Genomic DNA, 107,402 nt, shown 5'->3' with positions numbered 1-107,402 from the left:
TGCTCTGCAGCCCCGGCGGGGATTCGAATTCGGCCATCCAGTTGCCGCCATAGATAAAGAAAGTCTGGCGCTGGTTGGCGTCCCACCACGAAAACAGTTTCGACTTGTCATCCAGTGCCGGAATGTTTACCGCGCCGGTGCTTTTCAATACCGGCGTGGCGATGTACGTGGCTGGCACATGTTCGACCAGTGACGGCAGATCGTAGTGCGTCGGCTTGAGCATCGCCGTGCCCACCGACACTTCACTGCTCAGGCTTTCGTTTTCATGCATGCGATAACTCGGGCTGCCGGCGGTGTTCAGGCACAAGCCGTCATGCCACAGGGCCGGGTATTGCTGCCGGGTGAAATCGACGCAGCGCTGATAAATCACCATCACTTTGGCGAACAATTCCTCGGGCGAACCGAGAATCCCCGGCACGCCCATGCCCACGAACGGGTCGTAGCCCATGAACCCGGCGAATTCCAGGTGCTGCGGGTTGGCGGCGATCAGCGCGAGCATCTGCCCGAGCACGTTCACGTCACTGACCCCGCCCCGGTGCAGGCCGACGTCCAGTTCGATGTTGATCCGCATTCGGGTGCCCAGTCCTTGGGCCAGCGCGAGGTATTGCTGCAGGCGTTCGGGGTTGTCGATCAGCCATTGCAGTTGTTTCGCCGGGTCGAACGGGCCTTTGTGGGTCTGGTAGAACAGCTCGGCAGAACGGACCGGCAACGGCTTGCCGAGCAGGATGTCGGACTGCGGATAGACCTGTGCATCGTGATTGAGAAACGGCTGATGAAACGACATCAACCGTTGCGTCCCGGCCCGTTGGCCGATGTAGCTGAGCAGCCCCGGCGACGGCAGCGATTTCTCCACCAGGCGCAGGTGCTTGCCGCTGCGTTTCACCGACCCCATCACCACGTCGATGTTGTGGTCGAGGCGATCCAGATCGATCAACAACACCGGGCGCATCGGACCTTTGGTCTTGAGCTCGTTGTTCAGCGCCCGGAAATACTCACTGTAAGGCCCGCCGCGATCCCCCGGCCGCAGCCATGCGCCAACGCCCACCAGTAAAGCGCCGACACCCAAAGTCCCGAGCACGAAATTGCGTCGTTTGACCGCCATCAGCTCACCCCCAGAATCGACGACAGATGCCCGTTGAGAAACTTGCCGCTCGGGTCCAGCGCCTGGCGTACCTGAATGAATTCCTGCCAGCGCGGGTACAACGTCTGCAACGTACGCGCGTTGAGCGTGTGCAACTTGCCCCAGTGCGGACGGCCGTTGTACTTCCAGAAGATCGGCTCGACGGCGGCGAAGAAGTTGTGATGGTCCATCTGGTAATGCTGGTGGACCGAGATCGAACAGCTGTCGCGACCTTCGAACATGCTCAAAGGAATGTCGTCGGCCTTGACGTAGCGATACTCGATGGGAAACCAGGTGCGCAGGTCCTTGTCGCGGATCAGCTTGAGAATCTCGCGCAGGCACGCCGGGCCATGTTCGGCGGGCACCGAGTATTCCATTTCGTTGAAGCGCACGGTGCGCACGTTGGCGTAGATGTCGAACGAATCGCCGACCCGATCCTCGAAACTCGCCAGATGCCGCAGGCTGTTGAGCAGCGAACTGCGCAGGTCCGGGAAGTCGCTGCCGTACTTGTCGATCTTTTCGATCAGGGTCACGAACTCGTTGCCGCCCTCCTCTTCGGGCGGGATCGGCGGCGTGGCTGGATCGGTGGTTTCGTTGAGGGCAATCGACAGGGCGTAGTCGGAATGGGTGACGACGAGCATTTCCCAGTGCTGGTTTTCCGACGTGTTCTTGTCGATGTCTTCCAGCAACTCTTCGGTCTTGGCGATCCATTGGCGTTCACGCAGGCGATAGGCCGGGCGGTTTTGCAGACGGATTTTGGTGGCCACGCCCAATGCGCCGAGGGATACCCGAGCGGCGTTGAACACTTCGGGATGACGCTGGCTGTCACAATCCAGCACCTCGCCGCTGGCGGTCACCAGTTGCATGCCGCAGACGTGGGCGGAATAGGACTGGAAGGTTTTGCCGGTGCCGTGAGTCGAAGTGGAAATGGCCCCGGCGAGGGTCTGGTAGTCGATGTCGGCCATGTTTTGCAGGGCCTGGCCGACGTCCTTGAGCGGCGTGCCCATGCGCGACATCGGCGTGCCGGCAGCGAATTCGGCTTGCAGGGTTTTCGGGTCGTGATCGAGCATGCCGTTGAAGTAGCTGAGCGACAGCAATGTGCCGTCGGTGGGCACCAATGCGCTGAAGGAATGTGCCGAGCCGACCGGACGAATCTTGCCCGCTGCCTGCTGGATCACCGCCGTCAGTTCATCCAGATTCTTCGGCGCCACCCGCGCCGCCGGCAGGCAACTCTGGCCGCCCGACCAGTTGCGCCACGGGATCAACCGGGGCGCGCGCATCAATTGGCCCAAGGCCGGATTCGTCGCCAGCGCACTGAATGCGCCGACGATGCTTGCCCGTTGCAACAGCTGACGTCGAGTCAGATCCATCGTCATGCGCGCACCCTTATTGTGGCAGCGGCTGATCGGCCATGAAGCCGATCAGCTGGAGGAATTGTTCTTCCGAGCATTCGACGCACTGGCCCATCGGCGGCATGCCGTTGTAGCCGTTGATGGCGTGGTCGAGCAGCGTGTCCGCGCCCTGCCGGATGCGCGGCTCCCAGGCCTTGCGGTCACCGGTCAGCGGCGCATTGGCGGCGGGGTTGGCGTGGCAGAGCTGGCAGCTGTTGGCGTAGACCTGCGCCAGCGCCGGGTCTTTGGGAACGGCGTTGTTGGTGCTGGCCGGGGGTTTGGGGTCTTCGCCGCAACCGGCCAGTGCAGCGGCCAGCATCAGCAGCAACGTGATTCGGGATGCCCGCATAACGATCCTCGCGTGGGGTGCCACTTATTGTTGTGATCACACCTTAAGGCAGCGACGGCGGCGGGTTGAGGGCATTGCGGGCCAGCGAAGGGGGCATCCGGGGACAGCCAGGACGCAGCTCGACATCGTCTAAACGGCGAATATTTTGCTGAGCCCTCTGCCCTGCGCCTTTGCGTGACATTCGCGTGACATTTGCGGGTTTAAATTTCGGCGCATTCAGGCGTATAACCGTTACAGACTTTTTCAATGACACGCGGGGTAGCGACATGACCACAGCAAACATCCTTGGCAATCTGTTCCCTTCTGTCAGCGACATCCCGGAAAAATACCGCCTCGACGGTCAGGTCGAGCAACGCGAATATCTGGTCGATGGCGAGTTGCGCCGCTGGGACGGCCCGCTCGCCACCGTGCGCAGCCCGGTCTATCTCAAGGGTGACAACGGCGAAGAACAAGTGATCCTCGGCAGCACGCCGCTGCTGGACGCCGACACCGCCCTCACCGCCCTCGACGCCGCCGTGCGCGCCTATGACCGGGGCCAGGGTCTGTGGCCGACCATGCGCGTGGCCGAACGTATCCAGCACGTCGAAGCCTTCCTCGGACGCATGCGCCAGCAGCGCGACGCCGTGGTGAAACTGCTGATGTGGGAAATCGGCAAGAATCTCAAGGACTCGGAAAAAGAGTTCGACCGCACCTGCGACTACATCGTCGACACCATCAATGCGCTGAAAGAACTCGACCGCCGCTCCAGCCGTTTTGAACTGGAACAGGACACCCTCGGCCAGATCCGCCGCGTACCGCTCGGCGTGGCGCTGTGCATGGGCCCTTACAACTATCCGCTGAACGAAACCTTCACCACGCTGATTCCGGCGCTGATCATGGGCAATACCGTGGTGTTCAAACCGGCCAAGCTCGGCGTACTGCTGATCCGCCCCTTGCTTGAAGCCTTCCGCGACAGCTTCCCGACCGGCGTGATCAACGTCATCTATGGCAGCGGCCGCGAGACCGTCAGTGCGCTGATGGCCAGCGGCAAGATCGACATCTTCGCGTTCATCGGCACCAACAAGGCCGCCAGCGACCTGAAGAAACTGCATCCGAAACCACACCGTTTGCGCGCCGCACTGGGGCTGGATGCGAAGAACCCCGGCATCGTCCTGCCAGAGGTGGATCTGGACAATGCCGTCAGCGAAGCCGTCACCGGCTCCCTGTCGTTCAACGGCCAGCGCTGCACTGCGTTGAAAATCCTCTTCGTGCATGAAGACGTGATCGAAAGCTTCATCGAGAAATTCAACACCAAACTGGCCAGCCTCAAACCGGGCATGCCGTGGGACAGCGGCGTGTCGCTGACGCCGCTGCCGGAGTCGGGCAAGGTCGATTACTTGCACGGTCTGGTGGCCGATGCGCAAAGCAAAGGCGCCCAGGTGGTCAACCCCAATGGCGGCGAGTCGCGGGAATCGTTCTTCTATCCGGCGGTGCTGTACCCGGTGACGCCGCAGATGCGCGTGTATCAGGAAGAGCAGTTCGGCCCGGTAGTGCCGATCGTGCCGTACCGTCACCTCGATACCGTGATCGACTACGTGCTGGAGTCGGACTTCGGCCAGCAACTGAGCATCTTTGGCACCAACCCGGTGGCGGTCGGCCGTTTGGTCGACACCTTCGCCAACCAGGTCGGGCGGATCAACCTCAATGCCCAGTGCCAGCGCGGCCCGGACACTTATCCGTTCAACGGTCGCAAGAACTCCGCCGAAGGCACGCTGTCGGTACACGATGCGCTGCGGGTGTTTTCGATCCGTACGCTGGTGGCGACCAAGTTCCAGGAACCCAACAAGGACCTGATCAGCGAAATCATTCGCGGGCGCGATTCGAATTTCATCGCCACCGATTACATCTTCTGAGGAGGAATCACCGCTGAGCACTTTCAGCCCTCACCGCTGGCCGCCACTGTTGCGGCGGATTCTGCGGCCATTGCTGGACCCGTACCGTCGCTACCGGCATGCGCGGTTGATTCATGCGGTGCGGGTAGCGCTGGGGTTGCTGGCGACGATCCTGCTGACCACCGGCATCAACCTGCCCCACGGCGAATGGGCGTCGGTGACCATGCTGGTGGTCATCGGCGGCTTGCAGCATCACGGCAACATCGGCAAGAAAGCCGCCGAACGCGCCACCGGCACCTTGATCGGCGCCGGCGTCGGCCTGTTACTGGTGGCGCAACAGGCCTGGCTCGGTCTGCCGTGGCTGACCTATTTTGCAATGGCGGTGGTGTGCGGATTCTTCTCGTATCACGCCATCGGCAAGGGTGGCTACACCGCCCTGCTCTCGGCCATCACCGTTTTCATCGTCGCCGGGCATGGCGACAACCCGATCACCGACGGGCTGTGGCGCGGGGTCGATATCCTGATCGGTATCGCCCTGGCCCTGGCCTTTTCCTTCGCCCTGCCGCTGTATGCGGTGTATTCGTGGCGCTACAACCTGGCCGACGCGTTGCGCGATTGCGCCACCGTGTACGGGCGGATCATCAGCGGCGAGCCGGTTTCCGCCGATGAACATCTGAAACTGATGGGTCGGTTGAACACGGTGATGGTGCAACTGCGCTCGCTGATGCCGTCGGTGTCCAAGGAAGTGAAGGTCTCGATGACCGAACTGGACGCGATCCAGCGCAACCTGCGCATGTGTATCAGCACCCTGGAAATCCTCGGCAATACCCGGCCGGACACCAGCGACCCTGAAGCGATGGCGCATCTGCAATCAGCCTTGAAGGCCGAACACCGGCAGATCCGTGTGCAACTGATCGGCATGGCCCGGGCCCTGAAAACCGGTGCAACCCAGCGTCTCGGGCGCCCGGTGGAATTGCCGGACGCCAGCCTCGATGCGCCGGTCTACAGCCCACTCGACGGTTACCGTCTGCTGACCCGGCAACTGGCGTCCAACATCGGCGAGATGCGCCAGCGCCTGGCGAAGACGGCGCCACGCTGGAACATCTGAGGGTTACTGCGCCGCCAGACGCCGCGACTTGAAGCCCCAGCCCTGTTGCATCCCGGCGGCGGCCAACAGGATCGCCGCCACGCCAACCCATTGCAGGGTCTGCAGTTGGTGGCCGAAGGCGAACCAGTCGACGAAAATCGCCGCAATCGGGTAGATGAACGACAGTGCGCCGGTCAGCGCCGTCGGCAGTTTCTGGATCGCGCCGTAGAGCAAGACGTACATCAGACCGGTGTGGACGATGCCCAGCGTCACCAGGCTGGCCCAGGCACTCGGCGCCTGTGGCAGCGCGTTCAAGTGGGCGAACGGTGCCAGCAGCAACACACCCGTGCAGACCTGTATCAGCGCGATCAGGTGTGGCGGCGTGCCAGTCAGTCGCTTGATGATCAACGCGGCAATGGCGTACAGAAACGCCGCCCCCAGCGCCAGCGCGATGCCCATCAGGTAATCATTGCCGCCCTCGCCCTGCCCGCCGTGGGCACTGACGATGGCCAGCATTCCCATAAACGAAATCGCCAGCCAGAACAGCTTTTGCAGGGTGATCTTCTCGCCCAGAAACAGCGCCGCCAATCCCACCAGCATGAACGGCTGCACGTTGTACACCGCCGTACCGATGGCAATCGAGGCCCGCGAATACGAGGCGAACAACAGCACCCAGTTGCCGACAATCGCCATGCCGCTGAGTACCGCCAACAGGAACGTGGTGCGGGTCAGAATGCCTGGGCGCAAGAAGCCGAAAGCGGCGCAAATCAGCAGCAAAGTCCCGGCGCCGAATACGCAGCGCCAGAACACCACATCCAGTACAGGCTGCCCGGACACCAGCACAAACCAGCCGATCGTCCCGGATATCAACATGGCAGCGGTCATTTCGAATGAGCCGCGACGGATTGTTTTGTCCATCATCAATCTCCTTAATGTGTGGCAAAAGTATGCCAAGCGAGACCGGAGCTTCTCCAGCGCAAAAAGCAGGCTAAACTCGAATTCCGCCTTTTTTATCAAGGGTGGTTTGCGTCATTTGCCTAATGCGGGAGTTATTTGTATGACCGACGATATCGACCAAACTCATATCCGCACGGTTGTAAAGACTTACGCCCCTCCTTGAAGACGCTGCCGCAGAAAAGACGCATGTCGCGTGTTCCGTTCTGAGCGATTGAGACTTCCGAGAGAGCATGGCTCTGGAGTTCAAGCAATAATCAAGAAACACCGGCCAATCACCATCTACCGAATTTAGACCATTGCCCTCTCAGTCTTTTATCAATTCAGATAAGTCATCAACGTGCCCGCTCACAAGTACAAGCATCCTTTCAACGGCTTCATCGCTACTAAAGATTTTTAATCCCTTCAACGACTTAATAACCCACGCAACCATTTTTACAAAATCGTGCCCACGAATGTGAAGTCGCGGGTCCCCCTCTAGCTTACCCACCCATAACGCTGTTGCCTCTACAAACGCCACCTTCTTATCAAACACCGAATTCTTATTAATAAGCCTATCAACCAACCCTAAGGAATCGAGACTCAACTTACTACCTGCACAACCTAAATCCTTATCCAGATCCACCCACGATAAGTTCAAATCAAGCTCACGATCCGCCAATCGCATCGCATAAAGTTCAGCAAGCACATCTATAAAACTTGAAAAAAACACACTCCAATCAGAAATTTTCGATTTTGCTGTAGCAACCAATATAGAATGCAATATATCCTCTGTTAAAAAATACAATTCTATAGAGTTATATTTCGTCCACATCAACCCAGAAATCGATTCCAATGGATTAAACCAATGATCCAAATCGCGATCAACCAAACAGTGATAGGAGTTCTCCACCCCTCGACCTGAAAGTTCTTTGGCGAAAGCGATAACCCGTTGCTTATTCCCGGATGTCAAGCCGTATTTATCAAGCAGCTCTCCACTTACATCTACACTGTCTATTTCATAAACAACCTTTACCTTATCACCTCTCTTGCGCAAGCACTGTGTCAATATCTCCCTATCAAATACACCCTCAACATACACATCCCGGATTTCCGGTTCCAGCTCGTATCTAGTTACAATATCTTCAACAGATCTACGAGGCAAGTTCATGCTTTAACCCCCTCCAACTTCACAACACGTCGTCGATGTTGAGAAATCAACTCCATTGAGTGAGAGGCAAAAACAAATTGAATACTTGCGCCCTTTGTCACATCCAATAGAGTCTGAATAAGCGCCCTTTGCCACTTAATATTCAGCGATATTTCCGGCTCATCAATCATGAACACACTTGCACTATCACGCGCAGAAAGAACATAACAAAATAGCAGCAAAAGCTGTTGTTCACCTGATGAAAGCTGCGCAGGAGAAAGCTCGTCACCCAAACGGTTTCTTATAACAAAACCAGAACTAAGTGTATACTCAATGCTTTTATCACTTAAGTAATCGTTAACCACACTTACAAAAACATCAACAATTTCATATACAGTATTTAGCGCTTCCAGTCGCCCTTCCAAACTTTTAATATATGGCTTAATAACTCGCACAGCGATCGACGCAGTATCTCCACTAGCTCGATTTAACACTCGTTTAAAATCTTCAACCTCTAGAGACGACACCAGCTCGTAAGTTGCCAGTTGATACGTACGCTCTCTGATATGATCAAGCCGCTCGACCAATCCACCTATGGCATCCAGACCAATTAACTCCTCAACCGAATCGAGTTCCTTTTTCAAACTAACAGGACGTATTAAATGCTTTAGAACATCTAAATAAACAGAGTGCGCATCCATGGACCCTTGGTTCGCACCCAACAATGCTTCTTTATTTATCCACTTAGATGCAGCATTGAGCGCCTGTGACAATGCAATTTCTCTAGAGCGAACGACCAAATCATTAATCCGACGAGGTTCTGAAACCCTCATCATCTTTCGATACTCAACCTCATCTGAAGGATCTGCGACCGCGTCACTATCCAACCGCCTGTCGGCATTCAAAATAAAAACCGACGGCATCAATCTTTTTAGCGACTCCAGATACTTATCTTGATCAATAAGTGGGTTTTTACGATTTTTCGTTAAGGGATAGCTTTTACCCAAAACGCTTCTGAGCAGCTCTTCAGTAACTACATATCGCTCCGACCCTGCCTCTTCCCCTATAAACGATTTTACTCTAGGGGTAAAATCCCATCCAGCAACTAGCTTAGTCCCTTCCAATATTCTAAGCTCAAGTATATTTTTGTTTCTAAGCGCCGTGACCAGCACCCCCGTCCCAAGGGAAACCTCTAACTTTTCAAATACAGTATTATAAAGAGCATTTCTGTGCCCCCTTTCGTTATCTGCAGAAAGCAAATGAAATGCAAGCCGCAGCACTGTACTCTTACCAACTCCATTATCACCATAGAGTATAGAGGCTTCAGAACTCTCAAAAGGAATCTTTAAATCATAACTATAAAGACCAAAAAGCTTTTCAACCTTAATACTTGAAATAAAAAGATCCACTATCTATCTCCATGAATGATGGTTAATTAGATACACGCCCATGGCAAAAAAATGCGCACTCAATAATGGCACATAGCCGCCTAAAAAAGAAATAGCCTCAAGTACGATACGCCCCTCCATAGCAGCTCCCACCCAGCCTTGTCAAATGCCAAACCTCAATATTTCTACATTCCCGGAAATTTTGTTTATTCATGACATCTCGTCAACAGTGCAAAGGCCTGAACAAATCAAAATTTTCTCATCACAAAAATTTAAGCGCGGTCGAGGTTTAGGTATAGGACAAGTGAGATGCCTTACTGCACAAGTTCAAAAGAATGCCAATACCACTCTCAACCATCACTTCGTACCCACAGAAAACTCACTAAAAATTGGCAGTGCGATCGTTGTTGCGCCTAAGTCGTAGTGCTTATTTTTTGGCAATCAACTCTAGCAATACATACCGTTTGTAATAACAACCCTAGCGGGAACAACGCTATGCTGGAGCAGGCGCCAACCCAAACTATCTGATCTATTTTTCGTGCAGATTGCCGTGATTGCCTAATGTGGGAGATTTTTTTTGTATGACTGACGATATCGACCAGATCCTGATCGGGGCCTTGATGGAGGATTCGCGGCGCTCGCTCAAGGCGCTGGCGCAGATCAGCGGGTTGTCCTCGCCGAGTGTGGCCGAGCGTTTGCGCCGCCTGGAGGAACGCGGTGTGCTCAAGGGCTACACCGTGGAGATCGATCCGAAATGCTTCGGTTATCAGTTGCAGGCGATTGTCCGGGTGCGGCCATTGCCGGGGCAGCTCCAGGAAGTCGAGCGGCAGATTATGTCGATTCCGGAGTTCACCGAGTGCGACAAGGTCACCGGCGAAGACTGCTTCATTGCCCGTCTGCATGTGCGTTCGATGGAACAGCTGGACACCCTGCTTGATCGGCTGAATACGCTGGCGGAAACCAATACTGCGATCGTCAAGAAGACCCCGGTGAAACGGCGATTGCCGCCGATGGCCTGAGCAGCGTAGATTGAGTTTTTTCCGGCGAAGGATTGGCGGCATGAAAATTCAGGCAATGATGCTGGCGGTGTTGATGCTGGCTGGGTGCGGGACGGTGCAGACCGTAGCGTTCAGTGACAAGCATTCCACGGAGCAGTTGAAAGCGAACAAAAGCTACTGCGGCGCGGTACCGCGTATCTACAGTGGCGTGACGTACGACTTCTGTATGCTGCACGCCGAAAAGCCGGATGACGTCGATGCGTTCAACTACAAGAACGCGACGCCGGGCCTGCTGGTCGATGCGGCCGTGTCGGGAGTGCTCGATACATTGCTGTTGCCCTACACGATCTATAAGCAACAGGCCGATGGCAGCATCGTGATCAATTGATCGCAGCTCTCTTTTTCGCAGACAACAAAAAACCCGCTTTCGCGGGTTTCTTGTTTATAGCGGTGTAGCAATCAGTCGTCGCGGCTCATGATGCCGAAGATCTGCAACAGGCTGATGAACAGGTTGTAGATCGATACATACAGGCTGATGGTCGCCATGATGTAGTTGCGCTCGCCGCCGTGGATGATGGCGCTGGTCTGGAACAGGATGCAGACCGACGAGAACAGTACGAAACCTGCGCTGATCGCCAGTTGCAGGCCGCTGATCTGGAAGAACATGCTCGCCAGCGTCGCACCCAGCAACACGAAGAAACCGGCGGTGATGAAGCCACCGAGGAAGCTCATGTCCTTGCGGGTGATCAGCACGTAGGCCGACAGACCACCGAACACCAGTGCAGTCATCGCGAACGCGGAGCTGACCACTTCAGCACCGCCCTGCATGCCCAGGTAACGGTTGAGGATCGGGCCGAGCAGGAAACCCATGAAACCGGTCAGGGCAAACGCGGACACCAGGCCCCAGGCCGAATCACGGAGTTTGTTGGTGAGGAAGAACAAGCCGTAGAAACCGATCAGCACCACGAAAATGTTCGGGTAGCCGACGCGCATCTGCTGGGCCACGAAAGCCATCACACCGCTGAAAGCGAGGGTGAGCGCCAGCAAGCCGTATGTGTTGCGCAGGACGCGGCTAACCTCTAGCTGCTCAGCCTGCACGCTGTTGTGAACTGCGTAATCCTGTTCGCGCATGGCGACACTCCTGTTGGTTTGAAACGTTCAGTCGCAAAGATGATAACAGACGCTCTGTAACAAGCCATGCACAGAGTTTGACAGTGTGTTTCATTCAGGTATTATGGCGCCCGCAACGCAACGGAGGTGTGGCCGAGTGGTTTAAGGCAACGGTCTTGAAAACCGTCGACTGTAACAGGTCCATGAGTTCGAATCCCATCGCCTCCGCCATATTTGATACGACAAAGCCCTGATTATTCAGGGCTTTGTTGTTTCTGGAGGTTGGATTGCGCCAATGCAGAAAGATCGATTCGTTGCAGCGTTTTCGGACGCGTCCTAAAACTAAGCTGCCGAAATCGAATTACCATCGCAGCCGGCGGCCTTCACCATAACCTGCGATATGCACATTGCGCATACCTTGCACGTCCCTCCCCGGCGTTCTGCCGACCGAAAACTTCCCCTGCTACTCTGGTTTCGTCCACGGAGGAAACCGCAATGTCCAATTCAGATCTGCTCCCTTCCCTGCTCTTCAAAATCAACGAAAACCAACTCGCCCTTGAGGCTGCCATCATGGAGCTGACCCTCTGGGTGGAGCAGCGCGGATCCACCGACGTGGCGGAAAACGTTCGCCAGTCTCTGGCCGCAATCGATCGGAATGAGGAGTTCATCAAGATGACCCTCGCCGTGTTGATGACACCCGACTGACAGCTCGTCGCTTCACACTCGCCCAACAGCCTCGCCTCAATTACTGTACATGCATACAGCATTTGTACAGTGAATCCGTTCCCATGAATTTCGATCAGGCGAAAGCCCTCCGACTCCAGCGATGGCGCTCAACTCTCGATGATCAAGATTTCCGCATGCAAAACCCAGAGGGGCACCGCCAAACCCTTCATGAGATGTCAGCTGCGCTGCAAACAGAGGGACTTATCGACCGGCTTGAACAGTTCGAGATGAACGAGATGGCCGACGCTGCCTACTGGCACGCCGTTGAAGAGCTGCAGAACTCGCCTGGCCATTACCGCGGCGCGTCGACTTACAAAGTCGTGCAGATCGACAACGGAAAGCTGCTGGGCACCATCAGCCGGTCCATATTCAACTTCGCATATCCCACGCCGCGAGGCGCGTCATCCGCGTACGACGGGAAGATTTACTCTGGTCCAGAAGGCATATATCTCAATCTGGGTCTCTCCAGAAACATTGGCAAAATTTCAGGACTGATCCTGGCCATGTATGGGCAGCGATACCAGCTGGTCGAAACAGAGCGGGTCATCGGTGGCGTCGACTACCGGCCAATTGACGACCCTGATACGTATCGCGCGCTGGTTGACGCTCGCCAGGTCGCACAGGAAGAGCGCGATCTGCGCGCTTTTGAAAAGGTTCGACCACACATCGAATCTTCGGCGTTCTGCACCTGCCCTACCTGTCTCGACCGCTTTGGCACTCGCGAAGACTGCCCAACCTGCGCCGGAAAAGGTTTTGTGACGAAGCCCATCAGGTTGTTTGCATTCAAGGCGGTGAATTGATCGATCCGACATGAAGATCGCAAATTTGATCTGAAGGAAGCGATTTCAGGTACTGTTCCGTTCCGATCCAAAATTGGTGTAAACCCCTTCTTTATTGCCTCTCGGGCCGTTCGCTGCCCTTCTGAAAAATGATCATCGTGCCGTCACGGAGGATTTGTTCAATTGAACGAATCGAATCTGGTAAGAATCAATATGGGCGGCATCAAACGTGTCAGCTGACAAATCGACTATTTCATTGCCGGAGAAGAATGCATGCCTCTCAGTGACACCATCGCCAGAGCATCGCTAAGCGCAGAGGAGCGTTCCTCTATCGCTGAAATCGAGGCGACTACAAATATTTTGCAGCTCGTTACACGCCTGACAGGAGCACGTTTTGCGGCAATCGCAAAATTCACGGAATCGGAATGGATAGTCTGCTCCGCATACGATCCAATCGAACTTGGGATAAACACCGGAGATACATTGGAATTGGAGACCACACTCTGCAGTGAATTCCGACGAGATCCACAAGTGCTCTTTGTGCCCCAAATCAGTCAAGACGGTAGGTTCTCGACACGTCCGGTTGTGAAGCAATATTTGATTGAAAGTTATGCAGGAGCTCCAATTTTTCTTCCTGACGGGCAACTTTGGGGAGCGCTATGTGCTTTAGATTCAAGGGCTGTCATATATGAGGACCCCGATCTAGCCGACACCTTAGGCCTGTTTGCGCGACTGATCGGCTGCATCTTTTATTCAAATCTGGCGGAATCCGGGAGCGGATATAGCAGTACCGAATCATATGTTACGGAACAAGGACGCTCCTGATATAGGCTTGGCACGCCTGCAGCGCAATCAATCCCCGATCACCTTCACCGGTGATGGCGATAATTCGTTGAGCATGCGCCGGGTCAAGTTGGGCGCGTACGGTTGCATGATCCACGCCGCCGGCGCCGGTGGCGGCAGGCACTGAACAGCCACCGGTTGACCCCGCGTCGAGGAGGACTGACAACCGCAAATCAGAAGTGGCAAGGCGATCGCGCAGAAGAGCCTGGTCTTTTTGGGCATTGGTCATTTTCTCGGAGTGGGTTTTGTCGCTGGCAGCCAGCCGCTGCTCGAGCGCCAGCCGCTTGTCCTGCTCGGCCTGCTGCGCGGTGGCGGCCGCCATCGTCAGCTGGTAGAGGGTTTCGGTGTGCAGCCTTGCCTGCTGGGCCAGTTGCTTCCCGTAACGCCAGTCCTGGAGCTGCCAAGCGACAGCAGCGCCGACCAGCACTAGCACCGCTGCGCCGATAGCTTTCCAAGGGATCACCATTACGGCACATCCTTGAAGAAGACGTGCCCGCCCTGCCTCAGAGTTTGCTTCGCTTTCGCGGCCCAGCCCGGTGGCGTCTTCATGGACAGCGCGTAGTAGTGAGTGGCCCCACCGGTGGGATCCGGCACTTTCCCGTCGATCACCTGATCAGCCGCACCACGCGCTTGGGCCAGTTCACGAAATGGTATCTGCCGCGCACCGCTCAGAAACGGATAGTTCGGGTCGTTCTTGTTCCAGCAGCTGAACTGGTAAGGCTTCTGGCACACACCAGCGTAGCCCTCCCCCCACCATGAATTGCTCTTGCCGTCGAATACACGGTTCCGAATGGTCCACGCCACAGCCACTTGGCCGGCCAACGATTCGCCGCGAGCCTCGCCCCAAAGAGTTCGGGCAAGAATGTCGCGGTCTTTCTCGGTAATGGTCATCAGCTTTCTCCAGACAAAAAAATACCCGCTCAGCGGCGGGTTGCTTGGGTGTGATTTTGTTTACGGGCGGACTGGGCGATGGTTCGAATCCGGGAAGTATTCGGCACCATCTTTCCAATTGCTCAACTGTCCGCGATACTTGAGCCAGTCCTTGCGGGTTCCGGCCAGCAGATCCGCCGGCGGCACATCAGCTTCAGCTTCTTCCAGGGCTTCCAGCTGTCTCGCAGTCACGGCGAGCTCTTCACCACGCCAACTGGCCTCCCGCGCGATTCGACCGGCCACCGCGTCCATTTCTTCGAGCTTTCTCAAGAGCCACTCCGGCAGCTCGTCCACCAGCGTTTCGTCAGCTTCAAGCGCCATGTCCGCGCTCACCGAACGAAGCTGGCCGTCTTCCTTTATTGCATACGGCATGTTGTTACCTCTCAAACAGGTATCCGTTCGCGTACACGTTGAACAAGGCACTGGCCGCCCCGTCGTGACGCCATTGGAATGATTGGGTGCTGCTCAGGGGCAAGTCGCAGTAATAGGACCCGCCGGCCAGTACGAAGAAGCTGTGCGCGGATGAGGAAACCGGGGCCTGGAGATCTGGATTCCCCAACCTGGCGATCGAGTCTGTCGCGGCGTTTTGAAACAGACAGCTCAAATGCGAGGCCGCGACGGGCACAACGGTAAGGCAACTGACGGTCTGCGCGACGATTACCGCGCCGGATACCAGCAGGAACGGTGCCCCAAACAGGTTTTCCCCATAAGCAATGCGGTCCTCGGCATGCGTGAACTTCATCAGTGTGTTCGCAGTTTTCGAAAGCACAGAGCCAATGTACCGCCGGGAGGTGTCGCCGGATTTCGCCCGGGCGGTTCCGGAGTAAAGCACCGGTGCCGTGGTGGACACTTCAATGGCTGGCACTCCCGCATTGCTGTACAGGTAAACGTGATACATGGTGCTTGCACTGAGGGTCAGGCCGGAAACGGTAATCGCGGCCGGGACGATCAGCGGAGCACCGCCGGAAGGAATGCTGGCAATCCCTGTCGTGACCGATATCGAGTTCGCACTCACCCATTTCATGCGAAGGCCTTCGATGTACTCTTTTCCAACACCCAGCTTCGACGCATTTGCAGCCGCCGCTGCGTTTTGGGATGCCTGAGCCTGGAGCTTGCCGAACGCAGTCAGAATCGGATCAGTGCCCGAAATGGCTGCCGGATCGGGGACAACAAGCCCGGTCAGCGTTGTGTTTCGGACTCCACTCCCCGTCATATATTTGTTGACGGCCCCCTCGGGCAGGCCGTCGGAGCTGGATAGATTGAGTGCAGCTCGCACTCCCTCGGTGGTGCCTGTGTTGCCCAGCACCGCGAGTACGCTGCCGAATTGATTCATCAGAGCGCGCAGCGCGTCTGCCGAGTCCTTGACGTAGCCCTGCATCGGGGCCAGCGCATACACCCCGCCCGTCGCAGTTGATCCCTGATAACTCGGCGAGATGGCCAGCGCGGTATCACTGGCAATGTTGACGACTTCATACCAGTTGCCGTCCGGACCGCGAAAAGCATCGCCCACACGACCGTTTGCAAGAAACGCCGTGCCGGCGCCGATCACGGCACTGGAATTTTGGGTGACAGACACCGTTCCTGATTTGTACCAGGGCATTGAGTTTCTCCAGAAGGCTTGAGTTTCAGGCCAGCAATTTGGCGCAGAGGAAAGGCCGGTGGCCCTGATCGGTCCAAGCTGTAGTAGCAAGGCTGTACATCAAAATGCGACCGTTTGCGTAATCAACACCCAGCGCACACCCGCCGCCGTTTGCGTTGTTGTGGCAGTTCATCGCAAACGGATTCAGTGAAATGTATTCACCGGCGCCGAGCGCTTTGCTGATTGCCCAGATATAGCGGCGGCCGACGGTCAATTCCTCGCTTCCGCTGTAGACCCAGTTACCGGCAGCGGACGTCACCACCACCGCCGGTGCCCCACTGTCGTAGACAAGGGCGCCGTTTTGATCCCACAAACGCATTCCGTAAGTCGCGGTGCCCATGGACGCCCAGGCCGCTACGAAATAAAGACCGCTGAGTGTTGCGTCGACAACTGATGCCTTCATTGAGAACCCGGTCCAGTTGCCCGGGCCACCCGTAAACCAGACCGAAATCGGAACCTGCACTACTCCGGTCTGCGTCGGGCGAATGAACACAATCGGAGGATCGGCGCTTGTGACTGCTCTCGCGAACACGGCCGTGACGTTGGTGCTCCCAGAGTAAGAGCCTTTGGTCAGCATGCAGAGTCGTGGCGCGTCCGAATCGATTTGCACAAACGAATTGTCGTTGATGCTCTGAAAGCCATAGCTCATGTCGAGTACCTGATCGCGTAACCCTTGGCGACAATCCGTGATCCCCCCGTCGAGGCGCTTGCAGAAGGGTTCTTCGGCCTTACAACCACTTGCCCAGCCGCCGTCGTGACGTAGGGGTAAGACTTCGCATTTCCGAGGGGATCTGCCTCCGCCGTTTGCACGTCCTGCGCCCGGGTCGGGATGATCATGAACACGCAGTTGGCCGGGTTGAAACCGGAAATGTTCAGGGTGTAGCTGGGCACCGTTCCGCTGAAGTCGATTACGCCCTGCCACAGCACCTGGTACGTAAACGAGTTGGTGTCCATGGCGAGAAATCCATTCTCGTCAAAGACACGCAGGCCAAATAAAGCCATCAATCACCCCAAATAGCCGAGACGGACACGCAGCACGTTATTGGCGTCGTAGACCGAGACGTTCAACGAGTTGATCACCAGCCGCCCCTGACCTGGCACGATGCCGTTGATCTCCAGCGTTCCGTCCTTGTTGAGAATCCAGCCTTGCTGGCCGGCGATGTAGTTGGTCGAGCTGATGTAGCTGCCGATCTTGGCGTTGGTGATCGTGCCGTCAGCGATGAACGCCGAATTCATGAACACCTGGCCACCCTGCACCGCGAACGGTACCGAGATGGCCCCGCCGGCAATCGTGTTGACGATGGCGAACCGATCTGCGGCGACCAGAAACTGGCTTTGAAACACGCCGTTCACGTTTTCGATGCCCAGGCCAATACCGGCAGCAACGTATTGCCCGTTCGCCGTGACCTGCATCTTCACCGACCACATCGTTTTCAGATTGCCGTTTACATCAGCAAAAGCCGTGGCCGTTTCCTGAATGGCGGCAGTATTCTCGCCAACCTTCGCAGTCACTTGAGTGATGGCCTGCGCAGTCGCTTCCTTGTCGGTCGCGACCGTCTGGCGAAGATCGGTAACGTTCGCCTCGTTTTCGCCAACCGCTACCGACAAGGTCTCGGTTTTCTGCGCGAGTGCCAGATTCTCCGACGCCCTTACCTTCTCCTCGCTTGCGATTGCGGCCGTGCTTCCCCACTCTTTTAGAGCGCCATCGAGATCTCCCTGGCCGTCGTCATCACGCCAGGAGGCGCGAAGCGCCTGAAACGCCGTCGCCTGCGCCGTGACCACACCATCAAGTTCAGTGATTTCAGCGGTATTGGTCGTCACCTGCTGCGCAAGCCCGTTGGCGGTTTGCACGGTTTGCCCGACATCGAGCCAATAGGCTGGATTCGGCGGAGGTGTATCGCGCGGGACCGGACCGGTGGCCTGGTAGATGCGCTTGCCAACCACAACCAGGTCGTACTCCTCGTATGTGTCATCGGGGTTGTAAGTCTTCAGGCCGTCGAGCGCATCGATCTGCGCCTGCAGCCCCGGGATTTTGTCGATCTCGTCGAGGATGTCCTTGCCCAACTCCGTGCGGCCGATTTCGCCGGCGATCATTTCCAGAATCGCCGCCGCGTCTGAACTCGACTGCCCCTGCACACCCATACCGATCGGATACCACGGCCCGATGTTGCCGATCTTGTCGACGATCCGTCCCCAGAAATAGAACGTCACGCCGGCGCGCAGGCCGAGCATGGAAAAGTCACTTTGCGGGTAAGCCAGGTCGGTCAGCTTGGTGGCCATGTCGAGCTGCGTTGTCTGGCTGTACCAGATCTCAGTCCGCTGGCTGTCTTCGGCGCCCGCCGGGAAACCCCACTTCAAGTAGATCCCGAACAGCAGTGGCGTGGCCGTCAGATAGCTGAGTGCCGGTGGCAGCCCTTGCTTGCCGCTGAGGTTGGTCAGGATCGAGTTGCGCCAGATCGACGTGATGTCATAAGCACTCACCGCACGGACGCGGGCCACGTAGGCACCGGCGTAAATCCCGACCACGTCCACGTTGGTCATGCCGGTACGTTGCAGTTTGATCCAGTTGCCGCTGTCCTTGCGCCACTCCACGTCATAACCGACCGCGCCATCCACGGCTGGCCAGCTGATGGTCATGGTGGCCACGGCCAGCCCCTGAATGACCGACGACGTCGAAACGACAGTCACGCTCGCCGGCGCCGGAACCACGGTGATTGGGATCACGCTGATCGGCCGCTCTTCCAGGCGGGCACCGGTATCGATGTAGGCGAATTTGCTCGGCTCGTACTGTAGAGCGCTGATTTCAAAGTCGCCTTCGGTGGTGCGTTTGGTTCGCAGCACGCGATACAGCGGAATCGCCAGGTCATCCGCGTCGATCGCCCATTGCAGTTGCGCGATCGGCGGCTCGCTGTAGTTGGTTGTGACGGTCACCGCGCGGCCGTTGACGCTCTGCACGGTGCGGCCCTCAGCGCGCCCGCCCGGCAAGTTGATGATCAGTCGATCACCGGCCTTGGCCTGGCTGTCACGGTCGAGCGTCACCACGCGGCCAGACGCCGACGAGATCCGGCCGCCGACCTCCCGCCCCGCCAGCAGCGAGTCCGCCACCGGGATGATGTGCCCCGGCAGCGGGATAACGCCTTCCATGCCGGTCTTGAACGACACGGTGCGATCCTGGTTGTTGCTGAGGATCGCCCACTTGCCACGACGCTGGGCCTCGGAAGCGCGGGTGCAGCCAATGGCGCTCAGCTCAGTTGGCCGGTCGCCGTAGCGACGTTGCAGGTCCAGGTCGGCGAACGGAATGACGTCGGTGTCGTAGTTGTTGGCCGGGTTGTCGTAGCTGACCAGCGCCCGGGTGTACCGCGTCTTCGCCGAGGCGCTGCCGTACGAGAACTTCCCGTCGATGACGTTGGCCCGGGTAAAGACGTAGTCGAAGTCCTGCGCGCGTGGCATGTCGGCCTGCATCACCAGCTGGCCCTGAGCCCAGTAGGTCATGCCCCGGTAAATCGCCGAGATGTCGCGCAGCAGCGACCAGGCATCGGCCTTGCCCTGCAGGTTCATATCGCAGAGGAAGCGCGGCTCCTGACCGCCCAACCCGTTCGGCACCAGCTGGTCGCAATACTGGGCGATCCGGTACAGCTCCCACTTGTCGACCATGAACGGCTTGATGCGCTTGCCAAGGCCGAACATTTCGTTCGTGCAGATGCCGTAGGTGATCCACGCCGGGTTGTTGGTCCAAGCCGACTTCATCGAACCATCCCACGTCCCGGTATAGGTGCGCAGGATCGGGTCGTAGTTGCTCGGCACCATCCAGCGCCGGGCCTTGCACTTCACGGTCACCGCCGGGATGTTGGTGAATTGCTCGGCGTCGAACTCGATGTAAAGCAGCGCGGTGCTCGGGTAGCGCAACTTGGCGTCGATGATCTCAGTGATACCGGCGATCAGCATGGTGTCAGCGATCTTGTTGCTGTTCTGGTTCGGCGTCAGGCGGCGCACGCGGATCTGCCAGCCCGTAGTGGCGTTCGGCAGGTCGATACGGCGCGAGCGCTCATAACGGGTTGTGGTTTTGCCGTCGACCGCGTCTGGATATACTTGCTGATAGGCGCCACCGTCAGTGGCCAGGTCGATCGCGTAATCGATGCGGTAGCCACCGACATTGCCTTCATCGTCCACTCTTTGCAGCGCTGGCCACGCGAAGCGCATACGTACGGCGGACAGCTGGATATTGGTGATCGAGCGCACCCACGGTGCATCGCTGCGTAACTCAACGTTCAGCGACGTCTCGTTCTCCACGGCCGGAATGCCCGGGATGTAGGTCTGATCCACGGAACCCGGGCGCCAGTCCCATTTCACGTTCGGGAAGTTGTAATTGCCGCTGGCATCGCGGATCGGTGTGTTGTCCAGATAGATGTCGTAATCGGTTGGGACGCCATTAAACTCACCTTCGCCCACGGCGATTAGAATTTTCGCCAGGTTGGTCGAGCGCAGGCTGTCGCTGGCTTCGACCGGCGATTTCGGCTTGCTGCTGCCGCCCTTCTCGCCGTAGATCTCAATCTGTTGCGCTGCGCCCATGCTTTCCTCCAGGCATAAAAAAACCGCCTCACGGGCGGTTGGTGTGCTGCTGTCCTGCTTACGTTTTGTCTTCGGCGTAGATCGACGCCGAGATAATCATCCCACCCCACCGGCGCTCTCCGATGCAGATCGGAACCGGGTTGCCGCTGGCCGTGGTGTTCTTAGCGCTGCCGAAGGCGTAGGACGGTGCGTTTTCCGGGGAAGCGCTCTGTTTCAGGCCTGATGCTTGGGGGCTGAGCATTTGGATCACGCCGCCGGCGACAAGGCCGATACCCGCGCCAATCAGTGGCGCACCAAATGGCGTGGTCGAAAGAAACGTACCGGCAACGATCAGGACTGCACCGACAATGGTTTGAATCAACCCAGCCTTCTTGCTTCCGTGGATTACCGGCACGATACGAATGTCGGTTGCGCCACCCAAGCCAAATTCCGCTTCGCCAACGTTCTTTCGATTGCGAAACACCGCAAAGCGCATGCCCAGCCGATCAAGGCGCTGAATCTCCTCCTTGAATCCTTCAAGCGTCGCCTTCAATGCTCGGAACGCTTCCCAAGCCTGGCCAGAATCCAATACTCGAAGATGAACTCTGCCAAACTTGGCCGCAAGAGACCCGGACAGCTTGATCGTAGTCATAGGCTGATAGTGAGCAACGCTCGATTGCATGATTTTCTCCAGGCATAAAAAAACCGCCCTAAGGCGGCTGATTGCGAATTGATTTACTGATAATCGACATACGGTCCGAGAAAGAAGCCGCTCATGTCTCCACTGATTCGGTAAAGACTTTCTTTGCCACTTTGCACATTGGCAGAAATCGTTCGAATGGCTGCCCCGCCGCACAGCCCGGAGCCAGCGAGACCTGCTCCAATACTTGGATTCCCCGGCGGCAGGTAAAAGGAAGCGCGCTGACCAGTGCCGATTTTCGCGGCCTTCCGGCCATCGACATACACGACGATGTCACAACCAGATCCAACCATTCCCGAGTCCCGGACGACCGTTACCTTGCCGATTTCGCCGGCTGGTTTGGTTTGAAACGCGTACAGCTCATCACGCGGTACCGGATCGGCCTGGCTAACCGGAATAGCTGACGATGCACACCCCACCAATAGCGCTAACGCCAGCGCTCCTACAATCAGTTTCATTCGGGTCACTCCTGTGGGAAAAATTCAAGATACCACCGAGCCAAGCAGCAATGAAAAAAGCGCGCCCCGGCGAGGCAGGGCCGGTTTATCAATCAGAATTCAGAATCACAATCTCGATGTTTCAATGCATCTTTCAGCAAGTACACAACGCTTCCGGCCCCGCCATCGAAAATAAGGTCGTCGTACAGCATTGTCGATTGACGGTAGTGTCCATTCAAAACCTCTAACACCGCACAGATTGCATCCAATCCAGCTTTGATTTTTTGACGATTTGCCGTCGGTAACGGGTTAGCGACTCGGTTCTGAATATGAACTAGATCATTGTGTGCGATCCGCTTGTTACGATGCGCCCTTGTGAACTGAGCCTCGATCAAAGCATTGTGGATCGCGGCTTCCACCTTAACTTTGACACTAGGGTCAGCTACCAGGCTCGGAATCGCTTTGATGGTAAGTGTTTTCTTGCCAGCGCTAACTGGAGGGTCGGTAAGCCTTGAAATGCCCAGCATCACACCGTCCCAAAGTTGCGCCTGCACAACACTAAAAAATGTCGGCGCAGCCTTGTTCAGAACGCTCACAGTCCCCTGATCCACACCAAAAAGCGCCTCGTATTGCTTCCAAAGCAGCAAGATATCTAGAAGGTGATCGTTGAGGTCGCAATACATGGCGCCTAAGTCCACCCCCATGGCCGCCACGCACTGCGCTCGCACCTCTTTGTGACTCAACATTCCTAGATCCATTCGAAATTTCAATCCGGGATAATGTCACGGTGTATAGAGCGTCTCAACGCCTTACTCAGCTGGACTAGCATTTCTGTGCCTGAGTATCAGCCGGGTACGGTCGAGCCACGGGCCACCGAAAACGATGACCTCGGATGGCCTGCCATATAGGTGGTGCAGCAGGAACGGACCAGGCCCGAACGTCGCGGCATCCTCGCCGGGCAATGCCGGATCGGCGCCAAGGAAGATCCCGGCATGGTTTGGGTAAAACGTGCGCCCCACTTCCATCACGATCATGTCGCCGCGCTGCGGTTGGTCGACGCGGTAGAAGCCGGCGGCTTCGTAGTTCGCCTCGTAAAGGCTGGTGTTGTCCTTGCTCTCCCACCATCCGTCAGCACGCTTGAAGGCTTCGAACTCCAGTCCCCACTCGCGCTTGTACCAATCGGCACAGACTTGCCAGCAGTCCCAGGCGCCGTGGACGAATGGTCGCTTGAGTAGCGGCACCTCACCGGTAGGCATGACGGTACGCAGATCGCCCTCGGGCCAGCTCAGGATGTGCCACGGCAGCGCGGTCGCCTCGCACATGGCCAGGTCGCGCGGTGACGGCCTGCTGGTGGCGTCCGGATGCGAGTGCACCACCCCGATTACCTCGCCGACATCCTCCGCCGCCGCGTACTCCTCCGGGTCGATTCGAAATTCCTCGTTCGGCTCGGTCGATACGTTGCGGCACGGGTAATACTGCTGTTTGCGGCCCACCGCCAGCAGCAGGCCGCAGCACTCTTTCGGGTACTCGGCCGCCGCGTGAGCCTGGATCGCGTTGAGAATGTGTTTGCGCATGTCAGCTCCGTGCGATCAGCGAAACAGCCGGGAAGCCACCGAACGGCAGCGGGTTGCCCTCTCCGAAGCGAGGGATGCAACCTTTGCCCAGGGTGGCGTCGCATTCGTCCAGTTCAGGGTTGTCAGTAACGACGCCGTCCTTGGTCACGTACGGGCCGGTGTAACCGCAGTTCGGTCCTCGGTAGCCGCCGGTAAGGCACCAGTGGCATAGGGTCGTGGCCTGCCGGCCTATTGACTCGTTACCGACGTCGCCCGGGCTGGCCAACTCCCAACTGACCGTTTCTCCGTCCTCGTTCGTTTTCTGGTCGATGTACCAGACCTCGATCGTCTCCTGGGTTGGATCTGCCGTTGGGTTGCCGGCCGGAAAGTTCGCCGCGTCCAGGTACGTGCCCAGCGTGTGGCGCATGGTCAGCTTGAACTCGAGCAGATCCTCGAACGCCAGACAAAGCGCAGTGATGCGCCCGTTGACGTTGCCGACCGACAGTGTGGGCCGAACGGCTGTGCCGTCACCGTTCGCCTCGATGCCGTCGATCTGCATCGGCCATGCGCTGTACTCGTTGCCCTGCCAGTAGATCGCCTTCGCCGGCAGCTGGTCCGCGTCGTCGCCGGCGGCGATCAACTCGGCCGCCGTGTGCGGAATCGCGTGCCCATGGAAGCGCAAAACATCCGCGCCGTAGTCCGTGCCGTCCAATTCAAAGAGCAGCACTTCGCTGCCAGGCTCAAGCACCTGGATGTCACTGATCAGCGGCATGATTGCCCCTTATGGTTGGAATGCCCGCTCGAAGGTGGCGGTGAGTTTGAAGACGCCGCCGCCCATTGGCGTGGGAGCGGGATTTTTGCAAGTGAACAGGCCGAGCTCCCCGAGCGGTGTTTTCCAAAGAAACACTTTCGCACCGGCGTGCCGGTCGAGGAACGCCATGATCTCCAGCACCTTGGCCTTCTGGCCGGCGTAGGTGATCGGGTAAGAGTCCTCTTTGTTGTTCGGGCCGTCGCCGACGTTCTGTGCGTAGCCATTGCCGAACTTCGAAGTACGCACCCGATAGTTGATATCGGGTGTTTCCCCGCGCTCGGTTGGCCAGGTGAATTTCTCAATGGCCATCAGGCCCTCCCATTTGCATTTCGGAAGCTGGTACCGCCCGCGCGCCAAGAGTCGGCTACGGCCTTCTCGGCCACAGCCTGCATCTGCGATTGCAGGTTTCTCGACAGCGCCTGCTGGTCAATTTGCATGCCTTCGGAGCTGCGATCCTCGGTTACCACCGTCACCGGTGCGTTGATGCTGATTGCAGTACCGGATCCGCCGCCGGCAGCGATAACGCCCAACTTGCCGCTGAAGGTTCTGGTCAGAGGCATGATTGCCTCCGGCCCAGCTTCGCCCATGACGCCAGACTGGCCGCCGGCCATCCCGAAGGCGGTCGGCGTGCTGACGATGCTGTTGGTAAAGGCGCCACCGTTGGCAAACATCTGCACGCCAGACGACCAGGCGCCGCCGAGGGCCTGAGGAAAGTAGCTACCGGAATAGCCAGCCGAAGACGCGCCGAGGTTCGAGGACGTTGCGCCAGCGGATCCAGCCGCCAGCCCATTCCCGCTACCACTGCCAGTGAAGTAGCTGGTTGCGGCACCGACCAGGCTGCTCAGTAACGCCGAGCTGGCTTGCCGAGTCGCGATCCGCGCCATGTCCGCCAAAATCGACTTGGTGAAGTCAGCAAACGACAGCTTCCCGGTCATGGCGAAGTTGACGATCGCGTCTTCCATCGAGCTGAACGCGTTTCCGAACAAGGTTTTCGTTTGGCCGGCAATGTTGCTCGCCGAATCCAGATAATTGGCCCAGGCCGATGTCGCCCCTTTGGTCCAGTCACCTTGCGCTTTTTCCACATCCGCATAATTCTGCCGGATCTGGTCAGTAGCAGCTTTGTTCGCGTCGGCGAGCGCCTGCGACTTACGGGTGAACTCCTCCTCCGACATGTTCCGCGACGGATCTGACTTCTGATTGGCGAGCTCCAGCGACTGCTGAGCAAACCGGTCTTGCTGGCTGTTCAGCTCGTTGTTGAGCGCGTTCTGACGATCGCCCTGGCCGACGCCGAGAACGGCGCGCTGTCCTGCCAGCTCCAAAGCCCGCTGCTGCTGGGCCAGGGCCTGAACGTAGGTCGTGATCGACCGCTCTTGTCGAGCAAGGCGGCCGGTCTCGTTCGTGGCCAGAACTTCGAGCTGGCTGTCAGCCTCCTTCTGCGCCTTGACCATCCCGGCTCGCGCATCGGCGATTTTTTGGTCGAGCTGGATGCTCTGCGCAGCGGAGGTGGTTTTCTTCGCCTTGACGGATTCCAGCGCTGCGATTTCAGCCTCGTAGGCTGCGGTCACTTCATCGCGCTCGTTGCCGATCAGCGCTTCGCGTTTCAGGGCATAGTCAGCCTGGGAAACGAGCCCGGCCTTCTGCGCCGCGTCCAGTTCCTTCTGGGCGTTTTTGTATTCCTCGCTGATGGCCGCCAGATTGTTTTTGGCGTTGTTGAAACCGGTCAGATCGACCTGTGTGCCAGCGGTTTTCGGATCCTTGAACTGTTCGTTGATGTTCGCCAGGTTCTTGTCGATCGCCGCCTGATTCAAGCGCGGATCGTTGGGCGCCACCTTGCGAATGTCTTCGAGCTGCCGCTTGTAGTCCTTGATCGCCTCTGTTCGCTTCTGCTCGTTCGACCATGCCGATTTGGTCAGAGCGTCGATCTTCGCCATCGACGATACGGCGTCGCCTTGGGCTTTTGCCTGCTCCCCCTGCCACTTGGCGATGTCGGCTTCCGCTGCCTTCTGATCCTCCAGCATGTTGAGACGATTCTGGTAGAGATCGATCATCTCCTGCTTGTTCTGGAACAAGCCGACGTTACCCAATTGGGCAGACTCCAGGTTGCGCCGGGCCTGCTCGATATCGGCGTTGATATCTGGTCGGCCAATGTTCTTCAGCCCGTCAGCGGCACGCGCAACGGCGTTGTAGCCTTTCTCCCAAAAACTCAGGTTTTCCAGAATGCGTGGAGTGCGTTCGTTGATCGCATCAGCGTACTGCTCGGTCGCAAGCTTCACGGCGCCGGCATGGTCGCCCTGCTTCTCCAGTGCGGCGATTTGCGAGTAAACCGACGCGGTCAGGTAGTGATACTGCTCATTCAGCGCGGCAGACGCCTTGACCGGGTCGTCTGCAAGCTTGGCGAACTCAGCCACCGTCTCACTCACGGCCTTGCCAGTTGCTTCCTGCATCGACACGGCAGCCTGGGTGATGCCGGTGAAGCTCTCACCGGCGATCTTGCCGTTGTCGGCAAGCAGCGCAAGCACGGCTGCGGCCTGGCCGGTAGTGCCAACGGTAGCGCTGACCTGGCGAGCCATATCGCCCAACTGCCCGGCACTCACGCCGGCATAATTGCCGGTCAGGATCAGTGATTTGTTGTAGCTGTCTTGCTCCTCGCTGCCCTTGTAGAAGGCGTATGCCAGCCCACCAACCGCCGCAGTGGCGAGCGCGATTGGCGCAAGCATCGCGAGCAACCCAGCAGCGCCAGCGCCTGCACCGGCGCCCAACTGAGCAACTGCGCGGACGCCACTGCCCCAGTCGCCAGACGACAGCGCATTTCCGAGTTGCACGACGTTTTCCTGTGCCTGGCGGGTGCCGAGGCGCAGCTTGTCGAAGCCGGTGGTGGTTTTATTGAGCTTGTCGTAGTCCTTGTCGATCTTGCTCAGGGCGGTGTTGTATTCGTCCTGACTGATCCGCCCAGCGTCCAGATGCTTGCCCAATTGCTCAACCTGGGTGTCCAGTTTCGCCAGCGCGGCGCGGGCCGGGTCAATGGCGCCCAGAAGGCTGTTCAGCGCCTTTTGCTCGTCCATGGCCGACTTGGCCAGAGCAACCTGCTGCTTGTCGAGCTGTGCCGAGATCTTCGCGGCCTCAGCCTCGCCATAAGCACCGGTTTTCGTCAGCTTTGCCAGCGCATCGCGCTGTTTCGCGAGATCCTGCGTGGTCTTGGCGCTAGTCGAAAGCGACTTCTCCAGCGCCTGCATTTCGTTCATCAGCGAAAGGGCGGACTGCTCTGCTCGGCCGCCAGCCTTCGCCATATCATCCAGGCTGGTTTTTGCCTCGATTGCATCGGCCGAGTCGATCTTGATGCCGAGTTCGGAAATGTTCATCGACTCACCTTGAATAAGTGCCCGTGCTTACGGGCTGTTTTCCCTTTCCTCTGCCATGACGCGCAGGGCTTCGCCTTCCAGCACCTGCAGGTCAGGAAAGATTTCAGCGAGTTTCTTTTTCTTGATGCCGAGGAAGCCGGCAACGTCGCGGATGCAGTTGTAATCGAGACCGATCGGGCCACCAGAGCCGACCCGCCACTGCGTGGACATTCGGTTGAACAAGAGGAAGGCTGGCCAGTTGCATGGCCAGACCTCTACATCGTCACCCAACATATCGGCAGCCGTCAGCCCGAGGATGGCCAACTGCTCAGCAGAGGGCCCGCTTTCGTACAACGCCGCGGCTGCTTCTCTCAGTTTCCCAAGCGGGCCTGATTGAACGCGCTCTGATAGGCATTCACTACCGCTTCGGCGGTCCCCTGACACGACTTCACAAGGGCAAGGATGCTCTTGTCGTCGAACTTGTCATCGAAGCCCCATCCAGCGACCAAATCCTTGACCTGCTGAACTTGATACTCGGTTTCAGCAGCAACGACATCCGACAATGTGGTGCCATCCCCGAACCCCTCGCGCATTTCCTTCGCCTTCAAGTTCCACTCGTCAAACAGCGCGGCGAGTGCCGGGCGATCGCGATACTTGAAGGTGAACTCGATTGCCTCGGGCTCGCACCCGACGATGGGTATGTGGACGAGAGCCTTGAACGTAGGGTTCTGGGCGATCCTGATCTTTGCCATGGGAAGTCCTTATGCGCCGGCCAAATAGCGGAGCGAGCGAGCCGAAAGCCCGATGCTGATGGTGCGCGTCATTACGTTGTTGCGCTCCATCGTTGGATCGGGGGTGATGCTCACATAGCCTGGGTAGAGGATTTGATCGCCATTGCGCAACTTCATGCGCACGACGGCCAGCTCTTTGGTGTCATCGAAGCCTTCGACAGTCTCGACGTATTGAGCGGTCGGCTGATCCTCAACCACGATGGTGATCGTGGTCGGGTTGCGGTTGGTTGGAAACTGCTTGTCGTCGTCATCTTCCAGGTAGCCGACAGTTTGGTATTGCTGATCGCCGCCGGACGATGTGAAAGAGGTGACTTTCGAGATTTGCGTCCATCCAGATACCGGGATCACGGAGCCTGAACCTGCGCCGACAGTGAATTTGTCGGTATTGGTGGTGTTGAGACCAGCCAACGCAAAAGCATCGGCGGTTACGCCGGACGCCTTTACTGCGCGGTCATTGATCAGCGCCCAACCCGAGTTGATCAGCAAAACATCGCCGTTTTCGATGTCGTGCCCAACAGAAGCGGCGACCGGCGGTTTCGCATTGGTCAGGGCGGTGAAAGCGACGGCGGATCCCATAATGCTGGCGATCTCCAGCACAGCGCCGTTCGGCAGCGGAAAGCGTGCGGCCATGGTGTGTTTCCTCTTGAATGCCCGCCTGACGGCGGTAGGTTATGCCCCAGCGGGCGGTTGGTCTGCGACACCTGCGTAGGTGAAGCTGGTCGGGACCGTGTAGGTCGCCGACTCTGTGATAGTTGGCCCCTGATCTACCGGCTCAGTGATGAGGCCATCGAACCCGTTACGGGCCAACGGCGTGTCCACGCGAAAGAGCCGTGTCAGCTCTTCAACGAGAGTCTCGGCGGTGGCCATGGCCTGGGCAGATGGACAGACAATGCTGATCTGATAAACGCCGGTGTACTCATAGGCGTCGCCGCCGAGATAACGGCAGGTGGTGCTGGCTGGCAGCTGGAAGGCTCGCAGATATGTTTCAGATGGGCCTGGTGTAAATGGCTGATTCGAATAGGCCACTCGTATAGGACGCGCAGCCGACCACGCGACCAGCTTCGTTTCGATGGCCTGACGGGCGCGTGCGTGACTCATACCTGATTGTTCCTAATGGCCTCCTGCACGATCTGCTGGAAGCGGGCCACAGTTACCCGGACCATGCCGCTTGGGGCCTGGGTCGAGTGTCCGAACTCCAGCGGGATCGCATAGGGCAAATTGTTGATGAGGTAGACCATCTGGCCTGCGGTGAAGTCGCTGATGGCAGCGACCAAGACCGCAATGGTCTCGGCGCCACTCGGGTCCACCTCGTCGAATGTGACGTTCTCGACAACACCGATGGACAGATGCCAGTTCGCCCGGAATCGGCCGCCGACGTAGTCATTGCCGGCAACGAGACCGTTCACGTTGAAGTTCTGGTCGCGCTCAGTCTTGGTCAGGGGCTTGGCGTACTTCACGCCGCGCTTCAGCTTCCCCGCCTTCGTGAAATTACTTTCATCCAGGTTGATAAGCGTGTTTCGTACGGCCACCTTGAAGTCGTAGTCGTCGGCCGCCCGGGTGTTCGCCTGGCGGTGAGCGACATTCGCCGCCCAGATCTCGGGGTTGCCCACGGGGGACATGCGGATCAGGCTGCTACCCAGCTCGATGATGATCTCGCGCACACTGGCGTCGATGGCTTCACTGGTCTGGGCTGCGAATTCGGCCAGGCTCAATGCGAAGCTACCGGACTGGCCAGTGCCCGCTCTGCTCATGACCGCACCTGCAGCTCATACAGGATTGGGGTGCCGGCCGGATTCACCTCTTTCAGAGGCGGCACAATTGACCAGGTGCGGCCCTGAATGATCACCTTGTTCAGCAAGTCCGGAACCCACTCCAGCCCCTGCGCGGCGATCTTGAGCTTCTTGTCGCCCTGCTTGATGAGGCTGTTGTTCTGGAATTCCTGACCGGTGAAGTCGAGCAGGACTCCTTGGGCGGTCTGCTCTTTGGTGCTGTCAGGCGGTGCCGAGCCGGCTTCCGGGTCGTACTCGCCGACGGTTGTGGCGCGGATGGTCACCGACTGGCCGAACTGCGTAATCAACCGCAGAGCAGTCGCAGCCGTGCGGTCGTAGAACGCGCTCATTGTTAGGCCCTCACGGCAAACAGGCCTCGCTTGGCCAGATAATCGGCGAATTGGGTTCGGCTGGGCCGATTTGGAGCTGCAGGCAAAAGCCTGCCGCTGGTGTTGCTAAGGGGCGCGTATTCAACATCCACCGCACCTTCTACTCGCTCACGGATCACTGCGCCCTGACGCTGGTCGATTGGATCGACATCGTCGGTGTGGATCTCGGCTGCCAGCGCCATCTGACCGTACTGGATTCGCGCCGGAAGGTAGTTGTCGGGCTTGATCTCGCGATCCAGCTCAACGCCCCGGCGCGGCCAGGACAGGGCCTGCTCGCTGTTGGTTTTCCGCCCCTTCCACGTCATACCATCCATCGCCAATGCGGCACGGCGCAGCAGCGCTTCCTGTGCTGGCACCTCCGCCGGGATGACCACGCCGAACTTCACGGCGTACATGGTCAGGTCTTCGGCAGATGCGTAGCTTTCGGCGTCAGGCTTGCCAGTACCGTCCTCGATGATGAGAGTCATGAATCAGCTCGCTGTGTGAGTTGGGCCGGGCGCCGTTTGGTGGGCGCCCGAATTATTACGCCTTCGGAAGTTCCGAAACCGCCCTTTCCAGTGACTCAACCGAAGCATTCGCCCGGTACGGCACATTGGCCGCATCGAGTTGCGCTTTGAGGCCGGCGATCTTCTCGGCATTGTCGACCGGCTCAGCTGCCACTTTGAGGCGTTCGACTTCTTCGCGTAAGGATTCAACCTCGCCCGCCAAGCTGTCACGATCACCCTTCAGCCCTTCAAAGCCTTCATGAATGGCTTTCAGCGCACCGAACAAGCGGATCGGCAGTTCGCCGGCGCCCGGATGCTCCAGTTCAGACAAGCCTTCGGCAGCCTCGATCAGCGACACGATGCCGTCGCGCTCTGCGTTCAACTTGTCGATCAGCTCCTGCAGCGCAACGCTATCAACGCCACCGCTGCCGGCGACCAGCAGCACCGGCGCCGACTCGGTCTGTCGCAACGTCACTTCCGGCACATCGTGCGCCTCACCTTCACGGCTTTCGGTGACATTCGCGTCAATGATGCGGAGGCCGCGTTCCTTCGCCAGCGCCTTCACGTCCTCCAGATATTGATGGAACGGACCAGGCAGATACCAAATTTTGTTGCTCATGATTGCATCTCCGCCAAGCCGGGCACACGTCCCGGCTTGGACATCGCAGGGTTACTTGGAGGCGTCACCGATCAGAGCAACACCAGCCGTGTGCTTGATGCTGGCGGCGGTCTTGTCCCAGTTGGTACCGGTCGCCAATTCGGCGTCAGTTGGGGAAGCGCCACCGGCCGTGGTGTCCCAGGTGTAGCCCTTCAGGCCCAGGCCAAACGTGTAGTCGGTCTGGATGGTTGTTTCGATGCGGCCCTTGCCGTTAGTGGTCTCGACGTTCGAGATGATGTCTCGGTTGTCGTGAACCAAAGCGGCACCGGCGACCAGGGACAGGATGATTTCCTTGTTCGGGGTGCCCGCCTGCATCAGCGCAGGGGCATCGGTCACGATGGAGATCTTGCCCAGGATGTCGACAACGCGGACGTTGCCAGCCAGGAACAGATTCGCCGAGTTGACCAAGCCTTGGCCGACCAGTTTGTGCCAGGTCGAGCCCTGCATAACCTGAGTGACCAGATTCTGGCTGGAGTCTCCGAACTTGGCGTGCGAGTTGTTCAGCCCGGACTGGGTGATCCCGGCAGTGGCCGAGATATCGTTCGTCGCGGCAGCCTGAGCGGTGATCGCAGCAACCAGTGCAGCGATAGCGGTGTTCAGTTGATCCTTCAGCAGGACTTCTGCGAAAGCACGGCTGGCAACTTCGATACCCTGGGCAGTCGGGCGTTGCAACCACGACATTTGCGACGGCTCGTAGCGCAGCGGGCCGAAGCCACCAGCGATTTTCACCGAGGTGTTTTTCAGCTCAGTCAGATCAGTTGCACTGACAGTGGCGTTGGCTGCGTAGCGATCGACCCGACGTTGAGCCGATGCCAGGTTCTGGAAGAACGACTCCTGCAAGAAGTCTCCGGTGAAGCCATCAGGGGACAGCACAATGGCGCCATTGCTGGCTTGGTTGAACGCATCGGTCATCTGATCAAGCGTTTCCAGCGTGGCAGGCATCACGTACTGGTTGAATACCTGCATTTGAGTCAAAGACATGGATTATTTCCTTACTTGAGTGGGAGGTCTGGGAACTTCCCGGCGATTGCCGCCGTTCGCTCCACCTTGGTGCCGCCGATGTTTCCTTGTGCGGCCCCGCCGCCTGTTCCCGCACCGCCGGCCCCGCCGCCCGATGCCTTACTACCCGCGATCAGCGGCGCGAACGCCGCGTCATTCGCGATTTCTGCTTTCAACTCGTCCAGCGTTGCCGCCGAGAGCTTGCCCTGCGCGTCGAGTACGACCACAACAGGCTTCCCGTCGCGCTGCTCGACGCTCAGGCGGCGCTCGATGTGCGGCAACAGGGCTTTGGCGCTGCCTTGAACAGCCAGAGCAGACGCGATATCAGTAGCGGTACGGCCGACAGTCAGATCCCGGATCTGCCCGCTCAGCGTTGCCCGCTCCTGCTCCAACAGAGTGTTTTTCTCTGTTTCAAGGCGGTTGTATTTTTCAGACCAGGACCTGTCGATTTCTTCGACGTTGCCGGACTTGCGAGCGGCTTCTTCACGCTCCAGGCGAGCGGCCTCCTCCGCTTCACGCGCCTTCTTCTCGGCCAGCTTTTTCTCGCCGAGCAGTTCATCAACCTTGGCCTTCAGGCCGGATACATCTTCTTGCTGCGGCAGACCTTCAATGCCGAGTACGAACTTGCCGTCCTTCTCGGTGTAAAGAGCGCGCACGGCTTCATCTACCCCTTCCAGGGTATCCAGTTGGAATTTCAGCATTGGTTGTCTCCCAGAGACGTATGTGCAGGCCCTGCCTGCGTGAGAATCAGCCGCGTTTAGCGACATTTACGATAGGATTCGCGGTTTGCGAACAAGCACTTGGAGTAGCACCGACTCATGGCAACAAAAAAGTCGAATAGCTCAACATCTAGCGGGGGCTTGGTCGCCTGGGGTGCTGTTGCGGTGGCAATAGTCGGCTCATCGCTGACTTGGTTTTCTAGCTATCAATCTACAAAGCAAGCAATGACGCTCAGCTGTATTGATCGGATCGACAAGCAGGAGGCGATAGTCCGAGAAAAAGCGGCAAAATTCCTCAGCGCTAATGGTCGGCTCAACAGCGAGTCAGGAGATGAGCGTTTGAGCATTGATGACACTCGGCCGTTAGTCAGCGCGACAGTCTCAGCAGCTTATGAGCTCGTCGCATATGCACCTGGTGATCTTGGTGAGCCAACTCGTGGCTTCGCGGAGGCATTGGAGGCTGCTGTAAATAATGAGTTAAACGAGATTGATCACATGGATGAAATCGCATCCGAGGGAAGAAAAAACATTGAACAGTGGCCGCATCAGTTCTCACTGGTTTTGAAAAGCTTTGAGAAAAGCCGACTCGCCTGTTCAAAGTAGCTATTTACCCAAACCTGCCCGCTCGAATGCCAGAGGCTCAAGAGCCTTCATCTGCACGAGGGTCAGAGGTGAAAAGTTGCGATCCAGCTGCAGCTCCGCAAAGCGCTCGACACTGAGGCCGCCCTCCCGGAACAGCTTCGCCCGAACCGGGCCAATAGCTTTGTCCTGGAAGGCCGCCGGCTGCTGCTGTAGCCAGTCATAGTAGCTGAGGTCTGCCCTCACCTGCTGCGCGCCGTTATCACCAACGGATGCACGCGTGGCGCCCTCGGAAAACAGAGCGCTGAAGCGAGTCACCGCCACCACTGTCGAACGGCAGTTGATGTGGATCGGCGGCCTCGGCCCCTCAGTCAGCTTGAACCGGCGCTTATCCAGCGTCCGGCACTGGCTGGTGGTCTTCGAGTCCAGCGTGCTGACCCACTCAACCGACGGCACGACATCGGAGTTCGCTTTCAGCGTTTCCATGCGTGCCTGAGTGGCGACGTGCTGCACCGCAGTCCGTACGATCGAACCGGCGTTGCGGTTGGTCGTGGCCAGGATGCCGTCGTTGTACTTCAGTGCCTTGGTGCCGCGAATGTTCTTGATGATCTGGAAGTTGGTCTGCCCTTCGAAGAAGCCCTGCCGGATCGCGCCAGTGAGGCGTTGCCGCTCGGTAGCGGTGAAGCCATCAATGAACGACTTCAGCAGCTTGCCGCCGTCAGCGCCGCGCACGCTGAGCGGATTGGTGAGGATTGCCGCCCTGATTGCCGCCGCACCAGGCACCGCCGCGTCGAACGAAACGCCAACCGGCGCCGCCCGGGTCAGGCTGGTCGCCTCAAACTCGGCCTCGTAGTTGGCGATATCCACCAGATCGAGGTTCAGCTTCTCGCTGTACCGGTCGAAGATGCCCAGCAGCAGGCTGTCGACCTCGCTCAGCAGCCGCTCAAGCCGAGCGACGGTGTAATCCGTCAGGTCGGCCCGGGTCAGTCGCTCACGGATCGAGCGGTCGATCTCCTTGAGGAATGGCGCGAACTTCGCCACCTCCCCCGACTTCAATTGCTCGAGGAAGACGGCGTGCCGGATCGTGGCATCAAGGATTGTTTGGTTTGCCGCCATTCGGGATTACCTCTGTATCGTCCAGGTCTGGCCCGGTGCTTTGCGCCTCCAACTCATCCCGGATCTCGTCGTCCGTCTTCTCCGGATTGATCACACCGCGATCGCGCAGGTACTGCCAGAAGTCACCTTCCGGCAGCTTGCCGCCCTGCACCGCATTGAACAGCGCCACCAAGATCGTCGCGTCCAGAGTGATCTGGCTGAAGTCCTGATTGAGCTTGTAGACCACCTCGCCGGCGGCATTCACAAATTCAGCCATCCACGCCAGGCACTGGCTGTAGGCCTCGCTGACGTTGCTGACCACAAGCGACAGGACGCTGTGCTCTGCGGCGCTGTCGTTATCGGCCTGGGTTGCAGTCTTCACCGCACTACCACGCTCGATCAGTCGGGCGCCGAGCGAAACCATGTCCTGCTTCTTCGCGTCCATGGCTTCCTTGGCGACTGTGTTTGGCAAGGCCTGCCAGACACCACAGCTGCCATTGACCGGAAGAATCCACGGGGCCCTGGAACCAAGAAATATCCCGTTCGACTCCATGTGGTCGCGCCATTGTTCATCGAGACCTGCCATCCACGGCTGAGGCTGGCCCACCAGATAGGCCGCTTCCTCATAGTCCGCGCTGTTCCGGTAATGGCCGATGTTCACTTCGGCCATGTCGTACAGTGGGGCGTCGTCGATGGTGGTGTCGTTGTTTTCGCTGCCAACAAACTGGAACGGGATCACCGGCCATGGACGGCCAATCCCATTCAGCGGAGTGAATGGCGCAACGATCTGAGAGGTCTCGCTCGCCCCTTCCTTCCAGACCTCCTGCGTGTACATCCCGGTCGAATCCAGACGCAATACGCGGTACTGAACAACCTGCTCACTGCCGAAGCCATCATCCGTGTCGACATCCACCGTCTCGCGCAGCACGACAAGGCTCAGCAGGTGCTGGCCGCCGACCTGGCGAGTCTTCCAGTTGATGATGGATTCGGCTGTGTAGCTGGCAATGCTCGCCCGTGCCCGACCGGAAATCTCGTCAGCCTTGCTGACCGTGCCTGCCTCGACTGCGGCGTAATCCACCAGCAGCCCGTGGCGACCCACTTCGAGTAGGTGCCCGATCACCGACTGCGATTGCTGGTAGATACTCACGCCCTGGCCGTCGACGTCCTTGGCCGCGTAATCGAGCGCGCCGGGAACGGTCAGCGTTGGCCAGGTGCGAAATACCGCGCCGACGAGGCTATGTTTCGTTCGGCCGGTGGCGTTGTAGAACACCGCCCGCTTTTTGTACGCCTCGTAGCGTTCCTTGTTGTCCTCACTGGTGTCGGCAGCGTTCGGCCTCGGCAGATAGCGGTCGCCAGCAGTCTTGATGGTTTCCGATCCCTTGCAGACGTCGCGCACCAAGCGCCAGCGGTACTGCGCCGCCTTGTACTCGGGACGGGTAAAAGTGACGTCCGTCATCGGGCGACTCCCATTTTCATTGAGGTGACCGGTTTAACGATCGGGTACTCGCGGTGAATGAAGTAACCGCCGCCGTCGTTGGCGTGGTCGTTGCCTTGGCTCTTGTCCGGTTCGCCATTGGGCGCCCAGATCTGCTGTTCCAAGCCGTCGGCATATGTCGGGCAGGTGAACGGGTTGACCAGGTAACGCCGCTCGCCCTGCGCATTGCAGAACATGGCGTTCATGGCGTTGATCCGATCCTTCACCGGCGGGTTGGCCGCCGGCGCGATGACCGTAAAGCCAGCCTGCTTGAGCATGGCGATATCGGTGAGGCTGGCATTGACCGACTTGCGCGAATCGCCGGAGGCGTCCGGATAGATCCGGATCTCGCAGGTTTTCCTGAAGTCGTTTCCTGTGTGTTCCCAGTACCGCTCTTTGATGCGACGGATCATGTCCGGCGTGTCGTAGCCATCCATCAGCTCGTCCACGGCGCGCGGCAGGCCCTGATCGCGTTTGACGTGGGTGATTGCCGCCATCTTGCCGACGTTGAAGTCCATGCCGATGAACAGCGGCTCACCAGCCTGCACGGTGTCGAAGCATTGGTTCAGCTTGCGGTCGTAGGCGTGATAGATCGATCCAGACGTCAGGTTGACGAACTGGCCGTTCAGGTACGCGCGGATCAGTTGCTCGGGGTACGACTCCATCAGCGAAGGGATGTAGTCGTCTGGCAGGTTCAGTTCGTTGTCGAAGGTACTGGCCTGGACCAGCCCGTACATCTCGGCCAGCGCCGGCTTCTCGCGAATCTGTTTCACGAACTGCTGGAAAACGAACTTGAACCCTTCCGGGGTCGTGGTCACGTCCACGCCGTTCTTGAGTCCGGCGACGTTGTAGCGCATCCGGGCAATGATCTTGCGCCAGGCGTGCTGAGCCTTCAGCGAGGGCAGCACGTCGAGCTCATCCACCAGTGCATGGCCGATCTTGAAGCCGACGATGGTTTGCGGCTTCTCCATCGAGCGGCAAATCGTCGTGCTGCGGTACTGCCGGCCGCTGTAGAAGTCGACCTCTTTGTCGCTCTCTTTCGTCTTGACCTTCAGGCCCCAGTCGTAGGCCACTTCCTCAATGGTTGGGAAGAAGATGTCGCGGATCTGAGGGTAGGTCGGAGCGAAGTAGCCGGAGTTGATGCCAGGCCACTCCCACACATGTTTGCACAGCGCCGCGCAGCCAACCCAGGTCTTGCCCGAGCCAAAACCGGCAACGAAACCACGGAATTTGTGTGGAAGCTGGAGGAAGTCAGCCTGCGGAACATTCAGGCTCGGCATCCGGCTTCCTCGCATTGATCACATGAACCTGCACCGAGGTCGGCACTACCGGTTCGCTTTCGTCATCACTCTTTTTTTGCCGGTTGACGTAGACGTCGCCGACTTCCTTCGCAGCCTGCTCCAGGATCTGCATGGCCAAGCCGATGTTCTTCATCGACTCGGCCTTCTCGATGAACCGGCTCATAGCGCGCAGTCGATAAGCTCGGTTGGCGATCGGGATCTCGGCGGTTTCTTCGCGGAAGCGCTTACGGGCGTCTTCAAACATCGTCACCCAGCGCTTGGCCAGGCCTTTCCCCGATGTTTTTGTGGGGTCGTGCGTCTCAACCTGCTGGCGAGTCACCGATATCCCGTATTCCTTTTGGACGGCTTCAACAACCTGTGAAGGCGTGTCGAAGCACGCCAAGGCCTGAACGATAAAGGCCTTCACGTCGTTTTGAAGGGCTGCCATAGATTTTCATCCGTCCAGAGCCTGTCCAGAATCAGGCTGACTTGAGCAGACAGGTTCCGCAGGCCCTCGCAATGTTCATTTTTCCTACCTCAGCAGGCTTGTTTGCAGCGTCCACCAGCTCTTGCACTTGAGGGCTCGCCCCATACCGACGCACCACACCGACGAACTCTTCAACGTCGTGTCCGCGCATCTCAAGCTTGGGCAAGCCGTCCTGAGTGAAAGCTGGTAGACCGTACTTATCGGTCGCTTGGGCGATGTGATACAGCTCGTGTTCGACCAGCGCACAGAAGTCAGCGTCGGAGCACTGGGCGCAGTAGTCGGCTGCCAAGGTGATGATGTAAGCCGGCACGTCGCCGAACCAATCCATCATCTGCTGCTCCATCCGGGCCTTCTGCCAACCGCCGGCGCGGAACGCGACCTGTTCGGCCTGGCCCACCACAGTACGCCCCTTCTTCGTGAAGGCAGCAGACGCCCACATCACACGAATGTCCGCATCGATCAGATGGGCATGTTCTTCGTTGTGGATGCTTCCGGTGTCGGTGAGGATCTCGGCTTGGAGCCACTCCCACACGTCCGGAGCCGGGACTAGGCGGATTCCAAAGTCGGATAGATCAGACAGCTCAAGCAGGGACGCGGGAGGGTATGGTCTATCCATGGGTCACCTTGAGCTTGAAATAGTGGCGCGTTGCCGGTATTGATTGTGATCAGTAATCCGGCACAAGGACGACGCAATGGAAAACAGATACAAGGTAAAGCGCCAAATATCGATAGAAATCGGTGGCGTAAAAAGCGGCCTGAGAACCTCCACATCCTCACCACCAGGCTTTTGCATCTACGATATGGTGAAGAAAAAAGACCTCCCGGAGTTCTACGCATCACAGGCAGAAGCTGAGATGCAATGCAACCAATTAAACAAGGACGATTGAATGCTCGATCTCGAACAATCCACCAGAAAGCTTTTAACTATCCAAAGGGCGATTCACACAGACGCTACTGGTCAAGAGGTTTTCGTCGGTCTAACTGCTGAAGAATCAAAAAGATATGTTGAGCTTTGGCATGAAGCGAGCGACGAATTCATAGACCTGCACCGAAAGCATAAGATAGCGCACACCGGAATAGAGGATCTGTAGATAGAGGGACTTGGCGTGCCGGCACTCACCTGCGGCACACCTACCCTTCCCCGCCATCGAGAAGCACATCAATCAGCTTCTGCTCACCCAGGCGCATTGCGCCAAGGCATTGCAGGTCATCGCACTTTGGCCCGAGACCGAATACCGTCACTTCGCCTTTCGGCCCCATGAGGGTCAGCGCGCCTACCGTGCATTCCGGGTGCACACCGGCATCGAGATCATCAGCAATCTTGCGCAGCGTCTTGGCGGCATCGCGCCAGTCCTCACGCTTGAACTCAACGAGCTTCGCGGTCATGCCGTTACCCTCTGGAACCACTCTTCAATAATCCGGCGCAGAATCGGCTCGGTCAGGATGGCCGATAGCTCGTTGCCGGCGATCACTGAACGCACCAGGTCGCAGGGAATCACGTGGACACCATCATCAGCCGCTACCGTCAGGTGCGGGCGCTGAGCAGCGATGTCGTGGATGTCTGCGGTCATGTTTTGCTCCGGTGTCGCGACACAATTAGCTGATTCGCGAAACGTGTCGCGACATACCAGTTCGTGGATGAACCGATCAGCCGTTATGGCCTTCCAGCCGCTGGGCAAAGGTGAAGGTCACGCCGGACTCCGGATAGAACTGGTCGTAGCCGGAACTCATGAGGACAACGTCCTGCCCCTGAATCTGAGAAGCCGCATCGCCGTACTTGGCAACCAGCGCGGCCTTCAGTTCATCGGCGGACAGGTTTAGCTTGATGTCGTTATAGTGGATCTGGGTTTTGTTGATTTTCATGGGAATTCCCTTTCTGTGCGCCATGGTTTGGCGCGTTAGTTAAGTAGCGAGCCTTACTTAGCCCGCCGATCGATCCCACCCGGCGCCTTGTCGCAGCGCAGGCAGTGCTCGCAGTTCAGTGTCCGGCAGAGCCATGCCTTCACCCGCTGCCACCAGATGACCATGAATATGTGGCGCATGCCGGCCAGGGCCAGCGAAACGTGCAGCGTAATCCCGGCCGTGGTCGGGCCCATCATGAAGATGTTCTGCTCCCGACTCATCACAACGAACCCGCTGATGGCGATCGCCGAATAGATCAGCTTGCCGATGACACCATCCCGCACTCGACCGCTCAGAACACACCAGGTCGCCCACAAGGCAATCAAGCCGCAGGCGATGGAGTTGATCAGTTCAAGATTCATGGGTTGCCTCCCCCGAACCGCTGGCGTATGAGTGCCCAGAGGTCAGCGGCTTTGATGGCTCGGTTGATGGCCGCGAGCAGCGATCCACCGAAGGTGCCGAGCAGGAAACCGATACCGGCGACGATCTTCGGCTCGGTCACACCCAGGTAGGTGCTTACCATGCTCGTCAGGTACAGCGAGCAAGCGATGCCGGTAATCAGGAAGATCAACCAGGCGCGCCAGTCGGCCAGATCGTCCTTGTGCCACCAGCTTGCGACGACAGCGCCGACCAGTCCTGCGATCAGCAATTCAAACCTGTCGATCTTGTCGAGCAGGCGCTGCAATAACTCCATGCGCTCGACTCCGTGTGCATGATGAAAAACGGAAACCTCTACAAATGCTGAGGCTCTGTATAGATAAAACACCGTAAAAATGTGATGAAAATCAGCAAAATAGGAATTGTCAGACAATTCTTTGAATCTTCTCGGGCACCAGATATCACTAACTCATGAGCCAAGAAGGAGCAGTACTTGTGAGTCAGGTAGAAACTTTTGTGATTGAGTACAAGCTCCACGGAAAACCGATGTCGTTTGTTATCCGAACCAAACTGATGAACAACGCGGAAGCTTGGCAATGGGCGAGCTGTGATGCTGGCATCGCTCCAATACCCAAGCCCGGGCGCCCTCCTCTCAAGCGGTTTTCAAAACCCATGGCGGAACGATTTGGAATCACCGACGTGGAGTGGCGGGCCACTACCGCAGTCACCTGGGATGACGTCTGAGCCATGCAACTGGAGAAACAATCCACCGCACAAAGGCGCTCTTCGTGCCGACAGGGCGCATCTGATACGAATGGGAGGCATACATGAAAAGCAACCCCATAACCAGATCCGATTGGCACGCAGCGACCGACCGCAGTAACGAATTGTTTAAAGAAGCGGATCGGCTAAACGCCATAGCATTCGAGCTACTCACCCATGCGGCTGAATCCCCTGAAGCGATGAAACGCTACACAGACGCAAGAGATGCCGCGGATGCCAAAACATTGGAGGGCAAAAAGGCATGGGACGAAGCAAGGGCGAAACTCAACAAACGTCCATGAAAAAGCCCGCACATGGCGGGCAAAGGGAGTGCGCGGTGTATCAGGCCCCTGACTCAGGATCGCTGGCAGGTAATCCTCTGGGTTCCTTTACATCCACATCCTGAACGTATGGCGCTTCAGTCTTCTCAGACTCACGGGAATTACCACTGCTGCCAGGTTCAGGGTGATCGGTGGATACCGAGTTCACCGCATCCACGTCAGTCATGTCTTCATCTACAGGTGCTTCGTCATCAGGCGGAAGCGGTACTTCAGAATCCCTGTACCGAGGGTCATGCCCGGTTTCGTTGTCAGTCGTGCGCGTCACGGCCTGCTGGGATTGGTTGCCTGGTGCATTCTCGTCGATTTCCATGATGCCTCTCCGATCGGTGCGCGGGAATCCGTGCTTAAGCGTGTGAGGAGCCAGGTCACGACAAGTGCCGGTCATTGGACGAATGGCTGATGGGAGCAATTGCGTCCAGAGGCCCTGAATAGGTGCGCGCGTCTTTCCGCGCTGTCCGCCAAAGGCCCTCTCAACGTCGACGCCCCATTGCATCCATCTCGCTGATCCAGTCTCGCGCCACCCCGAAAGCAATGTGAGGTCAGGGTGCGCGGGCTGCCGGTGTTTTTCAGGTGCGCCGCACTACCGGCCAACAGCGTCCAGACCTTCCCGAGGGCTGCCCTGGCTACAGGTAAACTCGAGGCAATAAAAAACCCGGCGCGGTGGCCGGGTTTAAAAGTTGTTATGCGCTGGAGGTAAGTTGCGCAGTGTGGGAAAAGTACATCAAATTCCCCACCATGGCAACACCTTTATGCCGCGTCCTCTGAATTTTCTGCGTGAATAACCTGCCACACTGGCTCTTGAGCTTGGATATCCACTTCCTCAATAGCCTTTCGCAGGAAATTCCAGATGTCGAGCCAATCGCGATCCCAGTGCTTGGGCTGGATGGCGACTCCGTACAGCTTCATCATGGCGTCAGACACCCGAGCTGGGCCCCATGGATCACCCCCGTTTGCCTCGGCTTTGTAGGACTGCAGGGCGCAGGTGATCAGGCAGTGCACCTTCGCAGCCTTGGCATCCGTGAGCGCACTGAAGTCAGTGTCCGACCAGATCAGCTTCTCAGCGTTAAGCATGTGCACTACGGTCATGCTCGGGTGATAAAGGTAGTGCCCCAACTGCTGCACCTGGAACGGCAGCGACTCGATTGCCTTCTGCACCTTCCCCATGGTCACCAGGTGCGCAGCTCGATGTGTCGATCGGCCGATAGGCGTGCGGCGCGTCTCGGCAATGTGGATCTTCTGGCGCACAGCCATGATGCGCTCTTCTTTGTCCTCGCCCTGGGCGGCAAAGATGACCTCTCGAAGCGCGGCCTTTTCCTTCCGGACGACAGTTGCGGATTTTGCCCGCTCGGCCGCCGCTGCACTGATTGACGCGTTCGACTCATGCTGTGCGTCTGTCCACGCTTGACGTGCGTTGATCAATTTCATGCTGCCTGCCCCTTCTTCAGTTCGCGGGTCTTGGCCCGGTATTCGGCCTTGATGGCCTTCAGGTCATCGATGGTGTACTTGCGCACGTTCTGATCGGATTCGAGAGCGTCCACCACCTCCTGACCGATGCGTGCGATGAGGCCGATCCGGTAATCCACGGCGTTACCTGATAGAAACCGGTTGTCTTGTTTGCTCTGGGCGTGACAGTTGTGCTCATCGAAGCGCAGATGGGGAGCGGAGCCGACGCTGCGGTAATGGCCGGCGTCTACAGCATTTCCGCTCCAGTCCAGTGGCTTTCCGCTGGAAATACACGCGTGGCCGGCCGCGAAGTCGCGGGCACGGATGTATGCATTGAATGCCTGCTGAGCTTCGCGCAAGTGGTCACCGCGACGCTTCAGCTTCTCCTTGCGGACCTTGATCTCGCGGCGCTCAATGCTGGCCAGCGACTTGCGCTTCTTCTCCTGCTTGTGCCGCGCGATGACAACGGCGCAGTCCGGCGAGCACCAAGACTGAAAACTCACGCGCGGGACGAATGAGGCCCTGCAGGTTTTGACTGCGCACTTTTTCGGGCGCGGCTGCTTCCTTTCAATCGTCATGCAGCCTCCTGGCTCAGCAGATCATCGAAGTACACGCCCTGCAGTGCGAACCGAGCGACGATTCGGTCGGTGTACGCAACGCCCTGGGCGCGATTAAACAAGCTTGTCACCGGGAAACCGTCCGGCCCGAACAGATGGCAGCCGCCCATCATGGCCAGCTTCGTCTCGTACGGGAGGTGACGCATCACCCGGTACCACTCCGCCTGAAACCCGGCGTCCTCGTTCAGCAGGATCTGCACACCGACGTGCAGCTTGCAGTACCGGCGGGCGTCCGCCTCATCACCGATCTGGGTCATCTCGGAGATGCGCTTGTACATGGCGAACCAGAGACGGTTCTGGTCGAGCGTGCGGTCCTTGCCAGGGCGCAGTGAAACCACGACGAACTTCTTGTCGCGGTACATAGCGCTAAGCTTCGTGATGGCCTCGGAGAGTTTCGCGTGACAGTTCACGGAGATTTTGTCAGCCATGGGTGGCCACCTTGTTCGGCAATCCGTTCATCAGCTCGCCGAGTTGCCGTGTTAGTCGCTCGTTTTCGACCAGCAACTCCAGCGCCACCTCTTCCACTGTTTTCTCCCCTAGAAAGTCCTGCAGCGCCTCGGTGTTGCGCTTCCAGTCTGCACAATCGGTGCGGTATGACGCAGCTTCAGCCCAGAGCAATTTCTGAAGCTTTTGTTTATCGATGTTCATTGAGCAGCGCTCCTTGCTTTCAATTGTTCGGCCTGCTGAATCAGCAGCGCCCGGCGATCCGCCAGCTCGTTGGCTGCCAAAATCCGCAGTTCTGTTTTTTTCTCCGACGAGGCTTTGCGCATAGCCAGCATTGAGTCCTTCACCGCGGCGAGCTTTTCGCGCAGTTTTGGCGAAGGCCGAGCGACATCGCCGGTGAGCAGCGCAACGACAGCCCTACCGTCTTCAGTGACCGGTGCGACACTCAAGTCGGCCAGGTACTGCTGAGCGCGCTCCTGTGGGATTCGCTGCATTTGCACGGCTTTGGTGATCGCCTGTGTGCGGCGGTTGGCGTCAAAGCCGACAGAGACATGCCAGTTCACCTGTTTGTTGTCCTCCCGGGCCTGCTCCACCAGCCGCTCGTAAGCGCTGTTGAACGCCATGCGCGCACCGACCTTGTCGCCGCCATCGAGGACAGGTTTTGCAGCCGCCAGCGCGAGTTGGATTTCGTCGGTCAGCACCACGGTTTCGAACTCGTCGTTCGTGGTCATTGCGATCGCCCAAGCTTCGTCCTTGCCCGGACGACCGTCGGCGGCCTGTACCCGTTGGAGAATGTCGGCCATCGCCAGCTTGCCCTTCACCTCGAAGCGGCAGGCCTTCAGGGCAGCCTTAACGGTCGGCACCGAGTAGGCGCAGAGGTCTTCAGCCATCATCGCCGCAGTGCCTGGGTTCATTTCCTGCCCCATTGCCTCGGCGGTGGCGCAAATCGCTGCGGCGAGCCCGGCTACCTGCTGATCGTTCATTTCAGAGGTATTCATTGCGCTCTCCCCCTTGGCGTTTGGCCAGGACCATTTGCGCGGCCTGCTCAGCAGCGGAGACGTTTGCCTCGGTGCGCTCCATCTGGCGGGCGGTGGTCCCATTGATGCGCTGACCAGTAACCCACTGGGTGTGGTAGCTCTCGGCGTTGGCCAGCAGCTCGTTGAGGCTGTGGCACTTGCGCAGCACGCCGGCATCGCTGGTTTTCAAGTAGTGCGCGGCGACGTGGTGGGCAACATCGGCGCCGAGCCGGTCGACCAGTTGGCCGAGCTGGCCACCGACCTTGGCGTTCCACACCGGCCAAGTGCTGTAGCGTTTGCGGTAGGCCATGGCGTAGTTCGCCCAGACCTTGAAGGTTTTGCAGGACTGGTCTTTGGGACCAGGCATGTCAGCGGGAATCTCAACCCGTGGAGCATCAGTGCGATCAACCACCAGCACCAGGTTGCGGGCCGGCTTGCTGGAGCCGCTCTGCAAGTCCTGACTGGTTTCCTGATTGGTATCCTGATGATTGGTATCCTGATTTGTCGGAGAATTTTCCGACCCTTGTTCGGATTTTTCTCCGACCTTGCTCGGATTTTTTTCCGAGGTAGACCGGATTTTTTTCCGACCTTCGTTCTTCGGTGGGGTCGGATATTTTTCCGACCCGTCCAGCTTCTGATTCCACTCGATCGCCTTCTCGGTGAGGCGAAACAGGGTGATGTTCGATGTGCTGGAAAGCTCAATCAAACCGGCTTCTTCCAGGGCCTTCAGCATGCGGTAAGCGGTGTCTGGCTTATCGGTGAGTAACGGCAGCTCCTCGATGATCTTGGCCTTGCTCAACGCGAAGAAGATCCCGTCGTCAGTCTTGATTGGCTTGGTCCAGCTCGGGCAGCCGTAGACGAAGGCGAACAGCAGAGCCTGCTGGGAGTTCAGCCCCCACTCCAGCGCCTTCACCTGATTGATCGTGACGGTGAACTGCATGTCAGGTGTTCCTGACGAGAACGGAAAAGACAAAAGCTCGCCACACGTTTTGAGAATTCTGAAAACGTGTCGCGACACTGTTCGTGGTATTGCTGGAATTGGGTTGGCTCTGCATAATCGGGCTTCTCTAGTTTTGCGAATCAGCCGACCTTCTCCGTCGGCTTTTTTGTGCCCTGGATTCAGGCAGCCTTCACCGAGGCATCCATCACGTCCAGGCTCTGCCGAACGTGGTTGATCTCCTGACGGATCAAGTTTTTCTCGAAAGAACTGACGTGGTTGTCATCCAGCGCTTGGTGCACCGCGATAGTCAGATCGGCGACCTCTTTGCCGACGTTAATCAGTGATTTGGTCAGCGCTTGTGGCTCCGGCGCAGCTTTCGCTACGAGGTCGAAACCAAATTCATTCGCCAGTGTCGCCAGAGGGCGCATGTCTCCGGTATGTAGCAAGATCCCGAACAAGTGCTCCACCGTCAGGCGGTGTGCGTCGTTGTCCGGATTTGCGCGCTGAAGCAGGCCAACGTGCGGAACGCCCATCTTTGCAGCGAGGGTCTTGGCTTCGTTATCCAGCACAGCGCTCTGGCAGGCCCGCAGAAAATCTTCCATTCGTAAAACCTCAAATTTGTTTCCGTGGCGCCCTGCCATTGCCTGGGCGATTATTTGTTCAGGCAGCTAGCGGTGAATGCCTCAGGCTGCTGTGCGCTTGGGGCGCGCTGGGATCGGGCGAATCTCATTCGCCTCAATGCGCCCATCGTCATAAATGGTGATTTCGATGCTTCTGCCGGCTCGAACCATTTGCGAGATCGCGCTCTGGTTCACGCCGAGAGCAGCAGCGAGCGCGGCTTGAGTGCCGTGCTCTTCTAGGTATTTGCTCAAAGGGATCTTTTTCATGGAATTTCCACGGCTTGATATCTGCCATGGATAGTAGCAGTGCTGCTTTTTATCAGCAACAAAATACTAGCAGCGCTGTTTGCTTGGATATCAGCTCTGCTAATACTCTTGTTCGTATGAAAATACGCCGCCCCCTTACCCCCGAAGAAATCGCCGAGAGCACCAGGCTCAAGGCCATCTACGAACAGCGGAAATCAGCTGCAAAAGCTGCCGGGCGTAGCCTGACGCAGGCGGATGTGGCCGAGGCTTGTGGCTGGTCTGGCCAGAGTGCTTTCAGTCAATACGCAACCGGCAAGGTGCCGCTGAACGTAGAAGCACTGCTGAAACTCGCGAAGGCTTTGAATTTCGACGCGAGTGAGGTCAGCTCTCGACTGGTCTCCACCGTAGCCAATGTGCAGCAAGAGCGCATCCAACCTAGTGTCAAATTAGCGAATATCGAGACTTGGGACGATGAAACCCCGCTCGATGACGATGAGGTCTACGTCCCCTTCCTTCACGAAGTCGAGCTTGCAGCAGGATCAGGCAGGTTCGCGATCGAAGAAAACGCCAACTCACGTCTGCGCTTCAACAAAAAGGATTTGCGCCAAAATGGCGTTCAATTCAGCAACGCGAGGTGTGTGAAGGTCGGCGGGAACAGCATGGTTCCCGTGCTTCGCGACGGCGCCACGGTTGGCGTGAACGTCGGCAAGAACTCACTGAGCGACATCGTCGACGGCGAGATGTACGCCATCAACCACAACGGGCAGCTTCGCGTGAAGCAGGTTTATCGGATCCCTACCGGGCTACGCCTACGCAGTTTCAACCGTGATGAGCATCCTGACGAGGACTACACGTTCCAGCAGATCCAGGAGCAGCAGATCTCGATTTTGGGGCATGTGTTCTGGTGGGCGATGTATTCGCGTTGAGAAAAAAGGGCGGATTGACCTAGGCGTCGCCATAGATCGACCGGACTTGTTGAATTATATCTAGGAAGATATAGTGTACGAACTGATCGTTAGCGATGACGCTGCTGGTGACCTTGAGAGGCTACTCCTTGAAAAGAGGACTGTAGCCATCAGGATCATTGCACTATTGGAGCAGCTGTCCTGCGATCAGGACCTCTTAGATCGGCTTACGCAAGACGGATACGGTGGGTCTCCCAAACGTCCAGTTCGGGGTGCCGTAATCAATATCGGCAAATGGATTAGCGCTCAGAAGAAAGGATTGAACCTGTGGCGGATGCGAGACTTTGAGTTATCGCGACAGGGGCATGAGTACCGAGTTATCTATGCATACAACCCATCGAAGGAACAGTACCTCGTCCTAGCGGTTGTTGAGAGAGATTTTGATTATGACGAAAGCCACTCTATTACTCAGCGCATCTTTGCGACCTATAACAGACTCGATGACGACCAATGGTGAAGCTACTACCGCAGCACCTTTGACTGGGTTGATCGTGCAGTTTTCCAGCTCCTTTCCACCAGCTCCGCTGTCAAAGAAAAATTCGGCATTTGCCGGATTGCTCGCGCGGCTGGAAGCAGATGACACCTCACGAGTTGAGCTCGAAGAAGCTCGCACTTGGATTGCTGATAAGCTTTATTCGCAGGAAGGCGAAACCATAAAGAGCCTTCGCCTTAAAAATGGCTGGAGCCAGCAGAAATTTGCAGAGCTTCTGAACACTACCCAGGCCCAGGTAGCACGACTTGAGAAGGGTAACATTGACCCCCATCGCTCCACCTGTAAACGTCTGCGACAGGTTCTAAAAATCTCAGCTGAAAAACTCGATGAGATTATGGATAGACAAGAATTGATTTTTGAATCTCGGATGACCAAATGAATCGGTATGCATATTCCATATTCTGTGACGATATTCGCAATGAAATCAACGGCAAGACATCTCTCATCGGTGTCGTTGGAAGCCTGCTGTACGTCAACACATTTCCATCCGTAATTCCGAAGCTGTGTGTATTGATTACAGCGGCTACAGACCATGACAAGCCCTTCAAAAGCCTATCGTTTAACGTGCACGTAGGTGAAGAGCAGGTTTTCGACGCTGCTTTAGGTGAGGCCGAGATTCAGCAAATGTCTCAAGGTAAACACTTGATTGAAGATCCAAAAGGTTTCGCAGCTCAGGCTGTCGTTGTGCTCTCACCTCTCAGCCTTCTAACCCCAACAAAGATTAAGGTTTCGGTAACTGCGGACGGAGAGAAAATCGACTGCGCGTCTCTGCAAATTTCACAAGCGCCTGAAGGGACGCTGCTGATATAGCACCTCTAGCCCGGCCCAGTGCCGGGCTTTTTCATGCCCGCCCTTCCCTCCTATGTACCGCCCTCGAGCCCTTCAGTTGCTTGAGCGAACTTCGTACCAGCCTCTCTTACAAGCTGACGCCACTCACCTGCTGTGATCAAGTCATCTTGCTCCATGGCATCGGCCATTTTGAGCAGTTCGTCGTACTGCTCTTCGGCATCCATCCTGAGCTCGGGCTCCTCCAGCAGCTTGCGCCAGGCAGACAGTGCTTTTTGTTTCTCTTCTACTCTCATGGCGATTCACCTAATGGATTGTGAGTCGGTAGAGGCCTCACGTTAGGTGGCGGTTCGATGTCGACGACTGACGGTGCAATAAAAAGTTTCGCTGCGCCCCTCCCCTATGACGCCCGCCAAATGCGGGCTCCTTCCGTGTGCGAGAAAATTATTATTAGCAGCGCTATTTACTTTAAATAGCAGCACTGCTACTTTTATTCGCAAGCCAAGACAGCAACGGCCCAGCAGCGAAAGCCGCGCCGCTCTTTAACAATCCGCGCCATAAACGATTACCCGGCTCACGCTGGGAGGTCAGCCCCGGCCACACCTGTGGGGCGAGATGAAGTCAGGTGAACAAAATCGCGCTGCCGCTACTGGCGACCGGCGATCCGATAGCCCCGAAAGGCTACCAACGCGCAGAACTGCGACGGCGGACGAGGTGTTGACCGAACTGGCGAATGACCTGGTAGGAGGCGCGAGCAATACGGAATTTTTCACTGATGCACCCAGCCGCTGATTGGTCGGGTGCATTGGGAAAACAACCGGGAGTCACAAATGAAAGTCGATAACGAAGTGATGGCGCTGCTCAGCGCCTCGCGCACTGAAGGCAACAAACTGTTCATCACCGGCGGACAGCTCGACAAGAACCTATACCAGCGCCTCGACAAGACGCTCAAAGCTGCCGGCGGTAAGTGGAACACCAAGGCAAAGGCGCACTTGTTTGATGGTGACGCGGCCGACGCAATTGAAAACATCCTGATGACCGGTGAGGTCACCGTCCCGCAGGACTTCGGATTCTTCCCTACCCCGCCGCACGTTGCAAAACAGGCTGCGGATCTCGCCATGATCGGTGACGGGATGATGGTGCTGGAGCCAAGCGCAGGCCGTGGTGCTCTTGCGGTGGCCGCCAACGCCGCAGCAGTAGGTGTAATGGTCGACATGCACGAGCTACTGCCGGACAACCATAAAACGCTGATCGGACTGAAGCTGCCACTGTCGGGAGTTTCCGAACCCGGCGACTTCCTGCAGGTCGAGCCGAAGCCCATCTATGACCGCGTGCTGATGAATCCGCCCTTCGACAAGAAACGCAGCGACATTCATCACGTCGTCCACGCCCTGAAGTTCCTGAAGCCTGGCGGGCGGCTGGTGGCGATCATGCCTTCCGGTGTGACCTTTCGCGACGACGCACTGACCCGGGATTTCCGAGGGATCGTCGAGCAGCGCGGTGGCAGCATCGAAACCCTGCCTGAAGCTTCATTCAAGCAGGCCGGGACGATGGTCAACACCGTGCTGGTGGTGATTCCTGCAGCAGCCTGACCAACCAGCGCCACGACAGCCTGTCGTTAACTGCTCGATCCTCTCTATGAGAGCGCATCGGGGTGTGGTCTGCGTAGCTCAATGGTAGAGCTACCCCCGACCGGAATAGGGCTGGATGCCCATAGGTTGGAACCGTGGTGGTTGCGGGCTTCGAAACCCGTCGCAGACCTCACCCCGATGCGGATGAATGCGCAGGCTGATGCGCTAAAGACCAGCCCGGAAGGCTTGGAAATAAATTGGCCCAACCTAAGCCGGAGATCAGCACCGGCCATCTGCATTTTTGAAGACTGAGTACGGCGAGCGCCCGCCAAGATGCCAACGGCGCGCACAGCGGGAGATTTCGCCATGAAGGAATGACGCGCAGTTGCCGAGCAACAGCCTACCCGGCCGCTACAGTGCCGGGCGCTTGGGCCGACGAGAGAATATCGGCCCCGGAGAGCGCGCCTTGTCAGCGCCCCGCAGCGGGTATAGCCCACAGATCTGCTGGTGACATCAGCGCCGGAAAAGTAACCGGCACTCCCTTTCTTGCCCAGCACCACTACGAATGCACTCCCCTCCGCGCCCAACGGCAACCAGCGGAGCGGATGAGTGCATTCGAGTTTTGTTGGATCAACACCCCGCCACCCTGGAGACGACCATGTCAGCTCTACGCAAGCTCATCCCGGAAGACGACTTTCTCGATACGGAGGCTGGCCAGGAATGGCTGGCCGAGTCGGTCGACGATCTGCTGTGCCGGCGCCATGTCGAAGCGCCAAATCCGGTGGGCCGAAGCAAGGTCTTAGTCAACGCTGATCATCTGCCGGAAGCGCTGGCGGATCACATGGCTGCGAACCCAGATCCAGACCGCTGCATCGAGAAGATCCTGATCGAGCTGGTCCGGCGCGGCGACGGCGGGGTCTTGCACGCTTGGGCCGTCGAAGCCGTCGGCGGTGATCCACAGGTCGTTCGGACGCTGGCCGGCGACCTGGTCGCGGCGCACGCCAACGAGTACCGAGATGCAAAGCGTGAAACCGTTCGCGTCGAACAGGAGTGTGGGTTTTGAGCCCTCACATCCTGATCGACAAAGCCCTTGATGGTGTAACCGCCCCCTTCGCCCATGAAGAAACAGGCTTGCTTGTACAGGAGCTGATCACCCGCCTCTTCACCGACGGCGCAATCACCATTGACGAGTTCAACCACTACTGCGAGCGGCTGCGCGACGTCTGTCAGCAGCGCAAGGAGACTGCATGAGTACGGCACCAGTTAAATCGCTGATCGACGAACAGCTGGACGACATCGAGAACAAGATCGCCTTGCTCGGCTTTGGCCTTCCCTTCAACGAGGTGATCGGTCGCAAGCGCGAGGAGTTGGTTTCGAACCTCCCGCAACGCCTGGCGCCGTCCATGAAGGGCAAACGGATCGCTGTAAAGGTTCGGCCATGACCGGTCGCCAGCTTGCCCGCCGCGTGCTGATCCGGCGCGGCTCGTTCTCCGCCATCGGCGTATTCACCTTCCTGATGCTGCTCAGCGCCCTCGCCGACCGCGTCACCCAATAAACCAAGCATTCAATCGCTGCGCCCTGCGCGGCAAGGAACAGTCATGTCCGCTCAAAGCGTGGCGCCGGTGGCGCACGACCGAAACCTCCACATTCTTCCGCACGCGGCAACCAGCACCAGCGCTCTGGTGTTGGACGGCGACAGCCTGGACAAGATGATGCGCCTAGCCGAAGTCATGGCCACCGGCCGCGCCACGCTGCCGAAGCACTTCAACGGCAACCCGGCGGATTGTCTGGCGGTCGTCATGCAATCGATGCAGTGGAAGATGAACCCGTTCGCCGTGGCGCAGAAAACGCACCTGGTCAACGGCGTTCTGGGCTACGAGGCCCAGCTAGTCAACGCGGTGATCACCACCTGCGCACCGGTGCTGGATCGCCTGCACTACGAGTGGTTCGGCGCGTGGGAGAAGGTGATCGGCCAGTTCACCATCAAGAACGGTGACAAAGGCGAGTATCGCGTCCCGGGCTGGAAGCTGGAGGATGAGCAAGGACTGGGCGTAAAGGTTTGGGCGACCTTCAGGGGCGAAGAAGAGCCTCGCGTCCTTGAGCTGCTGCTGGCCCAGGCCCGCACCCGCAACAGCACACTCTGGGCAGACGATCCTCGCCAGCAACTGGCCTACCTGGCCACCAAGCGCTGGTCACGCCTCTACTGCCCGGACGTGATCCTCGGCGTGTACAGCCCGGACGAGTTGGAAGAAACCGCGCCCACCATTCGCGACGTATCACCGCCGAGGTGCTCGGCACCAGCAGAACTTCCGCCCTACCCCGACGAGAAGCTCGCGGAAAACCTGCCCAAATGGCAAACAGCAGTCGACGCCGGACGCTCCGCCCCTGATCACCTGATCGCAACCGTCAGCAGCAAATTCACCCTGAGCGTAGAGCAGATCGCCAAGATCAAAGCGCTCGCGCCGATTGAAGGAGACCACGAATGAAAATCCACAACGTCGCTCAGGGCTCCGAAGCCTGGCACGCGCTCCGCGCCGACTACTTCACCGCCTCCGAAGCACCGGCAATGATGGGCGCATCGAAACAGATGAAGCGCACCGAACTGCTGCACGCGAAGAAGACCGGTCTCGACCGCGACGTATCGTGGTGGGTGCAGAAAAACCTGTTCGATAAAGGCCACGAAGCGGAAGCTCTGGCCCGCCCCATACTCGAGGCGCGTATCGGCGAAGATCTGTTTCCGGTAGTCGGCACCGAAGGTGATCTGCTCGCATCCCTCGATGGCTGCACGATCCTTGGCGATGTGCTTTTCGAACACAAGATGTGGAATGAGCAGCTCGCTGCTGACGTTCGCGCCGGCAGCCTCGACCCGCACTACTACTGGCAGCTCGAACAGCAACTGCTGGTGAGCGGCGCAGAGAAAGTAATTTTCGTCTGCTCCGACGGCACCGAGGAAAACTTCGTGTCGATGGAATACGCACCGGTGCCGGGCCGCGCCGCAACGCTCGTCGCAGGTTGGAAACAGTTCCAGGCTGACCTGCAGGATTTCACTCCCGCCGAGGTGGTGCCGGAAGCCGTTGGCAAAACGCCGGAGTCATTGCCAGCGCTGCGCATCGAAGTGACTGGCATGGTCACCGCCAGCAACCTGGAGCAGTTCAAAGCCCACTCGTTGGCTGTCTTCGGCTCGATCAACACCGAGCTGGAGACCGATCAGGATTTCGCCGACGCCGAAAAAACGGTCAAGTGGTGCGGCGATGTCGAAGAGCGTCTGGAAGCTGCCAAGCAGCACGCCTTGAGCCAAACCGAAAGCATTGATGCGCTGTTCCGCACCATCGACGAGATCAGCGCAGAGGCCCGCGCCAAGCGTCTGATGCTCGACAAACTGGTGAAGGCTCGCAAGCTCAGCATCCGTGAAGACATCGTCATGGATGCAGCCAAGGCGCTGCAGGTCCACATCGACCAGATCAACGCTTCACTGGGCGGTAAAGCGCGTATTCCAGCGGTGCCTGCAGATTTCGCCGGAGCCATCAAAGGCAAAAAGACGATCAGCAGCCTGCGTGACTCTGCCGATTCCGAGCTGGCTCGGGCAAAGATTGCCGCCAGCCAGATCGGGGACAACATCCGGAGTAACTTGGCCAGCCTGGACGAGCTTGCCGCCGACTACCTCTTCCTGTTCAACGACGTTCAGCATCTGGTGATAAAAGCGAATGACGACCTGGTCGCGCTGATCAAGGTTCGCATCACTGAACATCAGAAGGCCGAGGAGCAGAAAGCCGAAGCGCAGCGGGAGCAGATCCGCCAGCAGGAGCTGAAGCGAATCGCGGACGAGGCGAAAGCCAACGCACCGATCGAGCCCGCGCCAGTTGCAAGCCCGGCACCGGTGACAGTCGCTGCACCAGTTCAGTCTGCGTCGAAGCCGGCGACCACAACCGCAGCGCCGATAAACCTGCAGGCCGAAGTGTTCGATCTGGAAGCGTTGATCCACGCCGTCGCCGGTGGGCATGCCCCGATTTCGGTGCTGACTGTGGACTGGGAGAAGCTCGACGCGATGGTCGCCACTCAAGGAGCCAAGTTCAGCATTGCCGGCGTGAAGCTGGTGAAGGTAGCAGCGTGAGACGAAACATCAACCGGGCGGCCACGCGCCGCCGACAGACCTGGCTGGACTTGCCGGCCAGCGGAATTGAAGAGGTAGGCCATGGCCAAGAGCAACGCTCAATTGCAGAAGGACAAGCGCGCCAAGGAGAAGGCGTTGCTCGAGCGAATCGGCGCCGAGAAGCGCTCACTGATTGTATCGAAAGCGCTTGATGATGCCCTTCAGGTGTTGGGTGATCGACACGGCTTTGAGGAATGGCAGGAAACGGTCTCCAGCTTCATCATCAACCTGGCCGCCGCATCCGCCGACGAATCTGAACGCTTCGCCAGCATGTCGCGACCAAAAATCGTCATTAAGGAAAAATGGTCGCGTCAACTTGATGAATTCTCAGCGTCAGGTGTTGAATCAAGATAGCCTTATGGATCTTCTCGGTAAGAGTGTTGATGATACCCATTCATCATTACTGCAATGTAAAAATCGTTAAATACCGACCTGAACTCAGAAGTCATTCCTCTGTATCCATGTCTTGCCTCCACGAAGGAAAATTTTGAAAGACTAAATATCACAGCAGACATCACTTTAAGAATTTCTTCGTAGTTATCAACACTTACACCGGAAGGAATTCTATTATCCATAAAAAACTGCTTAGTATTAGGTTTGATAAGTGTGTACTTCATGAATCCAGTAAGCATCATATAGTCACCTATCCATGTCTCGATCTCTCGATAACCAAAGAGCGAGGGCCGGCATGCGATATCTGCAAGCCTGTCGAGGCCCTGTTTCCATGCGACCACCTCACCAGACGCTTTCTCGCTAAAGGCAAGAGCTGGATCGCGGTTAGATGGGAACATTGAATCATACAGTTCCTGCCTACGATAGAAAGTCACTCCCTGATCAGCCTCAATATCGTCAAGCCACTCGTAAAATGATTCAAGATGCATCTTATACATCTGCCATCTGATGGAGGCCGCACTATCAGTGGATTGCTTATTCGCAATACTCGCTGCCCGCCACGCAGCAAAGGCAGCGATAGCAGCAGCGATGGCTGAAACACCGCCAACTACATCAGCGACGCCAACTTCTTTCTTCCAAATGAATTCCGGAAGCATATTGAAGTAAACGCCACCTGCTAAAAACAAACCAACACACCCGAACCAGATAAACCAATCCCTTTTCAAGTCCTTCTCCTCATCAATATCAACCCAGTGATTATGCCGAAGCAATACGCCGACGGCGAGGATCCCCTATGTCCGCACAACAGAAGAAACACCCCTTCGATTTCAAAACTCAATACGGACTCGGCTTCAGCACTCAGGATGATGAGATCGTTGTCGACTTCTTCTGCGGTGGTGGGGGCGCCGGTACCGGGCTGGAGATGGGCCTGGGCCGCGCGGTGAACGTAGCGAAGAACCACAGCGCTGCGGCGATCAGCATGCACACCGTGAATCACCCGGGAGCCGTGCACTACACCACCGACGTGTTCGACGGTGATCCGGACACCGAGTGCGGTGGCAAGGCCGTGGGTTGGTTCCACATGTCGCCGGACTGCACGCACCACAGCCAGGCTGCAGGCGGACAGCCGCGCAAGCGCGAGATCCGCAATCTGTCCTGGATCGGCCTGAAGTGGGCCGGCAAGAAGAAGCCCCGGGTTATCAGCCTGGAGAACGTGAAACAGATCCTCCAGTGGGGGCCGCTGATCGCGAAGCGCTGCAAGTCCACCGGCCGCATCGTGAAGCTGGGCGGCGGTGTCGCTGCACCTGGCGAAGTGGTTCCGGTGAGCCAGCAGTTTCTGGTACCGGACCCGGCACGCCGTGGGCAGACCTGGGCCGTGTTCGTCGCCGAGCTGCAGCGCCTGGGCTACGCCGTCGAATGGCGGGTCATCAAAGCCTGCGACGTCGGCGCACCGACCAGTCGGGAGCGGCTGTTCATGATCGCCCGCTGCGACGGACAGCCGATTGTGTGGCCAGAGCCGACCCACGCGAAGAACCCAGCCAAGGGCCAGCAGAAGTGGCGCACCGCCGCCGAGTGCATCGACTGGACCATACCGAGCAAAAGCATCTTCAACCGGGCAAAACCGCTGGCACCGGCCACCCTTCGTCGAATCGCCAAGGGCATGAAGAGGTTCGTTATCGATGCCGCCGACCCGTTCATTGTGCCGATCGCGAACTGGTCGGGAGAAAGCGTCCAGTCCGCAAACGAGCCGCTGCGCACCGTGACGTCATGGCCGCGCGGCGGATCCTTTGCCATGGCCAGCCCGATCATCGCGCCAGCCACGCACCAGGGCAGCGATCGGATCAACGACCCTCACGCCCCGCTGCCGACGGTCACCTGCGCGAATCGTGGCGAGCTGACGCTGATCAGTCCGGTGATGGTCGGCGCCGGTGGACCGGCGTACAGCGGCAAACCGGCGTCAGCCGATCAGCCAGTCGGCACGCTGATGACCCAGAACCACCGCGCACTCGCGGCGGCGCACCTGGTGAAGTTCCGGTTCTCGGACGAAGGAAAGGCGCTCGACGAGCCGCTGCCGACCATCACCAGTGGCGGCAACTACCAGCGCCCGGTCGGCGCCGCCCACGCCATGGGTATCTCCACAGTGTTCATGGCCCAGATGAATGGCGGATTCAACACCACGACCGCCAAAAGCATCGAGGACCCGATGACCACGGTTACCAACACCGGCAGCCAGCAGCAACTGGTGACCGCGAACCTGGTGCACCTGCGCGGCAACTGCGATGCGCGGGACGCCGCCGATCCGCTGCATACGATCAGCGCCGGCGGCACTCACCACGGGCTGGTCACCGCTTTCATGGAGCGTCAGTTCGGCGGAAGCGTTGGCCAAGGCGTGGACGAACCGGCGCCGACCATTACCGCCGGTGGTGGCGGCAAGAGCTCGCTGGTCGAGCTTCAACTCTCGCCGGAAGTTGAAGCCGGAGCGCTGCGGGTCGCGGCATTCCTGATCAGCTACTACGGCACCGAGAACGTGAGCGCCACCGACGCGCCAGCGCCCACGATCACTACCAAGGATCGGCTCGGCCTGGTCACCGTCACTATCAAGGGCACTCCATACGTGATCGTCGACATCTGCCTGCGGATGCTGCAACCGGCTGAGCTGTACAAGGCTCAGGGCTTCCCCGACGACTACATCATCAGCCACGGTGCCGACGGCAAGCCTTTTACCAAGACTCAGCAGGTGCACATGTGCGGTAACAGCGTTAGCCCACCGCCGATGGCTGCCTTGGCGAGGGCCAACGATCCCTGGAGAGTTGTTGAAAACAATGCAGTAGCTGCCTAACCCCTTATCAGGTTGTGCTGCTTTGCTGCAAACGTTGAAAGGTTCGGTACATCACCTGTTGCCCGATTGGTAGCAATCCAAATCCTTGTCGCCTCAACATCAAGGTGCTGTTTATTTGCATCCAGCTCGGCCAGAAGAGTTCCAGATATCCGATACCGGCCGCATCCGCTGCAGTTCCAATCCCGATAATCGCCAAGTGGAGCGATGTCCTCAGCCGGTTCATTGCAAATTCGACATGCCATTTTCTGCACTCCTTGTGAATGACCAATCAACTGTAGCTGATCCCTCACCACCCTCCACCGCCCGGGCATGCCCGGCAAGGACTCTCCACTACAACTTTCTGCTCGCACCGACCATCTGCCACTCTTACTCCAGGCATGGGTTTGACCTATGTACATCCTTAAACCCGCCACTAAGACTTACTGTCTGTGGCTTTGCATCTCCCCCTATAAGCATCCCTGACCGTATACATGTAGATGCAAAGATAATTTCGGTTTTATGCACCTGACCATCGACATCTACTGCAGTAATATTTGCGATTAAATGTGCCGCCAGAGGCTTTGGAACACCCGGGGAAACATCAACAACCGAAGTAATGGTGTCGAGCATCCTCATCTCGCCTTTGCCAAGTAAAAATGGTGGGCCTTGCACCAACCCACGGGAGTCTGATGGATAGCTTTTGCCAAGATCATCCCCAAACGAAACAGAAATTTGAACTTGCGATATTAAATACGGCAGATTTCCACCATTGAAAAAAACAAACTTTGCCGAAACTGCCCTCCCACCGTCCTCGGTCATATCACTCTCAACAAGCCTAAACAGCAATGAGTCCTTTGTTTCGACCGTGGAAAAATATGTTAGAACAGAGATAACAAGTGCAACAACGCCAATCAAAGTACCACTGATACCTGTCAGCGCTGTAAACCAAGCAGTTACCGTTTCTCTTCGATGTCTTTTAGACTCACGAATTATTGCGATTGCCGCGTGCTCACCGGCTCTAGACAGACACCATTCACTCTGCTGCGTTATTCCACTTAAAACTTCTTCCCATAACCCTTTATCAGACGAATCAGGCATAGGCATAGATAGGCCTTCGACTAATCTCCTGTAATTTTCAGTAATCAACAATCTTCGATCTTGATTAAGATCTGACATTTCGCAGTAGTAATTGTGATGGAGACCGTGATCATGAGCTTCTTGCGTGTTTGGAGGCCTCCCGGCCCGGATCTTTGCTTCAAGTTCATCAAGCGCCCTGAGCTTCGCCTTGAAAATCCAGGAAGCTGGCAACAACGCCTTTAATTTTTTACGAAACACCATATAAGTCCATTTGTGGTTTTTTTTCACTATAACCGTGAGGTATCCCTATGCCTACAGAAAACAAACCGGCCGAGGCGCTGCCTACATTGGCGACCGGCGCCGCGCTTGATGCTTCGACCTGGACCGACTTCGTTGAGCGCCTCCGCTATCACTGCAACGGCGCCGGCGTTAAATGGCACCACACCGCGGCCGCCATTTTCACCGTGCAGACCAAGCGATTCGATTACGGCTACGAGATCGACTACGCGGAAGGTCGAGTTGTCTGTCTGGAGGATCAGCGGTGGTTCAGTCCGAAAGAATACTGGGAAGACCTCGACGACAAGGAGCGCGCAGAAATCGACCAAGCCCTGATGGCTGATCGGGAATGCGGCTTCATGGATCTGGACGAGGACGATCAGTGGGACTATCTCGCCGAGCTTAACGACCACACCGTCACGGGCTGGAACAAGCGCTGGGAGATCGTGAACAGTCATTTCACCAGGGATGCTGCCGAGGCGTTCATTCGACGCAAGCAGCACGACTACGGCGAAATGCGCGTCTACGTCGAATCGCAGTACTACGCCTGGGAGTTCGAAGCCATCAAGGAAGCGATCCTTGACGGCACGCTGACCTACACACCGAAGCCGGCTATGAATGCCCATGATCTGGTATCGATGGAGATTGCAGGCTTGTCAGAAATTACAGAGGCTCGGTAGATAATGCGCGTCAGTATGTTTCTGCCATTAGAGAGCCCTATCGAGAAATACGCCAGCCGTTAGTAGGGTCTACCACTATCAAGGATTTATCTGTCTTCTGTAATAACAATTTGCCGCTTGCAGAGTCTACTAAGAAATACACATCAGAAATTCCATCTTTATAAGCTTTGAGCATCCCCGCCCTGTCTGGGCTTTGCAGAGTCTCTGCGTACTCACGAGCGTAGGCTTTGGGTAGCTCTACAACTATTCCATATGCGATCATAAACAAAAATATTATCGAAAAAACTTTGAATAGAACATGTTGAAGCGAATCGGGGTGCATATAGTTAGCCGCCTGACAAACCAATGTAGCCAGCATCCACGCCCGCATCCATGGATTTTTGTAGATCCAACTTAGCAAAGAGCCACCAAACTGCTCATAGACTAATGAAATCAGAAACACCAAATAAAACGGATAGCAAACGCACCTCATCAACCACAACAAGTTTTTCTCGCTTACGCTAGGACTTTGCACAATCACAACTAATAGCAGAAGCCCGACAGTTCCATACACTGCATTCCATATACCTCTCGCAACAAACTCAACAAACGTAAAACCGCTTATGAACCATTCAGCGTCAAAAGCATGCAAGTAAGCCGAGCTATAAAAATACCCTGCACAAAAAGCGAAGCCTAAGAAGAAGACAGAGCAACCAGCCAATTTATTTACCAATTCTAAAACTTTAGAAAAATCCCTGCTGGCGTCCATAACACTCCTTACTTCAGAAAACCCGAGAACGCTTATGATCATTGATGATGTCATGACTGACAAGATCACCTTACACGGACTCGGCTTTGTGCAGGTCCAGTTACAGGGCAATCAGCGCCTGCACGTCTGGCACCCTGAGTTACCGCGCCGGTCCTGCTTCGAACACTCGGCGATCCACGATCACCGCTTCGACTTCCAGTCTCGGGTCTTGGTCGGCCAGCAGCGCAATATTGAGTTTCGCTGCGACCCGTCGCCTGCCGGTGCGTACACGCTCTATCTGCATGAAGGCGCGCGTACTGCCTGCGGCGGAAGGCCATGGACGCCTGACGGTCGGGCTCACATGGTCGAAGTCAGCGACGAAACGATCATCGCTGGCCTGACCTACAAACAGCACGCCTACCACTTCCACCGCACCGTGCCGGCCGGCGATGGCAAGGTGGCCACAATCATGCAGAAGCTGATGGAGTACTCGCGCGGAGCCCATTCAAGCTGTGTCGTTGGGATACAGCCTGACGATGAGTTCGACCGATTCCAGTGGTCGCCCGCTCAACTCTGGGAGGTCGTCAGCGATGTGCTGCTCGGCCAGAAGGTGACGCCATGATCTTCGCCCCGCTCTACATGGCCTACTTGATCTACAAGGGGCCGTGGCGATGAATGCGCAAGTTCTCGATCCGTGCAGCGCCAGTCGAATGATGTGGTTCGACAAGGGCGACCAGCGCGCCCTGTTCGGCGACATCCGCGACGAAGAGCACCTACTGTGTGATGGCCGGGTTTTGAAGGTTGAGCCAGACGTAATCATGGACTTCCGCAACCTCCCATTCCCAGATTCCAGCTTCAGCATGGTTGTGTTCGACCCGCCACACTTGGTGCGCGCCGGTCGCGAAAGCTGGCTGCGGTTGAAGTACGGAATCCTCACCGATGACTGGCGCGATGATCTTCGCAAAGGATTTGCCGAGTGCTTCCGGGTGCTGAAGCCGGGCCAGTTTCTGATCTTCAAGTGGAACGAAACGCAGATCAGGGTCAGCGAAATTCTTGCCCTGACCGAAGAGCAGCCGCTGTTTGGCCACAAGTCTGGTAAGCGCGAGAAAACGCACTGGATCACCTTCATGAAGCGACCGGCACCATGAACCGCATGATCAGCGTCCGCACCGAGGAACTGACCGGCCCGGCGCTGGACTGGGTAATCAGCGCGATCGAGGGTGATCAGCAACCCGTCGCGGGCCAGCTGGATCTCTTCGCCCTGCCCGACGCCGAGCAACTGATCACGAAGTACGGCGTCTGGGTCGATGTGGGTCACCGGCACCCGTGGCTGGCCGACGCAACCAATGACCCTTTCAAACGCCAGCCCGGCGAAACCCGAACAATCGCCGTGTTCCGCGCCGTGGTCTTCGCCAAGCGCGGCGCCCCGGTAAAAGTCCCCGCCGAACTCTTCCAGCAGTAACCCCTCCCTCTACTCAACAGCCTGCCGGTGTACGGCGGGCGAGGAATCCCTACATGCCTGAATTGACGTACGACCAGAAGCTGGTGGATTACGCGACCGCGCCGAAAGCCTCGGCCGGCACCATTTGCCAGATCGAGAACGGCAACTTCGTGAAGCACTGGTGCGGCAAGCTGCGCGGCAAGTTCATTCAGATCGGCCCCACCTGGAAGGCCGCGTCCAAGCAGCAGGCAATCGAAAAGGCTCGGGAGTTCCGCGAGCAGTGCCGGGCAGAAGCAAAAGCGAAAGGCTTGTTGCCCGCATAACTCATCACCTTCTGCCGCCCCGCGCGGCACCGCCCACCCGGGCAAGGAAGTGCGCCATGACCATCACGAAGATCATCAAGGGCCCGCACAAGCTGTTCGGCCTCTGGTGGATTACCGCTGACTGCAACGGCACCAAACAGCACATGTCCTTCCGCACCGAACAACAGGCTCGCGCCATCGCCCCAGGGCAGGACAGCGTGCCCCTTCATTAAAACCTTCTGCCGCCGCCGGCGGCGTGGAGAATCTCATGGAAACCGAAATACTCTCCGACGATGAGCTGGCCGAGCTGACTGGCTACAAAGCCAGGGGCTGGCAGCGCCGATGGCTACTCGAACGTGGCTGGACCTTCGTTGAGAGCCGTAGCGGACGCCCGCTTGTTGGCCGTCAATATGTCCGCATGAAGCTTGGCGTGACGCTGCAGGTAGTTCCGCTGATGCCGCCACCAACGGCCGCGCCTGCATGGACTCCAGACATTTCAAAGGTGAGGTGATATGCGACCAAGGAAGACCCAAAACAGAAACCTTCCGCCCCGCATGTACGTCAGGCAGAGGGTTCGCCAGAACGGAAGCATCTGGGTCAGTTATTACTATCTCAACACGCAGGGAAAGGAGGTCTCGCTCGGTGGAGATCTGAACCTGGCACGCCTCAAATGGGCAGAGCTTGAGGCAAAGGACAAGCCTCTGGATCTATGCATCATGCGCGCAATTTTTGATCGGTACGAACGCGACATCATTCCCAAAAAAGGAGAGCGCACACAAAAGGACAACCGGGCAGAGTTGCGCCAGCTTCGTCCTTACTTTGACGAAGCACCGATCGACGCGATCACCCCCGCACAGATCGCCCAATATCGCGATGCCCGAAGCGCAAAGGTACGTGCAAACCGAGAAATCGCCACGTTGTCCCACGTCTTCAACATGGCGCGTGAATGGGGGCTCACCGTAAGGGAGAACCCGTGCCAAGGCATCAGAAAAAACAAGGAAAAGCCGCGAGACTTCTACGCAAATGATGCGGTTTGGAATGCGGTGTACAAGAAAGCTTGCCAAGAGCTCCAGACCGCAATGGATCTAGCGTATCTGAGCGGTCAGAGACCGGCTGATGTGTTGGTCATGAGGAAAGATGAAATTGAGGGTGGCGCACTTAGTGTCGTGCAGAACAAGACCCACAAGAAGCTTCGGATCTTGCTCGAGGTGGAGGGGCGCGAAACAGAATTTGGCGTGTTGATTCGAGGAATTCAAGCGCGGAACGAGAGACACAGTTCGCCGTACCTGATTCTGACTGACGAAGGACGAAGGGTGACCACGTCAATGCTTCGGCACAGGTGGGATGATGCCAGGGAGGAGGCGGCAAAAGCCGCCACGGAGATGGGTGACGCAGTTCTAGCGAGCAAAATCCGTCAGTTCCAGTTCCGCGATATTCGACCAAAAGCGGCGTCGGAAATCACCAGCATCGAAGACGCAAGCCTTCTGCTGGGTCATACCAAAGGCGACATAACAGAGCGGGTATATCGACGCGTCGGTGCCGTTGCCAAGCCTACAAAATGAGTCGAAATCAGTTCCAAAACTAAACGTCGGAGCCTTATGGTTTGCGGCCTGTAGAGGCTCCGTTAAGTGTCCGTTTTCGGACGCCTAATAGCCCCAAAGCCACGGTCTGTATGTCTTTTTATAACGGTCTTGAAAACCGTCGACTGTAACAGGTCCATGAGTTCGAATCCCATCGCCTCCGCCATATTTGATACGACAAAGCCCTGATTATTCAGGGCTTTGTCGTTTCTGGCGTACCAGAAATTCTGCTGACCTCAGGATCTGTTCCATCACTATTCTGGACGCGTTCCATAACTGGCAGCTTTCCCTCTTCACCGACGCCCTGCCAACCGAAAAACTCCCCCGCTACACCGGTTTCGTCCACAGTCCGGCTCTGAGCCCAGTTGGCACTGAATCAGGCGCTGGATCGCGTCGAAGTGGCGTAAGCGGTCGGTTGCTGTAGAAGCAGTCGATTGCTGCTTCTACTGCCATTTACCAAAACCAATACGGCAAGAACTTCGGCGTGGGCTCGATCATCAGTTCCAGGTGATAAGTGATGGGATTGAAGAAAAACATATCCAGAATCAAGAACGCCCCTACCCCGAACGACAGCGTCATGAACTCGCGATAAGGATGTTCGGAGAAGTACTCGCGTCTGGCGTTGTAGAAGCTCAACAGCGCAATCAACCCCAGTCCTGCGCCCAGGTAGTTAGGTTGCAACGCAACTTCGGCAAAGTTGTTGTAGACCAGCACCGACACCAGCATCCCCAGCCCCAGTACGGGCAACTTCAGGCAAAAGTTCAACAGGCCTTTTTGGGCGCGTACGAAGGCGGCTTCCTTGCTGACAAAGAGGTAGGCGGCCAGCAGTGAAATGGCCGGGGTGATTGCCAGGATGTAACGTGCTTTCTTGGAGCTCGGGATTGTGAACAGCACCAGCAGCACTAACAGCCACCCGGTCAGATAGAGCAGCAGGTCGATGTCTTTATCGCGGGTCGAGCGGAAGAACAGTTTGTACTTCTTAAGAATCACGTTGATGGCGTAAAACACCGTGAAGCCGTAGGTAAACAGGCCTGCGGAGAAGTAGAAGTAATAGCGCGGCGCGTGATCGGAGCCGAAGCGTCCAATGCCTTGCATGTTCAACACTTCTTCCAGAAACGGTTGTCCCCCTTGCAGGTAGGCTGCCCAGGCCAGCAGCACAACCCCGGCGGCCAGAATCAGGCCCGAGAGAAATGAAAACAGCAGCAACATGCGCCATTGACGGCTCAGGAAGTAGTAAGCCCCGATGACACAGGCGGGCCCGATCAATCCGATAGGCCCACGAAACGCAAAGCCCAGCGCCAACGCGACGAACAGGAACACCAGGCGACGCGGATCCTTTTTCAACTCGGCCGAATAGGCCACGTAGAAGCAGATCAACGTAAACAGGGCCGGATAGATATCCAGTGCCAGTGAGTTCACACCGTCCAGAAAGGCCCAGGTCAACAGACTGAAAAGCACGCCGTATGCGCCCCACTTCTTGCTGTGCAAAGCCCCGAGCCTATAAATGAACACCAGCATCAGCGACGCGGCAATGCAGGAAGGCAGGCCCATTGAAAGTATGGAAACACGGCCGAACGGCAAGGAAACCAGATAGACCAACAAGGTATTCAGGACCGTGTAGTCGGGATAAGGCTTGAGGTCGTCGGCAATAGGAAACAGCGTGACGCCGTGCAGCAACATGTACTCGGCAAAGTCGACAAAGCGTGTTGTGTAGTTGAGGACAGCAGGTTTGTACTGCAACACCATGAACACGGCCAGTGTCATGAAGAAAATGCTCAGGCATGGATTTCTTGCAATAAATCCTTTCAACATGCCTGCCCGCCAAGTGCGCTCTACAACAAGCGGGGCATCATATCGATCCATCGGTAACCCTTTAGTGAAGTTATTCTTTTTGGCCAGAATCTTGAATCTCCGGTAACGCTGGAGTTGGGTTCCTGCATCCCGGGAAGTTGAATTTGAGACTAGCCCACGGCGGGGACTATTCAAGCATTACACGCCCCAACATTCCCTGAACGAGACTGATGAAAGTCGATAAAAAAGCCCGGCCAGACACCTTCGTCACTGACGAAGAGTATCTGGCCGGGCTTTTGGCTGTTCAGTTACTGGTTATTGACGGTGATGTAGGGATCCCAGGTGTGGTCTGTGCCAATCTGGTTAAGGTCACGGTCGTACAGGGCGAAGTTGATGGTGTACCAGAGTTTTCCGGGATTCAGAGCAGTGGCTTGCCACAGGGAGTACGTCACATCGGTTTTGGAAATGCCACCGGGAGCCGCTTTGTTCAGGTAGATCACTACACCGGGCACGTTGAAAGAGACCGGGGCCGAGATGGTACCTTTGTAATCGCCGCCCTGATGAGGGTCGCCGGGCTGGACGTTCTTGATCTGTGCAATGCGATCGAAGTTGCGCGACAGCGTAGTGGCACGCCAGCGGATGTTGTCGCCGGTTTTGACATCGATCCACAACTCGTTGCCGCCTTCGCCGGTGTTGCCGCTGGCATGGGGATCGACGGCATCGCGCGTCACCAGCATGGAAATCGCACCGCCGACATCGTTGGGATGGGCAATCAGGTAATCGGCGTCGATATTGACGAGCACGTCGTAAGTATTGGTCGCACTGGACATTTTGCTGCTCCTTGTTGGAATGGCATGAACGACCGCCCCCGCAAAGGCTGTCCGGCTCATCCGGTCCCTGGATGCGGTCTGCGGAGAACGATAGGAGATGGCTTTATGGTGTCAACGTGCGATCAGTTGACGCGGGATAAACGCGGTGTAATGCGACGCGACCAAGGCTTTGATTTGCTTCTCTGCTGGCCAATCTCGTCATGGTTTTTGGGATGTACGCTGACTGCTTGAGTTGGTAAAGGCGCACACTCAACGTCGGCAAATGCTGGGGAAGCAGCCTCGACAGATAACGACAGCGGCTAAAAACATGGGTAGCATTTCGGCTTTTTTCACCAGTATTCAACTTGGACGAAAGCTAATCCAGACATGAAAAGAGGACGGCCATGTACGCTTTCGCGATCAGAGAAGCCTATGGCAGCAAAGAACTGCTGATTGAGTTCTATCCACAGCCATCGGATATCGGGTTCCAGGAGGCACTCCGCCTGGTACTGGTGCCATTGGGATTCTCGGTCAGCACCACGGAGCATGGCGTATGGGCATCCCACCCACATCCAGAAAGCAAGTTTGGAACTGTCCGAATTGACAGCGACTCTTGGACCGTTTTCGGAGAAGCCGAGCAGTGTTCCGACAATCCTACCCTCAACGGGCAACTCATTTATGAGCTCGGCTCAATACTGATCACTAGCGGGGCGTTCCAGGAAGTTCCGTGGCATGGCGCTGGCAAATCGGGTGGCTAAATTTCTGCAAAGCGCTAGTTGGCGAAGACATTGGCACTTTAGATCCAGCACGCCCAGGGAGGCATCGGATCAAAAATGGATTTCATCATGGATTTCTTGTTCAACCTGCTGGCGTACAAGGTAGGCGTTTTCGTGCTGCGATTGCTGAGTGGCGGCCGTTTCAAGGGAGAAAGCGGTTTTGCCTGGGGCTGGGCACTCGTCGTCGGTGGTTTGGTGCTGTACACACCTATTGTGACTACTATTGCCCTGCTCATTTATTACGGCGGCAGGTAGCTATCGCACCATCTTCAGAAGCGCACGGTGCGTTTCATCGTCAAAACCAACCAATGACCCATAAAAATGAAAACATCCGCCATCGCTTTATTGGCAGTTCTATCGTTCATTCAATCAATCCCCTCCTTCGCAGACAACCTCAACGGAAAGAATCTCTATTCACAGAGATGCGCCGTGTGCCACGGACCCGATATCAAGGGAACCGGCCCATTGGCCAATAAAAGCAATCCGCCGGCTCCCGACCTGACAACGCCCGCCTTCAAGAAACGATTGAGTGATTATCCGGGTGTTATCGTGTCGTCGATCATCCTTCGCCCGAACGGCGACCTGATTCCTAGAACCTTGCTCGAGAATGGTGTAAAGATCCCGCCACACGCCTGGAGCGTCAGCGACTTTCGCGATTTGAATCAGTACATGAACGATGTCATTTCAAAAAAACAGCACTGAGCCGGGTGCTAGCCTCCATCAGCCTTTTTGTCGGAACCTTTTATGTTTTCAATCAGGTCAACGACGTAGTCCTGATTGAAGCCTGCCACGAATGACCAGAACAGCAACTTGGCGTAGGCCGCATATCCCTCCGCATGCTGGCAAAAAATATCGTTGAAGATTTGCTTCAAGCATTGGGGATCGTCGTCCGGCACGATCACCGGAAACAAATCGCCTCGGATAACGCCGGAAAGGAACAAGAGATACAACAGCCCCGCCAGAATCCCGCCTATGAACGAAGGCAGAATCAGAGCGAACCATGATCGGGAAAGGTTTTCGATTTCGTCTTCAGTGAGTATTGAAAGTCGTCGGTGAAACCCTACATAGCCCCCGATATTCCCGGCGATACAAACGATAAAGGGTACTTTGTAGTCGGGCAGACTGTAAGTGACGGCAATCGCCAGCATTAACAGCGCTATGAAAATCCAGAATATTCGCTTCCAGATGATGTTGAGGTCTTCCTGACGATTCATGATCAGCTCCCTGATCCTGGCCATGTGTTGATTTTTTAGACGATAGACGAATCCTGTCGCGCGCATGGGGATCACACCGGAAAATGCCTACAGATCACTACAGAAAGAACACATCTGGGCTACGACACATAAGCACAACATCGGCTCTGGCAGCATCGTCAAATGAAGCTAAAACGACTCCTCATCAGCCTACTCTGCTGCATCAGCCCCCTGTCCCGTTCGGCCGACGTTCCGATCAAAGAACACATACCCTTTGTAAACGCCCGAAAGGCCTTGATCAAAAATGGCTGGATGCCGAACCCGACCTACACAGGTGAATACGGGGTCGAAAACATCCTTCAGAGAAAAGGCTTCACTGAAGTCGAGTCATGCACGGTTGGTCTTCAATTCTGCACTTTCAACTACGTCAGGAATGGCGTCTGCCTGGGCGTGGCGACTGTCGGGGAAGAGGTCAAAGACATGAAGGTCTATTCCTGGAGTTTCAAATGTCCTGAGCAGTAGCGCATGTCCTCCCAGCAGCGAGCCCGTTTCCTCCTCCATGTGAATGAAAGGCCGCAGGTCGCTCAGGTTTTGACGGGTAGCTCGCTTTTTTCACAACGACTCACCATCGTCCAATTGGTTGAGCAACCATTCGCCGCGTTGCCAAAGCGCCTGTTGTTTGGATTCAGGCATGCGGTCGAGGTTTCTGTAGATCATGCTCATGCGTTGATTGCCACGCAGTCGGTCACCGTGACGCATTAGAAAGTGCCAGTAAAGCGAGTTGAAAGGGCAAGCATCGTCTGTAGTGCTTTCGCTCACTTTGTAGGCGCAGCCACGGCAATAATCGGACATGCGTTTGATGTATTGGCCGCTCGCACAATAGGGTTTGGAACCTAGATAGCCGCCATCGGCGTGCATGACCATGCCCAGCGTATTGGGTAGTTCCACCCAGTCGAAGGCGTCCATGTAGATAGCCAGATACCACTCACATATTTCACTTGGTGCGATACCGGCGAGCAGTGCGAAGTTGCCGGTCACCATCAGTCGCTGGATGTGGTGAGCGTAGGCATGTTCCAGGCTTTGGCCGATAGCCTGGCGCATGCAGTTCATCTGCGTTTTACCTGTCCAGTAGAACTCTGGAAGCGATCGCGTATTACCAAAGGCATTTCCATGGGCATAGTCAGGCATCTTCAGCCAGTAGACACCGCGGACATATTCACGCCAGCCGATCAGTTGTCGAATGAAGCCTTCGGCGGCGTTGAGTGCGATGCTGCCGGACCAATATGCAGATTCCACATCGCTGCAAAGCTGGCGAAGATCCAGTAAGCCGATATTAAGTGCCGCGCTTATACGAGCATGAAACAGAAACGGCTCATCGCTGGCCATGGCGTCTTGATAGTCGCCGAAGGCTGCCAGGCCCCAATCGAGAAAGTAATCCCACAGGCTCTGAGCCTCGGCGTGGGTTACCGGATAGTCGAACGTGTCGAGGGCGCCATAGTGACTGGAGAAGTGTTTGGCAACTAACCCAAGCACATCCTCGGTGATTGCGTCTGGTGTAAAACGGGCTGGCGCAGGCGGCCTGACACCTTTGGGCAAGGCTTTGCGGTTTTCCGCATCAAAGTTCCAGGCTCCTCCGACCGGGCTGCCGTCGCCATTGAGTAACAATCTGTTCTTGCGGCGCATCTCTCGATAAAAGAATTCCATGCGCAGCTGTTTTTTGCCCTGCGCCCAGCGGGAGAAGTCGGCACGTGTGCAAAGAAAACGACGATCGGAATGCCACTTGATTGCCAAGCCGCAGTCCCTGATTGAATGCTCCAATCGCCAGTCACCGCACTCCGTGATGTGCAGTTCATCCGGCTTTAGGCGTGAGTGCCAGCGGTGTAATTCGCTCGGCACGGATCCAGTGTTCTCCGGATCATTGAGCGTTACGTACCGCACCCTGATTCCCCTCTGCCGCAACGCTTCGGCGAAGTGACGCATAGCGCTGAAAATCAGGACGATCTTTTGCGGATGATGAGGAACGTGACTGGCCTCTTCCATCACCTCGACCAAGAGCACCGTATCGCGCTCTTGATCCAGCGCCTGCAGAGAGGCAAGGTCGAAGGATAATTGGTCGCCCAGGACGAGGCACAATCGGCGAGTCGTATTCATCAATCAGGTTCCAGTTGATGGGGGCGTAAAGGCCCGATGACTGCGTAGATTTGATCCACAGAACGGCTTTCAAAAAGGGAGGGGATGAATTCTTGTACAAGAATACGAAAATGTACAATTTTATTGCAGGGTGTTGGCTGGGGCACACCACGGCATTCTGATTGGAACCTGAGCCTGGCCCACGACGAGGACTATCAAGGAGTACGCTCCCGCCCTCCCCGTCAGAAAGTGTTGGCCATTTACCCCGTTCACTCGTCGTCAAAATGATGAGTATGTGCCCGCAAGGAATCGGGTATTCCTACATGGATCAATCCGCCTGCCTCTATCCACGCCTGGGTTGATTGATATGCTCGTTGCAGAAGTTGATCCGTCTGATTGAAGTCGAACACTGAAGCGTCCAGCGGACATAACGGCGGCACAACATGGATAGCCGCGCGCACGCTATACAGTTCAATGTCGCGCACCAGTTGACGCATGCTCATCAAGTTGAGCGTGTGCAAGGCCAATGCGACCAGCCCGCTCGGTGGACACGGGCAAGCACAACCAAATCCGGTGGGCAGAACGACAACTCGCGTTGCGCCCAATGCAACTGCACTGGCGATCGGCGTGTTACTGGAGACTCCGCCATCAACCAGGAACTTCGAGCCGACTTGTACGTTGGGAAACACCAGCGGAATCGCAGCGCTGGCCATTAATGCCTGTTCAGCATTACCGCTGGATAAAAGCTCTTCAGCACCGTTCAGTAGATTGGTGGTGACGATATAAAGCGGCAGTTCGGTCTCTTCGATCAAATCGACCGGCAGTGACCGGCGCACTATACGGTGCAGCGCAGACGCACTCAGCAAGTGCCCGCGACGATTGAGGATGCCCTTCAGCGTGTCGAGTACCGAGAACGGAAACACATCGGACTGGCGCAAGCCGCGCCAGAAGCCCGCAAGCTCGGCCACGCCTTTGGCGTTGGGTCTGGCGGCAAAGTAGGCGCCGTTGATGGCGCCGACTGAAGCGCCAATCACCAGGTCGAAAGCGACCTCGGCCTCTAACAGCGCCTGCAACATCCCGACCTGAACCGCGCCCAGACTCCCGCCCCCGGCAAGCACAAGCGCAGTTTTGACTGTTGGCATGGCATACCCGACCGAAATGCTGCCCAGACCTGAAAAGCATAGCTGGCCGACGACCCCGCCCGGCGGAATGTTTTGAGCGCTGAATGGGGGGCTACACTTGATCTTGGGTTACGACGTTATTCGAACCCGGAGCTCCCTATGCCAACTGCACCTGAAGCGACTCATACCGTCCACCTGCGTCCCAGGAACAGCCATCCCCGGTGGTTGAGGCTGACGCATTGGCTGAATGCTTTGGCGGTGCTGGTCATGGTCACCAGCGGCTGGCGCATCTACAACGCTTCCCCTCTTTATGGTTTTAACTTTCCTGATTCGATCACCCTGGGCGGCTGGCTGGGCGGCGCGTTGCAATGGCACTTCGCGGCCATGTGGATGCTGGTTGTGGTCGGCCTTCTCTACTTGATGACCAATGTATTGAGTGGTCGTCTGTCGCGACGTTTTTTCCCGTTATCCATCAAAGGTTTTTTTCAGGATCTGGGGTCTGCGCTGCGGGGACGGTTGGGGCATGCCGATGTCAGCCATTACAACCAGGTACAGCGCGTCGCTTACTTGTTCGTGATGCTCGACATTACCGGGCTGGTGATTTCCGGGCTGGTGTTGTGGAAGTCCGTTCAGTTTCCGCTACTGCGTGAACTGTTGGGCGGCTACGACAGTGCCCGGCATGTGCATTTCATTGCGATGTCTTTTTTGGTGGCGTTCTTCGTGGTGCATCTGGTGATGGTCGCGCTCGTTCCCAAGACGCTGTGGGCGATGATTGTCGGGCACAAGGAGCGCCTATGAGCAAGCGAGTGCAAAGGCCTGAGCTGGATGAGTCGTCCATCCTGAAGGACGCCCGCAAAGTGCTTGCCTCTCGGATAGAAGACAGCTCTCGCCGCACTTTCCTGTTGCGCAGCCTGACGTTGGGCGCAGTGGCCATGCTGTCCGGCTGCAATATCTCGGATAACGAAAGCATTGATACAGCGCTGTCCTCCATGTCGCGCTTCAACGACAGGGTGCAGGGCTGGCTGTTCAACCCGAACGCCATGGCTCCCACCTACTCCGAATCGATGATTACCCGGCCGTTTCCCTTCAATGCTTATTACGGCATCGATGAAGCGCCCGCCGTAGATGAAGACAGCTACCGACTGGAAGTCACCGGCATGGTGGCCGACAAGCGCAGCTGGAAACTGGAAGAACTGCGGGCCATGGCCCAGATCGATCAGATCACCCGGCACATATGCGTCGAGGGCTGGAGCGCCATCGGCCGTTGGGGTGGCATACGTTTCAGTGACTTCCTCAAGCGCGTAGGCGCCGACACAGACGCCAGGTACGTCGGTTTCAAATGCGCCGACGATTACTACACCAGCATCGACATGGCCACGGCGTTGCACGCGCAGACGCTGCTAACCCTGACCTACGACGGCACCGTCCTGCCGCGTGAATATGGCTTCCCGATGAAGCTGCGCATGCCCACCAAACTGGGCTACAAGAACCCGAAACACATTCAGGCGATTTTCGTCACCAATACCTATCCCGGGGGTTATTGGGAAGACCAGGGCTATAACTGGTTTGGTGGTAGCTGACGCCCGCCACGATATTCGCTTCCAGATGATGTTGAAGTCTTCCTGACGATTCATGATCAGCTCCCTGATCCTGGCCATGTGTTGATCTTCAAGACGATAGACGAATGCTGTCGCGCGCATGGGGGATCACACCGGAAAATGCCTCGAAGGTCCGCTTCCGAAGCAAAACGAACCCTCGCAGCCTATCGGGAGTCGCCGACAGCGACCGTCCTCAGGCCAACCGCATCGACACTTCAATGTCATCGGCGAATGGCACGCTGAGATAACCACTCTGCGGCAAGCGCACATGCGCCAGATATTCCGGGCAGTAATCGGTGTTGTCGGCGATCACCAACGCACCGGGCCGCAGGCGCTTTTCCACCAGTTTCAGCACGTCGCCATATAACGCTTTGGCGCCATCGAGCAGCAACAGATCGACCGTTTCCGGCAGATTGCTCGCCAAGGTCATCAGCGCATCACCTTCGCGGATTTCAATCAGATCACTGACGCCCCCTTCAACGAAGTGATGTCGCGCCAGTTCGATTTTCGACGGTTCGAATTCACTGCCGATCAGCACACCGCCGCCGTTGTCCCGCAGGGCCGCGGCCAGATGCAAAGTGGACAGGCCGAACGAAGTGCCGAATTCGATGATGGCTTTGGCCTTGCTGCTGCGTGCAAGCATGTACAGCAGTTTTCCGGTGTCGCGGGAGACAGGCAGCCACAGGTCCTTGAGCATGCCATATAGCTCGCGGTACTCGGTTTTGCTGTGCATCAGACGTTCGCGTTCTTCATTGGATACGCAATCCAAAACCGGACTGGTGGCGGCGCGGGCCTGAGTGTAGAGGCGTTCGATCAGGGTTGCCAGAGGTTCTGTGGTCAATGCTGTCATGGTGGTTTTCCGTCAGTTGAGGGCTAAAATGCGAATGATTCGTCGCGTTTAAATGATGCGAGCGAATGGCCCGCTTCGCTATTCGCATTCCCTTTTCACGCCTGAGCCCACCATGACCGACCGCCAGACTGCCCGTATTTCCTCACGCAAACAGCCGCAGCAGGCACGCTCCGCCGAATTGGTTTCGGCGATTCTGCAGGCGGCTATTCAGGTTTTGGCCAAGGAAGGCGCGGCCCGATTCACCACGGCGCGGGTTGCCGAGAAGGCTGGGGTGAGCGTGGGCTCGCTGTACCAGTACTTCCCGAACAAGGCTGCGATCCTGTTCCGGTTGCAGAGTGATGAGTGGGTGCAGACCACAACAATGCTGCAGCGGATTCTGGAAAATCAGGAAACACCGCCACTGGATCGTCTACGCACGCTGGTGCATGCGTTCATCCGTTCGGAGTGCGAGGAAGCGCAGATGCGTGGCGCGTTGAACGACGCGGCACCGCTGTATCGCGATGCACCGGAGGCCCATGAAGTACGGGCGGCGGGCAAGCGTACCTTTGAGGTATTCATGGCTGAGTTGCTGCCACAGGCCAGTGAATCCAGTCGCACACAAGCCTGCGATCTGATCCTGGCTACGCTCAGTTCGGTCGGGAAGGACTTTTCACTGAGCCCGCGCACCGACGAGGAAATCACGGCACGTGCGGAGGCGATGGCGGACATGTTTCGCGCTTACCTGGTTTCGCTGGATGCCATATAAAGCTGCCGATACGCCGTCACCAGTTGGTCTTGATTGAACGCCAGATTGCGGCCGCTGGGGTTGGGCAGAATCCACACATTTGCCCCGCCGAATGTCGTGTCCTGTGCGCCCCATTCAAACGTTTTTTTCCCTGACAATCCGGCATAGGCAGCCTTGCCGAGAAACGCCACATAACGCGGGGCATAACGTTTGATCTTGCGCTCGAAGTTCGCCGCCGCTGCGGTGAATTCCTGCGCCGTCAGTTGATTCGCCCGCGCCGTCGGCCTTTCCACCACGGCAGTCAGCCCGCAGTGGTAATGCAGGATCGAGCGATCGTTTTCCGGACTGACCTCAAGGGTTGTGAATCCGGCCAGATGCAACGTGCGCCAGAACCGATTGCTCCGCCCGGCGAAGTGATGTCCCTGCTCCGCCGCCAACAGACCGGGATTGATCCCGCAGAACACCACGGACAGACCTTTGGTCAGGATGTCTTCAAGCATCAACTTCTCCCCTGTAATGCAGATACTCAAATCGGTACGACTGCGCGCTTGGATATTGACCGCTCATGGCAGTAATACCCATTCTTTCAAGCTACAGCCCCCAGCGCAAAAACCTACAAATACGTCAGAAAGCGCTGGCTTGTGGGCCAAATCCTTAGGCTTTATCTTTCTACCTCACTGCTCATCGACAAAATCAAGAGCACATTCAGGACTGATGGCTAGTCCATGATCAAAAACAAAGATGGCACGATTGACGACACTGTCATCTCTCCCTAATCTGCCCACATCCCGCCCAAGGCAGTAAGCCGTCCTAACCATCCAGGACGTGCCAAACCCTTGGGCGTTTTTGTTTTCAGGAAGAATGTATGCCCACAGCGGTTCTGGTTGACGGCGCCTACTTCATCAAGCGATTTCGAAGGATTGAGCCTCACAACGCATTCAATGCCGAACGCGCTGCCGATCTCGTACATCGATGGGCAACGGCTCACCTGATGTCCAGCCACGGGGCTTACTTGAACACCGGCACCGCCCCCACCCCATCCGCCAGCTTGAGATACTCGCGCAACCGCCCGCCGATTTCCGCGATCTTCGCTTCGCCCTCTCGCAAGGCTTGCGGGTTGGTGTGTACGGAGTAGTTGCCCAGTGCCAGATCGTAGGGATGAGGCTGCGCCGAGCCGATCACGAACACAGTGCCATCGCGCAGGGCCTTCAAGGTAACGGCACTGTTGCCTGGTTCGAAGACCGCCATTTCGCCCGCGCTGACCAGATCCGGTGTCGCCAGCAATCCACGGCTGACGCTCAGCCACAATGACTCGTGGCCTTCGGGTGGCGTGTAAGTCCAGGTTTCGCCGGCACTCAGCGTGACCAGCAGATAGTTGATACCTGCGGGTGCCCGAACCGGGCTTTGCACGCCTTGATGAGCGCCGAGAATCACCCGCGCCGGGCCCACTTCAGGCATCGCGGCGGACTCCAGATACTGGCTGTCGACACGGGCGTTCTCCAGCTCCGGCGGCAAAGCCACCCACAGTTGAAAGCCCTGAATCCGCTGCGACGTGCCCACCGACATTTCCTTGCCGTGCCACACCCCGCCACCCGCGCGCATCCACTCGACACCGCCGTAATCGATCATGCCCTTGCCCGATCCTTCGTCCTCGAAACGCAGGTTGCCTTCGGTAATCACCGTCACGGTGGCGATCCCCGAATGCGGGTGCATCGGCATGTTGTGAATGAACGAGGCCTCACCTTCGAACAGGTCGAGGAACACGAAGGGTTTGATCAACTGGCCCAGATCCGAAGGGCTCATCAGCCGCACGATCGAGCCGTGTCCGCTGCCGCTGGTGCGGTAGCGCAGAATGCGGTGAGTGACAGGTTCGCGGGTGTAGCCGGAGAGGTGTTGCTGAACGGTCATGATGATTACTCGATTCTGATGCGGGGAACGGCCAACAAACGGCAAAGCGCCGCGAGGGAATCTGTCCCTCGCGGCGCCCGGCTTTCAGCGGCGACGGGCGTCGAGGCTGAAGCGACCGGCACCGAAGGCCACAACTTGCAGCAGGCCGCCGGCCATGGCGATGTTCTTGAAGAAGTGGATGAACTGGTTCTGGTCAGCCAGCGCATTGTGGAAGGCCAGTGCGGTGACCACGCTGAATGCGGCCAGCACAGCGGCGACGGTGCGGGTGCGGTAGCCGGCGATCAGCGCCAGGCCGCCACCGATTTCGACGATGATTGCCAGCGCCAGCGCCACTTGCGGCAGCGGCAGCCCTACCGAGCCGATGTAGCCGATCATCATGGCCGGCGCGGCGAGTTTGGAGAAACCGGAGAGGATGAAAATCACGCTGAGCAAGACGCGGCCGATCAAGGCAGCCGAGGCTTGTTTGGTGTCGGAAGCGTTCTGTACAGCAGTTGCTTGGGCGATGTTTGCAGAAGTAGCCATGGGAGAATTTCCTTCAATGGGGTCCGGTTCGACTTGAACCGTCCGGATGAAGAAATGTTGCGCCTCGGCAGCTCATCTGAATAGCCGACTAATTTAGATCGTTACGTTCGATAAAATAGGTAAGCTGTAAATCCAGTAACGTCCCTCACGGTAACTCAAGGACACCGACATGATCTCCGACCCAGGCACACCGACACTCGATCAATTGCGGGTCTTTCTGACCGTCGTGGAAGTCGGCAGCTTCGCCGCGGCGGCGCGCAAGCTTCACCGGGCGACTTCGGTGATCAGCTACTCGATTGCCAACCTTGAGATGCAACTGGGCGTCACCCTCTTCGACCGTGAAACCACCCGCAAGCCGCAACTCACCGACGCCGGCCGCACCGTGTTGGCAGAGGCCCGGACCATCGCCAACGGGGTGCATGGCTTGCGCGCCAAGGTCAAAGGCCTGCTGCAGGGTCTCGAGGCCGAGGTGCATGTGGTGCTCGACGTGATGTTGCCCGCCGAGCGCGTGGTGGATGCGCTGAAATCCTTTCGCGAAGAGTTCCCCACCGTTGCCCTGCATCTGCACATGGAAGCGCTCGGCGCCGTGACTGAGCGGGTGATCAATCGCGGCGCGGTGGTTGGCGTGAGCGGGCCGATGAATGACGGCATCAACGGCATCGAAAGAATTGGCATCGGCGGCGTCGAGCTTATTCCGGTGGCAGCGCCGAATCATCCTTTGGCGACCGCCGCTGGCAATGTTCCGGGTGCCGGTCGCGAGCACACACAGCTGGTGCTGTCCGACCGCTCGCAACTGACCAAAGACAAGGAGTTCGCTGTACTGAGCAACCGCACCTGGCGCCTGGCGGACCTGGGCGCCAAACACATGTTGCTGCGTGAGGGCATCGGCTGGGGCAACATGCCGAGGCCGATGATTCAGGAGGATCTGGACAGCGGCCGACTGGTACAACTGGATTTGTCGGAGTACGCCAGCGGGCAATACACCTTTGACGCCATCTACCGTACCGATGCGCCACCGGGCCCGGCGGCGCGGTGGTTGATCGAGCGGTTCGTTCAGCAGAACACGTACCAGGCTTGATCCGGCAAGTTGACGACCGGTCATCCGAATGTTCAGATGCCGCCCTGTTTCAGGTGTCCCATGCCGCCGTGCATGGGGTGAAACGGGAAACCGGTGCGTTCGTTTCGAACAAGTCCGGTGCTGCCCCCGCAACGGTAGGCGCGTGATGCTTTCGACACACCACTGTGGCCAGACGGCCATGGGAAGGTGAAAGCGTCCATACGCGCGAGCCCGGAGACCGGCCTGAAATGCTGTTTGGCAAACTCCTGCGGTGGGCGGGCATGGGCCGGTGTCGGCGTGTGCGCGATGCCTTCTCCTGCATGCTCTTCTGCGAAGATCCTTTCGAGAAGACGATGATCAAACCTTTCAACACCCCGGCTCCATCCCTCTTGTTCGGCTGTCTGTTCAGCCCCCTGCTGCTGGCAGACGACACGCCGCTCGAACTCACCCAGCAAATCGTTTCCGCGCCGTCCGTGGAGTCCACCACCGTCGCCGACATGGCGCAGTTCGGCAGCAAGGTCGAGATCGTCACTCGCGAGCAGATCGAACGCGCCGGCCCCAGCGCCGATGTCAGCCGCGTGATGCAGATGTTCATTCCCGGCCTGTACGTCGCGCCGAAAAACGGCCCGTTCGACTACGGCACCTATTCCCTGCTGGGCGGGCGCAACGACGACACGCTGATCCTGCTCGACGGCGTGCGCCTGAACAACCGCCTCTACGGCGGTCTGTACCTGGACACCCTGCCGGCCAACGCCATCGAACGCATCGAAGTGCTCAAGGGCGGGCAGAGTCTGCTGTTCGGCACGCAAGCCGTGTCTGGCGTTATCAACATCGTCACCCGCAGCCCGCAGAGCCGCAAAGCCTCCGGCGAAGTGAACATGGGCGTGGATACCTTCGGTGGCACCACCGAAGATGCGCGGGTCGAGAACATCTTCACCAACGGCTTCGGCGACCTGGGCCTGCTGGCCTACGTCAGCCATAACGTTTCGGACGGCTATCAGCCGTTTCGCAATCGCGACATCAGGAACAGCAGCGAAAAGAATCGCGCCTACGAAGTCACGACCTTCGGCGGCAAGGCGATTCAGTCCTTCGGCGATGATGCGCGCCTGGAACTGTTCTACCAATACGCCGACGCCAACCTCGACTTCGCTCGCCCGGTGGACAACCACAAGACTACCAACGACCGCATCCAGCAGATCGCCACGGCGACCTTCGAACAGAACGTCAATGAACGCTTGAGCTACTTCGTCAAAGGCCACATCAACGACTGGGACACCCGTTACACGCGCATCAACAACACCGCCGATGGCGGCACCCGGACCATCAACCACAACGACTACTGGGGCTTCACCGACTGGGGCGTGCAGGCCGAAGGCAAGGCCGAGTTGCCCGGCGGCCATGTGCTGGTGTTCGGCACGGATAATCAATGGTTCAAGGGTCAGGACGATGTATTGATCATCGACAACGACAAGGCCGAAGCCCACGCGTTCTACACCCAGTTGCGCCCGCAGATCGACGCCCTGCCCGACTGGCACCCGAGCATCGGCATCCGTCACGAAGCCATGAGCGGAGGCGACAGCGCCACGGTCGGCATGCTCACCTCGCTGTACGACCTCAATGAAAACTGGTCTGTTCGTGGCCAGTACGGCACGGCCTACAAACTGCCGAACGCCGAGCAACTATTCGTCAACGAGCCGGGTGACGAACTGGGCAACCGCAACCTGAAACCGGAGAAAAGCCGCAACGCGGAGCTCGGTCTCGACTACAAAGGCTTGCTCATCGACCGCGAGTTCAGCGCCAGCGTCACCCTGTTCAAGCGCAAGATCGATGACCTGATTACCCTCGACGACATCCAGTGGGTCAACGGTCAGGGGCGGATCCAGATGCGTGGTTTCGAGGCGGACGCGAAACTGGCGCTCAACGATCAATGGAGCCTGCAGGCGGACATGACCCGCAACCTGACCGAGTCCCGCACGGGAGTGACGATCAACGACGTACCGAGCTTCTTCGCCCGTTCGCGCATCGGTTACGAGTCGGTTGACCGGATGTGGGGCGCCGGCGGTGCGATCCGCTATATCCGCGATGTGATCAGCTCGAAACAGGTCGAGTACGGCCACTACTCGGTGGTGGATGCCGACGCTTATCGCTATCTCGACGGTGCCCACCAACACCGGTTGAGCCTGTTGGTGGAAAACCTGTTCGACCGCGACTACGTCACCAGCCGCTCGAACAACGTCGACAACCTCGGACGGCCGTTCACCTCCGAAGTGCGCTACACGTACCGTTTCTGATGGCTGACATTATCACCACCGACGGCGTCGATTCGCACCCGGACTGGTCGCACGTTCCCGAGCATGCGCGCCACGTGTTCCTCTGCACCGGCCCGCGCTGCACCCAGCGCGGCGCCTTGCAGCTATGGAAAACCTTGCGCCGGCACTTGCTGGCCCATGATCGCATCGAAACCCCGGGCGGCGTTTTGCTGACCCGCACGCATTGTCAGTTCCCGTGCAATCTCGGGCCGGTCATGACGGTGTATCCGGAGACCTGCTGGTATGGCGTACGCAGCCACGCCGATGCGCAGCGACTGGTCGAAGTGCATCTGGTGGGCGGTGAAGTGGTCGAGGATCTGCTGATCAAGGAGCGCTCGTGAGAAGGCTGTGTTTGCTCGTGGGCGCCCTGCTCTGCGCTTCTCCGGCTCTGGCATATGATTACCGCAATTGTGGCGAGACCTGGCACTGGCCGGCCTCACCACCATCGCGGATTGTTGCGCTCAATCAGCATGCGGCCGATCTGGTGTTGGCATTGGGCGCAGGCCCGGCGCTGGCGGGAGTGGCCTATCTGGATGATATCGGCGCGCCTCAGACCGAGTACTTCGGTGTGCCAGTGATCTCGCACCGCTATCCGTCGAGCGAAGTGTTGTACGCGCAGAAGCCGGATCTGGTGGTCGGTGGATTTGCGACGGCATTCGGCAACGGCGTGACGTCACGCAGCGGGCTGGGGCGCAATGGAGTTGCTACGTATCTGCTGGAGTCGGCCTGCAACGGGCACTCGCTGGACTACTTTGAACACATCCGCAACGACCTCTCGACTCTCGGTGCCTTGCTGCACCGACAGCAGCGCGCTCGGGAACTGAGCGATGCGATGGATGCCGATCTGGCACAGGCCAAGGCTGTAACCCGCTCGGCCAAGCCGCTGTCCGTGTTCTACCTCGACAGCGAGGTCAACGGTCTCGACAGTGAAGGCCGGCGCGGTTTCGTCACCACTCTGCTGGCCGCCGCCGGGGCGCAAAACCTGTTCGCCGGCATCAACCAATACCGGGTGACCGTCAGCCGTGAAACCCTGCTCGCCACGGACCCGGACGTGATCCTGCTGGCCGACGCACACTGGTCGCCAGCCAGTCGCAAGCGCCAGTTGCTGATGCAGGATCCAGTGCTGTCGACCCTGCGAGCCGTGCGTGAGAACCGGATGATCGATATTCCGTTTACGCATCTGTTGCCGACGGTGGGAAGTGGTCGGGTGGCGCTGGAGTTGGCGAAACGGTTCAGGGCCATGTCCACTTTGACCTCCTCTTCCAATCACATGATGGCAATTCAACATTGACCTGATAATTCAAGAATCGTAGCCTCGTCGTTTCATCCAAACGGACATCGTCACTCATGGACAGAATCGCATTCGTTAAAACCGGTTGGGCTACCTTTTATGAGGGTGACGAAGTGGTGGGCCGGCATGCTCACATCGGCGAGTACAACGAAGCGCATGAGAGATTCAATTTCAGAAAATCCGAGGACGGCAGGTACTACGGATACATCCCCCCCATGGGGAAAAAGCAGAGTGCTCCCAGTCCAAGACAGGCAAGCGGCTGGCTTCTGATATTTGTCGCCGCACGAAATGGAACCGGCCCCCTTACCGTAGTTGGGTGGTATGAAAATGCGGTGTTCGAATACGCTTATCGCGACCGACCAGAGTATGAGGTCGGCGACTTTGAAATGGACATCCAGGGTCATCCCTACAGTTACTGCTTCAGTGCAGACCAAGCCACACTCATTCCTCTACAATTACGTCAGAATGTGGTTTCCGGGGACCATTTCAAGCGCTCGCCAATCATTTATGTGCAAGGCAACGGCTTGAATGATGCTTGGCGACAAGACTTTGCAGAGCTTGCAGAAACGATTGTCGGGCTTGCGCCAGTCATTGCCGAAACCAAGGCACCCACTTTCAAGTTTCCTGATGCCGAACACAGAAAACGCGTTGAAAAGGCAGCGATCGATAAAGCGATCCGGGAGTTCGATAATGAATATCGGGTGACTGATCGTCAGAAAGATAACTGTGGCTACGATCTATTGTTAGTCGACCGAAAGACGGGCGAAGAACTTCACTTGGAGGTCAAAGGGACCAGCACTCAGGTCATGCATTTTTATATGACGCGAAATGAGCAGAAGTACCTGAGTAATCCAAAGTGGCGCCTGTATATGGTGACCGGTGCGCTGGATCGCCCTCAAGGCCGACTTATGAATTTTGCAGAAGTCACGACTGTTTTTGACCTCGTACCCTTTGCATGGGAGGGGGTCGCCAAACACCGTGAGACATAATCTCCTGCTTGATCTGCACGGTTTTTCATTGACGTCTCTACAGGTCAGTCGGTGATACCTCTGTTAACACAGAGGTATCTCGAATCAAACTTAATCATGTGGGCGGCCCCATCATTGGGCCCAGCCACGCATAACCGCCCAATCCACTCTCATGCTCTAACAACAGGTCATGGGAATTACTGATCGATGGTATTACTGAAATCATGGACCACAAAACTACATTGGCGCGCCTTTCTGACGCGGCGGCCTTAATCGCAAGCAACGCGTTTACGGGATGTGCTGCAGCAGTGATTGCGCTGGACACCAGCCCCTCGTCCCAAGGTTTCTTTTCTATTCAAGGTTTGGCCAATTACGCACTAATCGCCTTTATTTTTTATGAGCTACTGGCTTTCGCGCTTTGGCTCTGGAACAGCTATAAAGTAAGAAAACTCCTGACTGAGGACGGATACCGACTGATCCCCCAGTGGAAGGAAAAGGATTGGGAATTGATTTCGGACCCCGTACTGCTTAAACGAGTACGCCAGGCCTTGATAAGAAAAAATGCAGATATGCAAACGGTATGCCTCGCTACTACCTTGATGGCCATCGGAATGATCGCTGCCATGATTCTCGGCAATACCGGGATCACAGCTGAGGGTGGGTTTGTAAGTACTACTGCGAAATTCGCCTATGCATTACCTGTCTTAATATTCTTTATTTTCTTCCCGCTGGGTCTGCATTTGTATGTATCAGGTCGCCGGCTTAAAAAAGGGGCCAACCAATGGATCAGCATTACCCGAAAACCTAACAGTGACGATATCGAGAAAGGCTTTGACCGGGATATCGTGCTTTGCCGCTCTCCGGTCAACCAAATAAAATGGGGTGGCCATTACCGTGTGATCAAGATTTCAAACTTCGAAAACGGACTGCCACCCAAGAGTAGACGTGATGGAATTGAATGGGCACCTGTGCCACGTTGAGAGCTCAATGCGTTCAGATACCGGATCAAGTTGAATCTAGTCGCGACGATACGAAAACGACCTGTACGACCGCAATTTCTTGTCCAGTATCCGGACAGCGATCTCGTCAGACTGGTAGAACGTCTGGGCAAACGTCCCGTTTGCCCGATTTGATCAAGGAAGAAAAAAACAATGAAAAAAGCTTTCGGCCTCCTGCTTCTGATCTGCCTTTCAGCCAACACAAACGCTGACGAAACACCCATCGGCTTCCGGACTTCTACACTACCGGACGCGCAAAATGACCGTCCGCTGGAGATGGTCGTCTGGTATCCCGCCAAAACCACCGCCACCCCTCAGTTGATTGCCGACGATATCGTGTTTGTCGGGACGTCCGCCGTGCGCGATGCGCCACCGACTGCCGGTGAGCATCCGTTGCTGGTGCTCTCCCATGGTTACCGTGGTAATTGGAGCAACCAGGCATGGCTGGCCACAGCCTTGGCCCGTCAGGGATACATCGTGGCGGCGGTCAACCATCCCGGCACCACGACGCATGACCGCAGCCCGAAAGCCGCTGCACAGCTGTGGCAACGACCTGCCGACATCAGCCGCGTCATCGATGCAGTCACCGCTCGACCCGAGCAACTGGGTGCCGTTTCGATGCGTCGAATTGCGGTAGCCGGCCATTCACTTGGCGGCTGGACCGCCCTCGAACTCGCCGGCTCACGGTTCGACCCCGAGCGTTTTGCCAAGGACTGCGCGGTCCATCAAAAACTAGCCAGTTGTTCCGTCTACAAGACGATCAACGTCGCCGCCACAGCAGAATCCAAAAGCCGGATGGGCGCGGACTTGAGTGATAAACGCGTCAGCGCCATCGTGTCACTGGACCTGGGCCTGTCACGTGGCATGACCGACACAAGCCTCGCCGCACTGCCGATTCCGACACTGGTAATTGGCGCTGGCGCGCCGTCCGAAGACCTGCCCGCCCATCTGGAGTCGGCCAATCTTGCCAAGCGCCTGCCTTCGGCATCGTCGCAGTATGTCGAGATCAGCGACGCCAGCCATTTCAGCTTCGTGGCATCCTGCAAGCCCGGCGCCGTGGAGTTGCTTGAAGAAGACTCGCCAGGCGACGGCATCATTTGCGGGGATGGCGGCGGCCGTTCGCGTGAGGTGATCCAGCAACAGGTTGTGGCCTTGATCGACGGGTTTCTGACCCGGTCGGCTCAAAACTGATGGCGCTGTTGCCTGCACATCGACGTTACGTCAGGATTCGTTCCTTTTGATCGGAAGGAGCAATCGTGGAACGTCTCTTCGTTTATGGAACCCTGGGCCCCGGCCGGCCGAATGAGCATGTGATGCTGAACATCGGCGGCACCTGGCAGGCCGCTTCGTTGAAGGGGCGTCTGTCGCACGCCGGCTGGGGTGCGGCGATGGGGTTTCCCGGGCTGGTGATTGCTGAAGATGGCGATGTCATCGAAGGCTATATTTTCTCGTCAGAAAACTTCCAGCAGCACTGGGCGGCGCTCGATGAGTTTGAAGGGGCCGAGTATCAGCGGGTTTTGACCAAGGTGACTCTGGATGACGGGACCGCAACGGATGCCTGGGTCTACGCCCTGCGCTAGACAACTTCACCAAAACGGCTACGCCCTGCTGCGCCGGGCAATCCCGGCTGCATGGCTGACCGGACTACGGAATACGTTCGACACCGGCGTAAAACCCTCAAGCGAATGGCCCGTGCCCCGTGGCATGGATTGGCGCCATTCGCTGCTGGACACTGACCCGACCGTTCAGGCTGTTTGTCGATTGCCACAAGTTCTGGCCGTGGCGGGCGAATTGATTGGCGAGCGCTTCTTTCTTTCACAGGTAGAGGGCCGTGAACCGCTTGCAGGTGGCGGTCATCAACAATTGCACCGCGACTTGTCGGCGCAGCGCCCCGGCGACACCGCTGTCGCGCTGGTCTATCTCGACGATTACGGCCCGGAGAACGGCGCAACCCGTATCATCCCCGGCAGCCATCGCCCTGCACTCGGCGAGCCCCCATTCGATTTCACTGACGAATCCCGATCCGTGCAACTGACGGGCAACGCCGGCGACATCCTGATTTTCGATGCCGATCTCATTCACGCCGGCAGCCTGAACGCCCCCGGCGCCCGCCGTCGCACGCTGCTGATCACTTATTTTTCGGAAACGCTCTACGCATCACACCTCGAAACGGTGGTTCTCAGAAACATTCGAATGGACACCAGAGAACGGTTCGATCCGGCAGAGTTTGCCCTGAGAAACGTTGGACAATTCATTTGACTTGATTGCCTCAGGCAACTATATAGTTGCTCAAGGCAACTATCTGAGCATCTGCCATGTCCGCGACTCCATTGATCGAACGAGCCGACATCGTCCGGCAATTCAACCGCTTCTACACCCACCAGATCGGTGTTCTGCAGGAACACCTGCTGCAAAGCGACTACTCGCTGACCGAGCTGCGCATCCTCTACGAACTGGCCTCCGGCGGCGATCTGACCAGCGCCGACCTGCGCCAGATGCTGAGCCTGGACGCGGGTTACATGAGCCGGCTCATCAGCAGCTTCGACAAAAAGGGCCTGATCCAGAAGGTCCCCTCCGCCACCGACGCCCGCGCCAGCCTGTTGCACATCACCGACCTCGGCCGCGAAATCCTCGCCCCGCTGGAACAGGCCTCTCGGCAGGAAGTCATCACCCTGCTCGAACGCCTGGCCGAGCCGCAGCAACTGCAATTGATCGAGTCCATGAAGCAGATCCAGACCTTGCTCGGGAGCGACAAGCAACCGGCCTACCTGTTGCGCGACCCGCAGCCCGGCGACATGGGTCTGGTGGTGCAGCAACAAACCGTGATCTACACCCGCGAATACGGCTGGAACTGGGAGTTCGAGGCGCTGGTCGCCGAAATCGTCGCCAAATACCTGCGCGAGTTCGACCCTGCCAGCGAACGCTGCTGGATTGCGGAAAAGGATGGCAAGGTTGTCGGGTCAGTATTTGTCATCCGGCACGACGCAACCACGGCAAAACTGCGCATGCTGTTTGTGGACGCCAGCGCTCGGGGGCTGGGGATCGGCAATCGACTCGTCGAGGAATGCCTGAGGTTTGCCCGGGATGTCGGGTACAAAAAGATGATTCTGTGGACGACCAGCAATCTGGTGGATGCGCGCAAGTTGTATCAGCGGGCGGGGTTTGAGTTGGTTGAGGAAGAGTCGATATTCAGCTTCGGGAAGGAGTTGGTGAGTCAGACGTGGGCGATTGAGCTTTGATGCTCTGTTTCGTCTGATTCCGGGGTGAAGCGCCCAAGGTTTGTTGAAGGGGACTGATCTATTTTTTAATAATTGATCAGTCCCCTTTCCGCTCCGTTTCTGTCACATCGGCTAATTCGTTCCTGACTCACTCAGGTGACCTGAAAAACACCGCACCCGTTCAGATCAAGCGCGCCCTTCCAGAATCTCGAATGAATCATCAAGTGGCGTGTACCCAATGGTTTTTCTGGTCTGATCAATTGAAAGCCGTTTATAGCGGTTACCCGAGACACCATGAACAACATGGAATCCGCTCAGATCGGCCTCGACGCATCGTTCCAGTAACGCTACAACATCCCTGTAGCTGATAAATGCGGCCACGTCCCGGGAGCTGTGGGTTTCTCCAGCGTGAAATCTGGCGACGTTTGCAATACGGACCGCGATTGTCGTCATTTGACCATCGTTTGCATACATCGAGGCCAGCGCTTCGCCAAACGCTTTGCTGACCCCGTAAAGGTTGCCCGGTTTAGGTGCCATCCATTCATGGATCTGGACGTCTTTCGGATATCCCTCAATCGCTTGGGCACTGCTCGCAAATATGAAGCGCTTGCAGCCTTGCGCTTTGGCGGCGAACAGCATGTTGTAAGTGCCGATAATATTCACAGGCAGCAGGGAAGACGTGAAGTCGGCGTCCGGGTTCGGATCAGCAGCGAGATGGATCACGGTGTGTATGCCTTCGCAGGCCTCTAGACAACTGGCCTGGTCCCTGATGTCGAGAGTGAAACGTTGTGCCGAGTCCGGAAGTGTTGCTACGTCTATATCGGCCAGACGCAAATCAGATTTATTGCCTCGCGCAGTCCAGAAAGCTCTGCCGATCTGGCCAGAAGCCCCCGTGATCAAAATTTTTGGCGTGCTCATGTCCGTATGTCCTTGTGGTAAACCTCGCGCTAGCCTCTCAGGCTTGTGACCCGCTCACAACATTCAGGATGAGTGGAAGGTTGTGTCTGTGAAAGCGAGCAGGCCTTCAGCCGTAATTTATGCAACAAAGCCTGCCTTACTTGAAAATCACCGCAAATCAAAAATCAATTTGCCTGCCACCGATTTGAGTTTCCGTATCATTCTGACCGGCAACCATGGCCGAAGCGCTGATTGCGTTTTGATTGGCCCAATCACGCAGCTTTGTAAACTCGTCTTTGCGCATTTTGCTCATGGGTACCAAACGCGAAATAGTCGTCTCAAAATCAGCCATGGTCAGGTCACTTGCATCACCGGAGCCACTCATTCGCCGTGAGAACGCTTCGATCAGCGAGTCCCCGACCCACGCTTCGATTTCAGCACCTGAAAGCACAATGTCTTTTCCAAAATTCGACTCGCCTCCCAGAGCAGACAATCGATCCAGATCGAATTTTTCCGGGTCACGTTTCAACTTCTTCAGGTGTATTTCAAGAATCTTCTTTCTTTCTTGTGTCGACGGAAAGTCAACGAAAAATATTTCGTCGAACCGCCCCTTCCGCAACAGTTCCGGAGGCAAGCTATTGATGTTGTTAGCGGTAGCAAATACAAAAACAGGCGCCGTCTTTTCTTGCATCCACGTCAACAGTGTGCCGAATACGCGTGTGGCCGTACCGCCATCGGAAGCTCCTCCGGAAGAACCGGAAAGTCCTTTTTCAATTTCATCGATCCACAGGATGCAAGGCGAAATGGCTTCAGCAGTGTGGAGTGCGGAACGAATATTTGATTCTGAAGAACCCACCACGCCCTGGAAGATTTTCCCCATATCCAAACGCAACAAGGGCATATTCCAGGACGACGATATGCACTTTGCCGTCAGCGACTTGCCGCAGCCTGGAACGCCGGTCAAGAGCAAGCCTTTTGGAGTCTTGACACCAAACTCTTGAGCCATCTGCCCAAAACACTGACTGCGCAAATGGAGCCACTTCTTGAGAGTCGCCAGCCCTCCAACATCTTCGAGATTTACCGTGGAGTCGATGTACTCCAGGATGCCTGTCTTCCGTATGATTTGTTTCTTTTCGAAAAGCAGATCCTTTACGGTACTTTCATTGACACTCAGACTGGATACCAGCGAGCGAGACAGGCTGTTGTCAATCTCTAACCCCGTGAGCCCCAACGCAGCGTCAATGAGTTTATCTTTGGTTTCACCAGCCAGGTCGATCTTGACACTACTGTTGCCTTGCCAGGAATTAACAAAGTCATTGACCTGACTTTTAACTTCTTCTCTCGACGGCAAAGGAAAATCAATCAACGTGATTTCTTTCTGAAGATCATTGGCAATTTCAAAACTCGGCGCCACGATGATGCAATTACTTCGATACCCACGCGAGCGAATATTGATGGCCAGATCCCGAAGCCGACGGCGATAGACAGGATTCGAGCTTGGGGCAAGGTAATTATGAGCATCACAAAAGACAAAAATATTTTTGCTGCTTTCCTCTTTGGCTCTTTCTTCGCAAAAGTCCAGGGCCATTTTCAAATCAAAGGTTTTGTCCCCGGCCACGGCGCCATTGATCTGAACACCCATCGTCGAGTTCCAAACGAACAAACGATGGCTGAGCGTCTTGGCGATTTCAGCGATTTCTTTGAGGGCGCGCTCTTCCTCGAAGGTTTCAATGACCAGAATCGCGTAACGCGCCTTGAGGTAATCGGTTATCTGCTTGGTGCGGTTCATGCCTGTTATCCCTGCGCCTGAACTAAGTTATACATGCATCGGAAGGCCGGTTTTGGTAACCCCGGAGTTTGAAACAACAAACTCGACAGGTCTCCCGGCACGAAAAAAGTCAATATCAACCCTATCGCTTGTTTTGATCATTTGTTTGTGCTGATAAGGATGTTTCGCGTTTTGCAGATAACGGCCAGCCAGCGTCAAGTCTATGGCCTTGACAACTCGAATCATGGCCTCATTCCGGAATATCTCTTTTGGTGTATAGCCCGTATAAAGAATCCAGTTCTTCTCGCCATCGACGGCATGTATCAGTTGCTCAAGGGCTGGCGCCTGGTCGAGCGGTTCCCCCCCGGAGAGAGTAACCCCGGCGATGTCCATTGCATTGATCTTCTGTGCCAGGTCATGAACGGACATCAGCGTACTCGCCTCGCGAGCGTGGGTACTCTGATTGAAGCATCCCTTGCAATTCAACGCACAACCCTGCACCCATAATGTCAAGCGCAATCCGGGGCCGTTAACGCTGCTCAAGTCCATGTGATGTACATTGATTTCCATCTAGAAATTAGCCCTGAGAATTTGAAGGGTTTGTTCTTCATGGACTACGGTATAGGCCGGCTTCCACTCGGTGACAAGCTCTGCAGCAGGGCTGGAAAGAAGCGCCTCAAGCTCTTCAGTGAGCTTTGTGCACACATCGCCTTTAACGCCATGCACTTCTTCCGTCACTTGATCGCCTGTAAAAGTGACATGAATGCTGAATTCGTAACTGGGCCCGAATTCAATCTCAAAGCCTTGAACGGTTTCTTTCACTCTTGATGGAAAACCTGATGCATCTATGCGTTTTACGGTTTCATCGATGGCCACGCTGATATAGGCTTTCTGAAAGCTTGAAGCCAAATCAGACATGATCGCTTCATCGTCGGCCGAAACAGTTTCCCGTTCGATGAGGAGTTTGTACGAGCCCTGCTCAATCTGACAAACAAACAGGCTGAACTCATTAGCTGTCTTGCCACAAATAGCTCTAAATTGCTGCTGGCCCATATAGCCCATTTTGCTCAGCACTTTCTTGCTGAAGTCGCTGGCAAACATTGAAACCAGGCCGGTTGTCGGGCGGAGGCCCATCTTGCCGAAAGCTTTGGCAATGGCCTCTTCATCAACATACGAAAATTCAAATTTCGTGCAATGAGACATGATTAAAGCTCCAGCCTGCGGCCGGAAACAGCTACTTCGGCATTCTGGATAGCATTCAACACGTCAGGAGCAACCTCAATATTGCGAACAGGTGCCCCGGCGGCAAGCGCTGCATCAGCTGATACATTTTCTGGAATCGAGGCTGAAATATCGGAGTTGACCACCACCCGACGTCTTTTGGTTGTCTGTGGTGCACCACTATCATTCAGGAGACTTGCATCAATTGCTTCCAGCAGCCCTCGAATGACCATAAACGGGTTTGATGTGAGCTTGTCATAGAGGCCAACGTACAACAAAGCATCGACACCATCATTGAACTCCAATTTAATGGCGTAACTTTGACTGTCGTTGCCAATGATACCAATGCCCGACAGTTGATTCAGGTCCTTTGACAGTTTCGTCCAGGCACTCCCATCAAATGACGCCACAATCAATTTTGTCGCTGTTGCGGCGAAAGCATTGCTACCAGCCTTAACCTCGTCAGCATCAAAATTCTGGTAGCTGAGCAGAATTTTCTCCCCTGCAGAAAACCCCAGAGCGGTGGCCAGATACTCATTGGTCGAAAAATCGACATCCGCGTGAAACTTCAAGCTTTTGGAATAAATATAAAGACCATAGAGACCTGCTATTCCATAGCCTATTGAATTCAACGCATCTTTCGGAGATAAAATGGCAAAAACAGCCAAAATCAAAACAATGATTGCGTAACCGTAATTAATGTATTTTTTCGTACTGAATCTTTTATCTCTATAAAACTTGAACGTTTTTCCAGGAACATATTGTTTTGAAGGTGCAAACAGAATGGTGCACGCACCAAAAAAAACCACTCCAATAAACCCCATTATGGCCTGGCGAATTTTCCCTTCTTGCAACCCTTCGACAAACATCCACACACCGGCGGCGATGAAAGCTGGCAAGGTTGCAAGCACTAAAAGCCCTGCTATCTTGCCTTTGATATCCATCACCATTTTCCACATCGGGATAGTTTTTATCATTTACAAACCTTATTGAGATCGGCAGAAGTGAGTAGCCGCGGGATAGCGATGATGGCTCTATGCTACATGACCATCTTGGGTTTATCACGTTTCAGGAAAGGTCACGTTACAGGTGCACCTCTCCTGCGTGGTTTTGTAAGTGTCGGCAACTAACTACATAAACTACCGTCCCCCCTGATCTCCCTGCTGGATCCCCCCGCCTGAAACCGCTACCGTTCCCCCATCCAGAACAGGGAATCCACGCGCCATGTCCATCGCCGACAATCTTCTCGCCTTCACCCTCGCCGCCACGCTGTTGACCCTGACACCCGGCCTCGACACCGCGCTGGTCCTGCGCACCGCGACCGTCGAAGGCAAGCGACAGGCCTTGCGCGCAGCGTTGGGCATCAACGCCGGTTGCCTGTTGTGGGGCGCGGCGGTGGCGTTTGGGCTCGGGGCGTTGATTGCTGTGTCGGAGCTGGCCTACAACCTGTTGAAATACTGCGGCGCGGCGTATCTGGCGTGGCTTGGATTGAACATGCTGCTGCGCCCCCGCCGCTCGCTGGCGCCCGCCGAAGCCAATGGCAAGCCGGGAGGCAACTGGTTCTTGAAGGGCATGCTGGGCAACGTGCTCAATCCCAAGGTGGGGATTTTCTACGTGTCGTTCCTGCCCCAGTTCATTCCGCAAGGGCAGCCACTCGTGCCGTGGACGTTCGGGCTGGTGAGCATTCATGTGGTGCTGGGACTGATCTGGTCACTGGTGCTGATTGGCGCGACGCAGCCGCTGTCGGGTTTTCTGCGCCGGGAGAAAGTGATTCGCTGGATGGATCGCACAACCGGGATGATCTTCGTGCTGTTTGCCGCGCGGCTGGCCTTCAGCAAGCGGTAAGCCGCCCAACGCCTTCTATCGACGCGTGCAGTTTCCTCGACTCAAGCGCTTGCCCTATACATATGGATATCCGTATATTCGAAACCCCATATGTATCAAGGGCACGTTCATGCTCACCCCCGCCACCGTTTTCAAATGCCTCGCCGACGAAACCCGCGCCCGGGCCACGCTGCTGATCACCCGTGAAGGCGAGTTGTGCGTCTGCGAGCTGGTCTGCGCACTCGACGACAGCCAGCCAAAGATCTCCCGTCATCTGGCGCAATTGCGCACCTGTGGTTTGCTGCTGGATCGGCGTCAGGGCCAGTGGGTGTATTACCGGCTCAATCCGCAGTTACCGGAATGGGTTCGCGAGATGCTACAGACCACCCTCGCCGCCAACACCGCGTGGCTGGAGGAAAACAGCGCGCGACTCGCCGCCATGGGTGACCGCCCGCTCAATTCATCCGCCTGTTGCTGAGGACCGATCATGCGCGTTCTATTCATGTGCACCGCCAACAGCTGCCGCAGCATCCTGTCCGAAGCGATGTTCAATCACCTGGCACCGCAAGGTTTCGAGGCAGTCAGCGCCGGCAGTTTCCCCAAAGGCCAGGTGCTGCCGCGCAGCCTGTCCACGTTACAGGAGGCCGGCATTTCCATCGCCGGGTTGAGCAGCAAGGGCAACGACGCCTTCGAATACAATCCGCCGGACATTGTCATCACCGTGTGCGACAAGGCCGCCGGCGAAGCCTGCCCTGTCTACTTCGGCCCGGCCCTGAAAGCCCATTGGGGACTGGAGGATCCGTCAGAGGTGCATGGCGATGAGACCACTGTCAGCGCAGCCTTCCACGCCACCCTCGCCCGGATCGAAACCCGCTGCCGGGCCTTCCTCGCCCTGCCCTTCGCCGAACTCGACCGCGCCGCCCTCAAGCGCGAACTCGACCGCATCAGCCTGCTGTGACCGGAGCCGTCATGACCGACCTGCCCAATCTCGACCCATCACTGATTCAGAAAACCACCCGCAACGATGGCGTGCACAAGCCCCGCATCCTGTTGCTCTACGGCTCGACCCGCCCGCGCTCCTTCAGCCGTTTGCTGGTGGAAGAAGCCGCACGACTGCTGGAGCACTTCGGCGCCGAAACGCGGATCTTCAATCCGTCGGGCCTGCCGCTGCCGGACGATGCGCCCGGCGATCATCCGAAAGTCCAGGAGCTGCTGGAACTGATGCAATGGTCCGAGGGCCAGGTCTGGTGCTCGCCCGAACGTCACGGCGCGATGTCGGCGGTATTCAAGGCGCAGATCGACTGGGTGCCGCTGGCGCTTGGCGCAGTACGCCCGACCCAGGGTAAGACCCTGGCGGTGATGCAGGTCTGCGGCGGTTCGCAATCGTTCAACGTGGTCAATCAACTGCGCGTTCTGGGCCGCTGGATGCGCATGTTCACCATCCCCAATCAGTCCTCGGTGCCCAAGGCGTATCTGGAGTTTGACGAAGGCAACCGCATGAAACCTTCGGCGCTGTACGACCGGGTGGTCGATGTGATGGAGGAACTGGTGAAGTTCACGCTGTTGTTGCGTGATCGCCCGGACCTGGTGGATCGCTACTCGGAGCGCAAGGAGTCGGCGGACGAATTGATGCAACGAGTCAATCAGCGCTCGATCTGAAGCCCTGAATAAAAAACGGCGCGATGATTCGCGCCGTTTTTTTACATCTCGACCTTACTTGCTGATCGAAACCAGCGTCGCCTTGCTGCCCTCCATCCGGAACGAAAACTTCACCCGGTCGCCCACCGCCAACCCGGCCAGTTGTTCCTGAGTCGCGGCGAAGCCCATGGTCATCGGCGGCCACTGCAATGACGCTACAGCGCCATGTGCAATGGTCACGGTGTGCTTCGCGGCATCGATGGCCTTGATCGTGCCCTCGGCATTCGCGGCCGGTGCCTGTTGCGTGGCGGACTGCATCTGCATGCCCTGCATGTCATCCATCTTCATGCCGGGCATGTCTTCTGCCTGCACAGAAAAAGCGAACGCAACCAGCGTGCCGGCAAAGGTGATCGGGATCAGTTTCATGAGGTTTTTCCTTCAGGTGGGAGGGTTTGAACGGACAAGTGACGACGGCGCATCAGTCGATACGCCGCCGGGATGACGAACAGGGATAACAAGGGCGCCGTGACCATGCCGCCGACCATGGGCGCGGCAATGCGGCTCATGACTTCGCTGCCGGTGCCGCTGCCCAGCAGGATCGGCAACAGGCCGGCGATGATCACGGCCACGGTCATGGCTTTGGGGCGTACACGCTGCACGGCGCCTTCGCGAATCGCCGCGACCAATCCGCGCTCGGTGTGGTCGCCGCCGTCTTCGCGCTCGGCCCAGGCGTTTTTCAGGTAGAGCAGCATGATCACGCCGAACTCGGCGGAAACCCCGGCCAGTGCAATGAACCCGACGCCGGTGGCCACCGACAGGTTGTAGCCCAGCAGGTAGAGAAACCACGCACCGCCACTCAGGGCGAACGGCAACGTGGCCATGATCAGCAGCGCTTCATCGAAGCGGGCGAAGGTCAGGTAGAGCAGCACAAAGATGATCAACAGCGTGGCCGGAACCACGAGTTTCAGGCGAGCGTTGGCCCGTTCGAGAAACTCGAATTGCCCCGAGTAACTCAGGCTCATGCCTGGCTGCAGTTTCACCTGCTCGCTGACCGCTCGACGCAAGTCACCCACCACCGAAGCGATGTCGCGACCCCGCACGTCGATGTACACCCAGCCGGACGGTCGGGCGTTTTCACTCTTGAGCATCGGCGGGCCGTCCGTGACCCGGATTTTCGCCAGCATGCCGAGGGTGACCTGACTGCCCGAAGGCGTGTAGATCGGCAGTTGCTCCAGGGCGCCAGGTGAATCGCGCCACTCTCGCGGGTAACGGATGTTGATCGGGAACCGTGCCAGTCCCTCGATGGTTTCCCCGACGGTTTCGCCGCCGATGGCCCCCGCGACGATGGACTGCACATCACTGATGTTCAGCCCGTAGCGACCGGCGGCGTTGCGGTCGATATCGACGTCAATGTAGCGACCACCGGTAAGTCGCTCGGCCAGCGCCGAACTGACGCCGGGCACGTCTTTGGCCACACGCTCGACGGTCTGGGTCACCGCATCGATCTGGGCCAGATCGTTGCCGGCGACCTTCACGCCGATGGGACTTTTGATCCCTGTGGCGAGCATATCGATGCGGTTGCGGATCGGCGGAATCCAGATGTTGGTCAGGCCCGGCACTTTCACCACACGGTCCAGTTCTTCCACGAGTTTTTCCGGAGTTATGCCCGGGCGCCATTGCTCGTGGGGCTTGAACTGGATCGTGGTTTCGAACATCTCCAGCGGTGCCGGATCGGTGGCGGTTTCCGCGCGACCGGCCTTGCCGAACACATGCTCGACCTCGGGCACGGTCTTGATCAAGCGATCCGTTTGTTGCAGCAATTGCGCGGCTTTTTGCGCTGACAAACCCGGCAAGGCCGACGGCATGTACAGCAGATCGCCCTCATCCAGCGGCGGGAGAAATTCGCCGCCCAGGCGCGACACCGGCCACGCCGCACTGATGAACACCAGCAGCGCCACCAACAGGGTGAACTTCGGTCGGCGCAACACCACATCCAAGGCTGGCTGGTAGATCCGGATCAGCCAACGGTTGAGCGGGTTGTGGCGTTCATCCGGAATCCGCCCGCGAATCCAGTAGCCCATCAGCACCGGCACCAATGTCACCGACAACCCCGCTGCCGCCGCCATGGCGTAGGTCTTGGTGAACGCCAGCGGGCCGAACAACCGCCCTTCCTGAGCCTGCAAGGTGAACACCGGGATGAACGACAGCGTGATGATCAACAGGCAAAAGAACAACGCCGGCCCGACCTCCGCCGCCGCGTCGGTCATCACCTGCCAATGACGTTCGCCCTTGAGTTCCTGTCCGGGATTGGCCGTGTGCCATGCCTCGATTTTCTTGTGTGCGTTTTCGATCATCACCACGGCGGCATCGACCATCGCGCCGATGGCGATGGCAATCCCGCCCAGTGACATGATGTTGGCGTTCAGCCCCTGAAAACGCATGACGATGAACGCAATCAGCACACCCACCGGCAACGAAATGATCGCCACCAGCGACGAACGCAGGTGCCAGAGAAAGATCCCGCAGACCAGCGCCACAACGATGAACTCCTCGAGCAATTTGTGGCTGAGGTTGTCCACGGCGCGATCGATCAGCTTGCTGCGATCGTAGGTGGTGACGATCTCCACGCCGGGCGGCAGGCTGCTTTTCATGTCCTCGAGTTTGGCCTTGACCGCCGCGATGGTCTCCCGGGCGTTCTTGCCGCTACGCAGGACCACCACGCCACCGACGGTCTCGCCCTGTCCGTCCAGTTCGGTGATGCCCCGGCGCATGTCCGGCCCGGTCTGGACCGTCGCGACATCGCCCAGGGTCACCGGCACCCCGCCGGTGCCAAGTTTGAGCGGGATCGCACGGAAATCATCGAGGGTTTTCAGGTAGCCCGACGCGCGCACGATGAACTCGGTTTCGGCCATTTCCAGCACCGCACCGCCGGTTTCCTGATTGGCCTTGCCGATGGCTTCGCGCACCTGCGCCAGGGTGATGCCGAGGCTGGCCAGTTTTACCGGATCGGGCTGCACCTGATACTGCTTGACCATGCCGCCGAGGGTGGCGACCTCGGCGACATTCGGCAGGGTCTTGAGCTCGAATTTGAGAAACCAGTCCTGCAACGCGCGCAACTGCGCCAGATCGTGCTGGCCGCTGCGGTCCACCAGGGCGTACTGATAGATCCAGCCGACCCCGGTGGCATCCGGACCCAACGCCGGTTTGGCACTGGCCGGCAGGCGACTCTGGATCTGGCTCAGGTACTCCAGCACCCGCGAGCGCGCCCAGTACTGATCGGTGCCGTCCTCGAACAACACGTACACGAAGCTGTCACCGAAGAACGAATAGCCGCGCACGGTTTTCGCACCCGGCACCGAGAGCATGGTAGTGGTCAGCGGGTAGGTCACCTGGTTCTCGACAATCTGCGGCGCCTGTCCGGGGTACGGCGTGCGGATGATCACCTGCACATCGGACAAATCCGGCAATGCATCGATCGGCGTGCTTTGCACCGACCACACACCCCATCCCGTGATGAACAGCGTCGCCAGCAGCACCAGAAAGCGGTTGGCCACGGACCAGCGAATCAGCGCGGCGATCATGGCTGGCTCCCCGAGGCTTCACCGTCCGCCTCAAGCGGCGCGGCAACAATGCCCTTCAGACTGGCCTCGGAGTCGAGCAGGAACTGGCCGGAAGTCACGACCTTCTGCCCTTCCTCCAGGCCTTGGAGGATCACCGTTTTGCCGTCGCTTTCCTGTCCGGGCCGCACCTCCACCGGGCGATAGTGCCCCGCGTCCTCGGCCAGCATGACCAAGGCCCGCTTGCCGGTGCGGATCACCGCTTCGCTCGGCACCCACAGGCTGTCCTGCCCGGTCGAATGGTTCAACCGGACCTGCGCCGTCATCCCCGGACGCAAGCGCCCCTCGGGGTTGGCCAGTTCGACCCGCACGCGCAGGGTGCGGCTGTCCGGGTTGGTGTCCGGCAGAATTGCGCCGACCTTGCCGTTGAACACGGTGCCGGGAAACGCCGGCAATCGCGCCTCGATGGCTTGCCCTTCGGCAATGGAACCGGTCTGCGCTTCCGGCACCGCCACGGCGAGCCAGACACTGCCCAGCCCGTTGACCCGCGCCAGCGTCTCGCCGCTGGGCACGGTCATGCCGGTGCGCACGTTGAGCTCCTGCACCACGCCGCCCACCGGGCTGGTGACGGTGAGGTTCGGCTGAACCTTGTCGCTGCGTTCCACCTGGGCAATCAGGCTCGACGGCATGCCGGTCAGTTGCAGCCGTTGGCGCGCCGCCGAAATCAGCTCCCGGTCGCCGCTGCGCTTGAGGGCCAGAAACTCGGTCTGCGCTGCCGCCCAGTCCGGTACGAAAATGTCCGCCAATGGAGCGCCCGGCGCCAGCACATCCCCCGGTGCCCGGGCGTAGACCCGTTCGACAAAACCGCTGGTGCGGGTCTGGATCACCGCCACATCGCGCTCGTTGAAGGCCAGCACACCGGTCACGTCGAGGCTGGAGGAAAAGCGCCCGCGCGCAACCGTTGCCGTGCGCAGCCCCAGATTCTGGGTCAGGCCCGGATCGATGCTCACCGTCGCATTGCCTGCGCCTTCGCTGGCGTATCGCGGCACCAGTTGCATGTCCATGAAGGGCGACTTGCCCGGCTTGTCGAATTTCTGTTGCGGGTACATCGGGTCGTACCAGTACAGGGCCTTGGGTTCGGCACCCTGCTCCGCTGCCGCACCGGTTGCCCCAGGCATGCGCTGATAAGCCACGCCGTAGCCCGCAGCGACACCCACCGCAAGGGCGAGGCCGGCCAGCCAGAAGCTGTTGCGTTTTGGTAGGTTCACAAGCCTGTCTCCCCATAAGCGAAATGCAGACGCGCAGCGGTCAGTGCGCGCTGTTCTTCCACGTCGATCTGTTTGAGGCGCGCCTCGATGAGTTCACGGCGGGCGCTGACCACGGCGTTCAGATCGCCCTTGCCGGCGCGATAACTGGCCAGGCTCAACTCGACCTTCTCTTTGGCCAACGGCACCAGACTCTGCTGGTTGCGCAGTACCGCCCGGTCAAGGCGCGCATAGTCAGCCAGCTCGTTTTCCAGTTGCTCGGTGTGCTCGCGAGACAAGGCTTCGCGCTCAGCCTCGATCTGGCTGAGTTCAGCCTGGCGGGCGGCGATCTTCGGGTTCTGCCGCGATTCGGGAAACAGCGGCAGATCCCAGGAAAACTGCACGCTGACCATGTCGCCGAACTCGCGGCCACGGTGCTGGTAATCCACTTCCCAGCTCCAGTCGGACTTTTTCTCGGACACCGCTTCCTGCACCTTCGCCTGCGCTTCGCGGGCCATGGGCGCAAACGCGGCCAATTCGGGATGGTGTTGCAGTTGATGGTTGAAGGTGGCGGGCTCGACCGACCATTGCGGCAGGCCGCCTTCGGGCTTGTCGTTGGCGGCGACGCCGATCCAGCGTTTGAGCGCCGCCCGGGCCTGGGTGCGTTCCAGCGTCAGGTTGTCTTCTTGCTCCGCCAGTCGGGCGGCTTCCTGCTTCGGCGTCACCGCGTCCGCAGGTTGCGCCCGGCCACCGGCAATCTGCGCCCGCACGGTATCGCTCAGCAGGCGGTTTTCTTTGTAGAAGTCCTGAAGCAGCGCCTGTTTGCGCTCCACCGAATAGCTGCCGATCCACGCCAGCGCCGTGGCCTGCCGGACTTTGAGGCGTTCGACGCGACGTTCCGCCGCCGCGCGCTCGACGCCCGCCTCGGCGACTTCGATACGCGCCTTGCGCTTGTCGCCGTTGGGCATGTCCTGACGCCAGCCGACCATTTGCATGGTCATGAAGTCCTTGTCGAGGCTGTAGCGGTCCGGGCCGCCCACGGGATAGTTCTGCACGCCCAATACCAGTTTCGGATCGGGCAACTCCCCCGCCGGGATGGCGGCGCTGCTGGCAGCCTGGATTTTTGCATCTTGAGCGTTCAGCGACGGCGCGTTGGTTTCCGCCAGCCGCAACGCTTCATCGAGTGTCAGCGCGGCGGCGAAACCCGGCCACGCAAGCACGCTTGCCGCGAGGCTGGCCGCGAAGGGCCAACCTGTGCACTTGAATTTCATGTTTACGATTCCTGTGATCGTCCGCTGTGCGCGGCGTAAAACACGCGTACAGCCAATCCACTCCGCCGGGGCGGAATGAGTTTTCAAGGGAGGCAGGAATCAGACGCGGGGCGGTCGCCAGACCCCGGACGGGGTCGCTACGGGCAGGGAATCACTGAAGAAAGAATGCGCAACGGGGCTGAACACGGTGACGGGCGGCTTGAGGATCGCGACTTGCAGCAGGCCGCCGGTCTTGCACTCCTGGCCTGGCTTACAGGGTGTGCCATGGTCGGCAGGACTTTTCATGTCCTTGCAGCAATCCATGCCCATGCCATCCATCATCGCCATGCCCATGGCTTGCATCGGGCAGGGTTCTGTCGGTGCCTGCACGCCCGCCATCCCGCTGAGGGGAAGCGCCAGGCTGATCAGGAAGACGAGACAAAACCGCAGGTAGCGTTTCATGGCCGGAAGTCTAGTTGCGAGAAACGGGATTCACAATCGGATGGCGGCGATATCAGCGGACGCGCATTAAGCCAGGATTAGCAGCGGAAAATCATGCAGCGCTCGAACGATCACCTAACCTCATTGATTGTGTGTTCAACCGGAATCGCCAGTCCCATGCGCAACGCATTGAAGTCATTGATGTTCGTCGCCCTGATCCTGCTCGGTCCGGGGCTGGCCGTGGTGTCGGCCGCAGATTTGTCGCCCTCTCCCGACAGCGGTGCCCCGCTCCCCGGTGTTACCCAGAATGATCTGCAAGCCCTGCAGCAACGCCTCGATGGCCTGAAGCAGCAGATCTCGTCCGCCAACAATTACAACCAGCTCGAAGGCCCGCAGGATCGGGTGCAGGCGTTCATTCTCGACATTGATCGACTGTCGGCTTCGCTGCTGCCACAACAGGCACAGTTGACCGTGCAACTGGGCGTGCTGGGGGCGGCGCCCACGGAAACGGTAGCCGCCGAACAGGCCGATATCGCCGCACAACGGGCGGCGCTGATCGAGCAGAAGAACAAGGTCGATACCGCGCTGAAGAATCTGGCCACGCTCAAGCAGAACGCCACGGAGCTGATCACCCAGATCGCCGGCATTCGCCGCACATTGCTGGAAAGCGAACTCACCCTGCGTACCGACAGCGTGCTCAGCCCTGATTTCTGGTCGCCGATGATCGATCCCGACCCTGCCGACCGCCAACGCCTGCAGATGTTCGTCGACCAGATCAAGGAAACCGGCACCGAGGCCTGGCAGCCGGGGCAACGGTTCTACACCAGCGTACTGGTGGTGCTGTCCTTCCTGGTCTGGACCCTGGGCCGACGTCTCGCCGACCGCTGGCTGGCATGGGTGTGCATCCATCGCATGCCCGAAGGCCGCTTGCGCCGCAGTTCACTGGCCTTTGCCTCGGCGCTGGCAACACTGGCGACCACCGCGATCGCCCTGGAACTGCTGTATTACGCCTGCACCCGGCATGTGCCGCTGCCGCCGATGCTGGCGACGTTCTCCGACGAATTCCAGAAAGTCGTGTACGCCTGCGTGATGATCACCAGCCTGAGCCACGCCTTGCTGTCCACCGAGCACCCATCGTGGCGATTGCCGGCGATTGCCGAACCGGTGGCCCTCACGCTCAAGCCTTTCGCCAGGATCCTCGCCGCGACGTTGCTGGTGCTGGTTACGGCGGTGCAGGTCGGCAATTCGTCAGGCATGAGCAGCCAGATCGTGATCACCGGCCGCGGTGTGATCGCGCTGGTGGTATTGGCCATCGTCACCGTGCTGCTGATGCGCGTCGGCAAGGTGCGCAAGGCGCTGGCGACGGCCGGGGATGCGCAGGTGACGGGCAACACCCTGGCCGGGGTGATTTACACCGTGACCACGCTGGCGATGGTCATTTCCCTCGGCGCGTTGCTGACAGGCTACGTATCGCTGGCGCGGTTCATCACTTATGAACTGGTGTGGGCGTTTATCGTGCTGTCCGGTTTCTACCTGCTGATGCAGTTGCTCAAGGACAGTTGCGAATACGTCTTCTCGCCCCGCCATTCCAGCGGCAAGGCCTTGAAGCAACTGTTGGGCGTCGGCGACCGGCGCCTCGAACAGGCCTCGACCCTGCTGGCCGGCGTGGGTCGGGCGGCGTTGCTGTTGCTGGCGGTGATCACCCTGTTTGTAGGCGGCATCGGCACCACGCTGGGTCAATTGGCCAACAGCATCGGCACCATTCTCGGCGGTGCCGGCCTGCGCAAACTGAACATCGTTCCCGGGCATTTGCTCAACGCCATACTCGCCCTGCTGATCGGTATATACCTGATCCGTGCCCTGCGCCGCTGGCTCGACAACGAGTTCCTGCCCAAGACCGACATGGACCCGGGCATGTGCGCGTCGCTCAGCACGCTGTTTTCCAACATCGGCTACGCGGTGGTGATTCTGTTGACGCTGTCGTCGCTGGGCGTGCAGTGGACCAACCTGGCATGGATCGTCAGCGCGCTGTCGGTAGGTATCGGTTTCGGTCTGCAGGAGATCGTGAAGAACTTCGTTTCCGGGCTGATCCTGCTCACCGAACGCCCGGTCAAGGTGGGCGACCTGATCAGCATCAGCGGTGTCGAGGGCGACATTCGCCGGATCAACGTGCGCGCCACGGAAATCCAGCTCAGCGACCGCTCGATCGTGATCGTGCCCAACTCGCAACTGATCTCGCAGAACCTGCGCAACGTCACCCTCGGCGGCAGCGCCCAGGGCGTGGCGACTCTGGAGCTGATGTTCCCGCTGGACATCGACCCCGAGCAGGTCAAAGGCCTGCTGCTCGACACCTACAAAGAGCACGAAACCATCCTCGGCAAACCGGCGCCGTTCGTGCGTTTCAGCAAGCTTTCGCCCGATGGCATCACGTTGACCGTGACCGGTTACGTCGACAGCCCGCGGATTGTCGGCAAGACCAAGAGTGATCTGTTGTTCGAGATTCTCAAGCGGCTGGGGGCGGCGGGGATTGAGTTGGCGAAGCCGCCGAGTACCTGATGAAAAGGCGGCTCGTCGTCCCGATGGTTTTAGAAGTCAGTCACGGTTGTTCCTGCAATGCTCCGGGCGAACTCGATGCCGAATACCCGAGCCGGTGTTTCAAAACCTGGTCGCCGCTCCCCCGCCAACACTCGACGAGCAGCCTCCACGGCCACCAACGGTGTGTAGGAATAGCCGTTGACCGTTTCAATGACCGACCGCGCGACACTGCCGTTGACGCCAGAGACCTTGGCCACCGCACGGGCGCGATGAGCCGCACGCTGTTCGGCGCTGGGGCCGTCCGGCAGCAGCGACAGATCGCCCTCGGGAAACGCGTCGCCACTGATGTGTACATACATGGCGATGTCGGGAATGCCGGTGGAGTGCCAACCGGTGACCAGGTCGCCGAACGATAGCGGTACGCAAACCACCGGTCCGTCGCCGAAATCGAATTGGCGGGGCTCTGCATCGGGCGTGGCGACCAGTTGTCCGTCGACCCTGGCCAGCAGGCCCGCGCCAACGATTTCAGCGACGCTCAGAGCCGACCCGCGAGACATGGAGCCGGCCACTTGCAGGGCGATCTTCAGTGAACGCGGTTCCTGTACGCGTCGAGCGACATGCATCGCCAGGCAATCGGTCGGCACCACATCCCAGCCGACGCCAGGCAGCAACATGACACCGGCCTTCGCGGCCGCGGCGCCTAGTTGCTCGGCCCGCCGATAGACATTGATCTCTGCGGTGATATCCAGATAGTCCACCCCGGCCTTGATACACGCCTGCATGAAAATGTCCGCCGTCTGCGCAAACGGCCCTGCAAAGTTCAACAGTACTGCAATGCCCTCCAGTGACTCTGCTTCGACGGCATCCGCAGCGAACACTCGATAAGGCACATCCAGCTGCGCTGCGAGGGATTGGAGTTTTCCCGCTGTCCGGCCGGCGATGACGACATCGAGGCCCAACGATCGAGCGTACTCGGCCGCCATGCGCCCGGTGTAACCCGTCGCGCCATAGATCATTAGCTTACTCATTGGGCGTGCTGCCATTTTTTGTAGACGAATTCCAGGCTGTAACCGTCCGGATCGAAGACGTTGGCCGCGTAATAGTCGGGGTCGTAATGCAAGCGTGCGCCCGGCGGGCCGTTGTCGACAGCACCCCGTTCAATGGCCACCGCGTAAGCCGCGTCAACCTCGGCCTTGCTGCTGGCGACAAAACCTACATGCACTGCCCGCCCCTCTACCACACCTGCGCGCAACCAGAAAAACATCCGGCCATGGGCACCGAAACCTTTCAGGTCGGGATGCCCCGGCGGGCCGTCCTTGCCGTCGTAATCGAGCCTGGCGGTGATGCCCAGCGGGGTCAATACAGCCGTATAGAAATCAATGGAGCGTTGGATATCGCTGACTGACAGAAAAATATGATCAAGCATGGTGCTGCCTCGCGTTCAATGGTCGGTTCAGATGAAATAGCCGCCCGCGACTTCAATGGATTGGGCGTTGATCCAGCCGCTCTCTTCGCACAGCAACAAGGAAATGACACGGGCGACGTCCTGCGGCTCGCCCACCCGGCCGAGGGCCGTTTGCGAGGCCAGCAAGGCCTCGAATTCATCATTCAAACCGCCGCCCAATTCAGTGCGTATCGCGCCCGGCGAAACCGCGTTGGCCCGAATCCGACGATCCGCGAACTCCTTGGCCATGTAACGTGTCAGGACCTCAAGCCCACCCTTGGCGGCGGCATATGGCGCCACGCCCGCTGTTGCGACACGGGTGGTCGCACTGGTCAGATTGACGATACTGGCGCCCTCCTCCATTAGCGGCAGCAGAGTCTGTGTGAGAAAAAACGGGCCTTTGAGGTGGGCGTTCAACAAACCGTCGAACTGCGCCTCGGTCACCGTTTCCAGCGAATTGAACAAGCCGTGGCCGGCGTTGTTGACCAGCCCGGACAGTCTTTCCACACCCCAGGTGGCCTGTAGTGCGTGCGCTACCTTCTGGCGGAAATCGTCGAACTGGCTGACGTCGGCCACGTCCAGTTGAAGCGCCACGGCGCTGCCGCCCGAAGCCTGGATACCCTGGACAACAGAGGCTGCCGCGTCGGCATTGCGTTGATAAGTCAGGATGACGCCCATACCGCGCCGGGCACACTGCTCGGCCGCACTGGCGCCGATGCCACGGCTGCCGCCGGTAATAACGATAACGCTCATGCGCTACTCCAATGTCGTTTGAGGTGAGTCACCACAGTAGCCATCGGGCGGGCGGCGAGCGCAGCCGTTCCTCTTCGAAACCTGCCTGTTTCTGCTTTTTGCTTGCGTGGACGTATTCGCGTGGGGTCAGATGCCCGGCATGAACAGCCAACTGACAGAACTTCGTACCCTGGCCCGACACGCCAAAAACCGCCGCACGGAAACGGGTATTCCGCGCGTCGCCATGGTTCAGGGTGAAATCCCCGAGCATTTGCTGGCGGCGGTTTACCAACCGATGATCAACCTGATTCTGCAAGGCAGCAAAACCATGACCATCGCCGACCGTACGCTGCATTACGACCCGGCGACCTACTTTGTCATGTCCATCGACCTGCCGGCAGTCGGCCAGGTCCACCCCTCTTCTGCCGGCGAGCCGTACCTGGCGGTCAGTCTGACGCTTGATCCGGTTGTCTTGACGACGCTGCTGGCCGATCTGCCCAAACCATTCGGCCAACATGAACAGGACACCGGTTTTTCGGTGGCGGCGGTCACCCCGCCCTTGATGGATGCCTGGGTGCGCATGCTACGACTGATGGGAAAACCTGAAGAAATCGCGGCACTGGCGCCGGCCTACGAGCGGGAGATTCTGTACCGTGTCCTGCAAGGCCCCCATGGCTGGATGCTGCGTGACATCGCCGCCCCCGACAGCGCCATGGCGCGCGTCAACCTTGCCATCGCGCACATACGACAGGACTTCGCCGAACCGATCCGGGTGGACGACCTGGCTCGGCTTGCGTCAATGAGCGTGTCAGCCTTCCACCGACACTTCAAAGCCGTTACGGCGCTGAGCCCATTGCAATATCAAAAGCGGGTTCGTCTGCTGCAAGCCCGAACGCTGATGGTGGCGAGCACCAGGAATGTCACCCAGGCGGCGTTCGAAGTCGGGTATGAAAGCGCTACACAGTTCAGCCGTGACTACACACGGGTATTCGGCTTGCCCCCCTCACGGGACGCAGCCCGGATACTCGGGGAAACCCGAAGCGGTTGAACCTGTTCAATGCATCCCCCAAAAAAAGGGGACCAAAAAAGGGGACAGATTTATTTTCAAGCAAAAAGGGAAGCAAAAAGGGGACAGATTTATTTTCTGAAAATAGATCTGTCCCCTTTTGTGGTCCCCTGTCCCGTCCTGAATAG

General features: G+C 57.8%; 129 protein-coding genes, 2 tRNA genes, 2 pseudogenes and 1 riboswitch (1 of these 134 running past the window's edge). Of the genes and pseudogenes, 56 read left to right on the top strand and 77 right to left on the bottom strand.

All coding sequences use genetic code 11. The features are described 5' to 3' along the window. The 3 genes from M5B44_RS13885 to M5B44_RS13875 form a co-directional block, all read right to left on the bottom strand. Positions 1-1,027, bottom strand: partial view of a DSD1 family PLP-dependent enzyme gene (locus M5B44_RS13885; RefSeq protein ID WP_248739833.1) — the 5' portion only. The gene continues 182 nt to the left of window position 1, outside the view; 1,027 of the gene's 1,209 nt are visible here — the first part of the coding sequence; its start codon is at positions 1,025-1,027; the stop codon falls past the left edge of the window. Positions 1,028-1,101: 74 nt separating this feature from the next. Further along, on the bottom strand, positions 1,102-2,430 hold the full coding sequence (locus tag M5B44_RS13880; protein WP_248739832.1) for a D-arabinono-1,4-lactone oxidase: 1,329 nt from the start codon (positions 2,428-2,430) through the stop codon (positions 1,102-1,104). Positions 2,431-2,506: 76 nt separating this feature from the next. Beyond that, positions 2,507-2,860, bottom strand: coding sequence for a c-type cytochrome (locus tag M5B44_RS13875; protein WP_248739525.1), 354 nt, complete (start codon positions 2,858-2,860; stop codon positions 2,507-2,509). A gap of 266 nt (positions 2,861-3,126) precedes the next feature. Here M5B44_RS13875 and M5B44_RS13870 point away from each other — a divergent pair, with 266 nt between their 5' ends. Continuing rightward, positions 3,127-4,752, top strand: a complete 1,626-nt coding sequence (locus M5B44_RS13870; protein WP_248739524.1) for an NADP-dependent glyceraldehyde-3-phosphate dehydrogenase — start codon at positions 3,127-3,129, stop codon at positions 4,750-4,752. Positions 4,753-4,798: 46 nt separating this feature from the next. Next, positions 4,799-5,839, top strand: a complete 1,041-nt coding sequence (locus M5B44_RS13865; RefSeq protein ID WP_248739831.1) for an FUSC family protein — start codon at positions 4,799-4,801, stop codon at positions 5,837-5,839. 3 nt (positions 5,840-5,842) lie between these two features. Here the strand turns inward: M5B44_RS13865 and M5B44_RS13860 are convergent, their stop codons facing one another. The 3 genes from M5B44_RS13860 to M5B44_RS28920 all read right to left on the bottom strand — a co-directional run bounded on the left by M5B44_RS13860 (position 5,843) and on the right by M5B44_RS28920 (position 9,310). After that, complete coding sequence (locus tag M5B44_RS13860) at positions 5,843-6,736, bottom strand: DMT family transporter (protein WP_248739523.1); 894 nt, start codon at positions 6,734-6,736, stop codon at positions 5,843-5,845. A gap of 343 nt (positions 6,737-7,079) precedes the next feature. Beyond that, on the bottom strand, positions 7,080-7,922 hold the full coding sequence (locus M5B44_RS13855; protein ID WP_248739522.1) for a DUF4435 domain-containing protein: 843 nt from the start codon (positions 7,920-7,922) through the stop codon (positions 7,080-7,082). Further along, complete coding sequence (locus M5B44_RS28920) at positions 7,919-9,310, bottom strand: AAA family ATPase (protein ID WP_248739521.1); 1,392 nt, start codon at positions 9,308-9,310, stop codon at positions 7,919-7,921. The genes M5B44_RS13855 and M5B44_RS28920 overlap by 4 nt, the downstream gene beginning before the upstream one ends. A gap of 560 nt (positions 9,311-9,870) precedes the next feature. Here M5B44_RS28920 and M5B44_RS13845 point away from each other — a divergent pair. Next, positions 9,871-10,308: an Lrp/AsnC family transcriptional regulator gene (locus M5B44_RS13845; RefSeq protein ID WP_007955121.1), complete on the top strand. Its 438-nt coding sequence runs from the start codon at positions 9,871-9,873 to the stop codon at positions 10,306-10,308. 40 nt (positions 10,309-10,348) lie between these two features. Next, entirely contained in the window at positions 10,349-10,675 is a 327-nt protein-coding gene (locus M5B44_RS13840) for a YceK/YidQ family lipoprotein (RefSeq protein ID WP_248739520.1), read from the top strand. A 71-nt stretch (positions 10,676-10,746) separates the two neighbouring features. Here the strand turns inward: M5B44_RS13840 and M5B44_RS13835 are convergent, their stop codons facing one another. Continuing rightward, positions 10,747-11,418 carry a Bax inhibitor-1/YccA family protein gene (locus tag M5B44_RS13835; protein WP_027613775.1) on the bottom strand — a complete coding sequence of 224 codons (672 nt, stop codon included), beginning with the start codon at positions 11,416-11,418 and terminating at the stop codon, positions 10,747-10,749. Positions 11,419-11,540: 122 nt separating this feature from the next. On the opposite strand from M5B44_RS13835, the gene M5B44_RS13830 reads away from it, so the two are divergent. The 4 genes from M5B44_RS13830 to M5B44_RS13815 all read left to right on the top strand — a co-directional run bounded on the left by M5B44_RS13830 (position 11,541) and on the right by M5B44_RS13815 (position 13,727). Beyond that, positions 11,541-11,628: transfer RNA gene (locus tag M5B44_RS13830), tRNA-Ser, on the top strand. Positions 11,629-11,892: 264 nt separating this feature from the next. After that, positions 11,893-12,102 carry a hypothetical protein gene (locus M5B44_RS13825; protein ID WP_248739519.1) on the top strand — a complete coding sequence of 70 codons (210 nt, stop codon included), beginning with the start codon at positions 11,893-11,895 and terminating at the stop codon, positions 12,100-12,102. A gap of 83 nt (positions 12,103-12,185) precedes the next feature. After that, positions 12,186-12,923 carry a hypothetical protein gene (locus M5B44_RS13820; protein ID WP_248739518.1) on the top strand — a complete coding sequence of 246 codons (738 nt, stop codon included), beginning with the start codon at positions 12,186-12,188 and terminating at the stop codon, positions 12,921-12,923. A gap of 252 nt (positions 12,924-13,175) precedes the next feature. Continuing rightward, the gene (locus M5B44_RS13815) at positions 13,176-13,727 is read left to right on the top strand and encodes a GAF domain-containing protein (RefSeq protein ID WP_248739517.1); all 552 of its coding nucleotides are present in this window, start codon (positions 13,176-13,178) and stop codon (positions 13,725-13,727) included. A gap of 27 nt (positions 13,728-13,754) precedes the next feature. On the opposite strand, the gene rz1 is transcribed toward M5B44_RS13815, so the two are convergent. Further along, positions 13,755-13,967, bottom strand: coding sequence for a lysis system o-spanin lipoprotein Rz1 (gene rz1 / locus M5B44_RS29075; RefSeq protein ID WP_412546971.1), 213 nt, complete (start codon positions 13,965-13,967; stop codon positions 13,755-13,757). On the opposite strand from rz1, the gene M5B44_RS29070 reads away from it, so the two are divergent. After that, the gene (locus M5B44_RS29070) at positions 13,960-14,175 is read left to right on the top strand and encodes a hypothetical protein (RefSeq protein ID WP_412546970.1); all 216 of its coding nucleotides are present in this window, start codon (positions 13,960-13,962) and stop codon (positions 14,173-14,175) included. The two genes, rz1 and M5B44_RS29070, sit on opposite strands and share 8 nt — an antisense overlap. 35 nt (positions 14,176-14,210) lie before the next feature. Here the strand turns inward: M5B44_RS29070 and M5B44_RS13805 are convergent, their stop codons facing one another. The 23 genes from M5B44_RS13805 to M5B44_RS13695 all read right to left on the bottom strand — a co-directional run bounded on the left by M5B44_RS13805 (position 14,211) and on the right by M5B44_RS13695 (position 33,493). After that, the gene (locus tag M5B44_RS13805) at positions 14,211-14,636 is read right to left on the bottom strand and encodes a cell wall hydrolase (protein ID WP_248739515.1); all 426 of its coding nucleotides are present in this window, start codon (positions 14,634-14,636) and stop codon (positions 14,211-14,213) included. 60 nt (positions 14,637-14,696) lie between these two features. Further along, positions 14,697-15,047: a hypothetical protein gene (locus M5B44_RS13800; protein WP_248739514.1), complete on the bottom strand. Its 351-nt coding sequence runs from the start codon at positions 15,045-15,047 to the stop codon at positions 14,697-14,699. 4 nt (positions 15,048-15,051) lie between these two features. Then, positions 15,052-16,275 carry a hypothetical protein gene (locus M5B44_RS13795; protein WP_248739513.1) on the bottom strand — a complete coding sequence of 408 codons (1,224 nt, stop codon included), beginning with the start codon at positions 16,273-16,275 and terminating at the stop codon, positions 15,052-15,054. A gap of 25 nt (positions 16,276-16,300) precedes the next feature. After that, the gene (locus tag M5B44_RS13790; RefSeq protein WP_248739512.1) at positions 16,301-16,963 is read right to left on the bottom strand and encodes a hypothetical protein; all 663 of its coding nucleotides are present in this window, start codon (positions 16,961-16,963) and stop codon (positions 16,301-16,303) included. Continuing rightward, positions 16,960-17,268, bottom strand: coding sequence for a hypothetical protein (locus tag M5B44_RS13785; RefSeq protein ID WP_248739511.1), 309 nt, complete (start codon positions 17,266-17,268; stop codon positions 16,960-16,962). Before M5B44_RS13785 ends, M5B44_RS13790 begins: the two co-directional genes overlap by 4 nt. A gap of 51 nt (positions 17,269-17,319) precedes the next feature. Next, a complete protein-coding gene (locus M5B44_RS13780; protein WP_248739510.1) occupies positions 17,320-20,883 on the bottom strand; it encodes a phage tail protein in 3,564 nt (1,187 codons plus the stop codon). Positions 20,884-20,941: 58 nt separating this feature from the next. Beyond that, positions 20,942-21,544, bottom strand: coding sequence for a tail assembly protein (locus M5B44_RS13775; protein ID WP_248739509.1), 603 nt, complete (start codon positions 21,542-21,544; stop codon positions 20,942-20,944). 53 nt (positions 21,545-21,597) lie between these two features. Next, entirely contained in the window at positions 21,598-22,020 is a 423-nt protein-coding gene (locus tag M5B44_RS13770; protein ID WP_248739508.1) for a hypothetical protein, read from the bottom strand. A gap of 92 nt (positions 22,021-22,112) precedes the next feature. Further along, positions 22,113-22,745 carry a hypothetical protein gene (locus tag M5B44_RS13765; RefSeq protein ID WP_248739507.1) on the bottom strand — a complete coding sequence of 211 codons (633 nt, stop codon included), beginning with the start codon at positions 22,743-22,745 and terminating at the stop codon, positions 22,113-22,115. 63 nt (positions 22,746-22,808) lie between these two features. After that, complete coding sequence (locus M5B44_RS13760; RefSeq protein ID WP_248739506.1) at positions 22,809-23,573, bottom strand: C40 family peptidase; 765 nt, start codon at positions 23,571-23,573, stop codon at positions 22,809-22,811. Position 23,574: 1 nt separating this feature from the next. Beyond that, entirely contained in the window at positions 23,575-24,324 is a 750-nt protein-coding gene (locus M5B44_RS13755; RefSeq protein WP_248739505.1) for a phage minor tail protein L, read from the bottom strand. A 9-nt stretch (positions 24,325-24,333) separates the two neighbouring features. Then, positions 24,334-24,672: a phage tail protein gene (locus M5B44_RS13750; protein WP_248739504.1), complete on the bottom strand. Its 339-nt coding sequence runs from the start codon at positions 24,670-24,672 to the stop codon at positions 24,334-24,336. Then, on the bottom strand, positions 24,672-27,722 hold the full coding sequence (locus M5B44_RS13745; RefSeq protein WP_248739503.1) for a phage tail tape measure protein: 3,051 nt from the start codon (positions 27,720-27,722) through the stop codon (positions 24,672-24,674). Before M5B44_RS13745 ends, M5B44_RS13750 begins: the two co-directional genes overlap by 1 nt. Before the next feature lie 27 nt (positions 27,723-27,749). Further along, the gene (locus M5B44_RS13740) at positions 27,750-27,995 is read right to left on the bottom strand and encodes a DUF1799 domain-containing protein (RefSeq protein WP_248739830.1); all 246 of its coding nucleotides are present in this window, start codon (positions 27,993-27,995) and stop codon (positions 27,750-27,752) included. A 77-nt stretch (positions 27,996-28,072) separates the two neighbouring features. Continuing rightward, a complete protein-coding gene (locus M5B44_RS13735; protein WP_119428285.1) occupies positions 28,073-28,453 on the bottom strand; it encodes a phage tail assembly chaperone in 381 nt (126 codons plus the stop codon). A gap of 9 nt (positions 28,454-28,462) precedes the next feature. Continuing rightward, complete coding sequence (locus tag M5B44_RS13730; RefSeq protein ID WP_119428286.1) at positions 28,463-29,122, bottom strand: phage tail protein; 660 nt, start codon at positions 29,120-29,122, stop codon at positions 28,463-28,465. A gap of 39 nt (positions 29,123-29,161) precedes the next feature. Then, positions 29,162-29,590 carry a phage tail terminator-like protein gene (locus M5B44_RS13725; RefSeq protein WP_119428287.1) on the bottom strand — a complete coding sequence of 143 codons (429 nt, stop codon included), beginning with the start codon at positions 29,588-29,590 and terminating at the stop codon, positions 29,162-29,164. Continuing rightward, on the bottom strand, positions 29,587-30,243 hold the full coding sequence (locus M5B44_RS13720; RefSeq protein WP_248739502.1) for a hypothetical protein: 657 nt from the start codon (positions 30,241-30,243) through the stop codon (positions 29,587-29,589). The genes M5B44_RS13725 and M5B44_RS13720 overlap by 4 nt, the downstream gene beginning before the upstream one ends. Next, the gene (locus M5B44_RS13715) at positions 30,240-30,611 is read right to left on the bottom strand and encodes a hypothetical protein (RefSeq protein ID WP_248739501.1); all 372 of its coding nucleotides are present in this window, start codon (positions 30,609-30,611) and stop codon (positions 30,240-30,242) included. Before M5B44_RS13715 ends, M5B44_RS13720 begins: the two co-directional genes overlap by 4 nt. A 2-nt stretch (positions 30,612-30,613) precedes the next feature. Then, entirely contained in the window at positions 30,614-31,117 is a 504-nt protein-coding gene (locus M5B44_RS13710; RefSeq protein ID WP_248739500.1) for a DnaT-like ssDNA-binding protein, read from the bottom strand. 55 nt (positions 31,118-31,172) lie between these two features. Continuing rightward, positions 31,173-31,754, bottom strand: a complete 582-nt coding sequence (locus M5B44_RS13705; protein WP_248739499.1) for a hypothetical protein — start codon at positions 31,752-31,754, stop codon at positions 31,173-31,175. Between the two features lie 51 nt (positions 31,755-31,805). Next, on the bottom strand, positions 31,806-32,774 hold the full coding sequence (locus M5B44_RS13700; RefSeq protein WP_248739498.1) for a major capsid protein: 969 nt from the start codon (positions 32,772-32,774) through the stop codon (positions 31,806-31,808). Between the two features lie 11 nt (positions 32,775-32,785). After that, positions 32,786-33,493: a hypothetical protein gene (locus tag M5B44_RS13695; RefSeq protein WP_248739497.1), complete on the bottom strand. Its 708-nt coding sequence runs from the start codon at positions 33,491-33,493 to the stop codon at positions 32,786-32,788. A 117-nt stretch (positions 33,494-33,610) separates the two neighbouring features. Here M5B44_RS13695 and M5B44_RS13690 point away from each other — a divergent pair, with 117 nt between their 5' ends. Then, positions 33,611-34,114, top strand: coding sequence for a hypothetical protein (locus M5B44_RS13690; protein WP_248739496.1), 504 nt, complete (start codon positions 33,611-33,613; stop codon positions 34,112-34,114). On the opposite strand, the gene M5B44_RS13685 is transcribed toward M5B44_RS13690, so the two are convergent. The 5 genes from M5B44_RS13685 to M5B44_RS13665 are packed head-to-tail and all read right to left on the bottom strand — an operon-like array spanning position 34,115 to position 39,042. Continuing rightward, positions 34,115-35,206 (bottom strand): minor capsid protein, encoded by a 1,092-nt coding sequence (locus M5B44_RS13685; protein WP_248739495.1) that lies wholly within the window; start codon positions 35,204-35,206, stop codon positions 34,115-34,117. It abuts the gene before it with no gap. After that, a complete protein-coding gene (locus tag M5B44_RS13680; RefSeq protein WP_248739494.1) occupies positions 35,181-36,641 on the bottom strand; it encodes a DUF4055 domain-containing protein in 1,461 nt (486 codons plus the stop codon). The genes M5B44_RS13685 and M5B44_RS13680 overlap by 26 nt, the downstream gene beginning before the upstream one ends. Beyond that, on the bottom strand, positions 36,638-37,939 hold the full coding sequence (locus M5B44_RS13675) for a terminase large subunit domain-containing protein (RefSeq protein WP_248739493.1): 1,302 nt from the start codon (positions 37,937-37,939) through the stop codon (positions 36,638-36,640). Before M5B44_RS13675 ends, M5B44_RS13680 begins: the two co-directional genes overlap by 4 nt. Continuing rightward, positions 37,911-38,387 carry a DUF2280 domain-containing protein gene (locus M5B44_RS13670; protein ID WP_248739492.1) on the bottom strand — a complete coding sequence of 159 codons (477 nt, stop codon included), beginning with the start codon at positions 38,385-38,387 and terminating at the stop codon, positions 37,911-37,913. Before M5B44_RS13670 ends, M5B44_RS13675 begins: the two co-directional genes overlap by 29 nt. Positions 38,388-38,418: 31 nt before the next feature. Then, positions 38,419-39,042, bottom strand: a complete 624-nt coding sequence (locus M5B44_RS13665; RefSeq protein ID WP_248739491.1) for a putative metallopeptidase — start codon at positions 39,040-39,042, stop codon at positions 38,419-38,421. 76 nt (positions 39,043-39,118) lie between these two features. On the opposite strand from M5B44_RS13665, the gene M5B44_RS13660 reads away from it, so the two are divergent. Continuing rightward, the gene (locus tag M5B44_RS13660) at positions 39,119-39,313 is read left to right on the top strand and encodes a hypothetical protein (protein ID WP_248739490.1); all 195 of its coding nucleotides are present in this window, start codon (positions 39,119-39,121) and stop codon (positions 39,311-39,313) included. Further along, positions 39,314-39,517 (top strand): hypothetical protein, encoded by a 204-nt coding sequence (locus tag M5B44_RS13655; protein WP_248739489.1) that lies wholly within the window; start codon positions 39,314-39,316, stop codon positions 39,515-39,517. Positions 39,518-39,557: 40 nt separating this feature from the next. On the opposite strand, the gene M5B44_RS13650 is transcribed toward M5B44_RS13655, so the two are convergent. The 5 genes from M5B44_RS13650 to M5B44_RS13630 all read right to left on the bottom strand — a co-directional run bounded on the left by M5B44_RS13650 (position 39,558) and on the right by M5B44_RS13630 (position 41,022). Next, a complete protein-coding gene (locus M5B44_RS13650; RefSeq protein WP_085708288.1) occupies positions 39,558-39,812 on the bottom strand; it encodes a hypothetical protein in 255 nt (84 codons plus the stop codon). Continuing rightward, positions 39,809-39,997 carry a hypothetical protein gene (locus M5B44_RS13645; RefSeq protein ID WP_248739488.1) on the bottom strand — a complete coding sequence of 63 codons (189 nt, stop codon included), beginning with the start codon at positions 39,995-39,997 and terminating at the stop codon, positions 39,809-39,811. The genes M5B44_RS13650 and M5B44_RS13645 overlap by 4 nt, the downstream gene beginning before the upstream one ends. A 76-nt stretch (positions 39,998-40,073) precedes the next feature. Continuing rightward, entirely contained in the window at positions 40,074-40,289 is a 216-nt protein-coding gene (locus M5B44_RS13640) for a hypothetical protein (protein WP_248739487.1), read from the bottom strand. A 53-nt stretch (positions 40,290-40,342) separates the two neighbouring features. Beyond that, a complete protein-coding gene (locus M5B44_RS13635; RefSeq protein WP_248739486.1) occupies positions 40,343-40,690 on the bottom strand; it encodes a hypothetical protein in 348 nt (115 codons plus the stop codon). Further along, positions 40,687-41,022 (bottom strand): MFS transporter, encoded by a 336-nt coding sequence (locus tag M5B44_RS13630; protein ID WP_197867910.1) that lies wholly within the window; start codon positions 41,020-41,022, stop codon positions 40,687-40,689. Before M5B44_RS13630 ends, M5B44_RS13635 begins: the two co-directional genes overlap by 4 nt. Before the next feature lie 179 nt (positions 41,023-41,201). Here M5B44_RS13630 and M5B44_RS13625 point away from each other — a divergent pair, with 179 nt between their 5' ends. Beyond that, entirely contained in the window at positions 41,202-41,450 is a 249-nt protein-coding gene (locus M5B44_RS13625) for a DUF6555 family protein (RefSeq protein WP_248739485.1), read from the top strand. Between the two features lie 83 nt (positions 41,451-41,533). After that, positions 41,534-41,770, top strand: coding sequence for a hypothetical protein (locus M5B44_RS13620; protein ID WP_248739484.1), 237 nt, complete (start codon positions 41,534-41,536; stop codon positions 41,768-41,770). A 157-nt stretch (positions 41,771-41,927) separates the two neighbouring features. Here the strand turns inward: M5B44_RS13620 and M5B44_RS28915 are convergent. The 9 genes and pseudogenes from M5B44_RS28915 to M5B44_RS13575 form a co-directional block, all read right to left on the bottom strand. Continuing rightward, positions 41,928-42,119 (bottom strand): annotated as a pseudogene (locus M5B44_RS28915) (hypothetical protein); the annotation flags it as partial. Positions 42,120-42,556: 437 nt separating this feature from the next. Then, positions 42,557-43,234, bottom strand: coding sequence for a hypothetical protein (locus tag M5B44_RS13610; protein WP_248739482.1), 678 nt, complete (start codon positions 43,232-43,234; stop codon positions 42,557-42,559). Beyond that, on the bottom strand, positions 43,231-43,830 hold the full coding sequence (locus tag M5B44_RS13605; protein WP_248739481.1) for a recombination protein NinG: 600 nt from the start codon (positions 43,828-43,830) through the stop codon (positions 43,231-43,233). Before M5B44_RS13605 ends, M5B44_RS13610 begins: the two co-directional genes overlap by 4 nt. Then, positions 43,827-44,297, bottom strand: coding sequence for a hypothetical protein (locus tag M5B44_RS13600; protein WP_248739480.1), 471 nt, complete (start codon positions 44,295-44,297; stop codon positions 43,827-43,829). The genes M5B44_RS13605 and M5B44_RS13600 overlap by 4 nt, the downstream gene beginning before the upstream one ends. Continuing rightward, positions 44,290-44,517, bottom strand: coding sequence for a hypothetical protein (locus M5B44_RS13595; RefSeq protein ID WP_248739479.1), 228 nt, complete (start codon positions 44,515-44,517; stop codon positions 44,290-44,292). The genes M5B44_RS13600 and M5B44_RS13595 overlap by 8 nt, the downstream gene beginning before the upstream one ends. Continuing rightward, complete coding sequence (locus M5B44_RS13590) at positions 44,514-45,311, bottom strand: hypothetical protein (RefSeq protein ID WP_248739478.1); 798 nt, start codon at positions 45,309-45,311, stop codon at positions 44,514-44,516. Before M5B44_RS13590 ends, M5B44_RS13595 begins: the two co-directional genes overlap by 4 nt. After that, positions 45,298-46,269 carry a phage replication protein gene (locus M5B44_RS13585; protein WP_248739477.1) on the bottom strand — a complete coding sequence of 324 codons (972 nt, stop codon included), beginning with the start codon at positions 46,267-46,269 and terminating at the stop codon, positions 45,298-45,300. Before M5B44_RS13585 ends, M5B44_RS13590 begins: the two co-directional genes overlap by 14 nt. A 179-nt stretch (positions 46,270-46,448) precedes the next feature. Then, the gene (locus M5B44_RS13580) at positions 46,449-46,871 is read right to left on the bottom strand and encodes a phage regulatory CII family protein (protein WP_248739476.1); all 423 of its coding nucleotides are present in this window, start codon (positions 46,869-46,871) and stop codon (positions 46,449-46,451) included. A gap of 81 nt (positions 46,872-46,952) precedes the next feature. Beyond that, a complete protein-coding gene (locus tag M5B44_RS13575) occupies positions 46,953-47,156 on the bottom strand; it encodes a Cro/CI family transcriptional regulator (protein WP_248739475.1) in 204 nt (67 codons plus the stop codon). Between the two features lie 116 nt (positions 47,157-47,272). On the opposite strand from M5B44_RS13575, the gene M5B44_RS13570 reads away from it, so the two are divergent. From M5B44_RS13570 to M5B44_RS13560, 3 genes are all read left to right on the top strand, one after another. Further along, positions 47,273-48,061: a S24 family peptidase gene (locus tag M5B44_RS13570; protein WP_248739829.1), complete on the top strand. Its 789-nt coding sequence runs from the start codon at positions 47,273-47,275 to the stop codon at positions 48,059-48,061. Positions 48,062-48,486: 425 nt separating this feature from the next. Next, entirely contained in the window at positions 48,487-48,972 is a 486-nt protein-coding gene (locus tag M5B44_RS13565; RefSeq protein ID WP_248739474.1) for a helix-turn-helix domain-containing protein, read from the top strand. Further along, the gene (locus tag M5B44_RS13560; protein WP_248739473.1) at positions 48,969-49,403 is read left to right on the top strand and encodes a DUF6941 family protein; all 435 of its coding nucleotides are present in this window, start codon (positions 48,969-48,971) and stop codon (positions 49,401-49,403) included. The genes M5B44_RS13565 and M5B44_RS13560 overlap by 4 nt, the downstream gene beginning before the upstream one ends. Before the next feature lie 50 nt (positions 49,404-49,453). On the opposite strand, the gene M5B44_RS13555 is transcribed toward M5B44_RS13560, so the two are convergent. Further along, positions 49,454-49,675: a hypothetical protein gene (locus M5B44_RS13555; RefSeq protein ID WP_248739472.1), complete on the bottom strand. Its 222-nt coding sequence runs from the start codon at positions 49,673-49,675 to the stop codon at positions 49,454-49,456. A 534-nt stretch (positions 49,676-50,209) separates the two neighbouring features. On the opposite strand from M5B44_RS13555, the gene M5B44_RS13550 reads away from it, so the two are divergent. The 8 genes from M5B44_RS13550 (at position 50,210) to M5B44_RS13515 (ending at position 55,454) form a co-directional block, all read left to right on the top strand. Then, positions 50,210-50,971 carry a class I SAM-dependent methyltransferase gene (locus tag M5B44_RS13550; protein WP_248739471.1) on the top strand — a complete coding sequence of 254 codons (762 nt, stop codon included), beginning with the start codon at positions 50,210-50,212 and terminating at the stop codon, positions 50,969-50,971. Between the two features lie 67 nt (positions 50,972-51,038). Then, positions 51,039-51,140 (top strand) — tRNA-OTHER (locus tag M5B44_RS13545). A gap of 468 nt (positions 51,141-51,608) precedes the next feature. Then, positions 51,609-52,013: a hypothetical protein gene (locus tag M5B44_RS13540; protein ID WP_248739470.1), complete on the top strand. Its 405-nt coding sequence runs from the start codon at positions 51,609-51,611 to the stop codon at positions 52,011-52,013. Beyond that, on the top strand, positions 52,010-52,201 hold the full coding sequence (locus M5B44_RS13535) for a hypothetical protein (RefSeq protein ID WP_248739469.1): 192 nt from the start codon (positions 52,010-52,012) through the stop codon (positions 52,199-52,201). The genes M5B44_RS13540 and M5B44_RS13535 overlap by 4 nt, the downstream gene beginning before the upstream one ends. Next, positions 52,198-52,392, top strand: coding sequence for a hypothetical protein (locus tag M5B44_RS13530; RefSeq protein ID WP_119428319.1), 195 nt, complete (start codon positions 52,198-52,200; stop codon positions 52,390-52,392). Before M5B44_RS13535 ends, M5B44_RS13530 begins: the two co-directional genes overlap by 4 nt. Positions 52,393-52,548: 156 nt before the next feature. Beyond that, on the top strand, positions 52,549-53,436 hold the full coding sequence (locus tag M5B44_RS13525; RefSeq protein WP_248739468.1) for a RecT family recombinase: 888 nt from the start codon (positions 52,549-52,551) through the stop codon (positions 53,434-53,436). Continuing rightward, the gene (locus M5B44_RS13520) at positions 53,433-55,061 is read left to right on the top strand and encodes a YqaJ viral recombinase family protein (RefSeq protein ID WP_248739467.1); all 1,629 of its coding nucleotides are present in this window, start codon (positions 53,433-53,435) and stop codon (positions 55,059-55,061) included. Before M5B44_RS13525 ends, M5B44_RS13520 begins: the two co-directional genes overlap by 4 nt. Positions 55,062-55,142: 81 nt before the next feature. Next, the gene (locus M5B44_RS13515; protein WP_248739466.1) at positions 55,143-55,454 is read left to right on the top strand and encodes a hypothetical protein; all 312 of its coding nucleotides are present in this window, start codon (positions 55,143-55,145) and stop codon (positions 55,452-55,454) included. Positions 55,455-55,456: 2 nt separating this feature from the next. Here the strand turns inward: M5B44_RS13515 and M5B44_RS13510 are convergent, their stop codons facing one another. Then, complete coding sequence (locus M5B44_RS13510) at positions 55,457-56,218, bottom strand: hypothetical protein (RefSeq protein WP_248739465.1); 762 nt, start codon at positions 56,216-56,218, stop codon at positions 55,457-55,459. A 68-nt stretch (positions 56,219-56,286) separates the two neighbouring features. Here M5B44_RS13510 and M5B44_RS13505 point away from each other — a divergent pair, with 68 nt between their 5' ends. Then, positions 56,287-58,332, top strand: a complete 2,046-nt coding sequence (locus M5B44_RS13505; protein WP_248739464.1) for a DNA cytosine methyltransferase — start codon at positions 56,287-56,289, stop codon at positions 58,330-58,332. Between the two features lie 366 nt (positions 58,333-58,698). Here M5B44_RS13505 and M5B44_RS13500 read toward each other — a convergent pair whose 3' ends face one another. Continuing rightward, on the bottom strand, positions 58,699-59,646 hold the full coding sequence (locus M5B44_RS13500) for a hypothetical protein (RefSeq protein ID WP_248739463.1): 948 nt from the start codon (positions 59,644-59,646) through the stop codon (positions 58,699-58,701). A gap of 50 nt (positions 59,647-59,696) precedes the next feature. Here M5B44_RS13500 and M5B44_RS13495 point away from each other — a divergent pair, with 50 nt between their 5' ends. Beyond that, on the top strand, positions 59,697-60,344 hold the full coding sequence (locus M5B44_RS13495; protein WP_248739462.1) for a hypothetical protein: 648 nt from the start codon (positions 59,697-59,699) through the stop codon (positions 60,342-60,344). 37 nt (positions 60,345-60,381) lie between these two features. On the opposite strand, the gene M5B44_RS13490 is transcribed toward M5B44_RS13495, so the two are convergent. Next, on the bottom strand, positions 60,382-61,092 hold the full coding sequence (locus M5B44_RS13490) for a hypothetical protein (protein ID WP_248739461.1): 711 nt from the start codon (positions 61,090-61,092) through the stop codon (positions 60,382-60,384). 34 nt (positions 61,093-61,126) lie between these two features. Between M5B44_RS13490 and M5B44_RS13485 the strand changes: the two genes are divergently transcribed. The 7 genes from M5B44_RS13485 to M5B44_RS13455 are packed head-to-tail and all read left to right on the top strand — an operon-like array spanning position 61,127 to position 64,376. Then, complete coding sequence (locus tag M5B44_RS13485) at positions 61,127-61,693, top strand: hypothetical protein (RefSeq protein ID WP_248739460.1); 567 nt, start codon at positions 61,127-61,129, stop codon at positions 61,691-61,693. A 49-nt stretch (positions 61,694-61,742) separates the two neighbouring features. After that, a complete protein-coding gene (locus M5B44_RS13480) occupies positions 61,743-62,219 on the top strand; it encodes a class I SAM-dependent methyltransferase (protein ID WP_248739459.1) in 477 nt (158 codons plus the stop codon). Then, positions 62,216-62,533, top strand: coding sequence for a hypothetical protein (locus tag M5B44_RS13475; protein WP_248739458.1), 318 nt, complete (start codon positions 62,216-62,218; stop codon positions 62,531-62,533). Before M5B44_RS13480 ends, M5B44_RS13475 begins: the two co-directional genes overlap by 4 nt. 53 nt (positions 62,534-62,586) lie before the next feature. Next, entirely contained in the window at positions 62,587-62,835 is a 249-nt protein-coding gene (locus tag M5B44_RS13470) for a hypothetical protein (RefSeq protein WP_248739457.1), read from the top strand. A gap of 56 nt (positions 62,836-62,891) precedes the next feature. Then, positions 62,892-63,047 (top strand): hypothetical protein, encoded by a 156-nt coding sequence (locus M5B44_RS13465; RefSeq protein ID WP_248739456.1) that lies wholly within the window; start codon positions 62,892-62,894, stop codon positions 63,045-63,047. Positions 63,048-63,082: 35 nt separating this feature from the next. Continuing rightward, complete coding sequence (locus tag M5B44_RS13460) at positions 63,083-63,325, top strand: DUF4224 domain-containing protein (protein WP_248739455.1); 243 nt, start codon at positions 63,083-63,085, stop codon at positions 63,323-63,325. 1 nt (position 63,326) lies between these two features. Beyond that, positions 63,327-64,376 (top strand): tyrosine-type recombinase/integrase, encoded by a 1,050-nt coding sequence (locus M5B44_RS13455; RefSeq protein ID WP_248739454.1) that lies wholly within the window; start codon positions 63,327-63,329, stop codon positions 64,374-64,376. A 471-nt stretch (positions 64,377-64,847) separates the two neighbouring features. Here M5B44_RS13455 and M5B44_RS13450 read toward each other — a convergent pair whose 3' ends face one another. Then, positions 64,848-66,158, bottom strand: a complete 1,311-nt coding sequence (locus M5B44_RS13450; protein ID WP_412546973.1) for an ArnT family glycosyltransferase — start codon at positions 66,156-66,158, stop codon at positions 64,848-64,850. 335 nt (positions 66,159-66,493) lie between these two features. After that, a complete protein-coding gene (locus M5B44_RS13445; protein WP_248739452.1) occupies positions 66,494-67,015 on the bottom strand; it encodes an AidA/PixA family protein in 522 nt (173 codons plus the stop codon). A 383-nt stretch (positions 67,016-67,398) separates the two neighbouring features. Between M5B44_RS13445 and M5B44_RS13440 the strand changes: the two genes are divergently transcribed. From M5B44_RS13440 to M5B44_RS13430, 3 genes are all read left to right on the top strand, one after another. Next, entirely contained in the window at positions 67,399-67,752 is a 354-nt protein-coding gene (locus M5B44_RS13440) for a hypothetical protein (protein ID WP_248739451.1), read from the top strand. 75 nt (positions 67,753-67,827) lie between these two features. Next, positions 67,828-68,025 carry a hypothetical protein gene (locus tag M5B44_RS13435; RefSeq protein ID WP_248739450.1) on the top strand — a complete coding sequence of 66 codons (198 nt, stop codon included), beginning with the start codon at positions 67,828-67,830 and terminating at the stop codon, positions 68,023-68,025. A 66-nt stretch (positions 68,026-68,091) separates the two neighbouring features. After that, a complete protein-coding gene (locus tag M5B44_RS13430) occupies positions 68,092-68,472 on the top strand; it encodes a c-type cytochrome (protein ID WP_248739449.1) in 381 nt (126 codons plus the stop codon). An 8-nt stretch (positions 68,473-68,480) separates the two neighbouring features. On the opposite strand, the gene M5B44_RS13425 is transcribed toward M5B44_RS13430, so the two are convergent. From M5B44_RS13425 to M5B44_RS13410, 4 genes and pseudogenes are all read right to left on the bottom strand, one after another. After that, positions 68,481-68,984, bottom strand: coding sequence for a hypothetical protein (locus M5B44_RS13425; RefSeq protein ID WP_248739448.1), 504 nt, complete (start codon positions 68,982-68,984; stop codon positions 68,481-68,483). A 467-nt stretch (positions 68,985-69,451) separates the two neighbouring features. Next, positions 69,452-69,514 (bottom strand): annotated as a pseudogene (locus M5B44_RS29065) (hypothetical protein); the annotation flags it as partial. Between the two features lie 61 nt (positions 69,515-69,575). Next, on the bottom strand, positions 69,576-71,114 hold the full coding sequence (locus M5B44_RS13415) for a cryptochrome/photolyase family protein (protein ID WP_248739447.1): 1,539 nt from the start codon (positions 71,112-71,114) through the stop codon (positions 69,576-69,578). A 248-nt stretch (positions 71,115-71,362) separates the two neighbouring features. After that, the gene (locus tag M5B44_RS13410; RefSeq protein WP_248739446.1) at positions 71,363-72,235 is read right to left on the bottom strand and encodes a patatin-like phospholipase family protein; all 873 of its coding nucleotides are present in this window, start codon (positions 72,233-72,235) and stop codon (positions 71,363-71,365) included. Between the two features lie 138 nt (positions 72,236-72,373). On the opposite strand from M5B44_RS13410, the gene M5B44_RS13405 reads away from it, so the two are divergent. Both M5B44_RS13405 and M5B44_RS13400 read left to right on the top strand, forming a co-directional pair. Next, entirely contained in the window at positions 72,374-73,012 is a 639-nt protein-coding gene (locus tag M5B44_RS13405; protein ID WP_248739445.1) for a cytochrome b/b6 domain-containing protein, read from the top strand. After that, the gene (locus tag M5B44_RS13400; RefSeq protein WP_248739444.1) at positions 73,009-73,794 is read left to right on the top strand and encodes a molybdopterin-dependent oxidoreductase; all 786 of its coding nucleotides are present in this window, start codon (positions 73,009-73,011) and stop codon (positions 73,792-73,794) included. Before M5B44_RS13405 ends, M5B44_RS13400 begins: the two co-directional genes overlap by 4 nt. Before the next feature lie 211 nt (positions 73,795-74,005). Here the strand turns inward: M5B44_RS13400 and M5B44_RS13395 are convergent, their stop codons facing one another. Beyond that, complete coding sequence (locus tag M5B44_RS13395) at positions 74,006-74,662, bottom strand: O-methyltransferase (protein WP_248739443.1); 657 nt, start codon at positions 74,660-74,662, stop codon at positions 74,006-74,008. A 112-nt stretch (positions 74,663-74,774) separates the two neighbouring features. Between M5B44_RS13395 and M5B44_RS13390 the strand changes: the two genes are divergently transcribed. Further along, positions 74,775-75,407, top strand: coding sequence for a TetR family transcriptional regulator (locus M5B44_RS13390; protein ID WP_248739442.1), 633 nt, complete (start codon positions 74,775-74,777; stop codon positions 75,405-75,407). Here the strand turns inward: M5B44_RS13390 and mug are convergent. The 3 genes from mug to M5B44_RS13375 all read right to left on the bottom strand — a co-directional run bounded on the left by mug (position 75,380) and on the right by M5B44_RS13375 (position 77,816). Next, complete coding sequence (gene mug / locus M5B44_RS13385) at positions 75,380-75,886, bottom strand: G/U mismatch-specific DNA glycosylase (RefSeq protein ID WP_248739441.1); 507 nt, start codon at positions 75,884-75,886, stop codon at positions 75,380-75,382. The two genes, M5B44_RS13390 and mug, sit on opposite strands and share 28 nt — an antisense overlap. A 508-nt stretch (positions 75,887-76,394) precedes the next feature. Further along, positions 76,395-77,294 (bottom strand): pirin family protein, encoded by a 900-nt coding sequence (locus M5B44_RS13380; protein ID WP_248739440.1) that lies wholly within the window; start codon positions 77,292-77,294, stop codon positions 76,395-76,397. A gap of 84 nt (positions 77,295-77,378) precedes the next feature. Then, a complete protein-coding gene (locus tag M5B44_RS13375; protein ID WP_114882599.1) occupies positions 77,379-77,816 on the bottom strand; it encodes a DoxX family protein in 438 nt (145 codons plus the stop codon). A gap of 169 nt (positions 77,817-77,985) precedes the next feature. Between M5B44_RS13375 and M5B44_RS13370 the strand changes: the two genes are divergently transcribed. The 10 genes from M5B44_RS13370 (at position 77,986) to M5B44_RS13325 (ending at position 87,678) form a co-directional block, all read left to right on the top strand. Then, a complete protein-coding gene (locus tag M5B44_RS13370; RefSeq protein ID WP_248739439.1) occupies positions 77,986-78,894 on the top strand; it encodes a LysR family transcriptional regulator in 909 nt (302 codons plus the stop codon). 34 nt (positions 78,895-78,928) lie between these two features. Further along, a riboswitch (cobalamin riboswitch) is annotated at positions 78,929-79,135 on the top strand. Between the two features lie 91 nt (positions 79,136-79,226). Then, a complete protein-coding gene (locus tag M5B44_RS13365; protein WP_248739438.1) occupies positions 79,227-81,164 on the top strand; it encodes a TonB-dependent receptor plug domain-containing protein in 1,938 nt (645 codons plus the stop codon). Then, on the top strand, positions 81,164-81,523 hold the full coding sequence (locus M5B44_RS13360; protein WP_114882595.1) for a (2Fe-2S) ferredoxin domain-containing protein: 360 nt from the start codon (positions 81,164-81,166) through the stop codon (positions 81,521-81,523). The genes M5B44_RS13365 and M5B44_RS13360 overlap by 1 nt, the downstream gene beginning before the upstream one ends. Next, the gene (locus tag M5B44_RS13355) at positions 81,520-82,473 is read left to right on the top strand and encodes an ABC transporter substrate-binding protein (RefSeq protein ID WP_248739437.1); all 954 of its coding nucleotides are present in this window, start codon (positions 81,520-81,522) and stop codon (positions 82,471-82,473) included. Before M5B44_RS13360 ends, M5B44_RS13355 begins: the two co-directional genes overlap by 4 nt. A gap of 56 nt (positions 82,474-82,529) precedes the next feature. Then, a complete protein-coding gene (locus M5B44_RS13350; protein ID WP_248739436.1) occupies positions 82,530-83,462 on the top strand; it encodes a DUF3883 domain-containing protein in 933 nt (310 codons plus the stop codon). Between the two features lie 203 nt (positions 83,463-83,665). After that, entirely contained in the window at positions 83,666-84,421 is a 756-nt protein-coding gene (locus tag M5B44_RS13345) for a hypothetical protein (RefSeq protein WP_248739435.1), read from the top strand. A 171-nt stretch (positions 84,422-84,592) separates the two neighbouring features. Further along, positions 84,593-85,630 carry an alpha/beta hydrolase family protein gene (locus tag M5B44_RS13340; protein WP_248739434.1) on the top strand — a complete coding sequence of 346 codons (1,038 nt, stop codon included), beginning with the start codon at positions 84,593-84,595 and terminating at the stop codon, positions 85,628-85,630. A 65-nt stretch (positions 85,631-85,695) separates the two neighbouring features. After that, on the top strand, positions 85,696-86,019 hold the full coding sequence (locus tag M5B44_RS13335; RefSeq protein WP_248739433.1) for a gamma-glutamylcyclotransferase: 324 nt from the start codon (positions 85,696-85,698) through the stop codon (positions 86,017-86,019). Continuing rightward, positions 85,994-86,698: a phytanoyl-CoA dioxygenase family protein gene (locus M5B44_RS13330; protein WP_248739828.1), complete on the top strand. Its 705-nt coding sequence runs from the start codon at positions 85,994-85,996 to the stop codon at positions 86,696-86,698. Before M5B44_RS13335 ends, M5B44_RS13330 begins: the two co-directional genes overlap by 26 nt. 56 nt (positions 86,699-86,754) lie before the next feature. Beyond that, on the top strand, positions 86,755-87,678 hold the full coding sequence (locus M5B44_RS13325) for a helix-turn-helix domain-containing GNAT family N-acetyltransferase (protein WP_248739432.1): 924 nt from the start codon (positions 86,755-86,757) through the stop codon (positions 87,676-87,678). Positions 87,679-87,843: 165 nt separating this feature from the next. Here the strand turns inward: M5B44_RS13325 and M5B44_RS13320 are convergent, their stop codons facing one another. From M5B44_RS13320 to M5B44_RS13300, 5 genes are all read right to left on the bottom strand, one after another. After that, a complete protein-coding gene (locus tag M5B44_RS13320) occupies positions 87,844-88,575 on the bottom strand; it encodes an NAD-dependent epimerase/dehydratase family protein (RefSeq protein WP_248739431.1) in 732 nt (243 codons plus the stop codon). Positions 88,576-88,732: 157 nt separating this feature from the next. Continuing rightward, positions 88,733-90,343, bottom strand: a complete 1,611-nt coding sequence (locus tag M5B44_RS13315; RefSeq protein ID WP_248739430.1) for an AAA family ATPase — start codon at positions 90,341-90,343, stop codon at positions 88,733-88,735. Positions 90,344-90,370: 27 nt separating this feature from the next. Further along, positions 90,371-90,871, bottom strand: coding sequence for a 4Fe-4S single cluster domain-containing protein (locus tag M5B44_RS13310; RefSeq protein WP_248739827.1), 501 nt, complete (start codon positions 90,869-90,871; stop codon positions 90,371-90,373). 21 nt (positions 90,872-90,892) lie between these two features. Continuing rightward, entirely contained in the window at positions 90,893-91,525 is a 633-nt protein-coding gene (locus tag M5B44_RS13305; RefSeq protein ID WP_248739429.1) for a DUF2997 domain-containing protein, read from the bottom strand. Between the two features lie 2 nt (positions 91,526-91,527). Continuing rightward, the gene (locus M5B44_RS13300; protein WP_248739428.1) at positions 91,528-92,487 is read right to left on the bottom strand and encodes a hypothetical protein; all 960 of its coding nucleotides are present in this window, start codon (positions 92,485-92,487) and stop codon (positions 91,528-91,530) included. A gap of 280 nt (positions 92,488-92,767) precedes the next feature. Here M5B44_RS13300 and M5B44_RS13295 point away from each other — a divergent pair, with 280 nt between their 5' ends. The 4 genes from M5B44_RS13295 to arsH all read left to right on the top strand — a co-directional run bounded on the left by M5B44_RS13295 (position 92,768) and on the right by arsH (position 95,026). Further along, complete coding sequence (locus M5B44_RS13295) at positions 92,768-93,388, top strand: LysE family translocator (RefSeq protein WP_248739427.1); 621 nt, start codon at positions 92,768-92,770, stop codon at positions 93,386-93,388. A gap of 109 nt (positions 93,389-93,497) precedes the next feature. Continuing rightward, positions 93,498-93,845 carry a metalloregulator ArsR/SmtB family transcription factor gene (locus M5B44_RS13290; RefSeq protein ID WP_248739426.1) on the top strand — a complete coding sequence of 116 codons (348 nt, stop codon included), beginning with the start codon at positions 93,498-93,500 and terminating at the stop codon, positions 93,843-93,845. A gap of 9 nt (positions 93,846-93,854) precedes the next feature. Beyond that, a complete protein-coding gene (locus M5B44_RS13285) occupies positions 93,855-94,325 on the top strand; it encodes an arsenate reductase ArsC (RefSeq protein WP_248739425.1) in 471 nt (156 codons plus the stop codon). Positions 94,326-94,336: 11 nt separating this feature from the next. Beyond that, positions 94,337-95,026 carry an arsenical resistance protein ArsH gene (arsH, locus tag M5B44_RS13280; protein ID WP_248739424.1) on the top strand — a complete coding sequence of 230 codons (690 nt, stop codon included), beginning with the start codon at positions 94,337-94,339 and terminating at the stop codon, positions 95,024-95,026. Positions 95,027-95,080: 54 nt separating this feature from the next. Here the strand turns inward: arsH and M5B44_RS13275 are convergent, their stop codons facing one another. The 5 genes from M5B44_RS13275 to M5B44_RS13255 all read right to left on the bottom strand — a co-directional run bounded on the left by M5B44_RS13275 (position 95,081) and on the right by M5B44_RS13255 (position 101,518). Continuing rightward, the gene (locus M5B44_RS13275; protein ID WP_248739423.1) at positions 95,081-95,431 is read right to left on the bottom strand and encodes a copper-binding protein; all 351 of its coding nucleotides are present in this window, start codon (positions 95,429-95,431) and stop codon (positions 95,081-95,083) included. Beyond that, positions 95,428-98,586, bottom strand: coding sequence for an efflux RND transporter permease subunit (locus M5B44_RS13270; protein ID WP_248739422.1), 3,159 nt, complete (start codon positions 98,584-98,586; stop codon positions 95,428-95,430). Before M5B44_RS13270 ends, M5B44_RS13275 begins: the two co-directional genes overlap by 4 nt. Then, positions 98,583-99,830: an efflux RND transporter periplasmic adaptor subunit gene (locus tag M5B44_RS13265; protein WP_248739421.1), complete on the bottom strand. Its 1,248-nt coding sequence runs from the start codon at positions 99,828-99,830 to the stop codon at positions 98,583-98,585. Before M5B44_RS13265 ends, M5B44_RS13270 begins: the two co-directional genes overlap by 4 nt. Next, the gene (locus M5B44_RS13260) at positions 99,827-101,077 is read right to left on the bottom strand and encodes a TolC family protein (RefSeq protein ID WP_248739420.1); all 1,251 of its coding nucleotides are present in this window, start codon (positions 101,075-101,077) and stop codon (positions 99,827-99,829) included. The genes M5B44_RS13265 and M5B44_RS13260 overlap by 4 nt, the downstream gene beginning before the upstream one ends. Positions 101,078-101,176: 99 nt before the next feature. Then, a complete protein-coding gene (locus tag M5B44_RS13255; RefSeq protein WP_114882551.1) occupies positions 101,177-101,518 on the bottom strand; it encodes a hypothetical protein in 342 nt (113 codons plus the stop codon). A gap of 156 nt (positions 101,519-101,674) precedes the next feature. Between M5B44_RS13255 and M5B44_RS13250 the strand changes: the two genes are divergently transcribed. Continuing rightward, entirely contained in the window at positions 101,675-104,053 is a 2,379-nt protein-coding gene (locus tag M5B44_RS13250) for a DUF3772 domain-containing protein (RefSeq protein WP_248739419.1), read from the top strand. A 29-nt stretch (positions 104,054-104,082) separates the two neighbouring features. On the opposite strand, the gene M5B44_RS13245 is transcribed toward M5B44_RS13250, so the two are convergent. From M5B44_RS13245 to M5B44_RS13235, 3 genes are read right to left on the bottom strand one after another with little or no spacing between them, the layout of a single operon-like run. After that, entirely contained in the window at positions 104,083-105,060 is a 978-nt protein-coding gene (locus tag M5B44_RS13245) for a saccharopine dehydrogenase family protein (RefSeq protein ID WP_248739418.1), read from the bottom strand. Next, on the bottom strand, positions 105,057-105,458 hold the full coding sequence (locus M5B44_RS13240) for a VOC family protein (RefSeq protein WP_248739417.1): 402 nt from the start codon (positions 105,456-105,458) through the stop codon (positions 105,057-105,059). The genes M5B44_RS13245 and M5B44_RS13240 overlap by 4 nt, the downstream gene beginning before the upstream one ends. A gap of 27 nt (positions 105,459-105,485) precedes the next feature. Continuing rightward, positions 105,486-106,229, bottom strand: a complete 744-nt coding sequence (locus M5B44_RS13235) for an SDR family NAD(P)-dependent oxidoreductase (protein WP_248739416.1) — start codon at positions 106,227-106,229, stop codon at positions 105,486-105,488. Between the two features lie 139 nt (positions 106,230-106,368). Here M5B44_RS13235 and M5B44_RS13230 point away from each other — a divergent pair, with 139 nt between their 5' ends. After that, positions 106,369-107,256 carry an AraC family transcriptional regulator gene (locus tag M5B44_RS13230; protein WP_248739415.1) on the top strand — a complete coding sequence of 296 codons (888 nt, stop codon included), beginning with the start codon at positions 106,369-106,371 and terminating at the stop codon, positions 107,254-107,256. The last annotated feature ends 146 nt before the right edge of the window (positions 107,257-107,402 follow it).

It is taken from the genome of Pseudomonas sp. MWU12-2029 (assembly GCF_023242425.1).
Classification (GTDB): Bacteria; Pseudomonadota; Gammaproteobacteria; order Pseudomonadales; family Pseudomonadaceae; genus Aquipseudomonas; species Aquipseudomonas kribbensis.
The sequence above is the reverse complement of the archived record's forward strand: the minus strand, read 5'-3'. Positions and strand labels throughout refer to the sequence as shown.

What these genes read in the sequence shown, in the direction of transcription:
- M5B44_RS13875 (WP_248739525.1), bottom strand. Translation starts at nt 2,860, where the DNA reads ATGCGGGCATCCCGAATCACGTTGCTGCTGATGCTGGCCGCTGCACTG.
- M5B44_RS13870 (WP_248739524.1), top strand. Translation starts at nt 3,127, where the DNA reads ATGACCACAGCAAACATCCTTGGCAATCTGTTCCCTTCTGTCAGCGAC.
- M5B44_RS13860 (WP_248739523.1), bottom strand. Translation starts at nt 6,736, where the DNA reads ATGGACAAAACAATCCGTCGCGGCTCATTCGAAATGACCGCTGCCATG.
- M5B44_RS13855 (WP_248739522.1), bottom strand. Translation starts at nt 7,922, where the DNA reads ATGAACTTGCCTCGTAGATCTGTTGAAGATATTGTAACTAGATACGAG.
- M5B44_RS13845 (WP_007955121.1), top strand. Translation starts at nt 9,871, where the DNA reads ATGACTGACGATATCGACCAGATCCTGATCGGGGCCTTGATGGAGGAT.
- M5B44_RS13840 (WP_248739520.1), top strand. Translation starts at nt 10,349, where the DNA reads ATGAAAATTCAGGCAATGATGCTGGCGGTGTTGATGCTGGCTGGGTGC.
- M5B44_RS13835 (WP_027613775.1), bottom strand. Translation starts at nt 11,418, where the DNA reads ATGCGCGAACAGGATTACGCAGTTCACAACAGCGTGCAGGCTGAGCAG.
- M5B44_RS13825 (WP_248739519.1), top strand. Translation starts at nt 11,893, where the DNA reads ATGTCCAATTCAGATCTGCTCCCTTCCCTGCTCTTCAAAATCAACGAA.
- M5B44_RS13820 (WP_248739518.1), top strand. Translation starts at nt 12,186, where the DNA reads ATGAATTTCGATCAGGCGAAAGCCCTCCGACTCCAGCGATGGCGCTCA.
- M5B44_RS13815 (WP_248739517.1), top strand. Translation starts at nt 13,176, where the DNA reads ATGCCTCTCAGTGACACCATCGCCAGAGCATCGCTAAGCGCAGAGGAG.
- rz1 (WP_412546971.1), bottom strand. Translation starts at nt 13,967, where the DNA reads ATGCCCAAAAAGACCAGGCTCTTCTGCGCGATCGCCTTGCCACTTCTG.
- M5B44_RS13805 (WP_248739515.1), bottom strand. Translation starts at nt 14,636, where the DNA reads ATGACCATTACCGAGAAAGACCGCGACATTCTTGCCCGAACTCTTTGG.
- M5B44_RS13800 (WP_248739514.1), bottom strand. Translation starts at nt 15,047, where the DNA reads ATGCCGTATGCAATAAAGGAAGACGGCCAGCTTCGTTCGGTGAGCGCG.
- M5B44_RS13795 (WP_248739513.1), bottom strand. Translation starts at nt 16,275, where the DNA reads ATGCCCTGGTACAAATCAGGAACGGTGTCTGTCACCCAAAATTCCAGT.
- M5B44_RS13790 (WP_248739512.1), bottom strand. Translation starts at nt 16,963, where the DNA reads ATGAGCTATGGCTTTCAGAGCATCAACGACAATTCGTTTGTGCAAATC.
- M5B44_RS13785 (WP_248739511.1), bottom strand. Translation starts at nt 17,268, where the DNA reads ATGGACACCAACTCGTTTACGTACCAGGTGCTGTGGCAGGGCGTAATC.
- M5B44_RS13780 (WP_248739510.1), bottom strand. Translation starts at nt 20,883, where the DNA reads ATGGGCGCAGCGCAACAGATTGAGATCTACGGCGAGAAGGGCGGCAGC.
- M5B44_RS13775 (WP_248739509.1), bottom strand. Translation starts at nt 21,544, where the DNA reads ATGCAATCGAGCGTTGCTCACTATCAGCCTATGACTACGATCAAGCTG.
- M5B44_RS13770 (WP_248739508.1), bottom strand. Translation starts at nt 22,020, where the DNA reads ATGAAACTGATTGTAGGAGCGCTGGCGTTAGCGCTATTGGTGGGGTGT.
- M5B44_RS13765 (WP_248739507.1), bottom strand. Translation starts at nt 22,745, where the DNA reads ATGTTGAGTCACAAAGAGGTGCGAGCGCAGTGCGTGGCGGCCATGGGG.
- M5B44_RS13760 (WP_248739506.1), bottom strand. Translation starts at nt 23,573, where the DNA reads ATGCGCAAACACATTCTCAACGCGATCCAGGCTCACGCGGCGGCCGAG.
- M5B44_RS13755 (WP_248739505.1), bottom strand. Translation starts at nt 24,324, where the DNA reads ATGCCGCTGATCAGTGACATCCAGGTGCTTGAGCCTGGCAGCGAAGTG.
- M5B44_RS13750 (WP_248739504.1), bottom strand. Translation starts at nt 24,672, where the DNA reads ATGGCCATTGAGAAATTCACCTGGCCAACCGAGCGCGGGGAAACACCC.
- M5B44_RS13745 (WP_248739503.1), bottom strand. Translation starts at nt 27,722, where the DNA reads ATGAACATTTCCGAACTCGGCATCAAGATCGACTCGGCCGATGCAATC.
- M5B44_RS13740 (WP_248739830.1), bottom strand. Translation starts at nt 27,995, where the DNA reads ATGTTGGGTGACGATGTAGAGGTCTGGCCATGCAACTGGCCAGCCTTC.
- M5B44_RS13735 (WP_119428285.1), bottom strand. Translation starts at nt 28,453, where the DNA reads ATGGCAAAGATCAGGATCGCCCAGAACCCTACGTTCAAGGCTCTCGTC.
- M5B44_RS13730 (WP_119428286.1), bottom strand. Translation starts at nt 29,122, where the DNA reads ATGGCCGCACGCTTTCCGCTGCCGAACGGCGCTGTGCTGGAGATCGCC.
- M5B44_RS13725 (WP_119428287.1), bottom strand. Translation starts at nt 29,590, where the DNA reads ATGAGTCACGCACGCGCCCGTCAGGCCATCGAAACGAAGCTGGTCGCG.
- M5B44_RS13720 (WP_248739502.1), bottom strand. Translation starts at nt 30,243, where the DNA reads ATGAGCAGAGCGGGCACTGGCCAGTCCGGTAGCTTCGCATTGAGCCTG.
- M5B44_RS13715 (WP_248739501.1), bottom strand. Translation starts at nt 30,611, where the DNA reads ATGAGCGCGTTCTACGACCGCACGGCTGCGACTGCTCTGCGGTTGATT.
- M5B44_RS13710 (WP_248739500.1), bottom strand. Translation starts at nt 31,117, where the DNA reads ATGACTCTCATCATCGAGGACGGTACTGGCAAGCCTGACGCCGAAAGC.
- M5B44_RS13705 (WP_248739499.1), bottom strand. Translation starts at nt 31,754, where the DNA reads ATGAGCAACAAAATTTGGTATCTGCCTGGTCCGTTCCATCAATATCTG.
- M5B44_RS13700 (WP_248739498.1), bottom strand. Translation starts at nt 32,774, where the DNA reads ATGTCTTTGACTCAAATGCAGGTATTCAACCAGTACGTGATGCCTGCC.
- M5B44_RS13695 (WP_248739497.1), bottom strand. Translation starts at nt 33,493, where the DNA reads ATGCTGAAATTCCAACTGGATACCCTGGAAGGGGTAGATGAAGCCGTG.
- M5B44_RS13690 (WP_248739496.1), top strand. Translation starts at nt 33,611, where the DNA reads ATGGCAACAAAAAAGTCGAATAGCTCAACATCTAGCGGGGGCTTGGTC.
- M5B44_RS13685 (WP_248739495.1), bottom strand. Translation starts at nt 35,206, where the DNA reads ATGGCGGCAAACCAAACAATCCTTGATGCCACGATCCGGCACGCCGTC.
- M5B44_RS13680 (WP_248739494.1), bottom strand. Translation starts at nt 36,641, where the DNA reads ATGACGGACGTCACTTTTACCCGTCCCGAGTACAAGGCGGCGCAGTAC.
- M5B44_RS13675 (WP_248739493.1), bottom strand. Translation starts at nt 37,939, where the DNA reads ATGCCGAGCCTGAATGTTCCGCAGGCTGACTTCCTCCAGCTTCCACAC.
- M5B44_RS13670 (WP_248739492.1), bottom strand. Translation starts at nt 38,387, where the DNA reads ATGGCAGCCCTTCAAAACGACGTGAAGGCCTTTATCGTTCAGGCCTTG.
- M5B44_RS13665 (WP_248739491.1), bottom strand. Translation starts at nt 39,042, where the DNA reads ATGGATAGACCATACCCTCCCGCGTCCCTGCTTGAGCTGTCTGATCTA.
- M5B44_RS13660 (WP_248739490.1), top strand. Translation starts at nt 39,119, where the DNA reads ATGGAAAACAGATACAAGGTAAAGCGCCAAATATCGATAGAAATCGGT.
- M5B44_RS13655 (WP_248739489.1), top strand. Translation starts at nt 39,314, where the DNA reads ATGCTCGATCTCGAACAATCCACCAGAAAGCTTTTAACTATCCAAAGG.
- M5B44_RS13650 (WP_085708288.1), bottom strand. Translation starts at nt 39,812, where the DNA reads ATGACCGCGAAGCTCGTTGAGTTCAAGCGTGAGGACTGGCGCGATGCC.
- M5B44_RS13645 (WP_248739488.1), bottom strand. Translation starts at nt 39,997, where the DNA reads ATGACCGCAGACATCCACGACATCGCTGCTCAGCGCCCGCACCTGACG.
- M5B44_RS13640 (WP_248739487.1), bottom strand. Translation starts at nt 40,289, where the DNA reads ATGAAAATCAACAAAACCCAGATCCACTATAACGACATCAAGCTAAAC.
- M5B44_RS13635 (WP_248739486.1), bottom strand. Translation starts at nt 40,690, where the DNA reads ATGAATCTTGAACTGATCAACTCCATCGCCTGCGGCTTGATTGCCTTG.
- M5B44_RS13630 (WP_197867910.1), bottom strand. Translation starts at nt 41,022, where the DNA reads ATGGAGTTATTGCAGCGCCTGCTCGACAAGATCGACAGGTTTGAATTG.
- M5B44_RS13620 (WP_248739484.1), top strand. Translation starts at nt 41,534, where the DNA reads ATGAAAAGCAACCCCATAACCAGATCCGATTGGCACGCAGCGACCGAC.
- M5B44_RS13610 (WP_248739482.1), bottom strand. Translation starts at nt 43,234, where the DNA reads ATGAAATTGATCAACGCACGTCAAGCGTGGACAGACGCACAGCATGAG.
- M5B44_RS13605 (WP_248739481.1), bottom strand. Translation starts at nt 43,830, where the DNA reads ATGACGATTGAAAGGAAGCAGCCGCGCCCGAAAAAGTGCGCAGTCAAA.
- M5B44_RS13600 (WP_248739480.1), bottom strand. Translation starts at nt 44,297, where the DNA reads ATGGCTGACAAAATCTCCGTGAACTGTCACGCGAAACTCTCCGAGGCC.
- M5B44_RS13595 (WP_248739479.1), bottom strand. Translation starts at nt 44,517, where the DNA reads ATGAACATCGATAAACAAAAGCTTCAGAAATTGCTCTGGGCTGAAGCT.
- M5B44_RS13590 (WP_248739478.1), bottom strand. Translation starts at nt 45,311, where the DNA reads ATGAATACCTCTGAAATGAACGATCAGCAGGTAGCCGGGCTCGCCGCA.
- M5B44_RS13585 (WP_248739477.1), bottom strand. Translation starts at nt 46,269, where the DNA reads ATGCAGTTCACCGTCACGATCAATCAGGTGAAGGCGCTGGAGTGGGGG.
- M5B44_RS13580 (WP_248739476.1), bottom strand. Translation starts at nt 46,871, where the DNA reads ATGGAAGATTTTCTGCGGGCCTGCCAGAGCGCTGTGCTGGATAACGAA.
- M5B44_RS13575 (WP_248739475.1), bottom strand. Translation starts at nt 47,156, where the DNA reads ATGAAAAAGATCCCTTTGAGCAAATACCTAGAAGAGCACGGCACTCAA.
- M5B44_RS13570 (WP_248739829.1), top strand. Translation starts at nt 47,273, where the DNA reads ATGAAAATACGCCGCCCCCTTACCCCCGAAGAAATCGCCGAGAGCACC.
- M5B44_RS13565 (WP_248739474.1), top strand. Translation starts at nt 48,487, where the DNA reads ATGACGAAAGCCACTCTATTACTCAGCGCATCTTTGCGACCTATAACA.
- M5B44_RS13560 (WP_248739473.1), top strand. Translation starts at nt 48,969, where the DNA reads ATGAATCGGTATGCATATTCCATATTCTGTGACGATATTCGCAATGAA.
- M5B44_RS13555 (WP_248739472.1), bottom strand. Translation starts at nt 49,675, where the DNA reads ATGAGAGTAGAAGAGAAACAAAAAGCACTGTCTGCCTGGCGCAAGCTG.
- M5B44_RS13550 (WP_248739471.1), top strand. Translation starts at nt 50,210, where the DNA reads ATGAAAGTCGATAACGAAGTGATGGCGCTGCTCAGCGCCTCGCGCACT.
- M5B44_RS13540 (WP_248739470.1), top strand. Translation starts at nt 51,609, where the DNA reads ATGTCAGCTCTACGCAAGCTCATCCCGGAAGACGACTTTCTCGATACG.
- M5B44_RS13530 (WP_119428319.1), top strand. Translation starts at nt 52,198, where the DNA reads ATGAGTACGGCACCAGTTAAATCGCTGATCGACGAACAGCTGGACGAC.
- M5B44_RS13525 (WP_248739468.1), top strand. Translation starts at nt 52,549, where the DNA reads ATGTCCGCTCAAAGCGTGGCGCCGGTGGCGCACGACCGAAACCTCCAC.
- M5B44_RS13520 (WP_248739467.1), top strand. Translation starts at nt 53,433, where the DNA reads ATGAAAATCCACAACGTCGCTCAGGGCTCCGAAGCCTGGCACGCGCTC.
- M5B44_RS13515 (WP_248739466.1), top strand. Translation starts at nt 55,143, where the DNA reads ATGGCCAAGAGCAACGCTCAATTGCAGAAGGACAAGCGCGCCAAGGAG.
- M5B44_RS13505 (WP_248739464.1), top strand. Translation starts at nt 56,287, where the DNA reads ATGTCCGCACAACAGAAGAAACACCCCTTCGATTTCAAAACTCAATAC.
- M5B44_RS13495 (WP_248739462.1), top strand. Translation starts at nt 59,697, where the DNA reads ATGCCTACAGAAAACAAACCGGCCGAGGCGCTGCCTACATTGGCGACC.
- M5B44_RS13490 (WP_248739461.1), bottom strand. Translation starts at nt 61,092, where the DNA reads ATGGACGCCAGCAGGGATTTTTCTAAAGTTTTAGAATTGGTAAATAAA.
- M5B44_RS13485 (WP_248739460.1), top strand. Translation starts at nt 61,127, where the DNA reads ATGATCATTGATGATGTCATGACTGACAAGATCACCTTACACGGACTC.
- M5B44_RS13480 (WP_248739459.1), top strand. Translation starts at nt 61,743, where the DNA reads ATGAATGCGCAAGTTCTCGATCCGTGCAGCGCCAGTCGAATGATGTGG.
- M5B44_RS13475 (WP_248739458.1), top strand. Translation starts at nt 62,216, where the DNA reads ATGAACCGCATGATCAGCGTCCGCACCGAGGAACTGACCGGCCCGGCG.
- M5B44_RS13470 (WP_248739457.1), top strand. Translation starts at nt 62,587, where the DNA reads ATGCCTGAATTGACGTACGACCAGAAGCTGGTGGATTACGCGACCGCG.
- M5B44_RS13465 (WP_248739456.1), top strand. Translation starts at nt 62,892, where the DNA reads ATGACCATCACGAAGATCATCAAGGGCCCGCACAAGCTGTTCGGCCTC.
- M5B44_RS13460 (WP_248739455.1), top strand. Translation starts at nt 63,083, where the DNA reads ATGGAAACCGAAATACTCTCCGACGATGAGCTGGCCGAGCTGACTGGC.
- M5B44_RS13455 (WP_248739454.1), top strand. Translation starts at nt 63,327, where the DNA reads ATGCGACCAAGGAAGACCCAAAACAGAAACCTTCCGCCCCGCATGTAC.
- M5B44_RS13450 (WP_412546973.1), bottom strand. Translation starts at nt 66,158, where the DNA reads ATGACACTGGCCGTGTTCATGGTGTTGCAGTACAAACCTGCTGTCCTC.
- M5B44_RS13445 (WP_248739452.1), bottom strand. Translation starts at nt 67,015, where the DNA reads ATGTCCAGTGCGACCAATACTTACGACGTGCTCGTCAATATCGACGCC.
- M5B44_RS13440 (WP_248739451.1), top strand. Translation starts at nt 67,399, where the DNA reads ATGTACGCTTTCGCGATCAGAGAAGCCTATGGCAGCAAAGAACTGCTG.
- M5B44_RS13435 (WP_248739450.1), top strand. Translation starts at nt 67,828, where the DNA reads ATGGATTTCATCATGGATTTCTTGTTCAACCTGCTGGCGTACAAGGTA.
- M5B44_RS13430 (WP_248739449.1), top strand. Translation starts at nt 68,092, where the DNA reads ATGAAAACATCCGCCATCGCTTTATTGGCAGTTCTATCGTTCATTCAA.
- M5B44_RS13425 (WP_248739448.1), bottom strand. Translation starts at nt 68,984, where the DNA reads ATGAATCGTCAGGAAGACCTCAACATCATCTGGAAGCGAATATTCTGG.
- M5B44_RS13415 (WP_248739447.1), bottom strand. Translation starts at nt 71,114, where the DNA reads ATGAATACGACTCGCCGATTGTGCCTCGTCCTGGGCGACCAATTATCC.
- M5B44_RS13410 (WP_248739446.1), bottom strand. Translation starts at nt 72,235, where the DNA reads ATGCCAACAGTCAAAACTGCGCTTGTGCTTGCCGGGGGCGGGAGTCTG.
- M5B44_RS13405 (WP_248739445.1), top strand. Translation starts at nt 72,374, where the DNA reads ATGCCAACTGCACCTGAAGCGACTCATACCGTCCACCTGCGTCCCAGG.
- M5B44_RS13400 (WP_248739444.1), top strand. Translation starts at nt 73,009, where the DNA reads ATGAGCAAGCGAGTGCAAAGGCCTGAGCTGGATGAGTCGTCCATCCTG.
- M5B44_RS13395 (WP_248739443.1), bottom strand. Translation starts at nt 74,662, where the DNA reads ATGACAGCATTGACCACAGAACCTCTGGCAACCCTGATCGAACGCCTC.
- M5B44_RS13390 (WP_248739442.1), top strand. Translation starts at nt 74,775, where the DNA reads ATGACCGACCGCCAGACTGCCCGTATTTCCTCACGCAAACAGCCGCAG.
- mug (WP_248739441.1), bottom strand. Translation starts at nt 75,886, where the DNA reads ATGCTTGAAGACATCCTGACCAAAGGTCTGTCCGTGGTGTTCTGCGGG.
- M5B44_RS13380 (WP_248739440.1), bottom strand. Translation starts at nt 77,294, where the DNA reads ATGACCGTTCAGCAACACCTCTCCGGCTACACCCGCGAACCTGTCACT.
- M5B44_RS13375 (WP_114882599.1), bottom strand. Translation starts at nt 77,816, where the DNA reads ATGGCTACTTCTGCAAACATCGCCCAAGCAACTGCTGTACAGAACGCT.
- M5B44_RS13370 (WP_248739439.1), top strand. Translation starts at nt 77,986, where the DNA reads ATGATCTCCGACCCAGGCACACCGACACTCGATCAATTGCGGGTCTTT.
- M5B44_RS13365 (WP_248739438.1), top strand. Translation starts at nt 79,227, where the DNA reads ATGATCAAACCTTTCAACACCCCGGCTCCATCCCTCTTGTTCGGCTGT.
- M5B44_RS13360 (WP_114882595.1), top strand. Translation starts at nt 81,164, where the DNA reads ATGGCTGACATTATCACCACCGACGGCGTCGATTCGCACCCGGACTGG.
- M5B44_RS13350 (WP_248739436.1), top strand. Translation starts at nt 82,530, where the DNA reads ATGGACAGAATCGCATTCGTTAAAACCGGTTGGGCTACCTTTTATGAG.
- M5B44_RS13345 (WP_248739435.1), top strand. Translation starts at nt 83,666, where the DNA reads ATGGACCACAAAACTACATTGGCGCGCCTTTCTGACGCGGCGGCCTTA.
- M5B44_RS13340 (WP_248739434.1), top strand. Translation starts at nt 84,593, where the DNA reads ATGAAAAAAGCTTTCGGCCTCCTGCTTCTGATCTGCCTTTCAGCCAAC.
- M5B44_RS13330 (WP_248739828.1), top strand. Translation starts at nt 85,994, where the DNA reads ATGCCTGGGTCTACGCCCTGCGCTAGACAACTTCACCAAAACGGCTAC.
- M5B44_RS13325 (WP_248739432.1), top strand. Translation starts at nt 86,755, where the DNA reads ATGTCCGCGACTCCATTGATCGAACGAGCCGACATCGTCCGGCAATTC.
- M5B44_RS13320 (WP_248739431.1), bottom strand. Translation starts at nt 88,575, where the DNA reads ATGAGCACGCCAAAAATTTTGATCACGGGGGCTTCTGGCCAGATCGGC.
- M5B44_RS13315 (WP_248739430.1), bottom strand. Translation starts at nt 90,343, where the DNA reads ATGAACCGCACCAAGCAGATAACCGATTACCTCAAGGCGCGTTACGCG.
- M5B44_RS13310 (WP_248739827.1), bottom strand. Translation starts at nt 90,871, where the DNA reads ATGGACTTGAGCAGCGTTAACGGCCCCGGATTGCGCTTGACATTATGG.
- M5B44_RS13305 (WP_248739429.1), bottom strand. Translation starts at nt 91,525, where the DNA reads ATGTCTCATTGCACGAAATTTGAATTTTCGTATGTTGATGAAGAGGCC.
- M5B44_RS13300 (WP_248739428.1), bottom strand. Translation starts at nt 92,487, where the DNA reads ATGGATATCAAAGGCAAGATAGCAGGGCTTTTAGTGCTTGCAACCTTG.
- M5B44_RS13295 (WP_248739427.1), top strand. Translation starts at nt 92,768, where the DNA reads ATGTCCATCGCCGACAATCTTCTCGCCTTCACCCTCGCCGCCACGCTG.
- M5B44_RS13290 (WP_248739426.1), top strand. Translation starts at nt 93,498, where the DNA reads ATGCTCACCCCCGCCACCGTTTTCAAATGCCTCGCCGACGAAACCCGC.
- M5B44_RS13285 (WP_248739425.1), top strand. Translation starts at nt 93,855, where the DNA reads ATGCGCGTTCTATTCATGTGCACCGCCAACAGCTGCCGCAGCATCCTG.
- arsH (WP_248739424.1), top strand. Translation starts at nt 94,337, where the DNA reads ATGACCGACCTGCCCAATCTCGACCCATCACTGATTCAGAAAACCACC.
- M5B44_RS13275 (WP_248739423.1), bottom strand. Translation starts at nt 95,431, where the DNA reads ATGAAACTGATCCCGATCACCTTTGCCGGCACGCTGGTTGCGTTCGCT.
- M5B44_RS13270 (WP_248739422.1), bottom strand. Translation starts at nt 98,586, where the DNA reads ATGATCGCCGCGCTGATTCGCTGGTCCGTGGCCAACCGCTTTCTGGTG.
- M5B44_RS13260 (WP_248739420.1), bottom strand. Translation starts at nt 101,077, where the DNA reads ATGAAATTCAAGTGCACAGGTTGGCCCTTCGCGGCCAGCCTCGCGGCA.
- M5B44_RS13255 (WP_114882551.1), bottom strand. Translation starts at nt 101,518, where the DNA reads ATGAAACGCTACCTGCGGTTTTGTCTCGTCTTCCTGATCAGCCTGGCG.
- M5B44_RS13250 (WP_248739419.1), top strand. Translation starts at nt 101,675, where the DNA reads ATGCGCAACGCATTGAAGTCATTGATGTTCGTCGCCCTGATCCTGCTC.
- M5B44_RS13245 (WP_248739418.1), bottom strand. Translation starts at nt 105,060, where the DNA reads ATGAGTAAGCTAATGATCTATGGCGCGACGGGTTACACCGGGCGCATG.
- M5B44_RS13240 (WP_248739417.1), bottom strand. Translation starts at nt 105,458, where the DNA reads ATGCTTGATCATATTTTTCTGTCAGTCAGCGATATCCAACGCTCCATT.
- M5B44_RS13235 (WP_248739416.1), bottom strand. Translation starts at nt 106,229, where the DNA reads ATGAGCGTTATCGTTATTACCGGCGGCAGCCGTGGCATCGGCGCCAGT.
- M5B44_RS13230 (WP_248739415.1), top strand. Translation starts at nt 106,369, where the DNA reads ATGAACAGCCAACTGACAGAACTTCGTACCCTGGCCCGACACGCCAAA.